Here is a 113,506-nt window from a genome sequence, read left to right on the forward strand (position 1 = left end):
CCCGGCCGCGCTCCCGGGTGGACAGCCCCCGCGGGGTCTGCTCCCACTCCCCCGCGTGCGCGGCCGGCCGCAGCGCGAACAGGTCGAACACCCGGCCGCCGACGAGCATGTGCTGCCACAGCGGGATCGGCCGGACCTCGCTGACCACGACTGCGGTGTCCCCGCGCACGGTGACCAGCCAGTCGGCGAACTCCTCGGCGTTGCTCACCGTCGCCGACAGCGACACCAGCCGGACGTGCTCGGGCAGGTGGATGATCACCTCCTCCCAGACCGCGCCGCGGAACCGGTCGGCGAGGTAGTGCACCTCGTCCATCACCACGTAGCCGAGGTCGGTCAGCGTCGGGGAGTCGACGTAGAGCATGTTGCGCAGCACCTCGGTGGTCATCACCACCACCGGGGCGTCGCCGTTGACGGCGTTGTCCCCGGTGAGCAGACCGACCCGCTCGGCGCCGTACCGGTCGCACAGGTCGCTGTACTTCTGGTTGGACAGCGCCTTGATCGGCGTGGTGTAGAAGGCCTTGCGGCCCTCCTGCAACGCCTTGTGGACGGCGAACTCGCCGACGACGGTCTTCCCGGCGCCGGTCGGGGCGCACACGAGCACACCCGAACCCTCCTCCAGGGCCTCGCACGCCTCCACCTGGAACGGGTCCAGGGAGAAGCCGAGCTCGGCGGTGAAGTCCGCGAGGGTGGGGTGTGCGGTGCGCCGGCGGGCAGCTGCGTACCGCTCGGCCGGGCTGGACATGCCCCCACCGTATGCGCGGTCGGCCGCTCCGGCCCCAGGTCGTCCCGAACCCACAGGTCCCGCCGTCCCGGCGGCTCCTTACGTCGGCGCTACACCGCCTGGCGTGCACTCCTCCCAGTCGCCCGGACCCGCCGGGTGCCCAGGAGGGAGCCCCCCGTGACGCGGATCCGCGCCACCCTCGCCGCCGGTCTGTCGGCCGGCGCACTCGCCGTCGCCCTCGTCGCGGCGTGCGCACCGGCCGCCGACAGCGCGTCAGCCGGTCCCGCGCCCAGCAGCGCTTCCAGCAGCGTCCCGGGTCCCGTGCCCGGCGCGGTCGCCGACGACGTCGGCACCCCGCCCCGGGACGCGCCCGACCAGCGGGGGCCGATCACGGCGGCGGACGGGTGGCTGCCCGAGGGGCAGAGCCTGGACCCCGACGACACCGCCTCCCCCGCGCTGGCCCGGTTGGACCCGGCGCTGCTGACCGCGGTGCAGCAGGCCGCCCAGGAGGCGGCAGCGGCCGGGGTCGAGATCCGGATCAGCTCAGGCTGGCGCAGCGCCGCCCTGCAGGCGGACCTGCTGGCGGCCGCGGTACGCCGCTACGGCAGCACCGAGGAGGCCCGGCGCTGGGTGAACACGCCGGAGCGGTCGACGCACGTGTCCGGCCGGGCGGTCGACGTCGCCTCCGCCGACGCCGCGAGCTGGCTGAGCCAGCACGGCGACGAGTTCGGCCTGTGCCAGACCTACGCCAACGAGCTGTGGCACTACGAGCTGGCGACCGGACCGGGCGGCACCTGCCCGCCCCAGCTCGCCGACGCCGCCGGCTGAACCCGGTGTCCGCACCCCGCCGTCCCCCGGCGGCCACGAAGACGGCCATCTTCGTCCCCCGGGTCAGCGCCGAAGATGGCCATCTTCGTGGGAGGGGGGACGGCGACCGGTGCCGACGACGGCGACGGCGCCCGGCACGCACACCGACACCGCCGGCAGCGCGGACACCGACTCACCGTCGGCGTAGGTGGTCGGGCCGTCGCCGTCCAGCCGCACCTCACGGCCGCGCAGCACGGTGACCGCCGGGTGCTGGACGTGGGTGCCGGCGGCCAGCCGGGGCCGGGTGCGCGCCAGCTCGCGCCGGCTGACCGGCCCGACGACGACGACGTCCAGCAGTCCGTCGGCCGGGTCGGCGCCCGGGGCGATCTGCAGCCCGCCGCCGTACCAGGCGGTGTTCGCGACCGAGATCATCGTGACGAGCAGCTGCTGCCCGACCCCGTCCACGGTCAGCGCCAGCTCGCGCGGTCGCAGCCGGGCCAGCTCGGCGAGGACGGCGACGTCGTAGCGCCGTGGACCGCGCGGCCAGGGCAGCCGGTTCGCCCGGTCGGTGACCGCCGAGTCGAACCCGCAGCACAGCACCGTGCCCCACCAGCGGTCACCGGTGCGGGCGGCGTCCACCCGACGACGGACGCCGGAGAGCACGTCCACGGCCACCGCCCGGGCCGCCGCGACCGGGTCGGCCGGGACACCCAGGGCGTGCGCCAGGTCGTTGCCGGTGCCGGAGGGCAGCAGAGCCAGCGCGGTCGTCGTCCCCGCCACCGCCTGGAGGACCGCGTGCGCGGCGCCGTCCCCACCGAGGGCGGCGACCGCCGCCACCCCGTCGGCCACCGCGGCCGCGGCCAGCCGCTCGGCGTCGGCCCGGCTCGTGGCGGTCAGCAGCACCGGGGTCACCCCGGCGCCGGCCAGCGCCGCCGTCACGGCAGGGACGGCGCGGGCGCCCCGCCCCCGGCCCGCCGCGGCGTTGACCAGCACGGCGACCTCAGGTGCCCTGGACATGCTCACCGCGGGGCGGTCAGCGCTGGGTGGTCGCCGGCTCGTCCAGCGGGCTGGGCGTGGTGTCCAGCGGGCTGGGCGTCGTGTCCAGCGCGCTCGGTCCCTCGACCAGCGGTGAGGCCTCGCCGTCGTCCAGGTCGGCCAGGCCCTCGGCAGCGGCCTTCTTCGCCCGCCGCTTGTCCACGAACCGGGCGATCTGGATGGCGATCTCGAACAGCACGCACATCGGGCCGGCCATCAGCAGCATCGTGAACGGGTCCTGCGTCGGGGTGATGAAGGCGGCGAAGACGATGGTGAGGAAGTAGATCCAGCGGCGCCCCTTGGACAGCGCCTCGTGCGACAGCACCCCGATGAGGTTGAGCGCCACCGCGATCAGCGGCAGCTCGAAGCTGACGCCGAAGGCGACCAGCAGCGAGATGACGAAGCCGATGTACTCCTCGGCGGTGAGCGCCACGACCACGCCCTCACCGGCCAGCCCCAGCAGCAGCCGCAGGCCCGCGGACAGCGAGAGGTAGGCCAGCGCGGCACCGAGGGCGAACAGCAGGGAGGAGACGGCGACGAAGCCCACGCCGTAGCGCTTCTCGCTCCGCTTCAGCCCCGGGGTGAGGAACGCCCAGAGCTGGTACAGCCAGAAGGGGGCCGACAGGACGACGCCGGCGATGAAGCTGATCTTCAGCCGGATCAGCGCGCCGCCGAAGACGTTGGTCACCAGCAGGCCGCAGCTGCCGTCGGCGTCGTTGTAGCGCAGGTCGTACGGGAGGTTGCAGTACGGCGCCCTGATGAAGTCACCCAGGCCGTGCTCGTACCACCAGAACGCGACCGCGGTGCCGATCAGCACGAACAGCAGCGCGATGCCGATCCGGTTGCGCAACTCGCGGAGATGGCCGATGAGGCTCATCGTCGCCGCGGCGTCCCGTTCGGGACGCCGCGGTCGACGGTCGCGCGTTCGCCCTGCCAAGGTCACGGGCGGCAGACGGGAGAGCGGGTCAGCGGGCGCTGTCGGCGACGGCCGACGCGCGGGCCTGCTCGGCGGCCGCGCGGGCCTGGGCGGCACGCGCCTCGGCGGCACGGGCCTCGGCCTCGTAGTCGACGACGGCCGGCGCCGGAGCCGGGGCCTGGGCCGCAGCCGGGGGGACGAGCTGACCGGTCACCGGAGCGGTGCGGGCCTCGTCCTTGGCGCGGACGTCGTCGTCCTTCATGCCCTTCATCTCGCTCTTGAAGATGCGCATCGAGCGCCCCATCGAGCGGGAGGCGTCGGGCAGCTTCTTGTAACCGAAGAGCAGCAGGACGGCCAGGATGATGAGGCCGATCTCCATGGGACCGAGGTTCATCGGACTCCTCCGAGTCGTGGGGGGCGTGCCGGGCTGACTCTACGCCGGGGACACCAGGGGTCCAGGGCCGCGCACGGCTGTACGCACGCCGTCCACCTGGGGTTCAGTCGTCGGTCTCCGACCGGAGGGCGCGCTGGGCGGCGGCCCGGTCGGCCGCGGCCTGGGCCTCGGCCAGCAGCGGCGCCACGTCGCGCTCGAGTCCGCGCAGCTCACGGCTGAGCCGCCCGGCGGCGCCGAGCAGGCTGTAGGCCAGCACGCCGAGCACCAGCAGCGCGAGCACGGCCACGACGATCCACACGATCAGCACCACGGGGACGACCCTAACCGCCGCGGGTGCGGGGCCGCCGCGCCGTCAGTCCGCGTACCGCGCCAGCGCAGCTCGGGCCTCCCCGGCCACCTGGGCGGCCAGCTCCGCCGGCTCGTCCACGGTGGCGGCGCCGCCGAGGGAGGCGACCAGCCGGCGGGCCCAGGCGAGGTCGGAGGTGCGCACCGCCACGGCGAGGCCGCCGGGCGGGTCGGTCACCTCGGCCTGCTCCTCCACGGGGTAGTAGTCGGCGATCCAGCGGGCGGTGCGGGCCAGCCGCAGCCGCACCAGCGGCGCCTCGGCCGGCGGCTGGTAGAGCCCGTCGTCCAGGTCGCGCTCGTGCGCCTCCGGCGGCGGTGCGGCCGGCTCGTCGAGCACCGTGACGTCGTCGATGCGGTCCAGCCGGAACAGCCGGGTGCCCTCGACGTTGCGGCACCACGCCTCCAGGTACCAGTGCCCGTCGACCAGCAGCAGCCGCATCGGGTCGACGGTGCGCTCGGTGCGCTCGTCCCGGCTGGGCACGTAGTAGTGCAGGTGCAGCGCCCGGTGCCGCTCCAGCCCGGCCCGGACGACGGCCAGCGACTGCTCCCGGGCATCGACGCTGACCACCACCGGCGCTGAGGCCTCGGCGGGGTGCCCAGCGGCCGCGGACACCTTGGCCAGCGCCCGGCTCACCGCCTCGCCCTCGGCCAGGCCCGGCAGCTCGAGCAGGGTGCGCAGCGCGACGATGAGCGCGACCGCCTCGTCGGTGGACAGCTTGAGCGGCCGGACCATGCCCGCGGTGAAGGTGACCCGGACCCGGTCGCCCTCGAAGGCGAGGTCGATGAGGTCGCCGGGCCCGTGCCCGGGCAGCCCGCAGACCCACAGCAGGTCCAGGTCGCGGCGCAGCTGGGCCTCGGTGACGCCGAAGTCGGCGGCGGCGTCGGCCAGCCGGACGCCGTCCGGGCGGGCCTGCAGGTAGGGCACCAGGGCCAGCAGCCGGGTCATCCGCTCGGCGGTGCTCGGCGCGGTCATGCCCGGCCGTCCAGCGCGGCGAGCCGGGTGAGCCGCTCCACGACCGCCTCCCGCATCCGCTGCGGCGCCTCGACCAGCACGTCGCGACCGTAGGCGGCGAGCTGGTCGGCCAACGACCAGGGCTCGGTGGTGCGCAGCTGCAGCCGGTCGTCGCCGTCGTCGGCGGGGCCCAGCGGCTCGGCGTGCCGGCGCAGCCCGATGGCCGTGCCGGGCCGGGCGCGGACGATCACCAGGTGCTCCTCCCGCGCCTCCTGGCCGGCCACCACCGCGGCCAGGTCCAGGTCGGCGGGCGGGGTGAAGGCGCCGGACGGCCCGCTGGCCCGCGGCGTGCCGGTGACCCGGGACAGCCGGAACACCCGGGGGGCGGCGCGGTCCAGGTCGTGCCCGACGAGGTACCAGCGGCCGTGCCAGGCGACCACGCCCCACGGCTGCACCCGGCGGCGGCTGGCCTTGTCGGCGTCCGGACGGCGGTAGTCGAAGGCGAGCACCCGCCGGTCGCGGGCTGCCGCGTAGCAGGGCTCGAAGGCGGGCTCCCCGGCGTCCAGGCGCGGCTGGATCGGGATGCCGCGGGACTGGTCGACCTCCACCCCGGCGGCCCGGAGCTTGACCAGTGCGCTCTGCGCGGCGCCGGCCAGCTGGGCGGACTGCCACAGCCGCAGCGCCAGGCCGACGGCGGCGGCCTCCTCGCCGGTGAGGGTGATCTCGGGCAGCTCGTAGTCGGCCCGCGCGATGCGGTAGCCGTCCTCGGTGTCGAAGGCGCTGGTGCGGCCGGTCTCCAGCGGGACGCCGATCTCGCGCAGCTCGGCCTTGTCCCGCTCGAACATCCGCTTGAACGCCTCGTCGGCCCGCTCGGTGCCGTCGTCGGGCTCGTACCCGGGCACCGTGGCGCGGATCTTGGCCGCCGACACGTACTGCCGGGTGCCCAGCAGGGCGATGACCAGGTTGACCAGTCGTTCCGCCCGCTTGGCTGCCACGCGCACAGGCTAGTGCCCCCGGCTGCTTACCCTCTCCCGGTGACCGGTGCCCCCTCCCCCGTCCCTGGTTCCCGCATCCGCTGGCGGCGCGGCCGGGTCGTCGCGCTCGGCCGGTCCTGGCGCGACGCCCAGGAGATGACCGTCGAGGTGGCCGGCGACGGGACGCTGAAGGCGCTGGCGCACCCCTCGGTCGTCGGCTCCCCGGAGGTCGGCGACGAGGTGCTGCTCAACACCACCGCGTGGGCGCAGCGGCTGGGCACCGGCGGGTACGCGCTGGTGGTCGCCGTCCCTGACCGGCTGCCGGCTGACCCGACCGGGCCGGGGCACCTGGTCAAGGGCCGCTACACGCCGCTGCAGGTGACGGTGCAGGGCGTGGACGAGCAGGAGACCGAGCACCACCGGGCGATCGCCGACGCCGAGGACCTCGGTGGGATGCCGGTGGTCGTGGCCGACCTGCACTCGGCGCTGCCCGCGGTGCTGGCCGGGGTGCAGGCCACCGACCCGGCGCTGCGGGTCGCCTACGTGATGACCGACGGCGGGGCGCTGCCGGCCGCGTTCTCCCGCACGCTGGACGCCCTCGCCGGGTCGCTGGCCGGGGTGGTCACCGTCGGCCAGTCCTTCGGCGGCGACCTGGAGGCGGTCACCGTGCACACCGGGCTGCTGGCCGCCCGGCACGTGCTGCGGGCCGACGTCACCGTGGTCACCCAGGGCCCGGGCAACCTGGGCACCGGGACGCCGTGGGGGTTCTCCGGCGTCGCCGCCGGGGAGGCCTGCAACGCGGTGCACGTGCTCGGTGGGCAGACCGTCGGGGCGCTGCGGATCTCCGACGCCGACCCGCGCCCCCGGCACCGCGGCGTCTCGCACCACTCGCTGACCGCGTTCGGCCGGGTCGCGCTGGGCGGGGTGGCCCTGGTGGCGCCGCGCGGGCTGGGCTCGGACCTGGGCAGCCAGGTCGAGGAGGACCTGGCCGGCCAGCCCCAGCGCAACCGGGTCGAGTGGGTGGACACCGAGGGCCTGGAGACGGCGCTGGAGGCGCTGCCGGTGCGGCTGTCGACCATGGGCCGGGGCCTGGCCGAGGACCGCGCCTACTTCCTGGCCGCGGCCGCCGCCGGCCGGTACGCCGCGCAGCTCACCCTGTTCGGCCCGCTGCCCGGCTGACGCCGCCGTCCGTCCGGCGTTGCACGCCCTTCGGGCGCGTTGCCCGTGCTGCAGCGCGTGCAGTGCAGACGCAACGCGGGCAACGCGGCGCGCGGGTCAGCGGCGGAAGCCGCCCTCGGCGTCGATCGTCCGGCCGGTGACCGAGCGGGCGTCGGGCCCGGTGAGCCAGGCGACGACGGCGGCCGCCTCGGCCGGGCTGTTCCAGCGGCCGCGGGGCATGGCGCGGGCCACGACGTCCTGGGTGACCCCCGACGCCCAGCCGGTGTCGGTCGGGCCCGGGTTGACGCAGTTGACGGTGACGTCCCGGTCGATGAGCTCGTCTGCCAGCGACAGCGTCATCGCCTGGACGGCGCCCTTGCTGATCGCGTAGGGCAGCTCGGTGGGCATCGGGCCGAGGTGCTGGCCGGAGGTGAACAGGACGACGGCGCCCGGCCCGGCAGCCAGGTCGTACCGGGCCGCGAACGCCTGGGTGAGCAGCAGGCTGCCCCGGGCGTTGACGGCGAAGCACAGGTCGACCTCGGCGGCGGTGACGTCGGCGAGCCGGCCCACGGCGCTGCGGGCGTGGGTGGCCACCAGCGTGGTCAGCGGACCGATCGCCGCCTCGGCGGCCGCCACCAGCTCTGCCGGTGCGGCCGGGTCGGCGAGGTCGGTGCTGACGTGCGGCGGGTCGCCGAGCTCGGCCAGCACCGCGGCCAGGTCGTCGCCGCCCCAGGGCTGCTCGGCGTCGTGCGGGGCCCAGGAGGAGACGACGACGCGGTCGCCACGGGCGAGCAGCCGTCGGGCGACGGCGGCGCCGATGCTGCTGCGACGGCTGACCCCGGTGACGAGTGCGGTGCCCACCGGCGCAGTCTGCGGGTCCGGCCGCCCGGGCGGCGACCGGATTCCGCCGTCACATGCTGGCGATCAGCTTCTCGACGCGGTCGTCGACGGACTTGAACGGGTCCTTGCACAGCACGGTGCGCTGGGCCTGGTCGTTGAGCTTGAGGTGCACCCAGTCGACGGTGAAGTCCCGGCGCTTCTCCTGCGCGCGGCGGATGAACTCGCCGCGCAGCTTGGCCCGGGTGGTCTGCGGCGGCACGTTCTTGGCCTCGAAGACGGCCGGGTCGTGGGTGACCCGCTCGACCTGGCCGGCCTTCTCCAACAGGTAGTACAGGCCGCGGTCGCGCCGGATGTCGTGGTAGGCGAGGTCGAGCTGGGCGACCCGCGGGCTGGACAGCGGCAGGTCGCGCTTGGCCCGGTACCGCTCGATGAGCTGGTGCTTGATGGCCCAGTCGATCTCGCGGTCGATGAGCGACAGGTCCCCGCTGTCGACGGCCTTGAGCGTGCGGCCCCACAGCTCGAGCATCTGCCGGTGCACCGGGCCGTAGCCCTCGCGGTCGACGAACTCGGCGGCGCGGTCGTGGTACTCCTGCTGGATCTCCAGGGCCGACATCTCCCGGCCGTTGGCCAGCCGCACCTTGCGCCGTCCGGTGATGTCGTGGCTGATCTCCCGGATGGCCCGGATCGGGTTCTCCAGCGTCATGTCCCGGAGCACCACGCCGGTCTCGATCATCCGCAGCACCAGGTCGGTGATGGTGACCTTGAGCAGCGTCGTCGTCTCGCTCATGTTGGAGTCGCCGACGATGACGTGCAGCCGGCGGTACTTCTCCGCGTCGGCGTGCGGCTCGTCGCGGGTGTTGATGATCGGCCGGGACCGGGTGGTGGCGCTGGAGACGCCCTCCCAGATGTGCTCGGCGCGCTGGCTGACGCAGAAGACGGCGCCGCGCGGGGTCTGCAGCACCTTTCCGGCGCCGACGACGACCTGCCGGCTCACCAGGAACGGGATGAGCACGTCGGCGAGCCGGCTGAACTCGCCGTGCCGGCCGACGAGGTAGTTCTCGTGGCAGCCGTAGCTGTTGCCGGCCGAGTCGGTGTTGTTCTTGAACAAGTAGATGTCCCCGGTGACGCCCTCTTCGTTCAGGCGCTGCTCGGCGTCGACCATCAGGCCCTCGAGGATGCGCTCGCCGGCCTTGTCGTGGACGACGAGCTCGGTGAGGTCGTCGCACTCGGCGGTGGCGTACTCGGGGTGGCTGCCGACGTCCAGGTAGAGCCGGGAGCCGTTGCGCAGGAAGACGTTGGAGCTGCGTCCCCAGGACACCACCCGGCGGAACAGGTAGCGGGCGACCTCGTCAGGTGAGAGGCGGCGCTGCCCCTTGAAGGTGCACGTGACGCCGTACTCGGTCTCGATGCCGAAGATCCGTCGTTCCACCTCGCCGAGCGTAGGCGTCCGCGGCGCACGCGGCTCGTGTCCCGAGTGCGCCGCGCCGCTCACTGCTGCGTGCCCGGGGCGTCGCCGTCCGGAGTCGTGCCCTCGGTGCCGCCACCGGCACCGTCCTGCGTGGCCGGCTGGGCCGACGCGGGCTCGGTGCCGCCGGCGGTGTCGACCGCGGCCGGGTCGCCCAGCCCCGGCGGGGTGCCGGGGGCGGGCGCGCTCGGGGCGTGCGTGGCGGTCGTGCCGGGCTCCTCGGCGGGCGCGGGCTCGTCGGCCAGCAGGGCACGCAGCGGGGCGCCGACGACCCGCCGGAACGCCCGCTTGGGGCGCCGGCGGTCCAGGACGGCGACCTCGAGCTGCTCGGCCGGCAGCTGCCCGCCGCCGTTGGCCGCGGTGACCGGGCTGACCGCGGACAGCGCCTGGACGCCGACCCGCAGCGCCTCGGTGAGGCTCAGGCCGTGGCTGAAGTGCTGGCGCAGGTTGGCGGTGACGGCGTCGGCCTGGCCGCCCATGACGACGAAGTCGGGCTCGTCGACGATCGACCCGTCGAAGGTCAGCCGGTAGAGCTGGTCGGACTCCGGGGTGTCGCCCACCTCGGCGACGCAGAGCTCGACCTCGAAGGGCTTCATCTGCTGCGTGAAGACCTCGCCGAGGGTCTGCGCGTAGGCGTTGGCGATGACCCGGCCGGTGACGTCGCGCCGGTTGTAGGAGTAGCCGCGGACGTCGGCCAGCCGGATGCCGGCGACCCGCAGGCTCTCGAACTCCGAGTAGCGGCCGACCGCGGCGAACCCGACCCGGTCGTAGAGCTCGCTGACCTTGTGCAGCGTGGAGCTGGGGTTCTCCGCGATGAACAGGACGCCGTCGTCGTAGGTGAGGACGGCGACGCTGCGGCCGCGGGAGATGCCCTTGCGGGCGTACTCCGAGCGGTCGCGCATGACCTGCTCGGCCGAGGCGTAGTACGGCATGGTCATGGGTCAGCCCTCCCGGTTCTCGGCGGCGGACCGGTCGGCCACGATCGCGTCGGCGACGGCGGCCACCTCGGCGTCGGGCAGCCGGACGGCGCCCTCGGCGTCGACCCGGTAGACGATCGGGAAGAGCCGGCGGACGGTGTCCGGGCCGCCGGTGGCGCTGTCGTCGTCCGCGGCGTCGTAGAGGGCCTCGACGACGGTGCGGGTGGCGGCGTCGCCGGACAGGCCGGGGCGCCAGGTCTTCTTCAGCGAGTTCTTGGCGAAGAGCGAGCCGGAGCCGACCGAGGCGTAGCCGCGCTCCTCGTAGTTCCCGCCGGTGACGTCGTAGCTGAAGATGCGGCCGGGGCTCGCGCCCTCGGCGGCGTCGAGGTCGTAGCCGGCGAAGAGCGGGACGACGGCCAGCCCCTGCATCGCCGCGCCGAGGTTGCCGCGGATCATGCCGGCGAGGCGGTTGGCCTTGCCGTCGAGGGACATCGTCATCCCCTCGATCTTCTCGTAGTGCTCGAGCTCGACCTGGTAGAGCCGCACCATCTCGATCGCGATCCCGGCGGCGCCGGCGATCCCGATGACCGACCAGGAGTCGGCGGCGTAGACCTTCTCGATGTCCCGGCTGGAGATCAGGTTGCCCATGGTGGCCCGCCGGTCGCCGCCCATCAGCACGCCGCCGTCGAAGGTGACCGACACGATCGTGGTGGCGTGCGGGGAGAGCTCACCCACCGGCACGGCGGGCAGGGTGCGGCGCCCGGGCAGCAGGTCGGGGGCGGTGGTGCCCAGGAAGTCGGTGAACGAGGAGCCCACCCGGTCCAGGTACGCGGGCGTGAACCCGCTCCGGCCAGTCGACTGTTCGCTCACGCGCCCGCCTCTCCTGCCGCTCCGCGGCTGCTCAGCACCGTCCGCCGGGTCACCGGCGGACGTCGGTCCGACCCTACCGGCGGGTCCACCGCTGGGCCGGACGCCTCATGCCTGCCCGGGCAGCGGCCCGGCGGCCTGCCCCGCGCGATGGGCCTCGACGTACCGCGCAGCCACCCGTAGCAGCGTCGGGTCGTCGCGGTACAGACCCAGCCCGAAGTTGCATCGCTGGCAGAGCAGCGACCGGACTGCACCGGTCTCGTGGTCGTGATCCAGGTGCTCCGGACCGGGCTCAGCGCAGATGGCGCACCGATCTCCCTGAGACTGCCGGATCCGGTCGACCTCTGCCTTGGTCAGACCGTAGCTGCGGAGCCAGTAGGCGCTGTTGCTCGCTCGCCGCTTGCACGGGAGGCACATGCTGCCGAAGCCCGACCGCTGGCGGGCGTTCCGGGAGAAGTGCTCGTGTGCCACTGCCTGCCGGCAGGACGGGCACCAACGGAAGCCCTCGGGGATCCAGGAGTGATCGCGGACATCATGGCCCTGGGCAGCTCGCGATTGCTTGTACCAAGCGCCCTGACGCCTGCGGTTGCACGCGAGGCAGTAGAACGACAGTCCGTCCGGCCGCGAACGGTTGCGACCGAAGGCCGTGAACTCCTTCTGTTCGCCGCAATCCGGGCAGACTTTCATGACGATGACTTAGCGTAGCGGACCGACTACTCTCCGCCCTTCTGCACGTACGAGCGAACAAACTCCTCCGCGTTCTCCTCGAGGACCCCGTCGATCTCGTCCAGGAGGGAGTCGACGTCGTCGGTGACCTCCTTGGTCCGCTCCGAGGCGGAGGTGTCGACCGACGCCTCGACCTCCTCGGACTCCTCGCGCGAACGGGTGGACCGCTGCTGTCCACCGGTGTCCTTCGTGGCCATCTGAACCTCCGCGAGCTCGCTGCTGGGTGGTGCTGCGGGCGAAGTTACCCGCGGGATGTGACAGGACGGCGAACGCAGCTCACGCGCCGGTGATGGTGTCGACCAGCTCGGCCGCCGTGGACGTCGACTCGAACAGGGCACCGACGTGCTCGCGGGTGCCGCGCAGCGGCTCCATGGTGGGGATCCGCACCAGGTTCTCCCGGCCGACGTCGAACACCACCGAGTCCCACGACGCGGCCGCCACCTGGGCGGGGTAGCGGCGCAGGCACTCGCCCCGGAAGTAGGCCCGGGTGTCGGACGGCGGGGCCGTCATCGCCCGGGTCACCTCGTCGTCGGTGACCAGCCGCTGCATCGAGCCGCGGGCGACCAGCCGGTGGTAGAGCCCCTTGTCCGGTCGCACGTCGGAGTACTGCAGGTCGACGAGCTTGAGCCGGGCGTCGCCCCACGCCAGCCCGTCCCGGGACCGGTACCCCTCGAGCAGCCGGAGCTTCGCCGGCCAGTCCAGCCGGTCGGCCAGCCGCATCGGGTCGATCGCCAGCTCGTCGAGCACCTCGGCCCAGCGGCGCAGCACGTCGTGGGTCTGCTCGTCGTCGTCCCCGCGCTCGGCCACGAACTTCCGGGCCATCGCCAGGTACTCCTGCTGCACCTCCAGCGCGGTGAGCCGCCGGCCGTCGCGCAGCCGCACCTGGTGGGTCAGCGACGGGTCGTGGCTGATCGCCTGCAGCGCCTCGACCGGCTCCTCGATGGTCAGGTCCTGGGTCAGCGCCCGGGCCTCGATCATCGCCAGCACCAGCGACGCCGTCCCGACCTTGAGGTAGGTGGACAGCTCGGCGATGTTGGCGTCCCCGATGATCACGTGCAGCCGGCGGTACTTGTCGGCGTCGGCGTGCGGCTCGTCGCGGGTGTTGATGATCGGCCGCTTCAGCGTCGTCTCCAGGCCCACCTCGACCTCGAAGAAGTCGGCCCGCTGGGACAGCTGGAAGCCGTCGGTGCGCCCCTCGGTGCCGATCCCCACCCGGCCGGCCCCGGCGAAGACCTGCCGGGTCACGAAGAACGGGATCAGCCCGCGGATGATGTCCAGGAAGGGCGTCGAGCGGCTCATCAGGTAGTTCTCGTGGGCACCGTAGGAGGCGCCCTTGCCGTCGGTGTTGTTCTTGTACAGCTGGATGGGCTGCGTGCCGGGCACGCGGGCCGCGCGGCGGGCGGCCTCGGCCATGATCCGCTCCCCCGCCTTGTCCCACAGGACGACGTCGCGCGGGTTGGTGACCTCCGGCGTGGAGTACTCCGGGTGCGCGTGGTCGACGTAGAGCCGGGCACCGTTGGTGAGGATGACGTTGGCCATCCCGGCGTCCTCGTCGAGGTCGGCGTGGTCCAGCGCGCTCGCCGGCGACAGGTCGAACCCGCGGGCGTCGCGCAGCGGCGACTCCTCCTCGAAGTCCCACCGCGGCCGGCGCGGCGTCGGCGCCTCGGCCACCGACCAGGCGTTGACCACCTGGCTCGACAGCGTCGTCGGGTTGGCCCCCGGCTGGCCGGGCACGGAGATCCCGTACTCGAGCTCGGTCCCCATGACCCGGCGCACGCTCATGCCCCCAACCCTAGGCCGCGGCGCGACGCCGGGAGGATGGGCCGGTGAGCACGCCGCCCCTGGGTCTCCTGCTGGACGTCGACGGCCCGCTGGCCGACCCGGGGACACGCACCGTCGACCCCGCCCTGCTCGCGGACCTGCGCCGCCTGCTGGCCGCGGGCATCCCGGTCGTGCTGAACACCGGCCGGTCGGTCGACTTCGTCGCCGAGCGGCTGCTGGGCCCGCTCGTCGCCGCCGGGCTGCCCGCCGGCGCGCGGCTGCACGCCGTCTGCGAGAAGGGCGGTCTGTGGACGACGGCCGGCGCTCCCGAGGTGCACGTCGACCCGGAGCTCGCCGTCCCCGACGTGTGCCACGCCGTCCTGGCCGAGCTGGTCGCCGACGGGTACGGCGACGTGCTGTTCGTCGACGCCGGCAAGCGGACGATGGCCACGGTCGAGGCGCGCACCGACGTACCCGCCTCGACCTTCGCCGCGCGGCAGCGGCACTTCGACGCCGACCTGGCGGAGCGCCTGTCGGCCGCCGGGCTGGGCGTGCTGCTGGGCGACCAGTTGCTCCCCGACGCCCACGGCCGGACGCCGTGGCGGATCGACCCGTCGGTGATCGCCACCGACGTGGAGTCGGTCCGGTCGGGCAAGGCGCTGGGGGCGGTCCGCGCGCTGGACCTGCTGCGTGCGGACGGTGCGCTGCCTCCCGCCTGGCACACCGTCGGCGACTCGCGGTCGGACTACGCGATGGCTGACCACCTGCACGCGCTCGGCGCCGGCGTCACGCACGTCGACGTCGGCCCGCTGCCCCCGCTCGAGCGGCCCTACCCGGTGCGCGTCGTCCCCGGGGCCGGCTACGCGGTCGCGGGCGGCGCCCACCTGCGCGCGCTCGCCGAACGGCTGGCGTGACACCGGCGGCCCGGGCCCCCGGAGGAGCCCGGGCCGCCGGTGTGCGCGGTCAGAGGTACTGGCCGGTGTTGGTCGCGGTGTCGATGGCCCGGCCGCTCTCGGCGCCCTTGCCGCTGATGAGCGTGCGGATGTAGACGATCCGCTCGCCCTTCTTGCCCGAGATCCGCGCCCAGTCGTCGGGGTTGGTCGTGTTGGGCAGGTCCTCGTTCTCCTTGAACTCGTCCACGCACGCCGCCATCAGGTGACCGACCCGCAGGCCGCCGACGCCGGTCTCCAGCCGGTCCTTGATCGCCATCTTCTTGGCCCGGTCGACGATGTTCTGCAGCATCGCGCCGGAGTTGAAGTCCTTGAAGTACAGGACCTCCTTGTCACCGTTGGCGTAGGTGACCTCCAGGAAACGGTTCTCCTCGGTCTCGGTGTACATCCGCTCGACGGTGCTCTGGATCATCCCGGCGATGGTGGCCTCGCGGCTGCCGCCGTGCTCGGCCAGGTCGTCGGTGTGGATGGGCAGCGTCGTCGTCAGGTACTTGCTGAAGATGTCCCGGGCCGCCTCGGCGTCCGGGCGCTCGATCTTGATCTTCACGTCGAGCCGGCCGGGCCGCAGGATGGCCGGGTCGATCATGTCCTCGCGGTTGGAGGCGCCGATGACGATGACGTTCTCCAGCCCCTCCACGCCGTCGATCTCGCTGAGCAGCTGCGGGACGATCGTGCTCTCCACGTCCGAGGACACCCCGGACCCGCGGGTGCGGAAGATCGAGTCCATCTCGTCGAAGAAGACGATGACCGGCGTGCCCTCGCTGGCCTTCTCCCGGGCCCGCTGGAAGACCAGCCGGATGTGCCGCTCGGTCTCCCCGACGTACTTGTTCAGCAGCTCGGGGCCCTTGATGTTGAGGAAGAAGGACTTCCCCTGGCTCCGGTCGGAGTCGCCGTTGAGCTCGGCGACCTTCTTGGCCAGCGAGTTGGCCACGGCCTTGGCGATCAGCGTCTTCCCGCAGCCGGGCGGGCCGTACAGCAGGATGCCCTTCGGCGGGCGCAGCTCGTACTCGCGGAACAGGTCCGCGTGCAGGAACGGCAGCTCCACGGCGTCCCGGATCTGCTCGATCTGCCGGGACAGACCACCGATGTCCTCGTAGTCGATGTCCGGGACCTCTTCGAGGATGAGCTCCTCGACCTCGCTCTTCGGGATCCGCTCGTAGACGTAGCCCGAGCGCGACTCCAGCAGCAGCGAGTCGCCGCTGCGCAGCGGCTGCCCCTCGAGGGAGTCGGCGAGGTAGACGACCCGCTCCTCGTCGGTGTGCCCGATGACCAGGGCACGGCGGGGGACGCCGGGCAGCGGCTCGAGCAGCTCCTTGAGCATGACGACGTCGCCGGCCCGCTCGAATCCCCGCGCGGCCACGACGTTCATCGCCTCGTTGAGCATGACCTCCTGGCCGTGCTGCAGCTCCTCGACCTCCAGCGCCGGGGACACCGCCACCCGCAGCTTGCGGCCGCTGGTGAAGACGTCGACCGTGCCGTCCTCGAAGCGCTCGAGGAAGACGCCGTAACCCGACGGCGGCTGCCCCAGCCGCTCGACCTCCTCCTTGAGCGTCACCAGCTGCTCGCGCGCCTCGCGCAGCGTGCCGGCGAGCTTGTCGTTGCGCTCGGAGAGGAAGGCCGCGCGGCCCTCCGCCTCGGCGAGCCGCTCCTCCAACGCGCGCACCTGGCGCGGGCTGTCGGACACCTTGCGTCGAAGGAGGCCGATCTCCTCCTCGAGGTAGGAGATCTGGCTCACCAGCGAGGCGACGTCACGCTCACGTCGCGCTCGGAACTCGTCGGGACCCACGGTCATCGCGCACCTCCGCACACCATCGGGGGCCAGGAAGCCAATCTATACACGCGGACACCGACCGTGCCGCACCTCAGGAGCAGCTGCGCGGGGTGGGTCGAGGCGTCATCTGCCGGACACGTGCAGGTGGCCCGCGACGGCGCTCAGGCGAGCTTCTTGCGCCGCTGCCGCATCGGTGCGACGGCGCCCTCGGCGAGCCGGCGGGCGGTGACCAGGAAGGCGGTGTGGGCGACCATCCGGTGTTCGGGCCGGACCGCCAGGCCCTCGGCGTGCCACGGGCGCAGCAGCGTCTCCCAGGCGTACGGCTCGGTCCACACCCCCTGCGCGCGCAGCGCCTCGACGTACACCGACAGCTGGGTGGTGGTGGCGACGTAGCCGACGAGCACCCCACCCGGGCGCAGCGCCGCGGCGACCGTGGGCAGCACCGCCCACGGCTCGAGCATGTCCAGCACCACGCGGTCGACGACCTCGGTGGCCGGGTGCTGGTCCAGGTCGCCCAGCCGCAGCGACCAGTTGGCCGGCACCTCGCCGAAGAAGGCGCCGACGTTGCCGCGGGCCACGTCGGCGAAGTCCTCGCGCCGCTCGTAGCTGGTCAACGTGCCGTGCTCCCCCACCGCGCGCAGCAGCGAGCAGCTCAGCGCGCCGGAGCCGGCGCCGGCCTCGAGCACCCGCATCCCGGGACCGATGTCGCCGAACCCGACGATCTGGGCGGCGTCCTTGGGGTAGATGACCTGCGCGCCGCGGGGCATGGAGAGCACGAAGTCGGCCAGCAGCGGGCGCAGGGCCAGGTAGCCGGTGTTGGCCGTCGAGTGGACGACGGAGCCCTCCGGCGCGCCGATCAGCGCGTCGTGGCTGATCGCGCCCCGGTGGGTGTGGAACTCCTTGCCCGGCTCGAGGACGACGGTGTGGTGCCGGCCCTTCGGGTCGGTGAGCTGCACCCGGTCGCCGACCCGGAAGGCGCCTTCGACCGGCTCGGCCGGTTCGACCGGGGTGTCGCCCTCGACGACCACGGGCTCGAGGGGCACGTCGGCGAGCACCTCGGCGGCGGTCGGGGTCGCGTCGGCCGGTTGCTGCTGCTGTACGTCCACGTGGGACGAGGGTACGGACGGCCCGTCGCCGGCTCTCCGGCGCGCACACTCGGAACTGTCGGAGGAGCCACCTAGCCTCGGGTCCATGACGGCGACGCTGCAGACCGGCCGGCCCGGCGAGACGGGCACGACGGAGCGCACGACGGAGCGCACGACGGAGCGCACGACGGAGCGCACGACGGCCGCGGACGCCGCTCCCCGCCGTCCCTCGCTGTCGCCCTCCCGCGCCGCGGACTTCAAGTCCTGCCCGCTGCTGTACCGCTTCCGCACCATCGACCGGCTGCCGGAGAAGAAGTCCCGCGCCGCCGTCCGGGGCACGCTGGTGCACGCGGTGCTGGAGAAGCTCTACGACCTGCCGCCGGCCGAGCGCACCGTGGCCGCGGCGCAGACGCTGGTGGAGCCGGCCTGGGCGGAGCTGCGCGAGGAGCCGGGCATCGCCGAGCTCTTCGAGACCCCGGCCGGCGAGGAGCCGCCGGCGGCGAAGGACGGGCTCGAGGCGTGGCTGGCCTCGGCCGGGGAGCTGGTGGAGACCTACTTCCGGCTGGAGGACCCGACCCGCATCCAGCCGCACGGCCGCGAGGAGCTGGTCGAGGTCACCCTCCCCGACGGCCTGCTGCTGCGCGGCTACGTCGACCGGCTGGACGTCGCGCCCACCGGCGCGCTGCGGGTCGTCGACTACAAGACCGGCGCGGTGCCACGGGAGGCGTTCGAGGCCAAGGCGCTGTTCCAGATGAAGTTCTACGCGCTGGTCCTCTGGCGCACCCGGGGTGTGGTCGCCGCCCAGCTCAAGCTGCTCTACCTCAAGGACGGCGACGCGCTCACCTACTCCCCCGACGAGGCGGAGCTGCTGCGCTTCGAGCGCACCCTGCAGGCCATCTGGGCGGCGATCGAGCGGGCGGTGGCGACCGGCGACTTCCGGGCGAACAAGAGCAGGCTGTGCAGCTGGTGCGACCACCAGGCGCTCTGCCCCGCGTTCGGCGGCACTCCCCCACCGTTCCCGGCCGAGGCCGCCGCAGCTGCCGGCTGGCGCACCACCGTGGCCGTCACCCCGGTCTGATCGACCCGCCGCCTGGGGGCCGGCAGCTCCGACGTGGCCGGCGACCCCGCTGAGAGGTCTACGGTCTCGGCAGCGGGGCCGGGAGCAGGCCAGGAGGCGGCGGTGCACGGCTATCGGGCGGAGAGGGCCTTCGACGGCCAGCGCGCTGTGCCGGGCGGGCTGCTGGTGCTCGTCGAGGGGAGCACGATCGTCGGCGTCGAACCGGCAGCGGCGAGCGCCCCGGCTGACTGTCCGGTCACCGGGTACCACGAGGCGACGCTGCTCCCCGGTCTCATCGACGCCCACGCCCACCTGTGCGCCGACGGTGGTCCCCGGGCCCTGGACCAGCTGGCCGACCTCGGGACTGCGGAGATCGACGCCATCGTCCGGACGTCACTGGCCGCTCAGCTGGCGGCGGGGGTCACTGCGGTCCGCGACCTGGGCGACGTGGCATGGGCGGTCGTCGATCGGCACCGCGGCGCGGGTCCTGGCCCCACCGTGGTGGCATCGGGGCCCCCGATCACCTCTGTCGGCGGCCACTGCTGGTGGTTGGGCGGGGAGGTGGCCGGCGAGGCGGCGCTGCGCCGGGCGGTCCGGGAGCGGGCCGACCGCGGTGCCGATGTCGTGAAGGTGATGACCAGCGGCGGGGTCATGTCGCCGGGCACCGATGTGCTGGCCTGTCAGTTCAGCCTGGACGAGCTGCGCGCGGTCGTGGACGAGGCCCACTCGCTCGGTCTGCCGGTGACCGGGCACGCGCACGGGGTGCTGGCGGTGGAGCGCTGCCTCGCTGCCGGGATGGACGGGATCGAGCACTGTTCCTGCCTCACCGACCACGGGTTCGCCACGCCACCGGCGCTGGCCGCCGCCCTCGCCGCCGCCGGTACCGCGGTGTGCCCCACCCTGGGCCGCGGGTTCGGCACGGTCGCCCCGCCCCAGGTCGTGGCGATGATGGCCCGCACCGGCACCACCTGGGAGGGCCGTCTGGCCCAGGTCGCCGAACTGGTCAGCGCCGGGGTCCGCATGGTCAGCGGCGCCGACTCGGGCATCAGTCCGGGCAAGCCGCACGGCGTGCTCCCCGAGGCCGTCATCGACCTCGTCGACTGCGGGCTCTCCCCCGCCGGCGCCTTGACCAGCGCCACCAGCGCAGCTGCCCGAGCCTGCCGGCTCGACTCGCGGACGGGACGCCTGACGGCCGGGCTGGATGCCGACCTGCTGGTGGTCGACGGCGACCCGCTCACCGACGTGACCGCGCTGCGCTCGGTGCGCACGGTCGTCTCCCGCGGCCGCGAGGTCGGGCCAAGCGGGATGGTCGACCGAGGCTGATCGGCCGCCGGCGGCTCAGGCGGAGGCCTCCACCCGCGCCTCGTCGGGCACCAGGTCGGCCAGGTCGGCCACCGACAGCCCGGCCAGCGTGTCGGCGAGCACCACGCCGGCCCGTGGTTCCAGCGGCTGTAACGACGGCACGCCCAGCACGGCGGCCCCGGCCGCCAGGCCTGCGGTGACGCCGACCAGCGAGTCCTCGATGACGACACTCGACCCCGGCTCGACCCCCAGGACGGCCATCGCCTGGAGGTAGGGCGACGGGTCCGGCTTGCGCGCCGGTACTTCATCGCCGCACACCGTGACGTCGAACGGCGAGCCACCGAACTCCGCGGCGATCCGGTCCAGCACGATCGCCGCGATCCGGCGGGGCGTCGTCGTCACCAGCGCGGTCGGCACGCCTGCCGACCGCACGGCGGTGAGCAGCTCGCGGGCCCCGGGTCGCCACGGCATACCGCGGCTGGCCATCAGCGCCGCTGTCTCGTCCTCGACCCACCGGGCGTCGTCCCCGAGCTGCTCGGCGGTGCGCTGCACCCCGAGGTCGGCGTAGAGGATCCCCATGGCGACCGTCATCGACGTGCCGACGGTGCGCTCGCGCGCCTCCTCGGAGAACGCACCGCCGAGCTGCCGGGCGAGGGCGCCCATGGCCTCGCCCCACAGCTCCTCGGTCTCGACCAACGTCCCGTCCATGTCGAACAGCACCGCTCGCAACGGGCTGGAACGGCCCCGCTGCAGGGGCCCGCCGCGAGCCTGCGAGTGGTGGGGGGCAGCGGGGTCCTTCATTCGTTCTCGGTGCGGTAGCCGAGGTTCGGGGAGAGCCACTTCTCCGCCTCGTCGACCGTCCAGCCCTTGCGGCGCGCGTAGTCCTCGATCTGGTCGCGGCCCAGCCGGCCCAGCACGAAGTACTGCGACTGCGGGTGGGAGAAGTACAACCCGCTCACCGCGGCGCCCGGCCACATCGCCATGCTCTCGGTCAGCTCGATGCCGGTGCGCGACTCGACGTCCAGCAGCTCCCAGATCGTCTGCTTCTCGGTGTGCTCGGGGCACGCTGGGTAGCCCGGGGCCGGCCGGATGCCGGAGTACTTCTCGGCGATCAGCCCGTCGGCGTCCAGGTGCTCGTCGGGGACGTAGGCCCAGAACTCCTTGCGCACCCGCTCGTGCAGCCGCTCGGCGAACGCCTCGGCGAGCCGGTCGGCCAGCGACTCGAGCAGGATCGCGTTGTAGTCGTCGTTGTCCTTCTTAAACTCGGCGACCTTCTCCGCCGAGCCGAGCCCGGCGGTGACGGCGAACGCGCCGACGTGGTCACGCAGCCCGGTGGACCGCGGCGCCACGAAGTCGGCCAGCGACTTGCGGGCCGAGCCGTCGCGGCCCTCGGTCTGCTGGCGCAGCTGGTGCAGCGTGGCCCGGACGGCGGTGCGCGTGTCGTCGGTGTAGACCGCGATGTCCTCGCCGTCCACCTGGTTGGCCGGGAACAGCCCGAACACCCCGGCCGCGCGCAGCCACTTCTCCTCGATCAGCTGGTCGAGCATCGCCTGCGCGTCGTCGTAGAGCCGGCGCGCGGCCTCACCGCTGGCGGGGTTGTTGAGGATGTCGGGGAACCGGCCGCGCATCTCCCACGCGTTGAAGAACGGCTGCCAGTCGATGTAGGCGCGCAGCTCGTCGAGCGGGTAGTCGGGGAAGGTCCGGACGAACTGGGTGGCGTGCCCGGCGGGGTGGTCGCAGACCGGTCCCGAGCAGACGTCGCGGTCCTGCTGCAGCAGCATCCGCGGCCGCGGCGGGTGGTAGTCGCTCCAGTCGATCTCCGGCGCCTGGGCGCGCGCCGTGGCCAGTGGCAGCAACGACCGGGTGTCGGTGCGGGCGGCGTGCCGCTCCCGCAGCACCTCGTAGTCGGCGGCGGTCTCGGCCAGCAGCGTGGGCCGCTGCTCGTCCGACAGCAGGGCGGCGACCACCGGCACCGACCGGGAGGCGTCCTTCACCCAGATCACCGGCCCGTGGTACTTGTGCGCCACCTTGACCGCGGTGTGCGCCCGGGACGTGGTGGCCCCGCCGATCATCAGCGGGATGTCGAAGCCCTGCCGCTCCATCTCCGAGGCCAGGTTGACCATCTCGTCCAACGACGGGGTGATCAGCCCGGACAGCCCGATGATGTCGGCGCCCTCCGCCTTGGCGGCGTCCAGGATCTTCTGCGCCGGCACCATGACGCCCAGGTCCACGACGTCGTAGTTGTTGCACTGCAGGACGACGCCGACGATGTTCTTGCCGATGTCGTGCACGTCGCCCTTCACGGTGGCCATGACGACCTTGCCGTTGCTCCGCTCGACGTCCCCGGGCTGCTTCTCCGCCTCGATGTACGGGATGAGGTGCGCGACGGCCTTCTTCATCACCCGGGCGGACTTGACCACCTGCGGCAGGAACATCTTGCCGGCGCCGAAGAGGTCGCCGACGACGTTCATGCCGTCCATCAGCGGGCCCTCGATCACCTCGATCGGCCGGCCACCGCGGGCGCTGATGTCCTGGCGCAGCTCCTCGGTGTCGTCCTCGACGAAGGCGTCGATGCCCTTGACCAGCGCGTGGGTGATCCGCTCTGCGACCGGGAGCGACCGCCACTCCTCGGTGGCGACCTCCTTCACCGTGCCGTCGCCGGCGAAGTCCCCGGCGATCTCCAGCAGCCGCTCGGTGCTGTCCGGGCGGCGGTTGAGGACGACGTCCTCGATCCGCTCGCGCAGCTGCTCGGGCACCTCGCTGTAGACCTCCAGCTGCCCGGCGTTGACGATCGCCATGTCCAGCCCGGCCGCGATGGCGTGGTAGAGGAAGACCGAGTGGATGGCCTCGCGGACCGCGTTGTTGCCGCGGAAGGAGAACGACACGTTCGAGACGCCACCGGAGACCAGGGCCCCGGGCAGGTTCTGCTTGATCCACCGGGTGGCCTCGATGAAGTCGAGGCCGTAGTTCGCGTGCTCCTCGATGCCGGTGGCCACGGCGAAGATGTTCGGGTCGAAGATGATGTCCTCGGCCGGGAAGCCGACCTCGTCCACGAGGATGTCGTAGGCGCGCCGGCAGATCCGGGTGCGGCGCTCCAGGGTGTCGCCCTGGCCCTGCTCGTCGAAGGCCATGACGACCACGGCGGCGCCGTACTTGCGGCACAGCCGGGCCTCCCGGACGAACTCCTCCTCGCCGTTCTTCATCGAGATGGAGTTCACGATCGCCTTGCCCTGGACGTTCTTCAGGCCGGCCTCGATCACGTCCCACTTCGAGGAGTCGATCATCGTCGGGACCCGGGAGATGTCCGGCTCGGAGGCGATCAGCTTGGTGAAGCGGTCCATCGCCTCGACCCCGTCGATCATCCCCTCGTCCATGTTGATGTCGATGACCTGCGCGCCGGCCTCGACCTGCTGGCGGGCGACGGCCAGCGCGGCCGGGTAGTCACCGGCCTTGATCAGGTTCCGGAAGCGGGCGGAGCCGGTGATGTTGGTGCGCTCGCCGACGTTGACGAACAGCGAGTCCCCGTCGATGGTGACCGGCTCCAGGCCGGACAGCCGCAGCGCCGGGGCGACCTCGACCGGGGTGCGCGGCGCCTTGTCCCCCACCGCGCGGGCGATCGCGGCGATGTGCGCCGGGGTCGTGCCGCAGCAGCCACCGACCAGGTTCACGAAGCCGGCGGTGGCGAACTCCTCGAGGATCGCCGCGGTCTCCTCCGGCGCCTCGTCGTACTCGCCGAACGCGTTGGGCAGCCCGGCGTTCGGGTAGCAGGAGACGAACGTGTCGGCGACCCGGGCGACCTCGGCGATGTAGGGCCGCATCTCCTTGGCGCCCAGCGCGCAGTTGAGCCCCACCAGCAGCGGGTCGACGTGCCGGACCGAGTGCCAGAAGGCCTCGGTGACCTGCCCGGACAGCGTGCGGCCGGAGGCGTCGGTGATGGTTCCGGAGATCATCACCGGCCAGCGGCGGCCGCGCTGCTCGAACAGCGTCTCCAGCGCGAAGATCGCCGCCTTGGCGTTGAGGGTGTCGAAGATGGTCTCGACCAGGAGCACGTCGGAGCCGCCGTCGACCAGCCCGTCGGCCTGCTCCATGTAGGCCTCGACCAGCTCGTCGTAGGTGACGTTGCGCGCGCCGGGGTCGTTGACGTCGGGCGAGATGGACGCCGTCCGGCTGGTCGGGCCGATGGCGCCGACGACGAACCGCGGCTTGTCCGGGGTCTGCGCGGTCATCGCGTCGCACGCGGCGCGGGCGAGCTGGGCCGAGGCGAGGTTGAGCTCGTAGGCCAGCTCGGACATGCCGTAGTCGGACAGCGAGATCCGGGTGGCGTTGAAAGTGTTGGTCTCGATCAGGTCGGCGCCGGCCTCGAGGTACTCGCGGTGGATGTCGGCGATGATCGACGGTGCGGTGATGCTGAGCAGGTCGTTGTTGCCCTGGACGTCGCTGGGCCAGTCGGCGAAGCGCTCGCCGCGGTAGCCGGCCTCGTCGGGCCGGTCGCGCTGGATGGCGGTGCCCATGGCACCGTCGAGCACCAGGATCCGCTGCTGGAGCAGGGCGGTCAGCGCTGCGGTGGCGTCCGGGCGGAGCGCGGACGTGGCAGGGGCAGGGGACTCGGACACGGGGGCAGTCCTCGGGATCGGTCGGACACGGTCACAGAGACGTCCGGTGCCAGGGCCCTGGCAACTCCGACGGGTGCACGACCTCGTCGTCCTCGAACAGCCCGCCCATGGTCCCACTTGTCGGGGCCGGAGGACAGCAGTGGTGCGGATCCGTCCGTCCGGACCGCCCCAGGCACCCCATCAGGACCACGGACCGTTGGCGGGACCGACGTAGGCTCGAAGGGTGATCGATCCGAAGTCCGCCGCAGACGACCTGCCCGAGCTGGACGACCCCGTGGTCGTGGTCGCGTTCGAGGGGTGGAACGACGCCGGGGACGCCGCCACCGGGGCGGTGGAGCACCTGGAGCTGATCTGGGACGCCGACCTGCTGGCGGCCCTGGACCCCGAGGACTACTACGACTTCCAGGTCAACCGGCCCACCGTCTCGCTGGTCGACGGCGTGAGCCGCCGCATCGAGTGGCCGACCACCCGCGTGTCGGTGGCCAAGCCGCCGGGCAGCGACCGGCACGTCGTCCTCATCCGGGGCATCGAGCCGAACATGCGCTGGCGCGGCTTCTGCGACGAGCTCATCGAGCTGCTGCAGGAGCTCGGGGCGACCACCGTCGTCTCGCTCGGCGCGCTGCTGGCCGACACCCCGCACACCCGGCCCACCCCGGTCACCGGCTCGGCGTACGACGCCGAGTCCGCGGCCAACTGGGGCCTGGAGACCTCGCGCTACGAGGGCCCGACCGGGATCCTCGGCGTGTTCCAGGACGCCTGCGTGCAGGCCGGGCTGCCGGCGGTGAGCTTCTGGGCTGCGGTGCCGCACTACGTCTCCCAGCCGCCGTCCCCCCGGGCCACCGTCGCCCTGCTGCAGCGGGTCGAGGAGGTCCTCGAGCTGACCGTGCCGCTGGGTGCACTCCCCCAGCAGGCCGAGGACTGGGTGAAGACCGTCGACGAGATGGCCAACGAGGACGACGAGGTCGTCGAGTACGTGCGCTCCCTGGAGGAGCGGGCGACGGCCAGCGACCTGTCCCAGGCCAACGGCGAGCAGATCGCCAAGGAGTTCGAGCGCTACCTCCGCCGCCGCGGCGGCACCGGCAGCTGACCCCGGCCCCGTCGATCACCACGCGCTGAGTGCTGTCATCCGGATCGGACAGCAGCACCCCGCGGGTCGTCGTCGTGGGCGCAGGTGGTCAGCGCGGGTCGGTGGCGGCGCGCAGGACCACGTCCACCACGTCGGCCAGCGGACGGCGGGTGTCCACCTCCACCGTGGCCCGCGCCCGCAGCAGCGGCTCCACCTGCTCGGTGTCCGCGACGATCCGCCGGCGCTCGTCGGCGGCCTTGCCGAAGTCGTTCGTCGTGCGCGCCGCGACCCGCTCGAGCAGCACCTCGACCGGCGCGCTGAGCAGCACCACCGCGTCGAAGCGCGGGTAGAGGCGGCCCTGGTTGGCCACCGTGCCCGCCAGGAACAGGTGGCCGGCGGTGTGCCCGTCGAGCAACGCGGTGACCCGGTCCTCCCGCCACAGCGGCTCGGGCACCAGCTCGATCCAGCCGCCGCCGTCGGTGTCCACCACGGCGTGACCCCGCCGGGCGAGCTCGCCCAGCACCGTCGACTTCCCCACCCCGGACATGCCGGTCACCAGCACGACGGCCACGGCCGGCTCAGGGGACGACGAGGAGCGGGCGCATCCGCAGCGCGGCGGTGTCGTCGAACAGCCGGTCGTGCGCGGCGAGGGCGAAGCGGTCGGTCATCCCGGTGACGTAGTCGACGACCTGGGTGACCGCGTCGGCCTCGGTGTCCCGGTAGCTGGCCGGGATCAGCTCCGGGTGGGCCAGGTGGAAGTCGACCAGCCGGCGGATCACGTCGATGGCCACGTTCTTCTGCCCGGCCGCGGTGTCGGACTCGTACACCCGCTCGAACATGAAGACCCGCAGCTCCTGCATCGCCTCGAGCGCGTCGGGGTCCATCACGACCGCGCCGGTGGTGTTCGCCGCCGACAGGCTGCCGGCGACGACCGCCTCGATCATCGAGCCGACCATCGCGCTGCCGGGCTCGCCGAACACCTGCCGGGTGCGCGCCGGCAGGTCGCCGGGCCGCAGCACCCCGGCCCGGACGGCGTCCAGCGCGTCGTGGGACAGGTAGCCGATCCGGTCGGCGTACCGCACGCACTCGCCCTCGCGGGTGGCCGGCGGCGGGGTGATCTTCCAGCTGTGCGCCCGGACGCCGTCGCGGACCTCCCAGGTGAGGTTGAGGTCCTCCAGCACCTCCACGATCCGCACGCCCTGCGCGGCGTGGTGCCAGCCGCCTGCCACGTAGGGGTCCAGCGCCTCCTCGCCGATGTGCCCGAACGGCGAGTGCCCGACGTCGTGGCCCAGCGCGATCGCCTCGGCGAGGGTCTCGTTCAGCGACAGCGCGGCGGCCAGCGACCGGGCCACCTGGGTCACCTGCAGCGTGTGGGTGAGCCGGGTGACGAAGTGGTCGCCGTCCGGGTGCAGGAACACCTGCGTCTTGTGCTTGAGCCGGCGGAAGGCCTTAGCGTGCAGGATCCGGTCGCGGTCCCGCTCGTAGGCGGTGCGCAGGTCGTCCTCGGGCTCGGGCCGGGCCCGGCCGCGGGTGCGCACGGCCCGGGCGGCCGCGGGCGCCAGCTCCTCCTCGGCGCGCTCCCGGGCCACCCGGTCGGCGAGCCGGAACGGGCCGGTCACGGCGTGAGCGCGATCCCCAGCAGCGCGTCGACCAGGTCGCGCACGACTGCCGTGGACTGCTCGTCCCAGTCGTCGGTCGCCTGCGCGGCCGGCGTGCCGTTGCCGGAGGCCGCCTCGGCCAGGCTGGCGGCGGCCCAGGCGTCGACGGCGGCGATCGCGCCCGGGGTGTCGAGGTCGTCGGCCAGCCGCTCGCGGACGGCGGCGAGCACCGGGCCGGCGGGCGCACCCAGCGGCAGGTCGACGGCCCGCTGCCAGGTCGCCATCCGCTGCACCGCGGCGTCGAGCAGGTCCGGCGTCCAGGCCCGGTCGGTGCGGTAGTGGCCGGACAGCAGGGCCAGCCGGATCGCCATCGGGTCGACGCCCTCGCCGCGCAGGCGGGAGACGAACACCAGGTTGCCCCGGCTCTTGCTCATCTTCTCGCCGTCCAGGCCGATCATCGCCGCGTGCACGTAGGCCTGGGCGAACGGCTTGGTGGCGGTGAGCGCCTCCGCGTGCACGGCGGAGTACTCGTGGTGCGGGAAGACCAGGTCGCTGCCGCCGCCCTGGACGTCGAAGCCGGTGCCCAGGGTGTCCAGCGCGATGGAGGCGCACTCGACGTGCCAGCCGGGCCGGCCGGCGACCCCGCGGGGGCCGGGCCAGCTGGGCTCGCCGTCGCGGGCGCCCTTCCACAGCAGCGGGTCGAGCGGGTGCCGCTTGCCCGGCCGGTCGGGGTCGCCGCCCCGCTCGGCGGACAGCCGCAGCATCGTCGCCTCGTCGTAGCCGGACTCGGTGCCGAAGCCGGGCGCCTGCGCGACGTCGTGGTAGACGTCGCCGGTGCCGTCGTCGAGGGGGTAGGCCAACCCGGCGTCCCAGAGGTCCTCGACCTTGGCGACGATCGCCGGGATCGCCTCGACCGCGCCGACGTAGTCCTCCGGCGGGAGCACCCGCAGCGCGGTCATGTCCTCCCGGAACAGCGCCGTCTCGCGCATGCCGAGCACGATCCAGTCCTCGCCGTCCCGGTCGGCGCGCTCGAACAGCGGGTCGTCGACGTCGGTCACGTTCTGCACGTAGTGCACGGCGTGCCGGGCGTCCCGCCAGACGCGGTTGACCAGGTCGAAGGCCAGGTACGTGGCTGCGTGCCCGAGGTGGGTCGCGTCGTAGGGGGTGATCCCGCAGACGTACATCCGCGCCGTGCGGTCCGGCGTGGTCGTGACGACCTCACCGCGGGCGGTGTCGTACAGCCGCAGGGCGGGTCCGGACCCGGGCAGGGTCGGGAGGAGCGGAGCGGGCCAGGAGTGCACGTCGCGAGCCTAGTTCCGGGCACCGACGGAGCGGCACGCCACCCGCTGTCTGCGGTTCCTCACCCTCCACCACAGGGTGAGGGTCAGGGCCAGCTGGTGGCGTGCCGGTCGAACTCCTCGCCGGTCTGGACGCCGACCACGCAGAACACCATCCCCGCCGGGTCGGTCAGCTGCCAGAACCGGCCCATGTCGGCCAGCCGGCGTGCGCCGAGTTCCTCGAGCCGGGCGACCTCGGCCTCGACGTCGTCGGTCTCCACGTCGACGTGCCAGCGCGGCGGGGTGCCCTCCCCGGTCCGCTGCACCTCCAGGTGGAAGCCGTCGGCGAAGGAGCCGAGCGACGACCAGGCCTCGTCGGTCGTGTCGGGTGCGGCGGGGTGGCCGGTGGCGGCGGACCAGAAGTCCCGGCCGGCGTCGTGGTGCTCGGGTGGCAGGTCCAGCAGCAGGATCGACAGGCGGCTGCGGTGCGGCATGCGGTCACCCTGCCAGCCACCGCCGACAGTCCACCAGCACGTCGACGTCCCGTTCGCCGTCCCGCCCGGCGTCCGGTTCGGCGTCCTGGCTCACCGCGCGTGCTCCTGGCTCAGCGCACACCGTGAGCCTGGAGCACCCGGGATCAGGTCACCTGATCCCGGGGCCTCAGAACGGCGGCCAGGGCAGGGCGGGCCAGTCGCCGCTGGGCTGCGGGTGCAGCTTCGTGCGCAGCAGCTCGTCGACCCGCTGCTGGGTGCGGCGTACCTCGCGTCGGGTCAGGTGTTCGTGCAGCTGCTCCCCCAGCTCGCCGCGCAGCTGCTCGGCCAGCCGCTCCAGCACCGCGAGGTGCTCCAGCAGCAGCGGCTTGCCGGCCCAGCGCCAGAGCAGGGTGCGCAGCTTGGGGTCGACGGAGAAGCAGATGCCGTGGTCGACGCCGTACACGTGGCCGCCGACCATCGGGATGATGTGGCCGCCCTTGCGGTCGGCGTTGTTGACCACCGCGTCGAAGACGGCCATCCGGCGCAGCTCGGGCACGTCGCGGCGGACGAAGTCGGTCAGCTCCACCGCGGGGTCGGCGTCCATCCACAGCTGCACCATGCCGCGGCCGTACGGGCCGTCGCGCAGCACCGTCGGCGGCACGATCGACCAGCCGGTGGCCTCGGACACCAGGTGGGCGCTGATCTCCCGGCCGGCCAGCGTGCCGTCGGGGAAGTCCCACAGCGGCCGCTCCCCCGCGACCGGCTTGTAGACGCAGGTGGCGCCCAGGGTGTCGGTGCGGATGCCGCCGACGAGGGTGACGTTGCTGGCGTCCAGCAGCCGCCCCTCCATGTCCAGCTCGCCGTCGCGCAGCAGGGTGTCGATCTCCTCGCGGCCCGCCGGTGGCCGCCGGTCGCCGTGGTCGAAGGCGGTGACGTCCAGCTCGACGACGTCGCCGTCCTCGTCGTCGTCCTCGTACTCGAGGTCGTCGGTCAGCTCGTCGTCGAGGAGCTCGTCGTCGGGTCGTGCGCCGGGGTCTGCGGAGCTCATGGCCGAGGTGACCGGCTCAGCGCCGGTAGCCGTTCTGCCGCGGGCAGACGTGGCCGGCCGGGTCCAGCGGCATCGAGCACAGCGGGCAGGACGGCCGGCCCGCGGCGATCACCCGGCGGGCGCGGGCGACGAAGGCACGGGCGGCGGCGGGGGTGATGGTCACCCGCAGCGCGTCGGGGCCCTCGTCGGCGTCGGAGAGGATCGCGTCCTCCTCGATCGGCTCCTCGCCGGCGGCGACGGCCTCGACGACGACCGCGTCCTCCTCGCCGTCCCAGGCCAGGCCCATCGCGGCGACCCGGAACTCCTCGTCCACGGGGGCGGTCAGCGGGTCGAGGTCGTCGACGTCGGCGTCGGGCGGGACGACGGCGGTCGCGCGGGTGGCGACCTCGTCGAGCAGCTCGCTCATCCGGTCGGCGAGCACCTGGACCTGCGACTTCTCCAGCGCCACGCTGATCGTGCGGCCGGCCTCGTCGGAGGCCTGCAGGTAGAAGGTGCGGTCGCCGGGCTGGCCGACCGTGCCGGCGACGAACCGGGTGGGACGGTCGAAGAGGAAGACCTGACGGGGCACGGAGATCAGGTTACGCGGCGCCGCTGCCCGCGCCGCCGCCGACGACGGCGTCGGAGGAGGGCTTGCGGCGGCCGCGCTTCTTCTTCGGCGGGATCAGTGCGCTCACGTCGCCACCGGTGTCGTTGACCCGGACGACGAAGGGCCGGGTGTCGGTGTAGGTGACCACCGAGATCGAGGCGGGGTCGACGACGATCCGCTGGAAGGCGTCCAGGTGCATGCCGAACGCGTCGGCCAGCACCGCCTTGATCACGTCACCGTGGCTGCAGGCGACCCAGACGGCGTCCGGGCCGAGCTCGGCGTTCCACTGCCGGACGGCGGCGACCGCGCGGGCCTGGGTCTGCGCCAGCCCCTCCCCTTCCGGGCCGGGGAACACCGCGGCCGAGGGGTGCTGCTGCACGACCTTCCACAGCGGGTCCTTGACCAGCTCCTTGATCGGCCGGCCGGTCCAGTCGCCGTAGCGGGCCTCGCCGAGCCGGTCGTCGGTGCGCAGCTCCAGGTCGCGGCCCTCGACGACGGCACCGGCGGTCTGCTGGCAGCGCTCGAGCGGGCTGCTGACCACCGCGGCCAGCGGCACCCCGGACAACCGCTGGGCCACCGCCGCCACCTGCGCCTGCCCGGTGTCGTCCAGCCGCACCCCGGGCGTCCAGCCGGCGAGGACGCCCGCGGTGTTGGCCGTCGTCCGGCCGTGGCGCAGCAGTACGACCGTTGTCATGGGCTTGCCTCCTGGATCGGCTCCCGAGCAGGGGCCCGGCGCGAGCGTGCGAGCGGCGGGGGGCTCGGGGGTCCTTCCGCACGGGGCCGAGGGTAGGCGGCGGCCCGGTCAGGAGGGGTCGAGCACCCCGGCGCCGACCAGCGCGAGCAGCGCCAGCCCGAGGACCACCCGGTAGACGACGAACGGGGTGAAGCTGCCGCGGGACAGGTAGCGCAGCAGCCAGGAGATGACGACGAACCCGACGCCGGCCGCGATCACGGTGGCCAGCAGGGTCGGGCCCCAGTCGATGCCGCCGTCGAGGGACTTGGCGACCTGGAAGAAGCCCGACCCGAGCACTGCGGGGACGGCGAGCAGGAAGGAGTAGTCGGCGGCCGCCGAGCGGGAGTAGCCGAGGAACCGGCCGGCGGTGATGGTGCCGCCGGAGCGGGAGACGCCCGGGATCAGCGCCATCGCCTGGGCGAGGCCGAAGTAGAGGCCGTGCTTCACGGTCAGGTCGGGCAGCTCGCGCTGCGTGCCGCCCACCCGGTCGGCCCAGAACAGGACCAGGGAGAACACGACCAGGGCGATCGCCACGATCCGCAGGTCCCGGAAGGTGGACTCGATCCGGTCCTGCAGCAGCAGGCCGAGGACCACGATCGGGATGCTGCCGATGATGATCAGCCAGCCCATCCGGGCGTCCGGCTCGCGGCGCAGCGCCGGGTCGCGCAGCGACCGCAGCCAGGTGGCGATGATCGCGCCGATCTTCCTGCGGTAGTACACGAGGACGGCGAACTCGGTGCCGATCTGGGTGATCGCGGTGAACGCCGCGCCCGGGTCACCCCAGCCGAACGCCTCGCCGAAGATCCGCAGGTGGGCGCTGGAGGAGATCGGCAGGAACTCGGTGAGCCCCTGCACCAGGCCGAGGACGACGGCTTCGAGCCAGCCCACGGTCAGGCCTCCCGCGGGGTGGCCGGCACGAGGTCAGGGCACGCGGGGATCGACTGCACGGCAGGCACCCTAGGGCCCGCGCCTGCCGATCCCGGGACGACCGTCCGGTGAGCCGGCGTTGCCCAGGACACACCGACGTCCCCGGTAGGTTCACCGGTCGTGGAACAGCGGGCGCTCGGGCGCAGCGGCCTGGTGGTCTCCCGGCTCGGTCTGGGCACCATGACCTGGGGCCGGGACACCGACGAGGACGAGGCGGCCATGCAGCTCACCGCCTTCGTCGACGCCGGCGGCACGCTGGTCGACACCGCCGACGTCTACGCCGACGGGGAGGGCGAGCGGACGCTGGGCCGGCTGCTGGCCGACGTCGTCCCGCGGGACGACGTGCTGGTCGCCACCAAGGCCGTGGGCCGGACCGGGCCGGGGCCGATGGGCCGGGGCGCGTCGCGCGGCCACCTGCTGGCCGCCCTGGACGCCTCGCTGGAGCGGCTCGGGCTGGACCACGTCGACCTGTGGCAGCTGCACTCCTGGGACGACGCCACGCCGCTGGAGGAGACGCTGGCCGCCTGCGACCTCGCCGTCTCCTCGGGGCGGGCGCGGTACGTCGGGGTCAGCAACTTCTCCGGCTGGCAGACCGCGCAGGCCGCGACCTGGCAGCGCGCCTGGCCGGGCCGGACGCCGATCGTGAGCACCCAGGTCGAGTACTCGCTGCTGCAGCGGGGGGTCGAGCGGGAGGTGGTGCCCGCCGCCGAGGCGCTGGGGCTGGGCGTCCTCGCCTGGTCGCCGCTGGGCCGGGGGCTGCTCACCGGCAAGTACCGGCACAGCACCCCGAGCGACTCCCGGGGCGCATCGCCGCAGTGGGCCGGCTTCATCGACGGGCTCCGCTCGGCCACCGCCGACCGGGTCGTGGAGGCGGTGATCACCGCCGCCGAGGGTCTCGGGACGACGCCGCTCGGCGTGGCGCTCGCCTGGCTGAAGGACCGCCCCGGGGTGGTCGCCCCGGTCGTCGGCGCCCGCACCGCCCAGCAGCTGCAGGCCGCGCTGGACGCCGACGGGGTGCGTCTGCCCCCGGCGATCGTCACCGCGCTGGACGACGTCTCCTCCCCGCCGTTCTCCTACCCCGAGAGCCGGCCGGGGGCACGGGCATGACCGCCCCGGTGACCGGCGACCCGGTCTTCGCCGCCTTCTGCGCCGCCGGCCTGTGGCCCGGCCTGGGCAAGCGGACCGCCGCCGACCTGCCCGCCGCGGGCATCACCGGCCCGGACGACGTCTCGGCCGACCGGCTGCAGAAGCTGCCCCGGGTGGGCCGGCAGCGCGCCGAGCGGCTGTTCAGCTCGTTCCTGGCGGCCCGGCCGACCTACGACGTCGTCGAGCTGCTGGTCGGCGCCGGTCTGAACGCCCGGCTGGCGGTCAGCTCCGCCGACCTGCTCGGGCCGGACGCCGCCCGCCGGCTGCGCGACGACCCGTGGGCGCTGCTCAGCCTCACCGGCGTCAGCCTCGGCGACGCCGACCGGCTGGCGATCACCGTGCTCTCCGGGGCCGACCGGCAGGACACCCGCCGCGGCCGGGCGATCGTCGGCATGACGCTGCGCACCGCCACCCGGGACGGGCACACCGTGCTGCCGGCCGACCTGGTGGTCGCCGCGCTGCGCGCCGAGGGGATCACCGACCCGGCGGCCGCGGTCGTGGCGGCGGTCGAGTCCGGTGAGGTGCTGGAGCACGAGCCGCCGTTCGTCGAGCCGGACGAGGACGCCGACGAGCTCCCCGAGCCCGACCCGGCGCTGCGGACTCTGTCGCTGGCCCGCTACGGGATGGCCGAGGAGGCCGTCGCGGAGAACGTGCACCGTCTGGCGGCGACCAGCGGGCGGATCGCCGACCCCGCGTCGGTGCGGTCGGTGGCCAAGGGGCTCGACCCCGCCCAGACCGCCGCGGTCGCGCAGGTGCTGGGCTCGGGGATCTCGCTGCTCACCGGCGGGCCGGGCACCGGCAAGAGCCGGACGGTCGCCTCGCTGGTGAAGCTGCTGGAGACCAAGGGCACCGAGGTGGCGCTGGCCGCCCCCACCGGCCGGGCGGCCAAGCGGCTGGAGGAGCTCACCGACCACCCCGCGGTGACGGTGCACCGGCTGCTCGGCGCGCAGGGGATGACCGGCGGCTTCTCCCGCAACGAGGAGTGGCCGCTGGACGCCGACGTCGTGGTGGTCGACGAGGCCTCGATGCTCGACGTCGAGTTGGCCGCGGCGCTGCTGGAGGCGTGCAAGGACGGCACCCACCTGCTGCTCGTCGGCGATCCGGCCCAGCTGCCCTCGATCGGCCCCGGCCACGTGCTGGGCGACCTGATCGACTCCGGCGTGGTGCCGGTGACCGAGCTGACCACGCTGCACCGGCAGGCCGCCGGTGGCGCGATCGCCCGGCTGGCGACGGGGGTGCGCGGCGGGGAGCTGGTGCACGTCGAGTCCCCCGACCGCGAGGTGGTCATCGTGCCGGCCACCGGCAGCGCGGAGGCGGCCAGGCGCGTCGTCCAGCTGGTCACCGACTCGATCCCGCGGGCGCTGGGCATCGACCCGGCCACGGTGCAGGTCGTCACCCCGGTGCACCGCGGCCCGGCCGGCACCATCGAGCTGAACAAGGCGCTCAAGGCGCAGCTGAACCCCGGGGACGGCACGGTCTTCGGCTTCGACGTCGGCGACCGGGTGGTGGCCACCGCCAACCACCTGGACATCGAGCCGATCGGGTTCGCCAACGGCGAGGTCGGCGTGGTCACCGGCACCGGCGAGGGCTCGCTGACCATCGACTTCAGCTCCGGCCCGGTCAACGTCAACGGCAAGGCGCTGTCGGACCTGCGGCACGGCTGGGCGATCACCGTGCACCGGGCCCAGGGGTCGGAGTGGCCCGGCGTCGTGGTGGTGCTGCCGCCGGAGGCGGGCGGGATGCTGTCCCGGCCGCTGGTCTACACCGCGTTGACCCGCGCGCAGCGGCACCTGTCGATCGTGCACGCCAGCGGCGCCGCGCTGGCCCGCGCCGTGCGAGAGGTCGACGTCCGGCCGCGGCGCACCCGGCTCGCCGGACTGCTGTCGGAGCTGGCGGACTGACCCGTCCTGGGGAGCGGCGTTTGAGCGGTTGATCTTGAGGGAAACGACGCTGCCATGGGCATCATCGGATTCCTCGTCTTCGGCCTCGTCGTCGGGGCGCTCGCGCGCCTCATCAAGCCCGGCAAGCAGAACCTCAGCCTGGTGGCCACCCTGCTGCTCGGTGTCGTCGGCTCGCTGATCGGTGGCGTCGTCGCCAAGTTCTTCGGCACGGGTGACTTCTTCGAGCTGAACATCCTGGGCGCCGTCGTCGCGATCATCGCGGCCGTGCTGCTCATCGGTGTCGCCGAGGGCGCCTCCGGTGGCCGGCGGCGCTCGGTCCGCTGACCAGCTGACCACAGCACTCCCCCTGCCCGGGGCGCCGACCTGACCGGTCAGCGCCCCGGGCAGTCCTGCCTGACGGCACACATCACCTGGTGCACGGCCCGGCCGAGCTCGTCGGCGGTCGACACCGGCTCGGGGAAGGGCACCCGGACGTCGCGGTGACCGGACCGCTGCTCGATGCGCAGCCGGAAGCCGCAGCGGTCCAGCCCCAGCGGTCGCACCACGCCGCCGTCGGCCAGCCAGCGGCGGGGCACCCGCGAGCGCAGCAGCGCCAGCTCCTCCGGGTGCGCCTCGTCCAGGTGCTGCAGGGCGTGCGCCTCCACCGCGGCGAGCGGGTCGGGCCGGGCCGCCACGTAGTCCTCCGGCGTCACCTCGGTGACCGTGCCGCACTCCCCCAGCACCACCTCGGCCAGGTCCAGCCGCAGCAGCGTCGTCCCCTCCCCCAGGTCGAGCAGGGCCGCGACCGGCGCCACGTCGGCGAAGGCGAGCGCGGCGGCCCGCTCGTGCTCCGGGCGCACCGGGGTGAGCCAGCCGGACAGCCACGCCTGGGCGCGGACGGGCTCGCGCAGCTGCACCGGCGCGTGGTCGGTGACCATCAGCAGCGCGGCCAGGTCGCCGTCGGCGGAGTGCCTGACGGCGGTGCACACCTCGCCGTCGGTGGGGACGACCAGCAGCACCTGCCCGTCGTCCGTCGTCGCGTGCCCGAGCACCCGGCTGCCGTCGATGCCGGCGGCGCAGACGGCGGCCGCGGGGCGGGCGGCCACGGTGCGCGCCCGCTCGGCGGACGACGGCCGGACGGCGTCGGCGGGGGGCCCGGGGACGGCGGGGCGGGACGGACGTGTCATGGGGCACCTCGTGGTCAGGGCGTCGCGGGGACGGGTAAGGTGAGCCTAACCGAACCCGGAGGACCGTGTGAACAACTCCCGCCCCAAGGTCCGGCGCAGTCGCGCGCTGGGCATCCCGCTCACCCCCAAGGACGTCCGCTACTTCGAGCGGCGCCCGTACCCGCCCGGTGAGCACGGTCGCAAGCGCAAGAACACCAGCGACTACAAGACGCGGCTGATGGAGAAGCAGCGGCTGCGCGCGCAGTACGACATCAGCGAGACGCAGCTGCGGTCCGCCTTCGACCGGGCCCGGCGCAGCGGCGGGAAGACCGGCGAGGAGCTGATCACCCACCAGCTCGAGGCGCGGCTGGACGCGACGGTGCTGCGCGCCGGGTTCGCCCGGACCATCTACCAGGCCCGCCAGGTGGTGAGCCACCAGCACGTCACGGTGAACGGCAAGCGGGTCGACCGGCCCAGCTACCAGGTGCAGCCCTACGACGTCGTCGAGATCGCCGAGCGCAGCAAGGCCAAGCCGCCGTTCCAGGTGGCCGCCTCGGGCGCGCACGCCGCAGCGCCGGCGTACCTCGAGGTGCGGCTGGCCGACCTGCGCTGCGTCGTGGCCCGGCGGCCGCGGCGCGACGAGGTGCCGGTGATCTGCGAGGAGCAGCTGGTCGTGGAGTACTACTCCCGCTGACCCGCCCCGCTCCTGCGGTGCTGCCCGCGCTCCTGCGCCCGTGCAGCACCGCGGGAGCGTGCGGACCACCGCAGGAGCCGCTCAGGCCGGGGGGACCGGGTCGCTGTTGAGCTCCACCGCACGCCGCAGCGCTCGACGCTGGAAGAGCCCGGCGACCGGTCCGGCGCACCACCAGACGGCGCCCACCCACGGGACGTCGCCCCACCGGTTGCCGACGACAGCGAACACGAGGGCGGCCACGGTGAGCGTGGCCCACAGGCCGAGGACCCACACCCGCAGGGCCGCCGCCCGAGGGTGGTCGAGGCTCCACCGGACGAGCTCGGCGCGGCGTGCCTCCGCCCAGTCGACGACCGCGGCCCGCAGCCGCGGCTCCTCCAGCTCTCGGCCCCAGGTGACCGCTGCCTCGACCCGGGCGGCCTCCGCTGGGCGCAACGCGTGCCGGCGGACCATCTCCCGGTGCACGTCGGGGACCTGACGCGCCTCGGCCCGGCTCCAGAAGGCGCTGCGGCCGCCGACCCACCAGGCGGCCAACGGCAGGCCGACCAGCAGCACTGCGATCACGACCCAGGCGGCGGACACGCCGATGATCATGATCGCCGTCCGGTCGGAGCGCGACCCATCCGATCGCGGCCCCCGGCACGAAGACCGGGTGTGGCCGACCATCGAGGCATGTCCCGTGCTCGGTGCGCCGCCGTCCTGCTGCCCCTGTCCCTGGCGCTGGCCGGTTGCTCGTCCACCGGACCACCCGCCGACCCGGCGCCGGCGAAGGCGGCCGAACCGGCCGACTCCCCCGAGCTGACCACGGACCCGGCCGGCAGCGTCGTCCCGCTGGACCCCGACGCCGAGGGCATGGTGTTCGACCCGGTCACCGGGCTGCTGGCCGTCGCGGTCCGCGACCCTGACCGGTTGCTGCTGCTCGACCGGGACGGCGCGACCGTGCGCGAGGTCCCGCTGCCCGGGCACGCCCGGCACCTGCAGCTGGCCGCCCCCGGTGGGCCGGTGCTGGTGCCCGCGGAGGACTCCAACAGCCTGGTCGAGGTGTTCCTGCCCGACGGCGCGGTGCGGGAGACCCCGGTCGGCGACTACCCGCACGACGCCGCCCGGGTCGCCAGCGGCCAGGTGCTCGTCGGCGACGAGATGGGCGGCACGCTGTCGGTCGTCGAGGACGGCGAGGTGACCACGACCCTGACCAGCCAGACCCAGCCGGGCGGCGTCGCGGTCGTCGGCGACGTCGCAGGCGTGGTCGACGTCGGCGCATTCAGCCTGACCACCTACGACGTGCCGGCCGGCGAGCTGCTCGACGTCGTGGACGCCGGCGACGGGCCCACCCACCTGGTGGCCGACGGCCGGGGTCGCTTCCTGGTCGCCGACACCCGGGGCGACGCCGTGCTCGCCTTCAGCGCCGACCCGCTGGAGCAGGTGGCGTCCCTGCCGCTGGCCGGACAGCCCTACGGCCTGACCTACGACGGCACCGACCAGCTGCTGTGGGTGACGCTGACCGGCACCAACGAGGTGGTCGCGCTGTCCACGGCGTGCGAGCAGCTCACCGAGGTCGCCCGGCTGCCGACGGTCCGCCAGCCCAACACGGTCGCGGTCGACCCGGGCACCGGCCGGGTCTTCGTCGGCAGCCGCACCACCGGGCAGCTGCAGCTCGTCGACCCCTGAGCGGTCAGTCCCGGACGTCGTCCTCGTCGGCGGGCACCGCGGCCTGCTGCTCCAGCACGTCGGCCTCGTCGGCCTCCGGCGAGCCGGCGCGGAGGCCACCGGTGCTGCCCGGGACCGCGGACAGCTGCTGCTCGATGCCGTCGGCCTCGGGGACGTCGTCGGCCGGCGGGTCGGCCTCGTCGGCCAGTTCGGGGACGGGCGGGGTGGCCAGCCGCTGCTGTTCCTGGCGGTCGGCGTCGCTCGCTTCGGTCACGGGGTGCTCCTCCTCGGTGCTGCGCCGGGTTCCCGGTCAGTCCCAGCCTGCCCCGGTACCCGGCCGCTGACACCCCCGACGGTGACGAGATGACGGCCAGCACGTGACCGGACGGCGTCCGGCGGGCACAATCGAGCGCGTGTCAGCAGCCGGCGAGTACGAGTACGCCCCGTTGCGCATCCCCGTCGGCACCTCGCGCTCGGCGGCCGCGCAGCTGATGAGCATGCAGTCCGATGCCGGCGGCTGGGAGCTGGCCCGCCTGCAGCTGCACGCCGACGGCACCCGCAAGATCCTCATGCGGCGCCGGCTACGGCTGTCCTACCTCCCCCGCCCCTCGGTCTGAGGCAGCCGCTGCGCACTCGTCGGGGCGTCCGGTAGCAAGGTCACCCCGCGGACTGCGCAGTGCCGGTCACCGGGCCAGCTCGGCGGCCAGCTGCGCCAGCAGACGGCCGGGCCGGTGCACGTCGGCGGCGGTCGCGAAGACCACCCGCCAGCCGGCCGCGGTGAGCCGGTTGAGCCGCTCCCGGTCCCGCACGAACTGGCCGTGCTCGGCGTGCCACAGCCCGTCGTACTCCAGCGCCAGCCGCTGCGCGGGCCAGCCGAAGTCGACCCGGGCCACGAACCGCCCACCGACGGTGACCCGGTGCTGCGCGACCGGGGCCGGCAGCCTGCTGCGGACGAGCACCAGCCGCAGCCGGGTCTCCTGCGGCGACCCGGCCAGGCCGTCGGCCAGCGCGCAGACGGTCCGCGCCCGTCGGGACCCCGGGCCGGTCCGGCCGGCGGCGGTCGCACACACGAGCGCCAGGTCCGTCCGGCCCGTGCCGATCAACCGGTCGACGGCGACGACGCCCTCGTCGCCCGGCAGGGCCGCGGCCAGGTCGACCGCGGTCGCCTCCGGGGTGGTCAGCCGGAGCCGTGGGCGGTCGACCACGTCGGCGGCGAGCAGTGTGCGCCGGCGCACCCGGACGCCGGCGATGCGCACCTGCCCCGAGCCGGGCGGCAGGGTCAGCTCCACCGGGTCCGCCTCACCGACCAGCGGCACGCCCCAGAGCACGGCCGCGCTCCCGCCGGTGACCACCGCGCCGGGCACCAGCAGCGCGGCCGCCTCGGTGCGCACCCGGTGGTCGACGTGGACGTCGCGGTGCACGTAGGCGTCGCGGTAGAGGGCCCGCCAGGGCGAGCTGCGCAGCTGGTCCCGGGTCAGCAGGCCGGCCCGGACGGCGGCCGAGCCGCGGAAGACGCCGGTTCGCAGCGCGGCGGGTGTGGCGGGCGGCGGAGGCACCGCAGCACCGTGCCCGACCGCGGCGGTCCGGCGCCGGCGTCGTCCACAGGCCGCTGTCATTGCGCAGTCGACGGGGTGTCCGCCGTCAGGACACCCCGTCGACTGCGCACTCCCGCCCACTCAAGGAGTCAACACGACCTTGCCGACGGTGCTGCGGTCGGCGATTGCCGCCATCGCGGCGGGCAGCTGGGGCAGCGGCATCGTCGACCCCACGAGCGGGGAGATGGCCCCGGCTTCGAACAGCCGGCACAGCTCGGCGTGCACCTGCCCGATCAGCGCGGGCTCGTGCTTGCGGTACAGCCCCCAGTGCAGCCCGACGATGCTGTAGTTCTTCACCAGCGCGTGGTTGGCCGGCGCCTGCGGGATGGTGCCGCTGGTGAAGCCGACGACGACGATCCGCCCCTCGAAGGCGACGCACCGGCGCGACTTGTCGAACACCTCGCCGCCCACCGGGTCGTAGACGACGTCGGCGCCGTGGCCCCCGGTGATCTCCTTGACCAGCGGCACGAAGTCCTGCGCGGTGTAGTCGATGACGTGGTCGGCGCCGAGGTCGCGGCAGACGGCGGTCTTCCGCTCCCCGCCGGCGGTGGCGATCACCTTCGCACCGGCCGCCTTGCCGAGCTGGATCGCCGCCGACCCCACGCCCCCGGCCCCGGCGTGCACCAGCAGCCACTCCCCCGCCTGCAGCGCCGCCCGCCGGTGCAGCCCGACGTGCCCGGTCTGGTAGGTCAGGTAGAGCGACGCGGCCTGCTCGTCGGACATGCTGTCGGGCACCGGCCAGGCGGCGTCCGCGTCGACCAGCGCGTACTCGGCGAAGGCGCCCGGGCCACCGGACGGCGAGCCGAGCACCCGCTGGCCGGTCTCCACGACCGTGCCGCACAGCTCGACGCCGGGGGTGAACGGCAGCGGCGGCTTCTCCTGGTACTGGCCCAGGGTCATCAGCACGTCGGGGAAGTTCAGCCCCGCGGCCCGCACCTGCACCAGCAGCTGGCCGTCGTCCGGCGTCGGCTCGTCGACCTCGTCGAGGGACATGACCTCGGCCGGGTTGCCGAGGGAGTGGACTCGCCATGCGCGCATGCCCTGGACAGTGCCAGAGGGACGGTGACGCGGGTCACCCGGGTGGTGGGACAACGGAGCGCCCGTCGCGGGTCGCACCGGGCACGACGGACGCCGGCAGGACGGCACCCGCACGTCCCGGGGGCCTTGCCCGTGAGCTCCACCGCCGGCGTCCCGGCCCTCGACACCGTCCGCCGCCTCGGCACCAACCTGGCGCGCGGCGCCGACTCCACGGCCCTGGTCACCGGGCTGGTCGAGGAGCTGTCCCGGCCGTTCGGGCTGGCCCACGCTGCTGCAGCTGCCGGTCGGTGCGGCGGTCTGCGGCCGGGTCGTTGAGCGTGCCCGCCCCGAGGTCCATGCCCGGGTGGACGCCGACCCCGACGAGCGGCTCTCCCACGCCCGTGAGCTGGGGGTCACCGCCTACGCCAGCTTCCCGCTGGGCACCCGCGACCGGGTGCTCGGCACGTTGTCGGTGGGCAGCCGCACCCGGCCGGCCTTCGAGCAGCCGGAGCTGTTCGTCCTCGGGCTCGCCGCCGACCTGGTCACCGTCGCCGCGGCCCGGGATCGGGACGCGGCCGCGGTGGACGCCGCGGTGTCCGCCCGCACCGCGGCGGAGGACCGGGCCGCCCACCTGGAACGCGCCCTGGTCACCAACCGCACCATCACCACGGCGATCGGCATCGTCATGGCCCGGACCGACCGGACCGAGCAGCAGGCCGGGCAGTGGCTCACCGAGACCAGTCAGCACACCAACCGGAAGGTGATCACGCTGGCCGACGCCATCGTGCACACCGGGGCGCTCGACTCCTGACCGTCAGCCGGCCGGCGGGGGCAGCAGCGCCTGCGGGACGACGGCGGTCTCGCCGCTCGCCGTCCGGGCGGCCGGCACGCCCTTGAACCGGTACGGGACCGCGCCGACGCCGGGCTGCACGACGTAGGCCGCGCCCGGCTCCGCACCGTCCCAGGCCGCCAGCATCGCCTCGGCGACCTCCGTGGCCGACAGCACCGGGAAGTCGGCGGCGGCGAACTCCGCGCGCAGCGGGTCGATGATCGCGGTGTCGGCGAAGCCCGGGCAGATCGCGCTCATCGTGATCCCGTCGCCGACCAGCCGCGGGGCCAGCGAGCGGACCAGGGCGATGGCACCGCCCTTGGCCACGCTGTAGCCGGGGTCGGTGGCCACCGGTGCGAGCCCGGCCAGCGACGCCGTCACCACGATCGAGCCACCCCCGGCCCGGCGCAGGGCCGGCAGCGCGGCCTCGGTGCCGTAGACGACGCCGAAGAGGTCGACGTCGACGACCCGCAGGAACTCGTCCACGTCCAGGGCGTCGCGGCTGTTCCCGGCGATGCCGGCGTTGAGGAAGGCGACGTCCAGCCGGCCGTGGTCGGCCTCGACCCCGGCGACGACGGCGGCGTTGGCCGCCCGGTCGGTGACGTCGAGGCCGGCGAAGTGCGCGCCCAGCCCCGCGGCCACGTCCCGGTTGGCGGGGGTGTCGAGGTCGGCGAGGACGACGGTCACCTCCCGGCCGCGCAGCAGGGTGGCGAGGGCTCGGCCGAAGCCGCCGGCCCCGCCGGTGATCAGGGCGACGCTGCCCGGGGTGATGGCCACCCCGGCATCACACCACGCCCCGCTCAGGCCTGGCGCAGGAACCGGTCGAGCACCCGGATGCCGAAGTGCAGCGAGTCGACGGCGATCCGCTCGTCGATGCCGTGGAAGAGCGAGGCGAAGTCCAGGTCGGCCGGCAGCCGCAGCGGGGAGAAGCCGAAGCAGCGCATGCCGAGGGTCTCGAAGCTCTTGGCGTCGGTGCCCCCGCTCATGGTGAACGGGACGGCGCGGGCACCGGGGTCCTCGGCCTTCAGCGCCTCGACCATGAGGTCGACCGTCGGCCCGTCGAACGTCGTCTCGACCGCCTGGTCGTAAGTGATCCACTCGCGGGTGACGCCCTCCCCCACCAGCTCGTCGAGCTGCTTCTCGAACTCGGCCTCCTGGCCGTACAGGAAGCGGCCGTCGATGGTGGCGCTGGCGGTGCCGGGGATGACGTTGGCCTTGTAGCCGGCGTCGAGCATCGTGGGGTTGGCGGTGTTGCGCAGCGCCGCGCCGATCATCCGGCTGATGCTGCCCAGCCGGGCGAGCGCGGCCTCCGGCTCGTCCGGGTCGATCTCGATGCCGTAGGCGTCGCCCACCTCGGCGAGGAACTGGCGCATCGGCGGGGTGAGCACGGTGGGCATCCGGCTGGAGCCGATCCGGGAGACCGCCTGGGCCAGCCGGGTGACCGCGTTGTCGTCGTGCACGAACGAGCCGTGGCCGGGCCGGCCGGCGGCGGTCAGCTTCATCCAGGCCAGGCCCTTCTCGGCGGTCTGCACCAGGTAGAGGCGCAGGTCGTCGCGGACGGTGATGCTGAACCCGCCGACCTCGCTGATCGCCTCGGTGCAGCCCTCGAAGAGGTCGGCGTGGGAGTCGACCAGGAAGTGGGCGCCCTTGCGGCCGCCGGCCTCCTCGTCGGCGACGAAGGCCAGCACGATGTCCCGGGCCGGCTTGACGCCGGTGCGGGCCCAGTCGCGGACCAGCGCCAGGGTCATCGCGTCCATGTCCTTCATGTCGACGGCGCCACGGCCCCAGACGTAGCCGTCGCGCTCCTCGCCGCTGAAGGGGTGCACGCTCCACTCGGCCGGGTCGGCGGGGACGACGTCCAGGTGGCCGTGCACGAGCAGCGCGGGCCGGTCCCGGTCGGTGCCCTCGATCCGGGCGACCAGGCTGGCGCGGCCGGGCTCGGACTCGTGGATGACGCTGCTGATCCCGACCTCGTCGAGCTTGCCGGCGACCCACTCCGCCGCGACCCGCTCCCCGGCGCTGGTGGCCGTGTCGCCGGTGTTCGTGGTGTCGATCCGGATGAGGTCCGACAGCAGTTCGGCGACCTCGGCCTGGGCACCGGCGAGCGGGGTGGGGCTGGGCTGCGACATGCCACCGATCCTGCCACCGGCCCCTGTCCCGGGCCGCCGGGAGCCTCGGTTATGCTCGTCCACGGCCCTCCGCGGAGGGCGGCACACCTCGTCCGGGTGGCGGAATGGCAGACGCGCTAGCTTGAGGTGCTAGTGCCCTTTATCGGGCGTGGGGGTTCAAGTCCCCCCTCGGACACAGCAGAGCGCCCCCACGGTCACTGACCGTGGGGGCTCTGTCGTTCAGGATCGGCTGCAGCGCGCCACACCTCTTGGCAGCCCGGCTCGGCATCGGGCCGTGCCCTGGGGCTGTCGGGCAGTGCGCGTCGGGCGGTTCTCGCGGTGGGCGGAGCTCCGGTCCATCGCGACGATCCACCGGAGCACTGCCTGCTGGTTCCGGCTGAGGCCGTACTGCCGGGTGAGCAGCGCCCGCTTGTAGTGAGCCTCAGCGGCGTCGACCTCAACGGTGGTCGCAGTCGGGCAGTCGGGTGAGGTCCCCCTCGGACACAGCATCACCCCAGCGTCCCTCCAGGTCAGAGCGGGGCGTTTCGCTCGAAGGCCACAAGGGGCCCGTCACACCGATGTGACGGGCGTCGCCGCCTCGTCAGCGGGGATGGTGTCCGGCTCAGCGTCCGAGAGGACGGTGTCAACGGGCCAGCCTTCGAGGCTTCACAGCTCGAGCAGGTCGCGGAACCGCGCTGCGTCGCCTGCGCGGGGCAGGTTGTTGAACATGACGTACGGGGACGGCCGGCCGTCGACCAGGTCTCGCAGCCGGCGCAGCTCGTCATCGGTGTGGACGTGTCGCGATCCTGTGGTGCCGTGCAGCCGGTAGTAGGTCCGCCCCGGCGTCACGGTCTCGGTCTGCATCGGGTCGACCACGTGGACGAGGTCCAACTCGGCACAGAGCTCCGTGAGCAGAGGCGTAGGCCACGGACCACGCGGCTCCCACAAGAGCCGACCGGCCGGCCGGTCGACCTGCGATACGAACTTGCGCAGCCGTCCGACGTTCTCCTCCGACGGGCGGAAGCTCGCCGGGCACTGGAGCAGAACGGCGGTGGCCCGCAGCACGCGGGCGCACTCCAGGGTGCGCTGCCAGCCCGCCAGGACCGGAGCCGTCGTCCGGAAGCCACCGATCTGGCCGAGCGCGCTCTCGGGCAGCGGGCGCTTCAGCCGCCGGTAGGTGGGGCTGTTGGACTCGTGTGTCACGACCTGCCAGGCCTTGATGGTGAACTCGAAGCTGGTCGGCACCTGAGTCCGCCAACGCGCCAGCACGGCGAGCGCTGGCGGGTCGTAGAACGTCTGCTGTACCTCGACGACCGGGAAGCGGCGGACATACGCCGACTGCGAGACGGTCCAACCACACAGCCCTACTCGAACGCCCACGCGCTCATCCTTCCCAGCCGTGTCGACTTGACCCGCACGGGACTGCCGCGGCAGCACGTGACGTGACCGGTCAGTCCTCCCCGTCTCGGAAGATGGACGCCAGCGTTCCCAGCCGGTTCCAGCCGGCCGAGTCCCTGGTCCACGTCGCCGCATCTCCCACAGATGTGACGTGCACGGCTGACGTGATCATCGACTGCGCGGCCTGACCGGCCGCAACCGTGTGCGTGTGCGTGTCGCCCCTCGAACACCACGAAGGTCCCTCGTTCCTGCTGGTCTGGAACGAGGGAGCTTCTTCGTCCTCCTCAGCACTGCGCATCCGCGGTCGCTCCATGGGCCCGGGTCCGGCGTCCGGGCAGCTCAGCCGTACCGCTCGACGACGAACGCCCTCACCGGCGGACGGGCGGCCGGGCGGGCCGGACCAGGACGGCGAGGCAGACGACCGCCGCCGCGGCGAAGAAGGCGATCGTCAGGGCGATCCCGTGCCGGAGCGCGGTGAGCGGGTCCGGCGCCGGGACCGTCAGCGCCGCGACGAGCGCGGCCACGCCCAGCACGGTGCCCACCTGCCTGGCCATGTTGAGGACGCCGCTGCCGGTGCCCAGGTCCGCGGCGGGCAGGCCCGCGCTGCCGGCTCCCAGCAGCGACGGGATCGCCAGCCCCACCCCGGCCCCGCCGATCAGCTGGGCCGGCAGCAGGTGGGTCGCGTAGGCCGGCTCCGCCTGGAGGAGCAGCAGCCACACCCCCTGCCCGACGGCGCCGAGGCCACAGCCCAGGGCGGCGACGCGCCCCACCCCACCCAGCAGCGGGATCAGCCGGGGTGCCACCAGCCGGGCGAACGGCAGCACCATCAGCGGTCCCGGGGCGATGGCCAGCCCCGCCTCCAGCGGCGTGAACCGCCAGACCTGGGTGAGGAACTCGACGGTGTTGAGCAGGAACGCGCCGAAGGCCGCGTAGTAGAGCACCGACGCCGCACCGGCCCCGGAGAAGGACCGGGAACGTAACAGGCCGGGCGCGAGCACCGGGGCGGGGTGGCCGGCCGAGCGCACCACGAGCGCTGCGGCGCACAGGACCGCGGCGACCAGCAGGCCCAGCGTCCCGCGCGACGTCCAGCCCCAGTCGGGCGCCTCGACCAGCGCCGCGGCGACCAGGCCGACGGCGAGGGCGAGGAGCAGCGCACCGAACAGGTCGGGCCGGCTCCTCCGCGTCAGGTCCCGGCTCTCCGGTACCAGGCGCAGGGCCAGGACGACCGCCACCACCCCCACCGGCAGGTTCACCCAGAAGACCCAGCGCCAGCCGATCTCGACCAGCGCCCCGCCGATCACCGGCCCGAGCGCCGCACCCAGGGCGCCGAGCGCCGACCACGACCCCAGCGCGCGGGCGCGGCGCTCCGGTGGGACCACGGCCAGCAGCAGCGACAGGGACGCCGGCACCATGACGCCCGCGCCGACCGCCTGCACCGCCCGGGCCGCCACGAGCCAGCCCACCCCGGGCGCCGTGCCGCAGAGCAGCGAGCCGACGGTGAACACGGCCAGCCCGGCGACGAGCGCGCGCCGGCGGCCGACCCGGTCGGCCCACCGCCCGGCCGGGACCAGCACCGCGGCGAACACGATCGTGTAGGCGTTGAGGACCCAGGACAGCGCGCCCAGCTCGGCGCCGGCGTACTCCTCCCCGATGGAGGGGAAGGCCAGGTTGACGATGAACAGGTCCAGGCTGGACATGAAGACCGCGATGGACAGCACCCCGACGACCGCCGCCGTCCCCCCGCCCGGGCCGGCCCCGGGGACGACCGGGGACGGCGACCGCTCGTCAACCGCCATGCACGGCCCCCACGGGTCGGTCCGGATGCTGGACGCACCGTAGCCTCGCGCGACCGGGTCCGTCCAGATGTCGGACCCACCCGGCTAGGGTGGGGGCATGGCCGCACCGGAGGGTCCCCGCGCCTGCTCCATCGCGCGCACCCTCGACGTCGTGGGCGAGAAGTGGGCGCTGCTGGTCGTCCGCGAGGTGTTCCTCGGCAACCGCCGGTTCGACGGGATGGTGCGGCGCACCGGTGCCCCGCGGGACACGCTGGCTGCCCGGCTCCGCACCCTGGTCGACGCCGGCGTCCTGCAGCGGTCCCGGTACAGCGACCACCCGCAGCGCTTCGAGTACGAGCTCACCGCGGCCGGGCGTGAGCTCTACCCGGTCGTCCTCACCCTGCTCCGCTGGGGCGACGAGCACCTCGCCGGTCCCGACGGCCCACCCCTGGTGCTCGACCACCACTGCGGTCACCAGCTGGTCCCGGAGGTCACCTGCCGGGCCTGCGGGGAGGTCGTCGACCCGGCGGAGACGGTCCGCCGGTCCCCCACCGGCGGCTGACCGGCGGGCCCCGGTCAGCCCGCCAGCTGCACCGCCAGGTCGGCCAGGTCGGTGGCGACGAGGTCGAAGCGCCGGGCGAGGTCGGCCAGCTCCGCGGGCGCGCTGCCGGTGCGGTCGACGTAGCCGGTGCGCATCCCGTGCGCCGCGGCCGCGTCCAGGTCCCACGGGTGGGCGGCGACGAACAGGCACTCGGCCGGGTCCAGCTCGAGCGTGGTCAGCGCGTGCCGGTACATCCGTGGGTCGGGCTTGAACGCCTGCACCGCCTCGCCGGAGACCAGCGTCGTCCAGCGGAGCCCCGCGTGCGCCGACATCGCGAAGGCCTGCGCGGTACCGGCGTTGGTGAGCGCGACGAGGGCGACGGACCGGCTCAGCTCGCCGAGGGTCGCCACCACCTCCGGGAAGGGGTCGAGCCGGCGGCCGGCGGTCGCGATCCGCTCCACCTGCCCGTCGGTCAGCGGGACCCCCGCCTCGGCCCCCACCACGGCGACCGCCTCGGCGTGCAGGGCCTCGGTCGTGGCATAGGGACGACGTCCGGCGCGCACCTCCGCCACGGCGTCCCGGAACAGCTCCTGCCACCGCTGCACGAAGGCGGTGGCGTCGACCTCCGCGCCCAGCTCCCGCACGGCGCGCAGGTGCCCGGCGTCCTCGTCGAGGAGGGTGCCCAGCACGTCGAACACCAGCGTCGTCGTCCCGGCTGCGGAGGTCATGGGCCCATCCAAGCGGGCCGGGAGGAGCAGACCGACCCCGGCCGCACGGTCACGCTCAGGTCGTCGACCGCGGTGGTCGCGCCGTGGGGTGACCGAGGCGGCCCCGGGTGGCGACGAGGACGACCAGCCCGACCAGCGCGAAGGCCAGCAGGTGCAGGAGGCCGGCGGTGCTCGCGTCGTCGGGGTACAGCCGGCGCAGGAAGCCGTCGGTGAAGCCGCTGCCCGGGCCGGCGGCGTTGCCGGCCGCGTGCAGGAGGCCCAGCAGGAGCAGGCTGCCGGTGCTGTTCCAGAGCCAGCCGGTGACCATCCGGAACGGGACGGCCAGGACGGCGAGCAGCACGAGGGCTGCCCAGTTGCCGACGGCCAGCGACACGTGCTGCAGCGCGAACAGCGGTGCGATCGCCAGCGCGGCCACCGCCGGCGCGTGGGTGCGCTGCAGCCGGGCCTGGGCGAACCCGGTCCACGCCGCCTCCTCCACCCAGTTGTTCGGCACCAGGGTCAGCAGGAACGACAGCGCGAACCCGGCCAGCAGGGCGTCGAGCAGCACGGACGCCGACGAGGCGGGCGGGGCACCGAGCAGCAGCACCGCCAGCCCGACCGCGACGAGGGGGACGACGGCGATCGCGACGAGGTACCAGCGCAGGGCGACGTGCCACCGGAGGAGGCTGCGCAGGAACCGGAGCGCGGCGTCCCGGCCGTCGGCGACCCAGGTGACCGCGAGCGCGGGCAGGAAGACGCCGACCACGGACGTGGCGACGAGGAAGAGCTGGTCCGGGACCGGTGGGTCGGTGAGGACGGGGACGAACGCGATGGCCTGGCCGACGGTGTACAGCCAGGCGAGGAAGGCGGCGAGGGGGTGCCGCGCGATCCACCCGGTGAGCCCGCGGACGCGGGCCGGGGTGGGATCGACGGTGGGGAGCGTGGCGTGCATGGCGGGCTCTCTCCGGTGTCGGGTGGGGAGGACGCCTGGAGCGTGTCCACCGGCACTTTCACGGCCCTGTGACGCCGCTTGCACGCGCCGGTCCGTCGTCCGCAGGGCTCAGCCGCGCACCGGCCGGCAGACGAGGAGACCGGCGCCCAGCTGCACGGCAGCGGCAGCCACCAGGACGACCAGCAGGGACGACGACCCCCCTGTGCCGTGCAGCCGGCCGACCAGCACCGGCCCGACCGAGGCGAGGGCGTAGCCGAGGCCCTGGGTCGACGACGACAGCGCTGCCGTCTCCGCCGGGGTGGCCGACCGCAGCCCCACCAGGAACAGCGCCAGGGGGAACGCCCCCGAGCCCAGGCCGAGCAGGCCGGCCCACACCCAGGCACCCCCCGAGGGGGCGACCAGCATCCCGGCGTAGGCGGCGAGCGAGGCCGCCACGACGCCGACGACGAGCGGCCGGGGTGAGGGCAGCCGGGCTGCGAGCACCGGCACGGCCATCGACACCGGGACGGACAGCGCGGCGACGAGGGCGACCAGGGCGCCCGCCTGCTGCGCCGACGCCCCGGCGTCCCGGAAGAACTGCGCGAACCAGCCCATGCCGACGAAGGCCTGCAGCGCCTGGGCCCCGAAGAAGACGGCCAGGCCCCAGCGCAGGCGCGGGTCCAGTCGGACGGGTGCCGTCGGGACGGGCCGCGGGGTCAGGGCGGTGTCCCGTCTGCGCCGTCGCTGCTGCCGCACGAGCTGCCACGCGACGACGCCGAGCGCCGCCGGGACCGCCCAGGCGGCGAGGGCGGCCCGCCAGCCCGAGGCGGCGTCCCCGCCCCCCGCCAGCCGGGCCAGCGGGACGGCACCGGCCGCGGCCAGGCTCGCGCCGAGGGCCAGCGCCGTGGCGTACGCAGCCGTCACCAGCCCGACCCGGTCGGGGAAGTGGGTCGTCACCACGACGGGCAGCAGCACGTTGCCCAGCGCCACGCCGACGAACGCCAGTGCGCTGCACACCAGGAACGGCGCAGCGGTCCCGGCGACCGCGCGCAGCGACGACCCGGCGGTCACCAGCAGCAGCGCGAGGACCAGGGCCCGGTCGAGACCCGCCCGCCGGGCCAGCGCCGGCGCCAGCGGCCCCGCGGCGGCGAAGCACAGCAGCGGCAGACCGGTGAGCACGCCCGCCAGCGCCGGGGACATCCCCACCCCGTCCCGGACCTCGGCCAGCAGCGGGCCGATGCCCGAGGCGGCCGTGCGGAGGTTCAGCGCGGTGAGCAGCACCGCGAGCACCAGCAGCCGGCGCGGCGACGACGGCCGCCGGGTGCCGGCGGGGACGGCCGGACCGGACCGGGCGGCGACCGGGTCCGCCCGACCCGTCACGGCGCCACCGGCAGCGCGACGGCGTGCCCGGTCACCCCGATGCCCTCGGCGGGGTCGCCTGGGATGCCGACGGTCAGGACGCTGGGCCGGCCCATGTCCGCGCCCTGCAGCACGGTGACGACCGCGGGGAGCGCCACGTGTCCTCCCTCGCGGAGGTACCCGCCGAGGGCAGCGACCGCGGCACCGGTCGCCGGGTCCTCGACCACGCCGCCGGGCGGGAAGGGGGAGCTGACCTCGGCCAGCGGGCTCCAGTACCGCACCCGCGCCGGGCCGGGGTCGTCCCCCGGCAACAGGGAGGCGGTCTCCGAGCAGCCGACCTCGGCTGCGACCGCGCGCATCTGCTCCGGCGTGAGACCCGTCGCGTCGAGGACCACGCCGGCGGGGTTGACCTTCGTGGGGTCGGTGCTGAAGGCGGCGTACCGGAGGACCTCGACCTGCTGCACGGTGCGCCGGCCGGGGCGGGCGACGCCCGGGGTGTTGGACATCCTGGCTCCTGTTCCGGGACCGCGGCGGTGGTCGCCGTCGGGTGCCAGTGGGCCCGACCGCGCTGTCACGGCGCTGTCGCGGGACGCGGGGCGCCGGTCAGAACGTCGTCGCCAGCTGGCGCGCCGCCGCGTGGGCCAGGGTCCGCGCGGCGTCGGGGTCCGCGGTGGCGAGGGTGGGCCGGAAGTGGACCTCCCCGACGTCGGCGACCCCGGCCCACTGCAGCCAGTCCCGCAGGTAGGGGGCCTGGAAGTCCGCCCCGAAGGACGTCGGGCGGCCCGGACCGTAGACCCCGCTGGTGAGCACCAGCGCCGCCTTCTTGCCGGTCAGCAGGCCGGTGTACCCGGTGACCGGGTCGAAGCCGAACGCCAGCCCGGGCTGGCTGACGACGTCGATGAACTGCTTGAGGACGTACGGGATCCCGGCGTTCCACATGGGGACGCTGAACAGGTGGCGGTCGTAGGAGTCGAAGCGCTCGAAGGTGGCGACCGCTCGCGCCCAGGCCTCGCCCTCCGCACCGCTGGGGGCGGCCCCGCTGAAGACGGCCGTCTTCGCCGCGGCGGCGGCCGGCCCGAAGTCGGGCAGGGTGCCGTCCCACAGGTCGTAGGTGTCGACGGTGTGCCAGGGGTGCAGCTCGCGGTAGGTCTGGAGGAACGACCCGGCGAGGGCGAGGGACTCGGAGCGGGCGCCACGGGGGGACGCGGAGACGTGCAGCAGGCGGGACATCGGGACTCCGGGGTGCTCGGCGCGCGGCCCGGTGCCGCGCGGCACCCGACGGTGTCCGCGCGCGCTGTCGCGGCGCTGTCGCCGGTCTGCCGTGGTCCGCGGCGGTAGCGTCCCGTCGTCCCGTCGTCCCGTCGAACGCGAGGCCCGGTGGTGGAGGTCCTGGTGCTCGGGCCCCTCGAGGTCCGGCGCGACGGCCGGAGCGTGCCCGTCCGACGGGGCAGGCCGCGCCGGCTGCTGCTGTCCCTGCTCCTGCAGCGCGGGCTCGCCGTCCCGCCGGAGACGCTGGTCGACCAGCTCTGGGGCGACGAGCCGCCGGTCAACGCCGGCAACGCGCTGCAGATCCTGGTGTCCTACCTGCGCAAGGCCCTCGGCGGGCACCCGGGGATCGAGACGACGGCCGCCGGTTACCGCCTGGTCGTGCCGGCCGACCAGGTGGACATGCACCGGTTCGAGGAGCTCGTCCGGTCCGCCGGCCAGGTCGACGTCCCGCCGGCCCGCCGGTCGGCCCTGCTCACCGAGGCGCTGGCGCTGTGGCGTGGACCGGCGCTCAGCGAGGCGGCGGACGACGCCTTCGCCCAGGGCGAGATCAGCCGGCTGGCCGAGCTCCGGCTGCTCGCCGAGGAGCTCCGCGCCGAGGCACAGCTCGCCCTGGGCCGGCATGCCGAGGCGCTCCCGGACCTGGGCCGGCTGGTCCGCGAGCACCCGTTCCGGGAACGCCTCGTGGCCCAGCTGGCGCTGGCGCTGTACCGGTCCGGCCGGCAGGCGGACGCACTGGCGGCCCTGGAGACGGCCCGGACGACGCTGGCCGACGAGCTGGGCCTCGACCTCGCCCCGGACCTGCAGGAGCTGACGCAGCGCATCCTCCGCCAGGACCCCGTGCTCGACGCGCCGGCGGCCGGGCACGACGCGCCGACTCCTGCGCCGGTCGCCCTCCCGGGCGGCGACCGCACGGCAGCCGGCCCGAGCGAGCGGCCGCGCGGGGCGGCGACGGGGCTGCCGCCCGCGGGCGCCGGGGTGCCGGCCTCGCTGACGGCGCTGGTCGGCCGGGACAACCAGCTGGCCGCGGTCGCCGGCCTGCTGGCGCGCAGCCGGGTGGTGACCCTGACCGGCCCCGGGGGCGCCGGGAAGACCCGGCTCGGCGAGGAGTCGGCGCGCCGGTGGGGAGGCCCGGTGTCCTGGGCAGACCTGTCGGCGGTGACCGACCGCCCGGGTGTCGCCACGGTGGTCGCGGCGGCGACCGGCGCGACCCTGACCCCGGGCCGCGACCCGGTCGACGCCCTGCGCCGGTCGATCGGCGACCGGGGGCTGCTGCTGGTCCTCGACACCTGCGAGCACGTGGTCGCGCACGTCGACGAGCTGGTGACGGCGCTGGTCAGCGGGTGCCCGGGCCTGCGGGTGCTGGCCACGAGCCGGCGGCCGCTCGGGGTCGTCGGTGGGCTGACGTGGCCGGTGCCGCCGCTGACCCTGCCCGACGCGGCCGACGCGGACGTGGCCACCGTCGGGCGGTCGTCGGCCGTCCAGCTCTTCTGCGAACGCGCCGCCGCGGTCCGGCCCGGGTTCACCCTGGACGCCGGCAACGCCCCGGCGGTGGGCGAGGTGTGCCGGCTGCTCGACGGCCTGCCGCTGGCGATCGAGCTCGCTGCCGCCCACGCGGCGGCGCTGAGCCCGGCCAAGACGGCCGAGCTGCTGCGGGACCGGCTCCGGCTGGTCGACGCCGCCGACGACCGGCGTGGCCGGCACGCGGGGCTGCGGGCCACCGTCGACTGGAGCTACGGCCTGCTGTCCGACGACGAGGCGCGCTTCCTGGACCGGCTCTCGACCTTCGCGGGGCCGTTCGTCGTCGAGGCCGCCGTCGAGGTGGCCGGGGCCGGACTCACCGAGGACGGTCTGGCCCTGCTGATGAGCCTGGTCCGCCAGTCGCTGGTGTCCGTCGTCGAGGACGACCACTTCCGGCTGCTGGACACCATCCGGACCTACGCGTCGGCACGGCTGGGCTCGCGGCCCGCGGACGAGCGCGCCACCCGCGACCGGCACGCCCGGTGGTTCCGGCACTTCGCCGAGGACGCCGATCGCAGCATCCGCGGTGCCGACCAGGCCGGCTGGCTGGCCGAGCTGCGCACCGTCCCGGCCGACCTCCGCGCGGCGCTGCGCCACTGCTTCCACGGCGTCCCGGCCCAGCCGGCGCTCGGCGCGGCGCTGGTCTGCTCGCTGTCCTGGTTCTGGTCCTTCGAAGGCGCCTTCACCGAGGCACGCGGCTGGGTGGCCGAGGCCACCGCCGCCGGGCCGTACGAGCCCCGGACGTCGGCGTGGCTGCACCTCGCCGCCGGCATGCACGCCGAGTCGGTGGGCGACCTGGACGCGGCGGAGCGCGAGTGCACCGAGGCTGCGGCGGGCTTCGCCGGCATCGCCGACGCGCGCGGGGAGGCGCGGAGCCTGCTGCACCTGGGCACCGTCCGGTGGGCCCGGGGCCTGCTGGCCGAGGCCGCCGCGGCCCAGGACCGCTCGGTCGCCCTGTTCCGGGCCCAGCGGCACGACAGCGGCGCCGGGCTGGGGCTGGTGCTGCGTGCCCGGACCGCGCTGGACGCCGGGGACCCGGCCGGCGCGCGGGAGTTCCTGCTCGAGGCCCGGCCGGTGGTCCGACGGTCGGGCGACCAGCACCTGGAGGCGCTGCGGCTGGAGCAGCTCGCCCGGGTGGGCCTCGCCGAGGGCGACCTCGACGATGCCGGGGCGCTGGCCGGGGAGGGCCTGGTCCTGTTCGAGCAGGTGGGCTACGCCGAGGGCATCGGAGCAGCCCTGCAGACCCTCGGCCGGGTCCGTCTCGCGCTGGGCGACCCGCGAGGTGCCCGGGTCTTCTGTCTCCGTGCCACGGGGAACGCCGTGCGCCTCGGGCACCTGGCCGGCGTGGTCGAGGGGCTGGAGCTGCTCGCCGAGGCGTGCGCCGCCGAGGACGGGGCAGTCGTCGCCACGCGACTGCTGGGACGCGCCGACCAGCTCCGCAGCGAGGGCGGGCTCCCCCGCAGCCCCGCCCAGGAACGCCACCTCGACCCGTGGCGCGGGCGCCTGCGGGGGACGCTGGGCAGCCGGTTCGCGGCGGTCGAGGCGGAGGGCCGCCGGTCCTCCGTCGACGAGCTCCTCGCCGGGCTGGGCGTCGTCCGCACCGCGGACCTGCCCACGGACGGGACCTGAGGCGGCCACGACCGAGCGGGGCGGCCCCACGACCCAGGGGTCGGCGGGGGTTCGCCCGACGGGCGCCACGGACCCTTCCGAGGCCGAACACTCTGCGCCATGATCACCGCACCGTCTCCGGAAGGCCGGGACGGGCTGCCTCCAGGAGGTCTCCGGCATGAGCAAGGCGACCATCCTGTCGGTGGACGACGACCCCATGGTCCTGCGCGCACTCACCCGCGACCTCCGGGCCCGGTACGGGTCGGACTACCGGATCGTCGGTGCACCGTCCGGCGCCGAGGCCCTCGCCGCACTGGAGGAACTGGCACTGCGGCTGCGCCCGGTCGCGCTCATCGCGACGGACCAGCGGATGCCGGGCATGACCGGGACCGAGATGCTCCAGCAGGCCCGGCGCCACGCCCCGGACGCCAAGCTCCTGCTGTTGACCGCCTACGCCGACACCGACGTCGCCATCACGGCGATCAACGACATCGGGCTGGACCACTACCTGGTCAAGCCGTGGGACCCGCCCGCAGAGCGGCTCCACCCCGTCATCGACGACCTGCTCGCCGACTGGCAGCGGGCGCACCCGCTGGAGACCGGCGACGTCCGGGTGGTCGGGCACCGCTGGTCGGACCGGAGTCACGAGATCAAGACCTTCCTCACCCGCAACTACGTCCCCCACCAGTGGGTCGACGTGGACCGGGAGGCCGAGGGCCGGCGACTGCAGACGCTGGCCCGGGCCGGGGCAGAGGACCTGCCGTTGGTCTTCGTGCCGGACAAGGAGGTGCTGCGGGCGCCGTCGACGCTCGACGTGGCCGGCGCGCTCGGCCTGCGCACCCGAGCGCTGCAGCCGCTCTACGACCTCTGCATCGTCGGTGCCGGCCCAGCCGGGCTCGCCGCCGCCGTCTACGGCGCCTCCGAGGGCCTGCGCACGGTGGTCGTGGAGCGCGAGGCACCGGGGGGTCAGGCGGGGCAGAGCGCCTCGATCGAGAACTACCTCGGCTTCCCCAAGGGGTTGTCCGGTGCAGATCTCACCCATCGGGCCGTGACCCAGGCAGGCCGCTTCGGTGCCGAGATGCTCCTGGCCCGCGACGTGACGTCGTTGCAGAGCCGGGGGCCGGTGCGTGCGGTCTGTTTCGGAGCCGGCGAGCTGGAGGCGCGCGCCGTCCTCGTGGCCACCGGGGTCTCCTACCGGCGCCTGGAGGCACCGGGTCTGGCCGCGCTCACCGGTCGCGGCGTCTACTACGGCGCCAACGCCAGCGATGCCGCCCAGTGCCGGGACGACGACGTGGTGGTCGTCGGGGCCGCCAACTCGGCCGGTCAGGCCGCCCTGAACCTCGCCCGGTACGCCAAGCGCGTCGTGCTGGTCGTGCGCGGGCGATCGCTGGAGGACAGCATGTCGCTCTACCTCGTGTCACGGGTCCACGCCGCCGCCAACATCGAGGTCCGGCTCGGCACCGAGGTGGCCGGAGCTCGAGGGAACGGCCACCTGGAGGCCCTCACGCTCGCCGACCGGGACTCCGGCACGCAGGAGGACATCGCGGTCAACTGGTTGTTCGTCTTCATCGGCGCCGCACCGCGGACCGACTGGCTGGGTGACGACGTCGTCCGGGACGCCAAGGGGTTCGTCGTCACCGGACCGGACCTGCTGGCCTGGTCCCCCACCGCGTGGAGCGAGACACGGCCGCCGTTCACGCTGGAGACCAGCGTCCCGGGCGTCTTCGCCGCGGGGGACGTCCGGCTGGAGTCGATGAAGCGGGTGGCCTCGGCCGTGGGAGAGGGAGCCATGTCGGTGTACCTGGTCCACCGCTACCTGGCGACGACGTGATGGAACTCCACGACCTCCGCCGGATGGGCCTGTTCGCCGGCACCGCCGACGACCAGTTGCTGGCGCTGCTCGAGGCAGGCACCACGGTCACGTTCGAGCGCGGTGACGTGCTGTTCCAGGAGGACCACCCTGCGACGTCCTGGTGGGTCCTCCTGGACGGCAGCATCGACCTCCTGCGCCACGTGGGGGGCGGTGAGACCCAGCTCGGGGTCCTGGACGTGCCCGGCCGGTGGGCCGGCGGGTTCCGCGCCTGGGACGAGCACGGCGCCTACCTCGCGACCGGACGGGCGGCGACGGCCGGATGCGTCCTCCGCGTGCCCGCCGAGGACCTGCGGGAGCTCTGGGCGACCCGGTTCCCCCTCGGCGTCCAGCTCATCGAGGGCGTCTCCCGGTCCGCTCGCAACTACGAGTCGATGGCACGACAGCGGGAGGCGCTCGCCGCCCTCGGCACCCTGGCGGCCGGGCTGGCCCACGAGCTGAACAACCCCGCCGCCGCCGCCACGCGGGCGGTCGACTCCCTGGGTGACTCCTACGAGGGGATGCTCTCCGCCCTGCAGCGACTCGCCGCGCTGCCGATCAGCGCCGCGCAGTTCGCCCGGATCGACTCGTTGCGGCGAGAACTCGGACCGCAGGCACCCGTCACCGGTCCGATGGGCTCGGCGGACCGGGAGGACGAGCTCTCCGACTGGCTGACCGACCGAGGCGTGCCACGGGAATGGGTGCTCGCCCCGGTCCTGGCCGGTGCGGGAGCCGACGTCGGCTGGTGCGAACGGGTCGCGGAGGCGATGGACGAGCCCGCCCTCGAGCCGGCGCTGGAGTGGGTGGCGCACACCGTCGCCGCGAACGGCCTGCTCGGCGAGGTCAAGGAGTCCACCCGACGCATCTCCGACCTGGTCTCGGCCGTCAAGTCCTACTCACAGCTGGACCGGGCCTCCATGCAGGTCACCGACCTCGTCGAGGGGCTGGAGAGCACCCTCGTCATGCTCGCGCACCGCACTCCGGCAGAGGTGACCGTGGTCCGCGACTACGGGGCCGACGTGCCCCGCATCCAGGCGCGCGCCGCGGAGCTCAACCAGGTGTGGACCAACCTCGTCACCAACGCGCTGGAGGCGATGGCCGGCCCGGGGACGCTGCGGGTGTCCACGCGCGTCGGCAGGGGCGCGGTCTTCGTGGAGGTCGCCGACACCGGCCCGGGCATGTCCGCCGAGACCAGGCAGCACGCCTTCGATCCCTTCTACACGACGAAGGGCGTGGGTGAGGGCACCGGTCTGGGTCTGGACATCTCGCGCCGCATCGTCGAGCAGCACAACGGGGACATCAGCGTCGACAGCCGACCAGGCCTGACCGTGTTCCGGGTACGGCTGCCGATCGCGAGCGGCGACGCCGTCCTCGGGCGGGCGGGCGGCGCTGCCGGCTGAGCCGGGCGTGCGTCCGGGCGGGCACGCCGTGCCGTCGACCCCTCCGGCCGAGCAGCTCGTCGGTCACCACCTGCGACGCCTCGTCACCGGGGCGCGTTCTCCAGCAGGCGGGTCAGCCGCGCCGCGTCCGCGGCGAGGCCGCGGCGCAGCACGGCCGCCAGGACCGGGCGGGCGGCCCGCTGGAGGCCCGCCAGCGTGACGACCAGCTCGAGGTCCACCCGGCTGCGGCCACCGGTCAGCGGCGTGACCGTGCGTCCCCCGTGCGCCGGCGCGCCGCTGGTGGTGCACCAGGTGAACCACCGCCCTGGTTCGACCGCGGTGACCACCCCGGTGTTCTCGAAGGTCCGACCGGCCATCCGCAGCCGCTCGGCGGTGGTCGTGCCGGCGACGACCGGCCCCACCGTGCTCGGGGCCATGGTCGCGACCCCTCGGCGCCACTCCGGGTCCCGGCCGTAGTCGGCGACCAGCCGCCACACGTCGTCGCTGGGCCGGTCGACCTCCACGGTCGCCTGCACCTCGATCGTGCTCACGGGTCCTCCCCCGGGGCCTGGGCGGTCACCGCGACCGGCGCGTCGAGCGCGGCGCGCATCGCCGCGGTGTCCAGGTAGGCCTCGAAGCGGTGCACGCGCCCGCCGCGGAGGGTGAAGACGTGCACCTCGGGGACGTCGAACGGTGAGCCGGTCGCACGGACCACCCCGCGCGTCCGCCCCACCTGGACGACGTGCCCGGCCCCGTCCGCGATCAGCCGCTCGGTCACCGGGTGCGAGTCGAGGTGGCCGGTCAACGTGGCGAGGAAGTGCCCCAGGCCGCTGTGGCCGGTGTGGGTGCCGCCCCAGGGCAGTTCCGGGGACTGGCTGACCGTCCCGTCGTCGGCGAACAGCGCCATGATCCGCGGGACGTCGGCACGTGCGAACGCGTCGTACACCTCCTGCACGAGCGCCAGGTCCTGCTCTGCGGGTCCCATCTGCGTCCTCCTCCGGTCCGTCGGTGGACCGAGGGTCGCGCCGACGAGCGGCCGCGCGCGTGGACGTTCCTGCGCTGCCGGAGGACGTTCCTGCTCAGCGGCCCCGCGCGGCCGAGCGCACCACCGCCGGTGTGGCGCCGAACGCCCGCCGCACGTGGCGGGTCAGGTGGCTCTGGTCGGCGAAGCCGCACCGGGCAGCGACGGCCGCGACCGGCAGGTCGGTCCCGACCAGCAACTCGTGCGCGCGCGCCAGCCGACGCCCCAGCACGTACTGGTGCGGGCTGGAGCCGGTGGCGGCACGGAACAGCCGGCTGAAGTGGTACTCGCTCACGCGGACCAACGCGGCCAGGTCGCCGACGGTCAGCCTGCCGGCCAGGTGGTCCTCCACGTGCCGGACCACCCGAGCCAGCTGGCCGCGGGACAGCTCGGCCGGCTCCCTGGTGGCGTCCGACCGGCGTCCCGTGTGGTCCCGGACGAGAGCGGCCACCAGCGCCGTCCCCTGGGACTCCAACGCCAGCCGACCGTGGCCGCTGGTGTCGGCCAGGCCGGTCAGGAGCAGGGCCGCGAGCGCAGCGACCGCTGGGGAACGGGTGCCGACCACCGGGACCAGCTCAGCCGTGCCGTGACCCCCGCCGGCCGCGAACGCCTCGTCGACCACCTCGGGGGCCACGGCGACCACCAGCGAGGAGACGTGCTGGGGCGTGGCGTCGCGGCTGCGGACGGCGAAGTCCAGCCCGGCCGGGACGACGGCGGTGTCCCCGGGCAGGCCGGCCGTGGCGTGCTCGTCCGAGCCCAGGGTCTCCACCAGGCGGTAGGGCCGGCCCACGTTGACGAACACGCGGTGGGCGGGGGTCTCGGGAACGCGACGCTCCCAGATGGGCCCCGAGGACGACAGCACCACGAGTCCCGGTCGGAGCTCGAGGGGTTCCCTGGGCCGGATCATGGTCCCTCCTCCCACCATCGGTGCCCGGCATGATGCGCCGTCCCGGCCTGGCTGTCACCGACGGCGGCCCCGCCGTCCGCCGGGCCGGTGGGCAGGGAACGAGCGGGTGGACCGGTGCGCCGGACCGCTGCGCCACCGGTCCGGCGCTCAGGCGGTCGCGTCGGTGAGGGTCGTGCGGGAGCGGTACTCCAGGTCGCCGTGGCTGTCCGGGTGCCGGGCCATCCAGCCGGCGACGAACGGGCACAGCGGCAGCACCTTCAGCTGCTGCCGTCGCACGTCGTCCAGGGCCTGCCGGACGAGCTGGGAGGCGATCCCGCGCCCCTCGTGGCCGCTCAGCACCTCGGTGTGGGTGAAGACCACCAGTTCCGGGGTCTTGATGTACTCCGCGATCGCCGCCAGTTCCCCGTCGACGTGCCCTTCGTACCGGCGCTGCTCCGCGGCATCGGTCACGGTCACCTGCACGGCTGCTCCTCGTCCTGCGCTCGTCGACACCGGAGGAGTAGACCCTGACGAGGGGGCTCGTGACCATCCCCGTCCCGCTGCTCCTCCTGGGCGCGGGCCGGGCACCGGCAGAGGAGCCGGTGCGTTCCCCGAGGGCCCGCACCGTTCCTCGAGGAGGAGCCGCATGCCCACCCCGCTGATGACGAGCGCTCCCGTCGCCGCCCTCGACGTGGACGACGACGCCGAGCCGTCCTGGCTGCTGTCGCTGGACCCCGCGGTGGTCGCCGTCCTCAGCGGCGTGCTGGTCGTGCTGCTGCTGGTCACCGCCCTCGTCGGGTGGCTGGTGCTCCGACGGGTCCGGCGCAGCCCGCTGGTGACCAGGAGCCGGGAGCTCGCCGCGCGCGGCCGGGAGCTGGGGGCCCACGGGGCGACCGCCGTCGCCGCGCGCCGCCTGCCGCCGGGCCACCGCCGCTCGGCGGCGGAGCTCCGGCTGGAGGTCCGCCGGTCCCGCGACCGGCTGCGCCAGCAGGTGGCGGGCGCGCAGGCGGCCGGAGCGCACCTCGGCGACGTGCCGGGTCTGCTGCCGTCGTTGGAGGCGGAGGGCAGCCGGCTCGAGCAGCGACTTCGGCAGCGGGCGCTCGCCGCCGACGCCGGCGACCTGCCCGACCCGGAGCCGGAGGTGCGGACGTACGTCGCCACGCTCGCCGACGTCTGCGACGCGGTGCACCAGGCCGAGCAGGCGGCGTGGTCCGGCGCCCGCCCGGCCACCGACGTCGCCGACGCGGTCAGCGCGCTGCGCGCCCACACCGCCGCCTACCAGGAGCTCACCGCTCCCCCGGTCCTCCCTGGCGCTCCGGAGCCGCCTGTCCCGGGGGCTGCGCCGCGCTGAGCGGGCCGACGTCGACCGACCGGGTCGCGCTCCGACCGTGCGCACCGCCCGACGTCCCGTCCCGGGCACGCTCCGGTCCGGCACCGCGCCGGCGGACGGCCTGGACGGCCAGGTCGGCGACGAGCACGACGCCCACGACCACGGCCCAGCGGGCCGGCACGGTCAGGTCGAACGCGACGTCGAGGACCAGGTTGACTGCCAGGGCGAGCACCACGGTCACGAGCGTGCGGAGCGCGCCGCCGGACCTCATGCAGCGACCGTACCGGGGCGCCCCGGCCGAGCACGGGAGCCGGACCGCCCCGCGGTGTCCGGAGCGCGCGGAGGATCAGCGGCCGGGCTCGTCGCCGGTGCGGGTCGGCCGGCACACCAGCACCGGGCAGGGCGCGGAGTGCTGCACCCGCGCGGCGGTGGTGCCCAGCAGGATCGTCGCGGTGAGCCCGCGGCCGCCCGACGCCAGCGAGATGAGCCCGGCGCCGACCTCCTGGGCCGCCCGGACGATCTCCGCGGCGGGCGAGCCGCTGCGCACCTGCCGGTGGATCGTCGGGCCCCAGCCGTCGAAGATGCCGGCGACCAGGTCCACGGCCGCCGCGGCCTCGGCCTGGAAGCTGAACTCGGTCGGCTCGACGTTGCGGCGCTCGGTGAGCTCGTTGGCGAAGGGGACCGCGGCGTAGGGGCTGACCACGGCCACCACGGTCACCTCGGTGATCTCCCGGGAGTCGGCGATCCACTGGAACTGCCGGGCCCCGGCCAGCGAGGCCTGGGACCCGTCGGTGGCGACGATGACGTGCATGGCTCAGAGTCCCCTGTCGGTCGGCGCTGCGTCGGCTGCCTGGGCGTCCGGGTCCCCGCCGGTCGGCCGGGCCCGCTTCTTGCTCGACCACTCCGCCAGGTACAGGACCAGGCCGACCGCCAGCAGGCCGGCCACCCACAGCAACGCCTCCGGGTCGTCGACCACGGTGTAGACCAGCACCACCAGGTTGCCGATGATCCCGAGGACCAGCAGCGGGGTGTTCGCCCGGTAGGTGTCCGGGGTCTCGTCGCTGCCGCGCAGCTTCAGGCAGGCAACGATCACCAGCGCGTAGATGAAGAGCAGGAACACCACGGTGATCGTGGCCAGCCGGTCGACGATGTCGAGGTCGGACCCGGTGAGCTGGAAGACCGCACCGATCACCAGCAGCGTCGTCACCACCGCGGCACCGAACAGCAGCGCGACGTACGGGCTCCGGCGGGTCGGGTGGACCGTGGCGAACACGCCGGGGACGACGTCCTCGCGGGCCATCCCGTACAGGATCCGGGACTGGGCGACCACGGTGACCAGTGCGGTGTTGCTGATCGCGACCATGGCGATCAGGCCGAAGACGACCAGCATCACGCTCACCGAGATCGGCAGGAGGTCGGCCTCGATCACCGTCAGCAGCGTGTTGCCCGACAGGGTGTCGATCGGCACCGCCAGCGCCGCCGCGACGGACACCAGCACGTAGACCACGCCGGCGGTGAGCATGCCGCCGATCAGCGCCCGCGGGAAGGCCCGGGACGGGTCGATCGTCTCCTCGGCCACGTTGGCCGCGTTCTCGAACCCGGTCATGGCGAAGAACGCGAGGGAGACGCCGGAGACGACGGCGATGGCCTTGCTGCCCTCGCCGGTGAACTCCAGGAGCACGTCGGGGTCGGAGATGCCCTGGAAGAGCGCGATCACGCCGATGGCCATGATGATCAGCAGGCCGCTGATCTCGATGAACGTCATCACGACGTTCACCACGACCGACTCGCTGATGCCGATCAGGTTGATGAACGTGATCACCGTCAGGAAGGCCAGCGCGATCAACAGCGTCGGGACCACCGCGTCCTCGGACATCCCGACGACCCCGGCGAAGTACCGGACGAAGCCCGACGCCAGCGACCCGACGGCGGCCATGTTGGCCGACAGCATGCAGATCGTGATGAAGAAGGTGAGGACCGGCCTCCGGAACGCCTTGTTGACGTACAGCGAGGCGCCGGCGGCCTGCGGGTACTTGGTGACCAGCTCGGCGTAGGCGAGACCGGTGACGGCGGCCACCGCGACGCCGGCCAGGAACGCCATCCAGAACGCCCCGCCCACGGCCGCGGCCACCAGGCCGATGAGGACGTAGATGCCGGACCCGAGGACGTCACCGACCACGTAGAAGTACAGCTGCGTGCCCGTGATCGAGCGCTTCAGCCCGCTGCGCTCGGTGCTCTCCGCTGCGGCGGGGGTGGTCATGCGGGAGGACGCTACGGGACTGTGATGACGGCCACGTGTCGAGCGCGCACCGGGGACCGGCTCGCCCGCGCCCACCGGGCACCGCTCACCGCGCGACGGCCGGGTCCGGTGCCTACGGTGGTGGGGTGTTCTTCCTCTTCGGCTTCGGCACCAAGGAGCGCCACCTGGGGCCCGGAGAGGTGCGCACCTGCCCGAACTGCGGCAACACGACCACCTGGGCGCGGGTGCAGACGGCCAGGCAGCTCACCGTCTTCTTCGTCCCGGTCGCCCGGTGGGGACGACGCCGGCTCGAGGTCTGCGGCATCTGCGGCACGGCCGTCCAGACCTGACCCGGCCTGGCGACCGCCGGGCCGGCAGATCGAGAGGAACCGCGATGTCCAGCAACCGGCCCGACCCCGGCGAGTTCTTCGAGCGGGCGCAGCAGATGATGCGCGAGCTGTTCGGCGGTGCGGCGGGGGGCACCGAGCCGTGGGACGCGGCGACCCGACCGGCGGGTGAGCGCCCGGCCCGGGAGCCCAGCGCCCAGCAGCAGCGGGAGAACCTCACCTTCGCCCTCGCCACCCGTGCGGTGGAGGCGCTCGAGGACCTGGCGCTCGACGTCGCCGCGATCCGTCAGCGGTTCGAGCGCCTGGACGGGCAGTCGTCGCAGCAGCGGCCCGCGGGCGACGCGGAGCCGGGCGAGACGGACCCGGGCAGCCAGGACACGGGCAGCCAGGACACGGGCAGCCAGGACACCGGCAGCCAGGACACCGGCGGGACGGACCCGTCGGCGCGGTGAGGACCACCGCGCGCCGGTCGGCCGCGCCGCGACCCTAGGATCCCGCCTCGTGGACCAGCAGGCAGTGACCGCCATCGTCCAGCGCTACTGGGACGGGCTGTGGAACCGGCGCGACCTGACGGTGATCGACGAGCTCATCGCCGAGCCCTACGTGCGGCACTCCTCGACCGGCACCCGGTCGCTGACCCGGGCCCAGTTCACCCGGGAGGTCCGGGAGTCCTGGCAGCTGCTGCACGACCCGGCGACCACCGTCGACGACCAGGTGACCACCGACGACCGGGTCTGGACCCGGGCCACGACCACCGGCGTCAACCTCGACACCGGGCAGACCTCGGTCGTCACCTGGCTGGTCGTGCACCGGGTCGCCGGCGGCCAGATCGCCGAGTCGTGGAGCGCCACCCTGCCCGGCGTCGACTGGCGCTGACCCCGCCCGCCGTGCGTCGGGGGCTCAGCCCAGGTCGCGCAGCCGGTGCGCGGTGGCCATCCGCCGCCGGCTGACCACCGCGTACAGCGCGACGAAGGCCAGCACGCCGACGCCCATGCCGATCAGCGTCCAGCGCAGGCCGATGACGTCGGCGAGCAGGCCGAGCGGCAGCGCGGCGATGCCGAAGGCGCCGAAGCTGAGCATGATCAGGCCCTGCACGCGGCCGTGGTACTCCATGTCGGACAGCGCGATGAGCTGCGACTGGTTGGTGGTCTGGAAGGCGAGCATCGACCCGCCGACGGCGAGCAGCACGACGACCGCGGTGTAGGCGTTGGGGGCGATCGCCAAGGCGCAGACGGCCACGCCGAAGACCGCGCCGGCGGCGACGAGCACCCGGGTCTGCCGCACCCACGAGCTGCGCCGCCCCAGCAGCAGGCCCGCGGTGACCCCGCCGACCGCGGACGTCGCCGACAGCACCCCGTAGCCCACCGAGCCGAGGCCGAACAGGTCGCTGGAGATGGTCGGCATGAAGGCCAGGTACGGCATCCCCATCATCGTGACGCCGATGCCGCACCACACCAGGGCGCTCAGCTCGGGGTGCCGCCGGACGTAGCGCACCCCGTCGGCGAGCTCCCCCAGCGGCGACCGGCCGGAGGCCTCCCCGCGCCGCCGCCCCGCGGGGAGGGCGGCGGTGAGCAGCAGGCCGACGGCTGCCAGGACCGCGCTGGCCAGGAAGACCGCCTCGACGCCCCAGGTGACCGCGCCGATGACGACGCCGGCCAGCGCGGGGCCGACCACCCGGTTCACCTCGGCGTTCACGAGCAGCAGGGAGACCGCCTGCGGCACGGAGCCGCGGGGCACCAGCTCGGTGAGGAAGGCCATCCGGGCCGGGTTGAACAGCGCGAAGCCCACCGCCTGCAGCACGCCGGCGCCGAGCAGCATCCAGTAGGCGACGACGTCGAAGACGACCGCCAGCCCGATCCAGGCGCTCGACGTCGCCAGCAGCAGCACCGAGATCTGCAGCACCAGCCGCTTGGGCAACCGGTCGGCGGCGACCCCGCCCCACGGGGTCGCGACCAGCAGGGCCACCCCGAACGCCAGCAGCACCCCGCCCAGGGCGGCGTTCGACCCGGTCAGCTCGAAGGCCAGCCAGCTGCGGGCGATCGCCTGCGCCATGACGCCCAGGAAGACCGCCGCGGCGTTGAGGTAGAGGACCAGGAAGCCGCCGATGCGCAGGATCGCCATCGCGCCCAGGGCCGCCGGGGGCTCCGCCGGTGCCGTCGGCACCGGCGGCGGTGCGGGCCCGCCGCGCTGTGCGTCGACGTCCCGGACGGTCTCCCCGCTCATGGCCCCCCTCGCCCGGCGCCCGTACCGGGGCGCCCGACCCTCCAGCGCCACCTCCGGACGGACGGGGCACCCCGACCCTGCCACACCCGGTGCGCCGAGCCGCGGTGGTTCCCGCCTGCCGGACGGTTCAGCCGTGGACCGACGCGTGCTCCGGCTCCGGTTCGGGTGCGGTCGGCCCCTGGGCGAGCCGGCTCGGCCACCAGACCCGGTCGCCGACCAGGTCGACCGCGGCCGGCACGAGCAGCGACCGGACGACGAACGTGTCCACCAGCACCCCCACCCCGACCAGGAAGCCGAGCTGGATCAGCAGGACCAGCGGCAGCACGGTGAGCGCCCCGAACGTGGCGGCGAGCACCAGGCCGGCGCTGGTGATGACCCCGCCGGTGACGGTCAGCGCCCTGGTCATCCCCGCCCGCGTCCCGTGCCGCATCGACTCCTCACGGGCCCGGGTCATCAGGAAGATGTTGTAGTCGATCCCGAGCGCCACCAGGAACACGAAGCCGATCAGCAGCACCTGCGGGTCGCTGCCCGGGAAGTCGAAGAGGTGCTCGAAGGCCAGCGCGCCGACGCCGACCGTCGCGGCGGTGCTCAGCGCCACGGTGGCGACCAGCAGCAGCGGTGCCACGACCGCCCGCAGCAGCAGCGCCAGCACGACGGTGATCACCAGCAGCACCAGGGGCACGATCACGAGCAGGTCGCGGGCGGCGGTCTCCTGGGTGTCCAGGTCCTGCGCGGTCGAGCCGCCGACGAGCGTCCCGGGGTCGACGTCCTGCAGCGTCGTCCGCAGGTCCGCGACGGTGGCCTGCGCGGCCGCGCTGTCGGGTGCGTCGCCGAGCGTGGCGTCGAGCCGGACCAGCCCGTCGACCTCGACGGGCTCGGCGTCCGCGGCCCCGGGCGGCCCTGCCTCGCCGGTGAAGGGCACGACGTCGACCACCCCGTCGACCTCGGCTGCGGCGGCCGCGACGTCCTCCCAGCCGTCGACCGGGGTGAGGATGCTGGCCGGGGTGGCGGTGCCCGCGTCGTAGTGCCGCGCCAGGGCCTCCTGCCCCGCCGCGGACGGCGACCCGCCGCGCACCGCCTCGGACAGCGGGATGCCGCTGTCGTCGAAGGTGGGCAGGAACGCCGCGAGGGCGAACAGCCCGACCAGCGTCCAGACCAGCACCCGCGCCGGACGGCGGCCGACCGCGCCGGCCACCCGCTCCCAGCCGCGGCCGTGCCGCTGCTCGTCGCCGTACCGCGGCCGGAACGGCCAGAACGCCGCCCGGCCGAACAGCACGAGGACGGCGGGCAGGAAGGTGAGCGCCGCGAGCATCGCGAAGGCGATGCAGACCGCGGAGATCGGGCCGAGGCCGCGGTTCGAGCCGAGGTCGGAGAACAGCAGGCACAGGACGCCCAGGACCACGGTGCCCCCGCTGGCCACGATCGGCTCCCACGACTGCCGGAGGGCCACCCGCATCGCGGCGAACCGGGACTGCTCGAGCCGTAGCTCCTCCCGGTACCGGGCCACCAGCAGCAGCCCGTAGTCGGTCGCCGCGCCGACCACGAGGATCGAGGCGATGCCCTGGCTCTGCCCGTTCACCGCGATCCAGCCCCGGTCGGCGAGGAGGTAGACGACCGCGAGCGAGACCACCAGCGCCATGCCCGCGGTGCCGATCACCAGCAGCGGGAGCAGCGGGCTCCGGTAGACCACCAGCAGGATGAGCAGCACCACGCCGAAGGCCGCGACCAGCAGCAGCCCGTCGATGCCGGAGAAGCCCTCGGCGAAGTCGGAGAAGACCGCGCCGGGCCCGGTGACGTGGGCGGTGGTGCCCTCGACCCCCGGCAGGGCGCGCAGCTCGGCGACGACCTCGCCGAGGGTGTCGCCGAGGTCGGGGTCGAACGGGAGGACCGCCTGCACCGCCTGCCCGTCCCGCGACGGGACCGGCGGGGACGCCTCCCCCACCAGGGCGCCCGCCTCGTCGGCGACCGCGACCGCGTCGTCGACCCGCTCGGCCACCTCGCCGAGCGCGGCCCGGTCGAGGGCGCCGTCCTCGCTCTCCCACAGCACGATCACCGGGAGGGTGCGCTCGGTGCGGAAGCCGGCCTGCAGCTCGGTGACCCGGGTGGACTCCGCGCTGTCGGGCAGGAACGCGGCGGAGTCGTTCTCCGAGACCTCGGCGAGCCGGCCGCTGAAGGAGCCGAGCGGGCCGGCCAGGCCCAGCCAGAGCAGGGCGACCACCGCCGGGAGCAGCCAGCGGAGGACGGTGGTGCGGCGCCGGGGCATCATGTTCCTCAGGGGTGATTCGTCTCGATCGTCGAGAGATCTCACCGTACGACGCTCGACGTCCCCAGGCGAACGGAGGTGGCCCGTGTCCGAGCAGAGGGACCGCGCGCAGGTGGACGTCTCCCTGCTCCTGCGCCGGCTCACCGTCGAGCTGGACGCGGTCGGCCAGCGGTTCGCCCGCGCGCAGGGCCTCAACCGGACCGACGTCCGCGCGCTCGTGGCGATCATGGACGCGGCGCGCAGCGGGGAGCCGCTCACCGCCGGGCGGCTGGGCGAGGCGGTGGAGCTCGCCTCGGCCTCGACCACCGCGCTGCTGGACCGCCTCGAGCGGGTCGGCCACCTGCGCCGGGTCCGCGACGAGGAGGACCGCCGCCGGGTGGTGCTGGAGATGTCGGAGCCGACCATGGCCGCCGGCGCCGAGCACTTCGGCGGCCTGCAGCGGGACCTGGCCGCGGGCATGGCGGGCTACAGCGACGAGGAGCTGGCGCTGGTGGCCCGTTTCCTGCGGGACATGACCGACGTCGCCGGCCGCTACGCGCGCACCACCGACCGCCCCGACGCCCCCGGCTAGCCCCGGTCCCCGAGGTCCGGTGCGAGGTCGGGCACGGTGCCCGGGTCGACCGGGTGGACGACGCCGGCACTGCCGCCGCCGCGCCGCTCGGGTTCGGCGGCGGCGAGGACCAGCCCGCCGGGCAGGAACTCGATGCCGGTGGCCGCGCCGATCTCCTGGACCTCGGTGAACCCGTGCCCGAGGGCCCGCAGCTGCTCCCCGTACTGCGCGAGGAAGGCCGGCTCGGCGTCGGCCGACGCGGTGTTGCGCTGGCTGGCGCGGGGGGCGGCGATCGCGTCGGCCAGGTCCAGGCCCCCTTCGACGCGGTTCACCAGCGTCTGCAGCACGGTGGTGATGATCGTGGCGCCGCCCGGAGAGCCGAGGGCCAGCACCGGTGCGCCGTCGGCCAGCACGATCGTCGGCGCCATGCTGCTGCGCGGCCGCTTGCCGGGCGCCGGCAGGTTGGGCTCGGGCACCGTCGGGTCGGCCGCGGCGAAGGTGAAGTCGGTCAGCTCGTTGTTGAGCAGGAAGCCGCGACCCGGCACGGTGATGCCGCTGCCGCCGGTCTGCTCGATGGTCAGCGTGTAGCTGGCCACGTTGCCCGCCGCGTCGGCGACCGTGAGGTGGGTGGTCGAGGGGCCCTCGGCCCCGGCGGCGCCGGTCGCCGCGCCCGGTGCGGGGCAGGCGCCGTACCCGCCGTCGGGCACGCCGGCCGGCACCGGCTTCGGCGCCGCCCGGGTCGGGTCGATCGCGCAGGCCCGCTCGGCGGCGAACCCCGCGGACAGCAGCTCGGCCAGCGGCACGGAGGTGTGGGCGGGGTCGCCGACGTGGCGGTTGCGGTCGGCGAAGGCCACGGCGGACGCCTCCAGGTAGGCGTGCAGCGCCGGTACCCCGGCCGGCTCCTCCACCGGCAGCTGCCCCAGGACGGAGAGGGCCTCGCCGACGGTCGACCCACCGCTGGACGGCGGTGCCATGCCGTAGACCTCGAGCCCGCGGTGCTCGACGCGGGTCGGCTCGCGGCGGGGGGCGTCGAACAGCGCCAGGTCGACCGCCGCCAGCAGCCCGGGCCGCACCTCGGCGGCCCCGGCGGCCTCGGGCGGGTCCTGCACCGTGGCGACGACGTCCTCGGCGACCGCACCGGTGTAGAACGGCGCCGCGCCCTCGGCGGCGAGCAGCCGGTAGGTGTCCGCGAGGTCGGAGTTCTGCAGCACGTCGCCGACCTCCGGCAACCGGCCGCCGGGGAGGAACAGCTCGGCCGAGGCGGCGAACCGGCGGAACTTGGCCTCGTTGTCCGCGGTCTGCTGCCGGAACGTCCCGTCCACGACGAAGCCCTCGTCGGCCAGCCGGATGCCGCCCTGCAGCACCTCGGCCAGCGGCATGGTGCCGAAGTCCTCCAGGGCCCGCTGCCAGGTGAGCGGGGTGCCCGGTGTCCCGACCGACAGCCCGCTCTGCACCGCCTCCTGCAGCGGCAGCGGCGTGCCGTCGGCGGCCCGGAAGGCGTCCACGCCCATCGCCTGCGGGGCGGTCTCCCGGCCGTCGATCGAGCTGACCTCGCCGGTCGCGGCGTCGTACCAGAGGAAGAAGCCGCCACCGCCCACGCCGGCGGAGTACGGCTCGGTGACCCCCAGAGCCGCGGCGGCGGCCACGGCGGCGTCGGCGGCGTTGCCCCCCGCGGCGAGCACCTCCAGCCCGACCCGGGTCGCGTCCGGGTCGACCGTGGCGACCGCGCCCCCGGTGCCCACGGCCAGCGGCGCCTTCTCCAGCGGCGCGGCGGCCGGCGGCGCACCGGCCGGCGGCGGCTCCCCCGGCGTGGCCGCGGCCGGACCGCCGGCCACCACCAGGGCGGCCGTGAGACCGCCGATCGTCACGAGCGTGGAACGTCGACGGGCCATGACGCCCTCCCTGGCGTGGTGGACCTGCGTGCCCCGATCGCACACCAGGCGAGCGGGACGCGCCACCCCGGGCGGTCAGGGAGCCGGCGCGACCGGCTGGCGGAGCACGGTCCGCAGCCTCGCCGGTGCGGTCCGGCGGGCGTCGGAGAGGTAGACCTCGTGGTGCCGGCCGACCGGGACGAGTCCGTGCGCCGGCAGGAACTCCTCGTGCAGCCGCTGCAGCACCGGCCCCTCGTCGTCGTAGGGCCCGACGTGCAGCACCTGCGCGCTGCGCCCCTCGGTGAACCGCTCGAGGCGGACCAGCCCGAGCGCGGGCAGCTGCCTCGCCCGGTCCCGGGCCAGCGCCTCGTCGACCGTCGCGGCCGTGACCCAGTCGGGCTGGCCGATCATCATGGTCCAGTCCCAGGCGGCCTTCTCGCGGGTGCGGAAGACCGTCCAGTCCGCGGCCGACCACAGCCCCTCCAGCGGCGCGACCGTGTGCACCCTGCCCAGCGCCTCGCGGACCACCGCGCGGACCGCGTAGGAGGTCACGTACAGCGCCTCGACCGCCTCCCGGTAGGCCGCCGAGGTGTTCGGGTCGCCGTGCCCGTCGACCGCCAGGAAGCCCATCTCGGGCACGTCGACGAGGTCGAACCGGCCCGGCCGCGGCGCGTACAGGTCCCGCCGCGCCTTCTTCACGTCGTAGGTCTGCACGTCGCCGTCCCCCGCTCGCCTCAGGCCGGGCGGGTGATGCCGGCCGCCACCCGCTGCAGGGTGGCCAGCAGCCAGTGGTGACCGGGGTCGAGCTGGCGGCTCGGGTGCGACCAGGCGGTCTCGATCACCGGCGGCAGCGCGACGGGCAGCTCGACGCGCCGCAGGCCCTGCGCCGCGAGGTCACCGGCGACCAGCTCGTGGGCCAGGACGAGCAGGTCGGTGCCGGCGACCAGCCGGTGCAGCAGCGTCAGGTTCTGCACCTTGACCGCGCTCCGCCGGTCGATGCCGAGACCGGCGAGCGCGGCGTCCACCGGGGAGTTCATCGGCGGGTCCCGGAAGGCGACCACCCACCGCGCGTCGCTGATCTCCTGGGCGCTGAGGCTGTCCCCCACCGACGTGTTGGCCGCCGACGCGACGCAGGTCCAGTGGTCGCGGTACAGCTCGACCTGGGTCAGGGTCGGGGCGGTGAACAGCCCGCGGGGCGCGATCATGACGTCGATGTCGCGCGCCGACGTCAGCGGGTCGACGGCGAACCGCGGGTCGAGCGGCTGGAAGTCCAGGCTCACGTGCGGCGCCTCGGACATCACCTCGCGCACGATGCCGGGCCCCAGCAGCGTCTGCACCGAGTCCGAGCACTGGATGACCCACTGGCGCTCGGACGTCGCCGGGTCGAAGTCCGGCCGGGCGTTGAGCAGCAGCTCCAGCCGCCGGATGGTGTCGCCGACCTGGCTCCGCAGGGCGTGGGCCAGCGGCGTGAGCTCGTAGGTGGACCCGGTGCGCTCGAGCAGCGGGTCGTCGAAGTGCCGGCGCAGCCGGGCCAGGGCCGCGCTGGTGCCGGGCTGGCTCAGGCCCACCCGTTCCCCGGCCCGGGTCACGTTCCGCTCCTCGAGCAGCGCGTGCAGGACGATCACCAGGTTCACGTCCAGGCTGGGCAGCTCCATGCGCTCTCCTCCTCCCGGTCGTCGGTGACCGGTGTGCGGCGGGAGCGTAGAGCCGCCGGCGGCCCCGCGTGGTGCACGGGCCCGCGTCTCCCCCGTCCGGGCGGGTCGGGGCGGCCGCAGTGACCTGCGTCATCCGCGGCGCGGATGACCGGCCATACCCAAGCGGCGTTTCCGCTGTGTGACCCCTGTCGCAGATGCTGGGCCCGCCTCCCGGACGACCTCGTCCGGGACGGCGTCCACCGACCAGACAGACGTGAGGGGCCCACCCACATGGACGACGGAGCCGGCGTGCCGGAGATCGACCACGCGGGGAGCTGGGCCCTCGCCCGGCTGCAGGACGGCACCGGCCGGGTGTTCCCGGCCCTCGTGAGCCGGGACCGCGTCCTCGACCTGTCCGACCGCGACGAGCTCGGCCGCCCGGACGGCACCGCGCCGCTGCTGGACGGCTGGGACGACGTGCTGCCGGTGCTGCGCGCACTGGCGGCCGGCACGGACGGCTGGGCCCCGCTGGCCGGGCTGACGCTGCTCAGCCCGGTCACGCCGCGGCAGGTGTTCCAGGCCGGCGCGAACTACCGCACCCACGTCCTGGACCTGGTCGTGGCCCACCACGACGGCGCGGACGGCCGCACCCCGGAGCAGGTGCGCGCGGACGCCGCCGCGCACATGGACGAGCGCCTGGCGCTCCCGCCGTTCGTCTTCCAGGGCCTGCCCAGCGCGATCTGCGGCGCGCACGACGACGTCGTCCTGCCGCGCGGCGGCACCCAGCCCGACTGGGAGCTGGAGCTGGCCGCGGTCATCGGCCGGCGGGCGCGGCGGGTGCCGGTCGACGAGGCGCTGGACGTCGTCGCCGGCTGGACGATCGTCAACGACCTCACCCTGCGCGACAAGCTGTTCCGCAAGGACTCCGCCGCCCTGGGCGCCGACTGGCTGGCCGGGAAGAACTCCCCGACGTTCCTGCCGACCGGGCCCGTGCTGGTGCCCCGCGAGGCGCTGCCCGACCCGGGCGACCTGCGGATCACGCTGCGCCTCAACGGCGCCGTGATGCAGGACGAGTCGACGAAGGACATGGTCCACGACGTCGCCCGGATCGTGTCCTGGTGCTCCGAGGTCGCGACGCTCGAGCCCGGCGACCTCGTGCTGACCGGCAGTCCCGCGGGCAACGGCCTGGCCCACGGCCGGCTGCTCCGCGCAGGCGACGTCATGGACTCCACCATCACCGGCCTCGGCGCGCAGGCGAACCGCTGCGTCGACGAGCGCTGACCGGCCACCGACCCGATCGAGAGAAGGCAGTCATGAGCGACCGTCTCATCACCCACCTGCGGCACGTCGACATCGCCGTGCCCGACTACACCCGGCAGCGCGAGTTCTACACCGAGCTGTGGGGCCTCACCCCGGTCGCGGAGGACGGCGGCCTGGTCTACCTCGCCGCGGAGGGCTCGCCGGAGCAGTACGTCGTCCGGCTGCGCAAGGACGCCGACAAGCGGCTGGACCTGATCGCCTACGGCGCGGCCTCCCGCGCGGACGTCGACACGATGGCCGCACGGCTGGGCACGGCCGGCGTGCAGCTGGTCAGCGAGCCCGACGTGCTGCAGACCCTCGGCGGTGGCTACGGCTTCCGGTTCTTCGACTGCGACGGCCGCACCGTCGAGGTCTCCACCGACGTGGAGGACCGGGTGCACCGCCGGATCGAGGAGCGGGAGGCCATCCCGGTGCGGCTGTCGCACGTGGTCGTCAACTCCCCCGACACCGCGCGCACCACGGCCTTCTACGAGTCTCACCTCGGCTTCGCCACCTCCGACAAGCTCACCCACCCCTTCGTCGGCGACCTGATGACCTTCATGCGCTGCAACCCGCAGCACCACAGCTTCGCCGTCGCCAAGGCCCCGCACGCCTCGCTGCACCACGTCTCCTTCGAGATGCGCGGCCTGGACGAGTACATGCGCGGCACCGGCCGGCTGCTGCGCGCCGGCACGAAGATGATCTGGGGCCCGGGCCGGCACCTGGCGGGCGACAACACCTTCAGCTACTTCATCGACCCGCACGGCAACACGATGGAGTACACGACCGAGCTCGAGCAGCTCGACGAGGACACCTGGCACCCGAGCCTCTACGACGTCACCGACCTCGAGGTGCAGGACCAGTGGGGCACGGCGAACCCGTTCGACGAGCTCGTCGGCACGGCGAGCTTCAACGACCCCGACCCCGGCGTGTACGTCGCGCCCCCCGTCTGAGCAGGACCGGAGGAGCTGAGATGACCGCAGTGCGGGAGGTCCTCGTGATCGGCGCCGGCGCCGCCGGCCTGGCCGCTGCGACGCTGCTGGCCGACGCCGGGGTGCAGGTGGACCTGGTGGAGGCCAAGCCGGAGGTGTCCGCGCTCGGCTCGGGCATCACCCTGCAGGCGAACGCCCTGAAGGTGCTGCGCGCGGTGGGGGTGCTCGACCAGTGCCTGGTCGAGGGCGCCGACTCGACGCAGCTGCGGCTGCGGGCCCCCGACCCGCAGGCGACGGTGCTGGTGACGATGGGCGGGGAGAACCGCGGCGCCGGCGACCTGCCCAACGCGATCGGCATGTACCGGCCGGCCCTGGCCGCCCTGCTCACCGCCCGGGCGCTCGAGGTGGGCGTCCGGTTCCGGTTCAGCACCACGGTGCAGCGGCTGGCGCAGGACGACGACGGCGTCGACGTGACGCTCAGCGACGGCAGCACGCACCGGTACGACCTGGTGGTGGGCGCCGACGGCGTCCGCTCGGCCACCCGCGCGCTGCTCGGCATCGAGCTGGAGACCCGCCCGCTCGGGATGGGCATCTGGCGGGTGTTCGCCCCGCGACCGGCCGACGTCCCCACCGGGGAGCTGTACTACGGCGGCCACTGCTACATCGCCGGCTACACGCCCACGTCCGCCGACCGGCTCTACGCCTTCCTCGTGGAGGACGCCCAGGACCGCTCGCAGGTGACGCCGGCGGAGAAGGTCGCGATCGTGCGCGAGCTGGCCTCGCACTACTCCGGCCCGTGGGACGAGATCCGCGAGTCGATCGTGGACCCCGACGCCATCCACTACACGCAGTTCGAGGAGCACCTGCTCCCGGCGCCCTGGAACCGCGGCCGGGTGGTGCTCATCGGTGACGCCACGCACGTCTGCCCGCCGACCTTCGCGCAGGGTGCGGCGATGGCGCTGGAGGACGCGATGGTCCTCGCCGAGCTGCTGCAGGCGGCGCCGGCCGTCGACGACGAGCTGTGGGACCAGTTCCACGCCCGCCGGCTCCCCCGTGTCCAGACCGTCGTCGACGGGTCGGTGACCCTGGCGACGTGGCAGCTGGAGCGCGTGCAGGGCGACGTCCCCGGGCTGATGGGGCGGGTCCAGGCGGTGACCGCGCAGCCGGCCTGACCGGCCTCCGCCCGCCGCCCCCGTCCACCACCCCCGAGGAGAGTCAGTGCCGACGTCCCCACCCACCATCGACGTGCACGCGCACGTCGCCCTGCCCCAGGCCGACGCCCTGCTCGACGGCCTGCCCGGCCTGGCCGACCAGCGGCGCACCGACGCCGCGACCCTGGGACCGGCGTCCCTGCAGCACAACATCGGCCAGCTCGCCCAGCTGATGCCCCGCCTGACCGGCCTCGACCTGCGGCTGGCCGCGATGGACGCCGCCCGGGTCGACCTGCAGGTGGTCAGCCCCATGCCGGCGCCGGCCCACTGGGCCGACCGCGAGCTGGCCGACCGGTTCGTCACGACGACGAACGAGGGCGTGCGCGCCTACTGCGACCAGGCCCCCGACCGGCTGCTGCCGATCGGCACGGTGTCGCTGCACGAGCCGGACCTGGCGGTCGAGCAGCTGCGCACCGGCATGCGGGACCTCGGGCTGCGCGGCGTGCAGGTCTCCACCTCCGCCGGCCCCGGCCGGGAGCTGGACCACCCGTCGCTGGCGGGGTTCTGGGCCGCGGCCGAGGAGCTCGGCGCAGCCGTGCTGGTGCACCCCTGGGGCTGCACGCTCGGCGAACGGCTGGACGCCTACTACCTGTTCAACACCGTCGGCAACCCGACCGAGACGGCGCTGGCGCTGTCCCGGATCGTCTTCTCCGGCGTGCTGGAGCGGCACCCGCAGCTGCGGATCTGGTCGGCGCACGGCGGCGGCTACCTGGGCAGCTACGCCGTCCGGGCCGACCACGCCTGGCGGGCGCGGGGTGACGCCCGGACCACCGAGGCGCCGCCGAGCGAGCTGCTGCGCCGCACCTGGGTCGACTCGCTGGTCTACGAGCCCGAGCAGCTGCGGCACCTCGTCGCGGTGATGGGCGCAGGTCAGGTGACGCTGGGCAGCGACTACCCCTTCGACATGGGGGTCGAGGACCCCGTCGACCGGCTCGAGGCGGCCGGGCTGGACGCCGCCACCACCGAGGCCGTCCGCGGCGGCAACGCCGCCCGGCTGCTCGGCCTCGACGCACCGGTCACCGTCCCCGAGGGAGCAGGAGGAGCACGATGAGGATCGCCAGGCACGCCACCGGTGGCCGGACCCGGCTGGCCGTCGTCGACGGCGACGAGCTGGTCGGCCTGGACGCCGGGGTCGAGCTGCCGGAGCTGATCGGCACGCCGGGCCGGCTGGCCGCCGCCGCCGACGCAGCGCTGCAGTTCCGGGCGGACGTCGTCCCGCTGTCGGGCGCCGAGCTGCTCGCGCCGCTCTCCCCGCCGACCTTCCGCGACTTCTCCACCTTCTACGAGCACGCCAACGGCATCTCCCGCAACGGCAGCCCCGCGGGCGGGGTGGCCCCGGAGTTCTTCGAGATCCCCACCTTCTACTTCTCCAACCCCTACGCGATCACCGGTCCGCACGCCGACGTGCCGGTGCCGCCGGGCTGCGAGCTGTTCGACTTCGAGCTCGAGGTGGGCGCGGTGATCGGCACCGCCGGCCGGGACGTCGCAGTGGAGGACGCGGCCGACCACATCGCCGGGTTCGTCGTGCTCAACGACTTCTCCGCCCGCGACGTGCAGTTCCACGAGATGCGGATGCGGCTCGGCCCGGCCAAGGGCAAGGACGGCAGCACCACGCTCGGGCAGTTCTTCGTCACCCCGGACGAGCTGGCCCCGCACCGCTCGGGGCCCTCCTACGACTTGCGGATGGAGGTCCGGGTCAACGACGAGCTCATCGGCGGGGACACCCTGGCCAACATGTCCTGGACGTTCGAGGCGCTGGTGGCCTACGCCTCCCGGGGCGCCGACGTCCGGCCGGGCGACCTGCTCGGGTCCGGCACCTGCCAGAACGGCTGCCTCGCCGAGCTCTGGGGCCGGTACGGCCGGGACGGGTACCCGCCCTTGCAACCCGGCGACGTGGTGACGACGACCGTCGAGGGCCTGGGCGGCACCCGCAACCGCATCGTCCCCGGCGCCGACCGGCACCCGATCGCCCCCTGGCGGACCGCGTGAGCGCCCACCACGCGATCGACCGGCTCGCCCTCGGGCCCGGCCGCGCCGACGAGGTCGCCGACGGCGTCTTCGCCTTCGTCCAGCCCGACGGCAGCTGGATGATCAACAACGCCGGCTTCATCGTCGGCAGCACCGGGGTGAGCGTCGTCGACGCGGCCTCCACCGAGCGGCGCACCCGCGACCTGCTGGCCGCCGTCGCGGCGCACAGCCCGTCGCCGGTGCGCACCCTGGTGAACACCCACAGCCACCCGGACCACACCGGCGGGAACGGCCTGTTCACCGGCGCGACGATCGTGGCCCACGAGGACGCCCGGCGGGAGATGCTCGCGCTGGGCCAGGTGGGCAACGGCCCGATCTGGACGCCGATCGACTTCGGCGACGTGCCGCTGGCGCCACCGTTCCTGACCTTCACCGACCGGGTCACCCTCTGGTCGGACGACCTGGAGTGCCAGGTGGTGCACTGCGGCGGGCCCGCGCACACCACCAACGACGTGGTGGTGTGGATCCCCGACCGGTCGGTGCTCTTCGCCGGCGACCTGCTGTTCAACGGCGGCACCCCGTTCCTGCTCTCCGGGTCGGTGCTGGGGGCGATCGACGTCCTCGAGCGCTTCGTCCGGCCGCTGGGCGCGCGGACGATCGTGCCCGGCCACGGCCCGGTCACCGGCCCGGAGGTGATCGACGACGTGCTGGCCTACCTGCGCTTCGTCGAGTCCCTGGCGCGCGAGGGGCTGGCGGCGGGGGTCACGCCGCTGGAGCTGGCCCGGGCCACCGACCTGGGCCGGTTCGCCGAGCTCAGCGACCCGGAGCGGATCGTGGGCAACCTGCACCGCGCCTACGCCGACCTCTCCGGCCCGCCCGAGCAGCGCGGCCGGCCGGTCGACGTGATGGCCGCGCTGCAGGAGATGGTCGCCTTCAACGACGGCCGTCCGCTGACCTGCCTCGCCTGACGCACCTCGCCTGACACACCTCACCTGACCCCCGCACCCTCGAGACCGGCAGCCGCCCCGACGGCTGCCGGTCCCCCGGTGCTGCCCGCGGGACGCCGGCCCGGGCATCCGCCGGCCTGATGGTCGGCCATACGCGAACGGCGTTTCCGCCGGGCACCCCGGTGCTCCCATGCTCTTCCCCACCCCGGTGTAGCCCGGGTCACACCGGCGCCGGGTCCCCCGGCCCGGGTGGACCGCCCGCCGGCCGGTCCCCGTCCCCTCCCCCGAATCGAGGTCGCAGGTGCCCACGACGCCGTCCGCACCGGTCCACCCCGGCGCCCGGCCCGCTCCCGGGCCGACCGGCACCCCCCGCGCGGAGCCGACGCTGGCGATGGTCTCGGTGTCGAAGAGCTTCGGCCCGGCGCGGGTGCTCGACGACGTCGGCCTCGCGCTGCACCCCGGCGAGGTGCACGGCCTGGTCGGCCAGAACGGCTCGGGCAAGTCGACGCTGATCAAGGTGCTGTCCGGGCTGCACCGGGCCGACGCCGGCTCCGTCGTCAGCGGCGGGGAGAGCCACCCGCTGCCGCTGAGCGTCGCGCAGCTCGACGCCCTCGGGGTCGCCTTCGTGCACCAGGACCTCGGCCTGGTCGAGAGCCAGAGCGTGCTGGACAACGTCCGGGTCGGCCGCTACCGGCGGGGCCGGTTCAGCCGCCGGGTGCGCCGCGACCTCGAGGCCGACGTCGTCCGCGCGTCGCTCGCCCGGCTGGGCTCCGACATCGACCCGCACGCCGTGGTCGCCACGCTGCAGCCCGCGGACCGGGCGCTGGTGGCCATCGCCCGGGCGCTGCAGAACAGCGGGGACGGCGGCGTGCTGGTCTTCGACGAGGCCACCCAGTCCCTCCCCCGCGAGGTCCTCACCGGCTTCTACGCGACGGTGCGGGAGCTCGCGGCCGCCGGCTGCGCGATCCTGCTGGTCAGCCACCAGCTCGACGAGGTCGTCGCCCTCACCGACCGGGTCACGGTGCTCAAGGACGGCCGGGTGGCCGCCGCGGGCATCCCCACCGCGCAGACCAGCCGCCGGGAGATCACCCGGCTGATGCTCGGCGCCGACGCCGACACCCAGGCGCTGCACGACGCCGTCCCCACCCGGCCCGGTGCCGACGCCCTGGTCCTGCGGGGGGTCACCGCACCGACGCTGCACGGGCTGGACCTGACCGTCCGGGCCGGCGAGGTGGTCGGCGTGACCGGCACGACCGGGGCCGGGCACGACGAGCTGCCCTACGTGCTGGCCGGCGTCAGCCCCGGCCGGGGCAGCGTCCGGGTCGAGGGCGCGGAGGTCGACCTGGCCGCCGCCGGCCCCCGGACGCTGCTGGACGCGGGGGTGGCGCTGGTCCCCCAGGACCGGGCGCAGCAGGGGCTCGCGATCTCGATGAGCGCGCAGGACAACCTGTGCCTGCCCCGGGTGCGTGCCCGCAGCGGCCGCTGGCGGGTGACCCAGGACTGGCAGCGCGACGAGTTCGGCTGGGTCGTTGACCACCTCGGCATCACGCCACCGCAGGGCGACCTGCCGGTGGCCGCGCTGAGCGGGGGCAACCAGCAGAAGCTGCTGCTCGGCAAGTGGCTGGTCGCCCGCCCCCGCGTGCTGGTCCTCCACGAGCCCACGCAGGCCGTCGACGTCGGCGCCCGGCGGGACATCCTGCGCAGCATCCGCGAGGCCGCCGCCGCCGGCGCCGCGGTCCTCGTCTGCTCCATCGACAACGAGGACCTCGCCAGCGTCTGCGACCGCGTCCTCGTCCTGGACGGCGGGGCGGTGACCGGGGAGCTGCGCACCCCGCTGACCGCCGACCAGGTCCTCGACGCCGTCTTCCGCCACGAGACCACGACCGAAGGGCAGTCCGCATGAGCACGTCCGTCTCCGCCGCCGACCGCTCCGGCACCCCGGAGCAGCCACCCGTCGAGCACCCGGGCGCCCCCGCCGCGGGCGCGCCCCGACCCCCGGTGCGACCCGGCCGCCGGCTGTCCGGCGGCGACCTGCTGCGGCGGTGGGCGGTGGTCCTGCTCTGGGTCGCCATGGCCGCGGCCTTCGCGCTGGCCAACCCCGACCTGTTCCTCCGCGAGGGCACGTTCAACATCATCTTCGGCGCGAACGGCCAGCTGGTCTTCCTCTGCATGGCCGTGCTGGCCCCGTTCTGCGTCGGCGAGTTCGACTTCTCGGTGGCCGGCGTGATGGGCATGACCGGCGTGACGGTCACCGTCATGTACGCCCAGCAGGGCTGGAGCCTCCCGGCGGCGGTCGCCTTCGCGCTGGCCCTGGGCGCGCTGGCCGGTGCGCTGAACGGGTTCATCGTCGTCGTCCTCGGCGTCGACCCGATCATCACCACCCTCGGCGTGGCCACCGCCCTGCAGGGCGTCGCGCTGTGGATCTCCGGGATGAGCACGGTGACCGGCCTGCCGGTGTCCTTCGGCCGGGTCGTCACCGACCGCGTCCTGGGGATGCCGCTGTTCTTCTGGTACGGGCTGGCGCTCACCCTGGCCTTCGCCTACGTCCTGCACGTCACGCCGCTGGGCCGGCACATGGCCTTCGTCGGCGCGAACCGCGAGGTCGCCCGGCTGGCCGGGATCCGGGTCAACCGGATGCGCTTCGGCGCCTTCACCTTCGCCGGCACCGTCGCGGGGCTCGCCGGGGTGCTGCTGGCGGCCAACATCGGCGGCTTCGACCCGACCAGCTCCGGCATCCAGCTGCTCCCCGCGCTGGCGGCCACCTTCCTCGGCACGGCGATCCTCTTCCCCGGCCGCTTCAACCCGCTCGGCACCTGGATCGCGGTGTTCTTCCTCGCGACCGGGATCGTCGGCCTGCAGCTGCTCGGCCTCACCGGCTGGATCAGCGACGTGTTCTTCGGCGGCTCCCTCGTCGTCGCGGTGACGGTGTCGACGCTGCTGCGCCGCCGCCGGTCCCGGTTCTGACCCGCTCCCCCACCCCGCACCTCCTCTGAAAGGGACACCCATGTCGACACCTCCTCGCCACACCGCCGTGGTCCGAGGCCTCACCGCCCTCGCCTGCGCCGGCACCCTGCTGCTGGCGGCCGCCTGCTCGTCGGCCGACGAGGCGGACACCGCGGAAGCCGGCACCGGCGGGGGCAGCGCCGCGGCCGACGTCAACGCCGACGCCCTGGCCGCGGTCGAGTCGGACCTCGCCGAGCCGGAGCCGTTCAGCGCCCCCGGCCCGGCGCTGGAGGGCGTGGACCAGGTGGCGGGCAAGAAGGTGCTCTACATCCCCATCTCGCTGCAGATCCCGGCGTTCCAGTCGGTCTACGCGGCGGTGCAGGAGGCCACCGGCGAGGTCGGCATGGAGGTCAGCTCCTGCGACGGCAAGTTCAACCCGGCCGGCGTCGCCGCCTGCATCAACCAGGCCCTCGCCCAGGACGTCGACGTCGTGGTGCTCGACCAGGTCCCGCTCGGCCTCGCCGCGCAGGGCGTCGCCCAGCTCCAGGCGGCCGGCATCTCCATCCTGGTCAGCGGTCAGGAGCCGGCACCCGGCACCGCCGAGCTGGCCTACCTCGACACCGGAGGTGCCGAGATCATCACCTCGATGGCCGACTGGGTGACCGTCGACTCCGGGGGCAAGGCCAACGTGCTGGTCGTGGCGCAGGCGGACAGCCCGCGCCAGGAGGCCTACATCTCCGAGGGGCTGATCCCGCGGTTCGAGGAGGTGTGCCCCGACTGCACGACGACGGTGACCACCACGACCGCGTCCCAGCTCTCGCAGCTCGGCACCCAGGTGAGCGCCGCCCTGCTGCAGGACCCGGACATCGACTACGTCGTCTCGGAGTTCGACGCCAACGTCAGCTACATCCTGCAGGGCCTGCAGAACGCGCCCACCGGCGAGGACGTCAAGGTGGTCAGCGCCATCGGCGACATCGCGTCGCTCGAGCGCGTCGCCTCGGGCCAGCAGGCCTACGACGCCCTCGGCAGCAACCGCTGGGCCGGGTGGGCGATCACCGACCAGGTGCTGCGGATGCTGACCGGCGCCGAGCCGCTGGAGACCTCCATCGGCCCGGCCCGCGCCTTCGACTCCTCGAACATCGACTCGGTCGAGGTCGACCAGTCGAGCTTCGACGACGAGTCGCTGTGGGGCGGGGACACCTACACCGACGTGTACCGGCAGGTCTGGGGCCTCTCCTGACCTTCTCCACCCTGCCGGTCGCCCGCGTGGAGCGACTGGGGCGCGACGCGGCAGCCGTCACCTTCGAGGTGGCGGCTGCCGTCCGTGACCGCTACGCCTTCCGGGCCGGCCAGTGGGTGACCGTGCGGACGCGGGTCGGCGCTCAGGAGCTGCGCCGGTCGTACTCGGTCTGCTCGCCCGCCGGTGGCCCGCTGCGCATCGGCGTCCGCGAGCGCCCGGGCGGCGGGCGGGTGTCCTCCTGGCTGGTGCGCGGGCTCGCGGCCGGCGACCGGGTCGAGGTCGGCGAGCCGGCCGGGACCTTCGGCGCCGGGCAGCCGGGTGGGCCGGCGCTGTTCGTGGCGGCCGGGGCGGGGATCACCCCGGTGCTGTCGGTGGTCGCGACCCGGCTGCGCGACCCGCGGGCCCGGATCCGGCTCGTCCAGGTCGACCGGGAGCCGGCGAGCCGGATGTTCGCCGAGGAGGTCGACCGGCTGCACGCCGCGCACGCCGACCGCTTCTCCCTCACCTCCGTCTGGACCCGGACGCCGGGAGCCGCCCGCCCGTCGCCCGACGGGTGGCGCGGTCTGCTCGCGGCGGGCGGTCCGCTGTCCGGGCTCACCGGCGTGTGGCTGTGCGGGCCCGAGGGCCTGGTGGACCGGCTGCGCCCGGTGCTGGCCTCCCTCGGGGTGCCGCACCGGCGGGTGCACACCGAGCTCTTCGACGCAGCCCCGCCGACCGTGCCCCCGGTCGAGGGGACGAGCACGGTGCGGGTGCTGTCCCGCGGCGCGGTCACGACGACGACGGTCCCCCGGTCCACCTGGCTGCTGGACGCCGCGCGCGCCCAGGGCACCGACGTGCCGTTCTCCTGCCTTGGCGGCATGTGCGGGGCCTGCCGGGCCCGCGTCGTGGAGGGGGAGGTCGACATGGTGGCCAACCACCAGCTCAGCGCGGCCGAGGTGGCCGCGGGCTCGGTGCTCACCTGCCGGACCCGGCCGGTCGGCCCGTCGGTGACCGTGGACTTCGACCGGTGAGCACCCCCGGCACCGCGCCGCGGCACCGCTGGAGGTGGTGGCACGACCGGTGGAGCCGGCACCTGGTGGCCGCGCTGGAGCGACGGCTGGAGGCGGAGGCGTGCGCCCACGACGGCGTCACCCTCTGCCGGGTCTGCCGGCTCGTCACCTGCGTCGGGTTCCTGCCCGCCTCGGCCGTGGCGGGCGACGCCGACCGGCCGGGCCACGGCTGAACCGTCCGGCACCGCCGGGCTACGGTCCGGGGAGCGGGGCCGGCCGGCGGCCCCGGACGGAGGGCGGAACCCCGGTGTCAGAGGACGCGCAGCAGGAGGTCCGGGCCGAGCTCGCCTACCTGGACCCGCGGACGACGCTCGGCCGGCAGTTCATCGCCCGTGGCGCGCGGGTCGCCACGGAGGTCGTGACGCGGCACCCGGTGACCGTCCGCGACGGCCGGCCGGTCCGCGGCTCCTTCGCCCTCGACGTCCAGGGCTTCGCGCTCGTCGACCACCGCAGCGCGGTCACCGACTTCACCGACCCGGCCCAGCTGGAGCAGGTCTACGTCGCCGAGGTCTGCCGCTTCGTGCAGGAGCAGCTGGGCGCCGACCGGGTTCTCTCCCGCGGGTGGGAGCTGCGCCGGTCGGTCGACCCGGCCGCGCACGGCGCGCAGCCGCCGGCCGGCGGGGTGCACGTCGACTACGCACCGGACCACGTGCCGGGCATGGTCGCGCGCGCCCACGCCCGGGCCTTCCCCGACGCCCCCGGCTTCCGGCGGGCGGTCGTCACGAGCACCTGGCGGGTCTTCAGCCCGCCGCCGCAGGACTGGCCGCTGGCGCTGTGCGACTCCCGCACGATCAGCCCGGACGCCGGTGCGCCGATCACCACGTACTTCGTCGACGAGCTGCCGGCGGACCCGTTCGGGCCGGTCGACCACCTCAAGCCGGTCGGCAGCAGCTGGAAGGTCCGCCACGAACCCGGTCACGCGTGGTGGTGGTTCCCCGGCATGACCCGCGACGAGGTGCTGCTGATCAAGCTGGGCGACACCGACCGCGGAGCGGCCGGGCCCGCGCCGCACACCGCCTTCCCCGACCCCGCCGGGCAGGGCGGCGTGCCGCGGCACAGCATCGAGTTCCGCACCTTCGCCTACTTCGACTGAGCCGGACCGGCCGGCGGCCGGTCCCGGCCCGTCAGCCCGCCGCGACGCGCTCGGGCGCCGGTCGCAGGTGGGCCCCCTGGCGCAGCAGCTCGCGCTGCACCAGGGCGATGTCGACGTCCGCGGTCGTCGTCCCGGTCTCGACGGCGAGCGCGGCGGCGACGCCGGCGGCCTGCCCGGTCAGCCAGCACTGCGGGATCTCGCGCATGAAGGCCTGGGTGGCGGGGTCGCTGGCGACGTGCCGGCCGGCGGCCAGGACGTTGTCCAGGTCCCGGGCGACCAGCGCGCCGTAGGGCACCGAGATGTTGGCGTACTTCTGCGACGGTGACGGGGAGACGCCCACCTCGTCCGGGTGGACCATGCCCTCCATCCACTCCGCCCGGCTCATCTTGTGCAGCCCGATGAGCCGGCGGGTGTGCCGGATGCCCAGCTGCGGCGCGGACAGCATCAGCCAGGCGCGCTCGAAGCCCGGCGCGTGCGCGCGGAAGAACTCCAGGTGCGCCAGCATCCGCCGCCGCGACTCGAGCTCGACGGCGGTGAGGTCGGCGACCTTGAGCCCGCTGTACCCGGACAGCCGGGGCCCGAGGAAGACCGCCACGTCGTCGCGCCAGCCGACGAAGGGCCGCTCGACGTAGCCCAGCGTCTCGCGCGCCGACGCCATCAGCGCCGTGTGCCCGCGGGGGTCGGTGCGGCGGAACTCCAGCCAGCGGCCGAAGTCCACCCCGGCCCACATCCAGCTGGTGTTCAGGCAGTGCGCCACCGGGCTCTCGTCGGCGTCGACGTCGGACTCGAAGGGCACCCCCGCGCCGGCGCAGACGTCGAGGTCGCCGGTGGTGTCGATGACGACCTTCGCCATGATGGCGCGCCGGCCCTCCTTGCTCTCGAAGAGCACGCCGCGCACGGTGCGGCCCTCGCGGAGGGTGCCGACCACCCAGGAGTGCAGCAGCAGTGTGACGCCCTCCTGGTGCACCAGCTCGGCGGAGACCGTCTTCAGCCACTCGGGGTCGATCATCGGGGACCAGGTGACGGTCTCCCGGGCCGCGCCGAGGCGCTCGCGCCAGTGCTCGACGTGCTCGGGGTCGGTGGAGCCCCACAGCTCGCGCGGCGCACCGGCGACCGCGTCGGCGGGGAGCCGGTCGAGGATCTCGGTGGCGAACCCGGAGATCACCGGGAAGCCCGACCAGTCGGTCATCCGGTCGATCCAGATCACCAGTCCACCGGTGGAGAGCCCACCGAGGTGGTTGTACCGCTCGACCAGCGTGACCCGGGCGCCGGCCCGGCGGGCGGCGATCGCGGCGGCGCAGCCGGCCGGCCCGCCGCCGACGACGAGGACGTCGGTCTCGGAGTAGACCACGGTGTCCCGGGCCGGCTCGTGCACCGTGCCGAGGTCCACCGGGGTCGGAGGCCCGTCCGGGACCAGGGCACCGTCGGTCGAGTACCCCTCCTCCCGCCCGGGGTGGTACTCCCCCGGCGTCTCCTTCCCGAACCCGTGTGCCTCGACCGTCATCCGTCCCCACCTCTTCGTCCGATCACCGACTGCCCACACTCACCTACCCGCGCGTGGCACGCCAGACCACTTCCGTCCCGCCGTGGACGTCCTCGATCCGGGGCTGGGCCCGAGCAGGCCGGAGCTGTGCGGCGACGCTCAGGCGGCGTGCTCGGCCAGCACCCCGGACCGGTGGCGCTGGCGGAGCAGGTAGTACGCCAGCCCGATCGCGGCGATCGCGCCGATGAACACGAACGCGCCCCACTGCAGGTACCAGTGGTACGGCGCGGTGGCGTTGTAGACCTCGCGGCGCGGCCAGGCCAGGTTGAGGGCCATCCCGGCCCCCCACAGGACGGCCAGCACGTTCACCGGCAGCCCCCACCGCCCCAGCGAGAAGTGCCGGGCGCCGTCCTGCTCGGCCGGCAGCGGCCAGCGACCGCGCAGCCGGCTGACCAGCATCGGCACCGTGACCAGCAGGTAGGCCAGGTAGATCATCACGACCGCGATGCTGGTGATGGTCGTGAAGATCTGCGGCTGCCGGATGTTGACCACCAGGATGGCGATCGACAGCACGCCGATGAGGACGGCGGGGACGACCGGGGTCTTCCGCCGGGGGTCCACCCGGGCCAGCCGCGCGGCGAAGGGCAGGTTGTTGTCCCGGGCCATCGCGAACATCATCCGGATCGTGGCCGTGTGCACCGCCAGGCAGCACACCGTGATGGCGACGACGATGCACAGCAGGAAGGCCTTGCCCAGCCCGCTGCCGGACGCCTGGAGCAGCACGTACTGCAGCCCCCCGCCGGAGGAGGACAGCTGCGGGTCGCCGAGGTCGTCCACCGCCATCAGGCCGAACAGCAGGATGAGCCCGCCCAGCAGGAAGGACGCGCTGATCGCGCGGATGATCGCCCGCGGGGCGGTGCGCCGCGCGTCGACGGTCTCCTCCCCCATCGAGCTGGCGGTGTCGAAGCCGTACATGACGTAGCCGGAGGCCAGCGCGGCGATCAGGAAGGCGCCGAGGTAGCCCAGGTCCTGCCCCTCCCCCCGGCCGGCGGTGTCGGTGAGCACCTCCTGCGGACCGCGGGTCGCGTGCAGGGCGAGGATCACGATGATCAGCACGGCCGCGACGAGCTCGATGAACACCCCGGTGCTGTTGATCCGCGCCATGAGACGCACGCCGTAGGCGTTGACCAGGGTGGTGAACGCGATCAGCGCGCTGCCCAGGACGACGGCGTTCACGGCCACGTCGTAGGTGCCGGTGCCGTCGCCCACCAGCTGGAACCCCGACCACAGCTGCGGCAGCGTGATCTGGTAGGCGAGCACGGTGGCCGAGAGGGTGACGATCGACGCCGTGAGCATCATCCAGCCGGCCATCCAGGCCGTGGTCCGGCTGCCCAGCCGCTTGGTCCAGTTGTAGAGGGAGCCGGCGATCGGGTAGCGGGCGGCCAGCTCGGCGAAGCAGAGCGCCACCATCAGCTGGCCGACGAACACCAGCGGCCAGGACCAGACGTAGGCCGGGCCGCCGGCGCCGAACCCGAAGTAGAAGAGCTGGAAGGTGCCCGTCAGGATCGAGATGTAGCTCACACCAGCCGCGAAGCTGGCGAACCTGCCGATCCGGCGGTCCAGTTCCTGCTTGTAGCCGAACTCGGCCAGGTGCTCGTCACTGCTCTGCACGTTCGTCGTGTCCACCGGCCGGCCTGCGTGTGAGGGGAAAGGAGTCGGGTCACTCTGCTCTGCGCGCCGTACCGGCGCCACTCGCGCTCCCCTCGGTCGGCCGACCGGCGCTCGACGTGGGAAGGTCTGGGGTGCCGCGCACGGCACCCGCCCCCGGGGCCGCCAGCTGTTCCGCGTCCCTCGAAACCTAGGCGGTAGGCAGAAGGTGTTCTCCGTGAGCCGGCGACTGGCCGGCATGGCCGTCCACCTCTACACCGCGAGCGGCTCCGTGCTCGCGCTGCTGATCGTGCTCGCCGCGTTCGACGGCAACGTGGTCGCCGCCCTCTGGATCGGCCTGGTGGCGCTGGTCGTCGACGGCACCGACGGCATGCTCGCCCGCAGCGCCCGGGTCAAGGAGACGATCCCCTGGTTCGACGGCGCCCGGCTCGACGACATCGTCGACTACCTCACCTACGTCTTCGCCCCGGTGGTGCTGCTCTGGACGACCGGCGCCCTGCCGGAGGGGGCGGCCGGGTGGGTGCTGGCCGCCCTGCCGCTGCTCTCCTCCAGCTACCAGTTCTGCCGGGTGGACGCGAAGACCGACGACCACACCTTCCTCGGCTTCCCCAGCTACTGGAACGTCGTCGCCTTCTACGTCATCGTGCTGGACCTCGACCGGGGCACGGTCGCCACGATCCTGGTCGTCTGCTCGGTGCTGGTGTTCGTACCGGTCCGCTACCTGTACCCCTCGCGCACCCAGGCGTTCCGGACCCTCAGCCTCGTGCTCACCGCGGTCTGGGTCGGCACCTACGCGCTCCTCCTGCTCGACTACCCGACCGTCGACCCGTGGGTCGTGGCGCTGTCGCTGGCCTACCTCGGCTACTACCTCGCGGTGAGCGGGTACCTCACCGTCGCGGCCCGCCGCCGCCGGGACGGAGCCGGCCGGGTCCCGGCACCGGCCGACGCCGGCCCGCCCTGACCGCCGTCCCCTGACCGCCGGAGGACCCAGCATGGAGCGCGTGCCCGTCGGCCTCACCGTCCTGCTCGCCGTCGCGGTCGCCGTCCTCGGTGTGGCCGCCGTGCTGCTCGGCGGTGCCGACGACTCGCCCGGGCTGCAGGGCATCGGCGCGCTGCTCGTCCTCGGCGCCGTCGCCGTCGGGGTGCGGGCCGTCCGACGCGCGCGGTGAGGGAACGGGCCGGGCCCACGCCCGGCACGGCTACACCGCCGCCGGCGACCTCGTCCGCCCGACGGACGTCGGGGGCCGGCCGGCTCCCGCCGGCGAGCGGGTCGCGCTCCGGCGCCACACCGTCCCCACCAGGGTCGCCGTGCTGACCGTCAGCGCGGCGCTGCGCAGCAGGTTGGCGCGCAGCAGGCTGTCGATCGTGGCCTCCGAGCGCCCGACCCGGTCCAGCCGGTCGTGCATCGGCACCGCCCACAGGGCCGTCGACCCGAGCGACACGGCCCCGGCCGCAGCGACCACCGCCGCGACGGGCCGGGGGACGTCGACCGGACGCGTCCACCAGAACGCGCAGCCGGCGAGGAACGACGCGATCCCGGGCACGATGACGACGACCGGGATGGTCCGGTCGTACTGCCGGTGGTAGGCACTGAAGTCCTCCTCCCGCACCGCCCGGAACAGGGGGTGGGACACCAGCTGCGCCTGCCACCCCAGCGCCGTCGACCAGGCGGTGGCCGCGGTGAGGACGGCGAGGTGGAGGTCCCGCCACCCCGGGCGGAGCTCGGGAGGAGGTCTGCGGGACCGGCTCCGGCGCGGCACGCCCATGTCGTCTCCCCGTCCGTCGCAGGCCCGCTCGTCCGGCAGACCGCCGGGACCTCCGCACCGTAGGACCGTCCCGGCACGTGCGGGTGCCCCCGCGTCCCGGGGTCCGGCCGTCGGTGACAGGGAGCAAGCGGACGTGCACGGCGAGGCCCGCCCTGCGGTGGCGCCCGTGAGAGCGCTCTACTGCCAGCGAAAAGGCGGTGACGCGGACCCCCGGGTCTCGATAGCGTCCGCGCCGCACTGATCGCGTCCGGGTCGGTCGGCCCGGCACTCCCCCGAGGGGCCCCCATGGGCAGGTCGTTCGCGTCCCGCGTCAGCCATCCACGCCTCAAGTGGGTGGTCCTCGTCTTCTGGCTGGTGGTGGCCGCCGCGTCGGCGCCGCTGGCCGGCGGGCTGACCGACGAGCAGGAGAACGACATCGCGGCGTGGCTGCCGTCGGACGCGGAGTCCACGCGCGCCCTGGAGCTGCAGACCGAGCTGGGCTCGGACCCCGACCTGATCCCGGCGGTCGTGGTCTACGAGCGGTCCGGCGGGCTGACCGCGGCGGACACCGCGGCGGTCGAGGACGACGTCCGCGCCTTCGGGCAGCTCGACGCGCTCGACGGCGCCGTGACCGGCCCTGTCCCCGCCGAGGACGGCGAGGCGGTGCAGCTGATCGTGCCGCTCAACGTCGGCGCCGACGGCTGGGAGCAGATCGCCCCGGTCGTCGACGGCATCCGCGCCGAGGCTGCGGACGGACCGGAGGGCCTGTCGGCCTACGTGACCGGGCCGGCCGGCAGCGCCGCCGACCAGACGGAGGCGTTCGAGGGCATCGACGGCACGCTGCTGTTCGCCGCCCTCGGGGTGGTCATCGTGATCCTGCTGATCACCTACCGCAGCCCGGTGCTGTGGGTGCTGCCGATCTTCTCCGCGGTCATCGCGCTGTTCACCTCGCAGGCCGTCATCTACCTGCTGGCCCGCTACGCCGACCTCACCGTCAACGCCCAGAGCGCGAGCATCCTCACCGTGCTGGTCGTCGGCGCCGGCACCGACTACGCCCTGCTGCTGGTCGCCCGGTACCGGGAGGAGCTGCGGCTGCACACCGACCGGCACGAGGCCATGACCGAGGCCGTGCACCGGGCCGGCCCGGCCGTGCTGGCCAGCGGCGGCACCGTGGTGCTGGGCATGCTGTGCCTGTCCTTCGCCGAGATGAACTCCACCGCCGGGCTCGGCCCGGTCGCCGCGATCGGCGTCGCGGTCACCCTGATGGTGCTGATGACGCTGCTCCCCGCGCTGCTGGTGATCTGCGGCCGCTGGGTGTTCTGGCCGGTGCGCCCCACCTTCGGCAGCGCCGAGCCGAGCGCGACCGGCATCTGGGCCCGGGTGGGTGCCCGGATCAAGCCGCGCCCGCGGGCGACCTGGGTGGTCACCAGCGTGCTGCTGCTGGTGGCCTGCGCCGGGGTGTTCCTGCTGTCCCCCACCGGCCTCACCCAGGCGGAGGCCTTCCGGGGCACACCCGAGTCGATCGAGGGCGAGGAGGTCGCCGCCCGGCACTTCCCGGCGGTGGCGGGCAACTCCGTCTACGTCGTGACGTCGGCCGGCTCGGCCGCCGAGGTGACCGACACCGTGGCCGCGACCGACGGCATCGCCCAGGCCGGGGAGCCGCAGGTCGTCGGCGACCGGGCGCTGCTCGAGGCCTCGCTGGCCGACCGGTTCGACAGCCCCGCCGCCTACGCGACGATCGAACGGCTCCGGACGGCGCTGGACGACGCGGGTGACGGCCGGGCGCTGGTCGGCGGGAACACCGCGCTCAACCTCGACGTCCAGGACGCCTCGCAGCGGGACAACCTGGTGGTCATCCCGCTGATCATGCTGGTCGTCCTGGTCGTGCTCGGCCTGCTGCTGCGGGCCCTGGTCGCCCCGGTGCTCCTCATCGCCACCGTGGTGCTCTCCTACGGCGCGGCCCTGGGGCTCAGCGCCCTGGTGTTCGACTGGACGATCGGGGTCACCGCGACCGACAGCTCGTTCCCGCTGTTCGTCTTCGTCTTCCTCGTCGCGCTCGGCATCGACTACAACATCTTCCTGATGACCCGGGTGCGGGAGGAGGCGGTCGACCACGGCACCCGGCGGGCGGCCCTCATCGGGCTGGCGGCCACCGGCGGCGTCATCACCTCGGCCGGCCTGGTGCTGGCGGCGACCTTCGCGGTGCTCGGCAGCTTGCCGCTGACGTTCCTGACCCAGCTGGGCATCGCCGTCGCCCTCGGGGTGCTGCTGGACACGGTGGTCGTGCGGTCGGTGCTGGTGACGGCGCTGACCCTCGACCTCGGGCGGCACATGTGGTGGCCCAGCGCGCTGGCCCAGCGCCGGGACGTCCCGGACCCGACCGTCGGGAGCGCGCCGCAGGTGCCGAGCGGTCAGGGGGCCTCCGCCCGGAGCTGAGGCCGGTGCAGGACCCGGGAGCACGCCAGCGATGATCACGCAGGACGACTGACCCGCGCGGACATCGAGGTGGCATGGAACGGACGGCAGTGCTCCCGGAGGACCTGGACCGGTGCGCCGAGATCGCCGAGGTGCGGCTGTCCGCCGACGGCCGGCTGCTGGCCGCCGCGGTCTCGGTGCCGGAGGTGGCGGGCAACCGGTACCGGCGCGACGTCGTCGTCGGGCCGGCCGACCCGGCGGGGCCGGCCGCGCCCGCCCCGCTCGGTGCGTTCCCGGCCGGGTCCACCCGGCTGCCGCGGTGGTCGCCCACCGACGACCGGCTGGCCGTGGTGGCCGACGGCCCGGACGGGTGCTCCGTGCTCGTCACCGACCCCGGCGAACCCGCCGGTGCGGCCGCGACGAAGGTGGTGGCTGGGTGGCCGGACCCGGTCGAGGAGCTGAGCTGGTCGCCCGACGGCCGCCGGCTGCTGTTCGTGGTCCGCGAACCGGTGGACCGGGAGCGGGAGCAGATGCCCGAGGACGGCCGGCCGCCGCTGCGGCTGACCTCGCTGCGCTACCGCGAGGACGGCATCGGCTGGCTGGTCGGGCGCCCGCGGCAGGCGTACCTGGTCGACGTGGCCGCCGGGGCCGCGCCGCGCAGGCTCAGCACCGGCGGGTTCGACGACGCCGAGTTCAGCTGGCACCCCGACGGCCGGTCGGTGTTCTTCGTGTCCCAGCGGCACGACCGGGCCGACCGCACGGTGCTCAACGACGTCTTCGAGCAGCCGCTGGCCGGGCCGCCCCGGCGGCTGACCGACACCTCGCGGGCCTTCGGCGCCCCGGTGCCCTCCCCCGACGGCACGCGGCTGGTCGTGACGACGCTGGACGCCGCGCGCTACCCGGCCGCGACCCACCTGGCCGTGCTCGACCCGGCGACCGGCGAGGTGACCGACCTGACCGCCGAGCTCGACCGCGACTGCTCCGGCGGCTCGGTCGTGTGGACCGGCCCCGCCACCGTCGCGGCCGTCGTGGAGGACGCCGGCGCGATGACCGTGCACGCCTTCGACACCGCGCACCCGGGGTCCACCCGCGTCCTGGCCGGCGGCCCCCGGCGGGTCACCGCGTTCGACGTCCGCGCTGGGCGGACCGCCCTGGTCACCTCCGGGCCGGTCGACCCGCCCGCGGTCGCGGTGCTCACCGCGGACGGCGGCGAGCGGGTGCGGCACGCTCCGACCGCGAAGCTGGCCGCCGGGCGCACGCTGCGCGGACCGCGGCACACCGCGGTGCCGGTCGCGCCCGGGGTGGCGGTCGACTCCTGGCTGGTGCTGCCCGACGAGGACACCGCCCCGGGCCGGCACCCGCTGGTGGTCTGGCTGCAGGGCGGGGGCACCCAGTACGGCTGGCAGTTCTCCCACGAGCTGCAGCTGCTGGTGGCGGCCGGCCACGCCGTGCTCTACCTGAACCCGCGCGGGTCGGCCGGCTACGGCACGGCGTGGATGCGCACGGTCTCCGGCCCGCGGGCGGCCACGCCCGGCACGGGCTGGGGCAGCGTGGACGTGGACGACGTCGCGGCCGTCGTCCGGGCGACCCTGCAGGTTCACCCGCAGCTCGACCCGGCCCGGGTCGGGGTGATGGGCGGTTCCTACGGCGGGCTGCTGACCACCTTCCTGCTCGCCCGCACCGACCTGTTCCGGGCCGGCTGGGCCGAGCGCGGGCCCTACCACCTGATCAGCGACGCCGGCACCAAGGACGAGGCGCCGTGGTTCTTCGAGGCCTACCTCGGCGGCTCGCACCTGGCCGACCCCGGCTCGTACTGGCAGGCCTCACCGCTGCGGCTGGTCGAGCAGATCACCGCCCCGCTGGCCATCGTGCACTCCGAGGAGGACCGGCGCTGCTCCATCGGCCAGGCCGAGGAGCTGTTCATGGCGCTCAAGCTGCTGGACCGCGAGGCGGAGTTCGTCCGGTTCCCCGGCGAGGGCCACGAGCTGACCCGCAGCGGCAGCCCGGTGCACCGCCTGCAGCGGCTGGAATTGCTGCTGGACTGGTTCGGCCGGCACCTGTCCCCGGGGAGCCCGGCCGCGCGCTGACCCCGGGGCCGACCGCACACTGGAGGGCGCAGCGTCCCCGAGCGAGAACGAGGTGATCGGCCCGTGCTGGTCGGCGACATCGACGTCCACCCGATCGCCGACGGCACGTTCCGGGCGTCCCCGAGCTACTTCGGCGACCACGTCACCGCGCACGGCCACGAGGACTTCTTCAGCCGCCACGGCCACGCCTGGTTGCCGATCGGCTGCTTCCTGGTGCGCACCGGCTCGCACGTCGTCCTGGTCGACACCGGGATGGGCCCGGCCATGCGCGACGACGGGCCGCGGATGCTGGTCGGTGGCCAGCTGATGGCCGGCCTGCGCGCGATCGGGGTGCGCCCCGCGGACGTCGACGCGGTGGTCCTCACCCACCTGCACACCGACCACTGCGGCTGGCTGTTCGACCTCGCCGGGCAACCCGTGTTCCCGCGGGCCGACATCTGGTTCGGCGCCGCCGACTGGCCGAAGTTCGTGCTCGACCCGCAGAGCACGATGTTCGACCACACCCGGCACGGCCTGCAGAGCGCCGACGGCGGCCGGCTGCACCTGGTCGAGGCGGACACCACCGTCGTCCCCGGTGTCGACCTGACGATGACGCCCGGGCACACCCCCGGTCACCTGTCGGTGGTCGTGTCCTCCGGCGTCTCCCGGGCGCTGCTGCTGGGCGACGCCATCATCTGCCCGGTGCAGCTCGACGAGCCGGACTGGCAGTCCATCGGCGACGTCGACCCCGACCTGGCGCGCCGGGTCCGCGAACGGCTGTTCCGCGAGCTCGAGGGCGAGCACACCTGGGGCGCGGGGGCGCACTTCCCGGAGCTGCAGTTCGGCCGGGTCCTGGCCGGGGAGGCGCGCCGCTGGATCGGCTGAGCGCCGGTCACCAGCGGGGGCGGAGCTCCTCGGTCCACACGTCCCAGCCCAGCCGGGCGATCAGCGCGGTGACCACCACCAGGAAGGCGACCCGGATGAACCGGCTGCCCCGCGAGGTCGCCGTCCGCGCGCCGAGGTAGCCGCCGACCATGTTGGCCGCGCCCAGCAGCAGCCCCAGCCCCCAGAACACCGAGCCGTGCGGCACGAAGAACAGCAGCGCGCCGAGGTTCGTGGCGCAGTTGACCACCTTCGCCCGGGCGCTGGCACCGAGGAAGTCGTAGCCCAGCAGCGACACCATGGCGAAGACCAGGAACGAGCCGGTGCCCGGGCCGAGGATGCCGTCGTAGAAGCCGATGACCGCGCCGATCCCCGCGGCGACGCCGTGGTGCCGCCGGCCGGTGTGCCGCAGCGCGGCCACCTCACCCAGCGACGGCCTGAGCAGTGTGAACGCACCGATCCCGACCAGGGCGACGACGATGACCGGCTTGAACACCGCCGCCGGCAGCAGCGCGGCGATCGAGGCGCCGGCGAAGCTGCCGACCAGCGCCACGGCGGCCATCCGCACCGTCGTCGGGAGGTCGGGCCGCACGCGGCGGTGGTAGGTGACCGCGCTGGTGGTGGTGCCGAGGATCGACCCCAGCTTGTTGGTGGCCAGCGCCTGGACCGGGCTGAGGCCGGGCACCAGCAGCAGCGCCGGCAGCTGGACCAGCCCGCCGCCGCCCACCACGGCGTCGACGAAGCCGGCGGCCAGCCCGGCCAGCAGCACGAGCAGCAGGGTGCCGGGCTCCAGGCCCGGTGGCAGCAGGTCCAGCGCGAGCACCTCGGTCACCGCGTCGTCCCGTCCCCGCACCCTGCTCGCACCGGGCCACGGTAGGGAGCCGGTCGCGGACCGGCCCGACCGGGTCGGCGCGGTCAGCGCAGCAGCGCCACGACCTCCTCGTCGCCGACCTGGCGGAAGTCGGCGTAGGCCTGCCCCACCGCGCGGAAGCGGTCCGGGATCTCGACGACGACGAGCTCCTCCACCTCGGCAGCGAGCAGCGGCACGGCTCCCGGCGCGCACACCGGCACCGCCAGGACCACCCGGGCCGCGCCCTGCGCCCGCACCACCTGGCAGGCCGCTCGCGCCGTGGCGCCCGTGGCGATCCCGTCGTCGACGACGACCGCCGTCCGGCCGAGGACGGGCTGCCTCGGCCGACCGGGACGGAAGCGCCACGCGCGCTGATCCACCTCCGTGCGCTCCCGCGCCGCCACGGCGGAGAGCTGCCCGCGGTCGACGCCGGCGGCGGTGAGCACCGCCCCGTTCACCACCAGCACGCCGTCCTCACCGACCGCGCCCATCGCCAGCTCCGGCTGCCCGGGCACGCCGAGCTTGCGCACGACGACCACGTCCAGCGGCGCCCCCAGGACGGCGGCCACCTCGGCGGCCACCGGCACCCCGCCCCGCGGGAGGCCGAGCACCAGCACGGCGGGGCCGCGCAGGTGCGCCAACCGCCCGGCCAGCTGCCGCCCGGCGTCGGCCCGGTCGGTGAACCACGGTCCGGTCACGTCCACGACCCTGCCACCGGCAAGGCGCTCCCGGCGCGTGCCGTGTGCGGCCGGCCGGGGAGGCGGCACGATGCCGTCATGCTGAGCAGCCCACCGGACCGGGTTCCGGACGACGTCCTCGCCGACCTGCGCGACCGCCTGCGTCGCTTCCGCCCGGTGCCGGTGGCCGCGACCCTGGACGCCGGGCACGGCGTCGACCCGGCCGCGCTCGCCGACCTGCTCGGCCACTGGGCCGACGGCTACGACTGGCGGCCGCACGAGGACCGGGTCCGGGCCTGGCCCTGGGAGCTCGCCGAGACCGACCGCGGGCCGCTGCGGCTGGTGCACCAGCGGTCCGCCGCGCCCGACGCGGTGCCGGTGCTGCTGCTGCACGGCTGGCCGGACTCGGTGCTGCGGTTCGAGCGGGTGCTCCCGCTGCTCACCGGCCAGCACCTCGTCGTCCCGGCGCTGCCCGGCTTCCCCTTCGCGGCCCCGGTGCTGGACGGCGGCCTGGACGCCGCCACGATGGCCGACGTCGTCGCCGAGGCGATGGCGGCCCTCGGGTACCGCCGCTACGTGGTGTCCGCCGGGGACGTCGGCTGCGACGTGGCCGAGGCGCTGGCCGCCGCGCACCCGGACGCGGTGGCCGCCCTCCACCTGACCGACGTCTCCCAGTACCACTTCCTCCAGGCGCTGCCCGACGACCTGTCCGACGTCGAGCGGGCCTACGTCGAGCGCGGCCGGCGGTGGCAGGCGACCGAGGGCGGCTACATGCACGAGCAGGCGACCAAGCCGCGGACCCTCGCGGTCGGGCTCGGCGACTCCCCCGCCGGGCTCGCCGCGTGGCTGCTGGAGAAGTACACGTCGTGGACCGACGCGCCCGGCCGGCTCGCGTCGGTGTTCTCCCGCGACGACCTGCTGACGTGGATCACCGCCTACTGGGTGACCGGCACGATCGGCACCTCGTTCACCCCGTACGCGAAGAGCGCGGTGCCGGCGCGCCGCCCGCAGGCGCCCACCGTGGTCACCGTCTTCCCCGGGGACCTGGTGAACGCGCCGCGGGAGTTCGCCGAGCGGGTGTTCGACGTCCGGGCCTGGCACGAGCTCCCGGCGGGTGGGCACTTCGCGGCCTGGGAGCAACCCGAGGCGTACGCGGCGGGGGTGGCCGAGGCGGTGGCGCTGGCCCACGGCTCTTCCTCCCACTCGAACGTATAGCGCACCCGGGGGCTTGCGGCAAGCCCCCGGGTGCGCCCCAGACTCGTCGTCCGTGGCCCTGACCTGCGGAGACGTGACCGTGACCCGTTCGACCACCAGTGCGTTCGACCTGCCTGCCCGCCTCGCCGCCAAGGCCGACCCGGCCCTGATCGGCGGCGACGAGCAGCACTTCGCCGCCATCGCCGAGACCCTCCGGCAGTCCGTCGCCGACCTCACCGCCCGGCTGGACGCCGAACGCCGGGCCCGCGGCGGCACCGGCCAGGCGGCCCTGGACCGGGACCTCGAGGTGCACCGGCTCACCGCCCGGCTGCGCACCCTGCAGCGCTTCGGGCTGGACCTGTGCCTCGGGCACGTGGTCGGTGCCGCCGACCGCGAGCCGCTCTACGTCGGCCGGCTGGGCCTGACCGACCGGACGGGGCGCCGGCTGCTGGTCGACTGGCGCTCACCGGCGGCGGCGCCCTTCTTCGGCGCCACCCACGGCGACCCGATGGGCCTGGCCAGCCGGCGGCGCTACTCCTGGACCAATGGCCGGGTCACCGACTACTGGGACGAGGTGTTCGACCTCGACGCACTGCAAGGGCGGGCCGCGCTGGACGACCAGTCCGCGTTCCTCGCCGGTCTGGGCGCCAGCCGGTCGGCCCGGATGCGCGACGTGCTGGCCACCATCCAGGCCGACCAGGACGCCGTCATCCGGGCCGGCTCCGACGGCGTGCTGGTCGTCGACGGCGGGCCGGGGACCGGCAAGACCGTCGTCGCGCTGCACCGGACCGCCTACCTGCTGCACGCCGACCCGCGGTTGGACCCACGGCGCGGCGGGGTGCTGTTCGTCGGCCCGCACCAGCCGTACCTGGCCTACGTCTCCGACGTGCTGCCCAGCCTCGGCGAGGACGGGGTGCGCACCTGCACGCTGCGCGACCTCGTCGCCGAGGGCGCCGGCGCGGTCGAGGAGGCCGACCGAGTGGTCGCCCGGCTCAAGGGGTCCGCGGACGTGGTGGCGGTGGTCGAGGCCGCCGTCCGGTTCCACGAGGAGCCACCGACCACCGGCACGACGGTCGGCATCCCCTGGGCCGAGGTGGAGCTCGGCCCCGACGACTGGGCCGAGGCCTTCGCCGCCGTCGAGCCGGGGACCCCGCACAACGAGGCCCGGGACCAGGTCTGGACGGCGCTGAGCGAGATCGTCGCGGACGCCTGCGACCAGGAGGTCCCGGCCGACCAGCTGCGGACGGCGCTGGCACAGGACCGGGAGCTGCGGGCCGCGCTGGACCGGGCCTGGCCGCTCCTCGACGCGACCGACCTGGTCGGGGACCTCTGGTCGGTGCCGGCCTACCTCCGCCGCTGCGCCCCGGGGCTCACCCCCGTCGAGGTCCGGGCGCTGCAGCGCGCCGACCCGCGGGCCTGGACGGTGTCCGACCTGCCGTTCCTGGACGTCGCCCGGCAGCGGCTCGGGGACGCGGGGGCGTCCCGCCGGCGGCGCCGCCAGGAGGCGGTGGCGGCCGGCGAGCGGGCTCGGATGGCCGACGTCATCGACGAGCTGGTCGCCACCGACGACTCCGAGCTGCTGCTGATGACCAGCCTCCGGCACGCGGACCTGCGGGACGCCCTGGTCGACGGCGACGCGCTGCCGTCCGCCGAGCGGGACGTGCTGGCCGGGCCGTTCGCGCACGTCGTGGTGGACGAGGCGCAGGAGCTCACCGACGCGGAGTGGCAGGTGCTGCGGCTGCGCTGCCCGTCGGGGAGCTTCACCGTCGTCGGCGACCGCGCGCAGGCCCGGCAAGGGTTCACCGGGTCCTGGACCGACCGGCTGGGCCGGGTCGGACTGGACCGGGTCACCGTCGCCACGCTGACGGTCAACTACCGGACGCCGGCCGAGGTGATGGCCGCCGCGGAACCGGTGATCCGGGCCGTGCTGCCCGACGCCAACGTGCCCAGCTCGATCCGCGGCAGCGGTGTCCCGGTCGGCTCCGGCCGGGTCGAGGAGCTGGGCGTGGTGGTGGCCGGCTGGCTCGCCGAGCACGACGAGGGCACCGCCTGCGTCATCGGCGCCCCGGCGTACCCGGACACGCCCCGGGTCCGGTCGCTGACCCCGGCGCTGGCCAAGGGCCTGGAGTTCGACCTGGTGGTGCTGGTCGACCCGCAGACCTGGGGCGATGGCATCGAGGGGGCCGTCGACCGGTACGTCGCGATGACCCGGACGACCGGCCGGCTCGTCGTCCTGACCGGTGGTGCGGTGCCGGACCACCACGCCGGGCGCCGGACAGGGTAGGGTCTGAACCGGTCGCTGTTGCGCCTCTGCCTCGTTCACGGACGTCCGCAGTCGTACTGCCTGACGTTCCTCTCGGTCCTGCCGGTCGGTGCGGCGACCCGGTTCCGGTCTCTCTCCGGTCCCGACACCCCCAGCACGGAAGAAGATCAACATGGCTCAGGGCACTGTGAAGTGGTTCAACGCGGAGAAGGGCTTCGGCTTCATCGCCCAGGACGGCGGCGGCGCTGACGTCTTCTGCCACTACTCCGCCATCGGCGGCGACGGCTACAAGTCCCTCGACGAGGGCCAGCAGGTCGAGTTCGACGTCACGCAGGGCCAGAAGGGCCCGCAGGCCGAGAACGTCCGCGTCCTCTGACGTGATCGACGGAGGGCCGTGACGCTGTGCGTCACGGCCCTCCGGCATGTCCGGGGTCCGTCCGGCCGCGTCAGGCCGCGCCGACCTCGTAGGTGTGCCCGGCGGCGCGCAGCCGGTCCACCAGGACCCCGCCGAGCGCGGTGGCCGGGGTGAGCGACCCGGCGCGCCCGGGCAGCCGGTCGCCGTCCAGCGCCAGGGCCAGCGCCGCCTGGCCGAGCATCACCGCCGTCGCGGCGTACCCCGGGTCGCCCGGGCCGGCGACGGTGGCCCGGTAGCGGCGGCCGTCCTCGGCGCCGGCGTCGACGACCGACCGGAACCAGCCGCGCTCCCGCGCCCGCTCGTCCGGGCCCGTCCCCGGCGCGGGCAGCACCCGGTCCAGGACGGCGCGGGTCGGCGGGAAGGACATCGCCCCGAAGGCCCCGGCCAGCGCGGCGGTGACGCCCACGGCGGTCGCAGCGCCGGAGAGCCCGCGGCCGGTGCCCATCACCTCGCCGTAGCGCAGCGCCCGCCCGTACCGCCAGTCCTGCAGCGCGTTGCTGCGCCGGACGACGCGGGTGTTGAACGACGCCATCACGAACGGCGCGGTCCACCGGCCGTCCGGCAGCCGGCCCGGCGGGGCGGCCGTCGACGGCTGCGGGGTGTCCGGCTCGGCGGCCCGGTCGGGGCTCAGCGCGAACGGGTCGGCCAGCAGCCGGCGCAGCGACCGGTCCCGGCCGACGGCCTCGGCCTGGGCGCGGGCGGAGTCGATCGTCCCCCCGCTGAAGCCGCCGCGGGCCGTCGCGACCAGCTGCACGTCGACCAGCCCGCCCGCGCCGTCGGCGGCCGCCCGGTCGGCGAGCAGCAGGGCCGCCAGGTCGGAGGGGACCGAGTCGTAGCCGGCGGCGTGCACGAGCCGGGCGCCGGTGTCCCGGGCGACGGCGTCGCAGCGGTCGATCGCCTGGCGGACGAAGAGCACCTCGCCGCTGAGGTCGGCGTAGTGGGTGCCGGCGCGGGCGCAGGCCGCCACCACCGGCAGCCCGTAGCGGAGGTAGGGCCCGACCGTGGTCGCCAGCACCCGGGTGCGCGCCGCCAGCGCCGCCAGGGCGGCGTCGTCGCCGGTGTCGGCGACCAGCACCGGCCAGCTCCGCGCCGCACCGGGCAGCCCGCTGCGCACCGCCTCGAGCCGCTCGCGGGAGCGGCCGGCCAGCGCGACCCGGGTGCCGGCCGGGGCGGCGGTGGCGAGGTGGGCGGCGAGCAGCCGGCCCACGAACCCGCTCGCGCCGTAGACGACCAGGTCGTGCGCGCGCTCGTCGGCTGCCATCCCGGCATCCTCTCCCGGTGGTGCCGCCGCCGCCCGCCGCTACAGCTCCCAGCGCAGCTGCAGCCCGGGGTCGGGCCGGTAGCTGCAGTACGTGCCGGTCCGGACCGTCCGGTGCAGGTGGTCGGCGAGCGCCGGGTGGTGCTCGGCGATCCGCGCGACGGTGTAGCGCAGGGTGCGGCCCACGCTGGCGCGCGCCCGTTCCGACGGCGACTGCAGGGCGCGCCGCCGGCCGCCGAGCCCGAAGGCGCCGGCGAGCTCGCGCACCAGGTAGTCGCGGTCGGCCCGGGCCCGGTCCGACCGCCCGCCGTCCCCGAGCGCCTCGGCCTCGGCCAGGTCCTCGTCGATCTCGGCGAGCCGGCGCCGGTAGGCCGCGCGCGCCTGCTCGTCCAGGACCGGCCCGGAGTCGTCCCGGCCGGCCGACGCCGGCATCCCGTGCTCCGCGCCCAGCAGGTCCAGGACGTGGAACTCCCGGTCGGGCTCGGCCAGCAGGCGGGCCAGGTAGTGCATGCCCTTGAGGTCGGCGAGCAGCACCGTGAAGCCGGCGAAGCAGACCGTGCGGACGTCCCCGGCCAGCCGGAACGCGGCCCGCGGACCGTCCGGGCGCGGGGGCAACGGGCCGGCGGGCGGACGCACCCCCAGCCGGTCGAGCGCGGCCCGGGCCGCGCGCTCCTCGAGGTCCGCCCGCACCTCCCGCCCGACCCGCCGGTGCGCGTCGGCGAGCACCAGCCGGGCGACGGCCGTCTCGTACGGGGCGCCGACCTCGCCCCAGCCCGCCACCGCCCGCTCGCACTCCCCCACGGCGACCGCGGCGTCGCCGGCGGCCAGGGCGACCCGGCCCCGCGCCAGCGCCGCGGCCGTCGCCAGGGCCGCGCTGCGGTGGGCGGCGGCGATGCCGGTCAGCTCGTCGGCGGCCGCGCGGGCGGTCGGCAGGTCGCCGGCGGCGAGGGCGATCTCCGCCTGGGCGGCCAGCAACGGGGCCCGCCGCAGGGCGCCGTGGGGCGGCCACTCCTTCGACGGGACGGCGCACGGGTGCGCCAGGGCGTCGGCGACCAGTGCTGCGGCCGTGTCGGCCCGGCCCTGCGCCAACCGGAGCAGGGCGAGCCCCGGCTCCGGGTCCCAGCCGTGCTCGAGGGCCTCGAGGAACGCCTCCTCGGCGCCCGGCAGGTCGCCGCGGCGGAGCCGGATCGTGCCCAGCTCGGTCAGCGGCCAGCCGAACTCGCGACGCAGCCACGGCCGCAGCTCCCGGCAGGCCTCCAGCGCCTCCTCCTCGGCCGCCGCGCAGGAGCCGCGCAGCCGGAGGACCTCGGCGCGGTGCACCCGGCACCGGCCGTTGATGCCGCCGAACGCCGTCCCGCTCCGCCACCGGTCCATCGCCTGGGTCCACTGCTCGGCCCGGTCGTGCTCGGCGAGCCCCTGCAGCGCGCAGATGAGCTCGCAGAAGACCATCCCGGTGGCGAGCGGGTCGAGCTCGCCGGACACGACGCTGACCGCCGCCTCGTCCAGCAGCGCCAGGCCCTCCTCGACGGCGCCGTCCAGGATGGTGACCCGCGCGACGGCCACCCGCCCGAGCGCGGCGGCGACGGCGACGCCCTGTCTCGTGCCTGCCGCGACCGACCGTCCACCCCAGCTGCGGGCCTGCACCATGTCGCCGCTCAGGAAGCGCTCGTAGGTCCGGGTCATCGCGACCAGCGCGTGCGTCGGCGACTCCGCCCGGTCCCCCAGCAGCCGCTCCGCGCGACCGATCCAGGCCCGCACCGGCGCCATCAGCCCGGTGTCCATCATCAGGTACACCGCGACCGTCGCCGCGGCGGCCGCCGCCCCCACGTCGTCACCGGCCTGCAGGCAGCGCGCGTGCAGCTCCTCCCAGGCGGTGATCGCCGCCTCGAACTCCCCGGCGCCGTAGGCGGCCCGGGCCAGCGCGTCCAGCCCGGCCGGGTCGAGCGGGCGGCGTCCGTGCTCGGCGCGCAGCAGGGCGAAGGCCGTCGTCCAGTCGCCCGCCGCCAGCGCGGCGGCGGGGCCGGCCGCGACCACGGGGTCCGCCTGCTGCACCGCCATGGCACCTCCGCCACCGAGGCGGCCGAGTCTAGGACCGCGCCTCCCCACCGGGACAGGGTTTGTCCCGCCTCCCCGGTGACCGGCCCGACACCGGACCGGACCGACGAGAGGACACCACCATGAACGTCGCACCCGACGACCTGCCGATCGAGCTCCAGGCCGGCGACCTGGTCACCCGCTACGCGGAGTGGGGCGAGATGGCCCTGCGCCACGCCACGGTGCCCGCGGGGACGGACATGGGCCCCGTGCTCGTTGGCCTGCCCGGCGACCGGTGCCCCAGCCCGCACTGGGGCGTGGTGTTCACCGGCGCGGTCCGGGTGACCGCTGCGGACGGCAGTGAGACCGTCACGCGGGCCGGTGAGGTCTACCACTGGCCGGCCGGGCACACCGCCGTGATGGACGAGGACACCACGTTCCTGGAGATCGGGCCGGTCGCCCCGATGCGCCAGTTCGGCGAGCACGCGCGGGCGCAGCTGGGCTGACCGCCCCGGCTCAGCGGCTGCGGTACAGCCGCGTCGTCAGCGGGAGGAACACCGCCGCCAGCCCGGCGGCCACGGCCAGCGAGACGACGATCGCCGTGCCGTCGGGCTCGCCGGCCATCAGCGACCGGGACGCGGTGGCGAGCACCGAGATCGGGTTGACCTGGACGAAGGCCTCCAGCGGGCCGGGCAGCGTGGCCGGGTCGACGAAGACGTTGGACAGGAAGGTGAGCGGGAAGATCGCCATGAACCCGGAGTTCATGACCGCGTTCGGGGAGCGCATCAGCAGGCCGAGGACCGAGAAGACCCAGGACAGCCCGAACGAGAACACGACCACCAGGGCCAGCGCGGAGACGCAGCCGAGCACCCCGCCGTCGGGCCGGAAGCCCAGTGCGACCCCCAGCACGATGATCACCGTGCCCGCCACCACGTACCGGACGCTGTCGCCCAGAAGCGAGCCGAGCAGCGGCGCCGGCCGCCAGATCGGCAGCGAGCGGAACCGGTCGACGACGCCCTTGGTGAGGTCGGTGTTCAACGAGACCCCGGAGTAGACGGTGGTGAACAGCACCGACATGACCAGCATGCCGGGCAGGATGAAGTCCAGGTAGGCGCCGGTGGAGCCGGCGATGGCGCCGCCGAACAGGTAGGTGAACAGCAGCACGAACATCACCGGCGTGACGGTCACGTCCAGCAGCTGCTCGGGCACGTGCTTGACCTTGAGCATGCCGCGCCAGCCGAAGGTGAGCGCCGTGGACAGCGCGCTGGGCCGGGGCGGCCGGGCGGTCGAGGAGATGGCGCGGCGCACGGCGGCGGTGTCGGCGGCCCCGGTGGTGGCGGCTCCGGTGGTGGCGGTCATGACAGGTGCTCCTGGAGGGTGTCGGAGGGCGCCGTCGTCTCCTCGGCGGCGTGGCCGGTGAGGGCGAGGAAGACCTCGTCCAGGCTGGGCTGCTCGAGGGCGAAGTCGGCGAGCGGGATGCCGGCCCGGGCCAGCTCGGCGACGGCGGTCGCGGCTCGCGCGGGGTCCGCCCCGGCGGCGGACAGCGCGGCCGGCTCGGCCTCCAGCGTCACCGGCCCGACCGCGCGCCCCAGCAACTGGGCCGCCTCCGCGCGACGTCCCGGGTCGAGCAGCCGCACGCGCAGCGCCCCGGTGCCCACCGAGGCCTTGAGGTGCCCAGGGGTGCCCTCGGCGATGACCCGGCCCCGGTCGATGACCGCGATGCCGTCGGCGAGCTGGTCGGCCTCCTCCAGGTACTGGGTGCAGAGCAGGATCGTCGTCCCCTCGGCCACCAGGGCCCGGGCGATCTCCCAGACCTGGTTGCGGGACCGCGGGTCGAGCCCGGTGGTCGGCTCGTCGAGGAACATCAGCTGCGGGGTCACCACGAGGCTCGCGGCGATGTCGAGCCGCCGGCGCATGCCGCCGGAGAAGTGCTTGACCAGCCGGCCCGCGGCCTCGGCGATGTCGAAGGCCTCGAGCAGCTCGTCGGCGCGGGCCCGGGCGGCGGGGCGGGAGTAGCCGAGCAGCCGGCTCAGCAGGACCAGGTTCTCCCGGCCGGTGAGCTCCTCGTCGACCGAGGCCAGCTGCCCGGTGAGGCTGACCAGCCCGCGGACCGTGTCCGCCTCGGCCACGATGTCGTGGCCGAGCACCGCGGCGCTGCCGGCGTCCGGGGCGATGAGCGTGGCCAGCATGCGGATCGTGGTGGTCTTCCCCGCCCCGTTGGGGCCGAGCACCCCGTACACGGAGCCGGCCGGGACGGCGAGGTCGACGCCGTCGACGGCGCGAGTGCTGCCGAAGGACTTCCTGAGCCCGCTCGCCTCGATGGCGAGCGGTGACTGTGCGGTCATCGCGGTCCTTCCGTCGACCGGGGAGAGCATCCTCCTGGTCTGACGGGATCGACACCGGTTTCTCATCGGTCCCCGCGGGGACCGGTCAGCTCAGCGGCGGTGCCAGCGGACCGCGCCGGCCGCCGCGGTGCCCAGCACGACCAGCGACAGCCCGGCGCTGCGGTCGGCCACGTCGCCGCCGCGGCGGGCGACCAGGACCGCGGCCGCGTCGAGCAGGGTGAGCAGCATCGTGACCTCGGTGGTGCGGCGGGCCTGCGGCGCCGGGGTGACCAGCAGCGCGGCGCCCATGGCGATGTTGCGGGCCGCGATCAGCCGGACCAGCAGCGGCAGGGCGGTGTCGGTGCGGGCAGCGGAGCCGTCGACGCCGAGCACGCTGGTGATCGCCCGCGGCGCGAACAGCGCACCGGTGCCCAACCAGATCGACAGCGTCCCGATGCTCTTGCGGGTGAGGTCCCAGTCCCTGGCCATGGACGCCTATTGCCCGGCCGGGGTGCTGGTCAACCGGCGGCCGGTCGCGGCGAGCACCAGCACGAACGCCAGGAACGGCAGCGTGACGGCGCTGGCCACCAGGTCGCTGACGCTCGCGACGGCGAATGCACCGACACCGGGTGCGTCCAGCGGCCCCAGCACCCGGTGCCAGCCCAGCGCGGCGACCGACACCGGGATGGTCAGCACCGCCGACACCGCCCCGCCGCACACCACGCCGGCGAGCACGGTGCCCGGCGCGCGCCGGACCGCGCGCACCGCGAGGTCGGCGCCCCGCCGCAGCGCGCCGGACCGGGTCGGGCGCCCGCCGTCGGCGAGACCGGCCACCGCGCCGGTGACCCACAGCTGGGCGACCAGCGCCGTCCCGAAACCGACGACGTCCACGGCGAGCGCGGAGAGCACCCGCGGGTCGTCCCAGACGAGCACCTGGCGCAGCACGTCGGGCACCGTGTTGACCAGCGTGGCCGTGAGCGAGACGAGGTACGCCGCCTGCCAGTGCCGGCGGAGCAGCGCCACCGCCGACCGCAGTACCGCGGGGGTGCTCACCGCCGGGTCGCCACCAGCGCGGTCCAGCAGCCGGCGACCCGGGTCTGCTGGCCGACCAGGGTCAGCCCGGCGTCGGTGCACGCGGCGGCCAGGCCGGCCGGGGTGGGCCGGTCGCCGTCGGCCGGGTGCCGGGACACGGCACGCAGCGGCCGGCTGTCGACGATCCGGGCGGTCATCTCGCAGGAGTAGACCCGCCCGCCGGGGCGCAGCACCCGGGCCGCCTCCGCGACGGCGTCCCGCCACGCGTCGGCGTGGTGCAGCACGTGGTAGCCGAAGACGGCGTCGTAGGAGCCGGTCGCGGCGGTCAGCGCCGTCGCGTCGCCGCGCTGCACGTCGACCCGGTCGCCCAGGTCGCGCACGGCTGCCCGGCAGGCGGTGACGCTGGGCTCGTGCAGCTCGACGCCGTCCACGGCGGCCGCTCGGAAGAGGTCGAGCGCCAGCCGGAGGCCGGTGCCGCGCCGGCCGGTGCCCAGCTCGAGCGCCCGCCCACCGTGGGTCGGCCCGCCCAGCTCCAGCAGCAGCGGCGCCTCGACCCGGCGCTGGACCAGGGCCCGGAGGCGCGAGTCGACCCACAGCCGGTTCGCGTCGACCAGGGTGGGCGGGACGGAGGCGCGCGGGGACGGGTGGGCCACGACCGGGTCGTTCCCCCGGGGACCGCGGCGAAACGGCCGGGCGGCGGTGGGCCGGGTGCGCCACCGCCGTCCGGCCGGTCCGGTCAGTCGCCGAGCTCGAAGACGGTGGTGCTGTCGTAGACCTCACCCGGGCGCAGCTCCGTGGAGGGGAAGCCGGGCTGGTTCGGGGAGTCCGGGAAGTGCTGGGTCTCCAGCGCCAGCCCGTCGCCCTGGCGGTACGTGCGGCCGCTGGTCCCCACGATCGTGCCGTCCAGGAAGTTGCCCGAGTAGAACTGCAGGCCCGGCTCGGTCGTCCAGATGGTCAGGGTCCGGCCGCTCTCCGGGTCGTGCAGCTCGGCCGCCTCCTCCAGCGGGTCCTCGGCGTCCGAGCCGGGGCGCGCGCCGTCGTCGTCCCGGTCGAGCACCCAGTTGTGGTCGTAGCCCTGCCCGTACAGCAGCTGCTGGTCGGACTCGCGGATCCGCTCGCCGATCGCCGTCGACTCGCGGAAGTCGAACGGCGTGCCCTCCACCGGGGCGATCTCGCCGGTGGGGATGAGGGTCTCGTCGACCGGGGTGTACGCGCTGGCGTCGATCCGCAGGTGGTGGTCGTTGATGGTGCCGGTGCCCTCGCCGGAGAGGTTCCAGTAGGTGTGCTGGGTCAGGTTGACCACGGTCGGGGCGTCGGTCGTCGCCTCGTAGTGCACGCTCAGCCGCCGCTCGTCGTCCAGGGTGTAGGTCACCGCGGTGCTCAGCGTGCCCGGGAAGCCCTGGTCGCCGGCCGGGCTGACCAGCTCCAGCCGCAGCGCCGCGACGTCCTCGTCGCCCACCGGGGTGGCCGTCCACACCTGGTCGTCGAAGCCGACCGGGCCGCCGTGCAGGGTGTTCGGGCCGTCGTTGAGCGGCAGCTGGTAGGTGGTGCCGTCCAGCTCGAACTGCCCGCCGGCGATCCGGTTGCCGTACCGGCCGATCAGCGAGCCGAAGTACGGGTCGGCGTCGGAGGCGTAGCCGGCCACGTCGGCGAAGCCGAGGACGACGTTGTCCACCTCCCCGTGCTGGTCGGGCACCTCGAGGGTCTGGATGACCCCGCCGTAGGTGAGGACCCGGATGGTCATGTCGCCGTTGGCCAGGGTCCAGCGCTCGACCGGGGTGCCGTCGGGAGCGGTGCCGAAGGGCTCGACCGTGGTCGAGGCGTCGCTTCCGGAGCCGCCGCCGGAGTCGTCCCCGGCCGCGGCGGGGACGGCGGCGCCCCCGGCCAGCACGCCGACGCTGACCACGGCGACGAGGGGCCAGCGCCTGCGCAGGGCCGGGGCGGTGAACAGCGGGAGGGTCGGGCGTTCGCGCATGGGGACTCCGATGTCCGGAACGGTCCACCTGCTCGTGGCACGGTGGCGGAGGACCCGGCCCCGGACACGGGTGCGGAGCCGGATTGTGAGCGGTAACACAACGCCCCTGGACCGTAGGAAGCCCGGCGGAACGGTGTCAACGGGCCGCGGCCACGCTCCGCGAGGAGCACTGCACCGACCGTTGCGCAGCGCGCGGGCAGGTCAGCCGGTGCGCTCGGCGAGCTCCACGACGGCGGCGACGAGCGGCGCCCCCGAGCCCAGGGCGGCGTCGTTGTGGTCCGCGCCGGGCACCTCGACCCGCCGGTGCAGCCGGCCGGCCGCGTCGGCCACCCGCCGGCTCTGCGCCGCCGGCACGATCGAGTCCGAGCCGCCGTGCACCACCGTCGTCGGCGCCTGCACCCGGGCGAGCTGCTCGGCGACCGGGTAGCGGTCGCGCAGCAGCAGCCGGACGGGCAGGAACGGGTAGTGCTCGCTGCCGACCGCAGCCAGGTCGACGAACGGCGAGCGGAGCACCAGGGCGGCCGGCGGGTGCTCGACCGCCAGCTCGGTGACCACCGCGCAGCCCAGGCTCTCCCCGAGGTAGAGCAGCCGGTCGAGGCGCACCCCGGCGTCCTCGAGCAGCCAGCTGCGGGCCGCCCGGACGTCGCGGGCCAGCCCCTCCTCCGACGGGCTGCCGGGGTTGCCGCCGTAACCGCGGTAGTCGAACAGCAGCACGGCCAGCCCCTCGGCGGCCAGCGCCCGGGCCAGCGGGGCCCGCGCCCCCCGGTGCCCCCCGTTGCCGTTGGCCACCAGCACGGTCGGCGCGTCCGCGGTGGGCCCGGGCACGAACCAGGCACCGAGGACCAGGCCGTCGCTGGTGGTCAGCTCGACGTCCCGGGCACCGGGCAGCACGGCCGCGGCGGCCGGCACCGGACCGGCGTCGGGCAGGTACACCAGCCGGCGCTGCACCGCCCAGAGCAGCCCGGTCAGCACCGCGACCACCAACACGACGACGACCGCGGCCCGGCGCACGCGCTGCACCCCGCCATGGTCCCCCGCTCAGAGCCCGTGGGCGGCGGCGACCATCTCCAGGGCCGCCGACGGCACGCCCCGGCCGTCGGGCCGCGGCCAGTGCACGCACACCTCGTCGATGGCGGCCTCGGCCAGCCCGCCCAGGGTGTCGGCGTACCGCTCGGGGCTCTCGAAGGGCCAGTACGTCTCGACGCCGAGCTGGACGCTGCGCCGGACGTCGCCGGGCGCCCGACCGGCCTCGGCCAGCGCGTCGGTGAGCCGCTGGGACTGGTCGGCCACCGCGGCCGACCACTCCGCGGGCGGGACCGCAGCGCCGTAGGGCCCGTAGGTGACCCAGGCCTGCCCGAAGCGGGCGGCCAGCCGCAGCGCCCGCGGCCCGGTGGCGGCGACGGTGAACGGCAGCCGCGGGCGCTGGACGCAGCCGGGCAGCTGGTGGGCGTCGACCGCGCTGTACCGCTCGCCGCGCACCGTCGTCACCGGCTCGCGCAGCAGCTGGTCGAGCAGGGTCAGCCACTCCTCGAACCGCCCGATCCGCTCGCGGAGCGGGATCGGCGGGTCCCCGAGGACCAGCGCGTCCGGGCCCTCGGTGCCGGCGCCCACGCCGAGCTCCAGCCGCCCGCCGCTGAGCTGGTCGAGCGTCATCAGCTCCTTGGCGAAGGGCACCGGGTGCCGGAAGTTGGGCGAGGCGACCTGGGTGCCCAGCCACACCCGCTCGGTGGCCGTCGCGGCGGCGGCGAGCAGCGGCACGGCGCCGTACCAGGGGTTGTCGGCCAGCAGCGGCCAGGTGAGGTGGTCGTAGGTGTAGACGGCGCGCACGCCCAGCTGCTCGGCCTCGCGGACGTCGGCCAGGAAGTCCGCGACCGGGTGCCGGTCGGGCAGCACCACCGCCGACAGCGACGGGGTCACCGGGGGCTCCGGGCGGAGCGGCGCGGTCGGGTCGGGGCGGGGAGGTCACTCACCGGCACAGTCTCGCCCAGGGCACCGACCATGTCGGTCTGTGACCGATCGCACCGACCGATCTGGTCGGTGGACCGACCGATCCGGTCGGTCCGGCGTTACCGTCGCTGCTGTGACACGGGCGTTCCGGCAGCAGGCCGACGAGCAGATCCTCGACCGGGCCGCGGCGCTGTTCGCCCGGCACGGCGTCGAGCACACCTCGGTGCAGGCGGTCGCCGACGCCGTCGGGCTGTCCAAGGCCGGGCTGCTGCACCACTTCCCCAGCAAGGACGCGCTGCACGCCGGGGTGCTGGCCGAGTCCGCCCGCTTCAGCGAGGGCGTCGTCCGGGAGGTCGCGCACCTCCCGGCCGGCCCGGACCGGGACCGGCGCGCGCTGGAGGGGATGGTCGACGTCGCCCTCGCCCACCCCGGCATGGTCGCCTTCATGCTGGCGCCGGTCACCCAGGGCATGCGCGCCGAGGCCGCCGGTGCCGGCGCCGCCGCGCTGGAGGCCTTCGGGGTCGACCCGGAGACCGCCGACCCCGAACGGGTGGTCCGGGTCATCGGCGCGCTGGCCGGTCTGGCCGTGCTGACCCTCGCCGCCCACGAGCACGGTCACACCACCGCCTGGCGACCCCTCGTGCTCGCCACCTGCTCCGATGCGCTGGGCCACCGCCACCCCGGCAGCCCCTCGTCCCGTCCCTCCACCCGAGAGGCCTGACCCATGGCCCTGCTGCTGTCCCGTCTCGGCGCCTTCTCGCACCGGCACCGGGTCGCCGTCGTCCTGGTCTGGCTCGCCGTCCTGGTCGGTGGCGGCGTCGGCGCCGCCACCCTCGGCGGCGAGACCACCAGCACCTTCTCCATCCCCGGCCAGGAGTCCACGGTCGCCCTGGACCGGATCACCGAGGAGTTCGGCGCCGGCGGTGGCGTGACCGCCCGGGTGGTCGTTCAGGCCCCGGACGGCGGGACCCTCACCAGCGGTCCGGACGCCGCCGCGCTGGCCTCCCTGGTCGCCGAGCTGGGCGAGCTGCCCGGCGTCGCCTCGGCCACCGACCCGCTGGACCCCGCCGCCCCGGCGGTCAACGCCGACCGGACCACCGCCTACAGCACGGTCACCTACACGGCCGGCGCCGGCGGGGTCACCGTCGCCGAGCAGGACGCCCTGCTCGAGGCGGTCGAGGAGGCCCGCGACGCCGGGCTCACCGTCGAGGTCGGTGGCGAGGCGCTCAACGAGACCCCCGAGGTCGGCGGGCCCGGTGAGATCGCCGGCGTGCTGCTGGCCCTGCTGGTGCTCACCGTCACTTACGGCTCACTGGTCACCGCCGGGATGAACCTGCTCACCGCGGTCATCGGCGTCGGCACCGGCGTCCTGGGCATCACCATCGCCACCGGCTTCCTGGAGCTGTCCTCCACCACCTCGGCGCTGGCCGGCATGCTCGGCCTGGCGGTGGGCAT

At 74.8% G+C, this 113,506-nt stretch carries 113 protein-coding genes and 1 tRNA gene (2 of these 114 cut by a window edge); 47 read left to right on the forward strand and 67 right to left on the reverse strand.

Translation table 11 applies throughout. The features are described 5' to 3' along the window. Positions 1–742 carry the 5' portion of a DEAD/DEAH box helicase gene (locus HL054_RS07380; protein WP_369138233.1) on the reverse strand. It extends 2,123 nt beyond the left edge of the window, so the window shows 742 of its 2,865 coding nt (coding positions 1–742); the start codon lies at positions 740–742; its stop codon lies off the left edge, out of view. Between the two features lie 156 nt (positions 743–898). Here HL054_RS07380 and HL054_RS07385 point away from each other — a divergent pair, with 156 nt between their 5' ends. Next, entirely contained in the window at positions 899–1,549 is a 651-nt protein-coding gene (locus HL054_RS07385) for a D-alanyl-D-alanine carboxypeptidase family protein (RefSeq protein ID WP_369138234.1), read from the forward strand. A 63-nt stretch (positions 1,550–1,612) separates the two neighbouring features. On the opposite strand, the gene HL054_RS07390 is transcribed toward HL054_RS07385, so the two are convergent. The 6 genes from HL054_RS07390 to HL054_RS07415 all read right to left on the reverse strand — a co-directional run bounded on the left by HL054_RS07390 (position 1,613) and on the right by HL054_RS07415 (position 6,165). Next, the gene (locus tag HL054_RS07390) at positions 1,613–2,545 is read right to left on the reverse strand and encodes a diacylglycerol/lipid kinase family protein (protein WP_369138236.1); all 933 of its coding nucleotides are present in this window, start codon (positions 2,543–2,545) and stop codon (positions 1,613–1,615) included. Between the two features lie 16 nt (positions 2,546–2,561). Further along, on the reverse strand, positions 2,562–3,440 hold the full coding sequence (tatC, locus tag HL054_RS07395; RefSeq protein ID WP_369138237.1) for a twin-arginine translocase subunit TatC: 879 nt from the start codon (positions 3,438–3,440) through the stop codon (positions 2,562–2,564). 88 nt (positions 3,441–3,528) lie between these two features. Beyond that, positions 3,529–3,873 (reverse strand): Sec-independent protein translocase subunit TatA, encoded by a 345-nt coding sequence (gene tatA, locus HL054_RS07400; RefSeq protein WP_369138239.1) that lies wholly within the window; start codon positions 3,871–3,873, stop codon positions 3,529–3,531. Positions 3,874–3,976: 103 nt separating this feature from the next. Continuing rightward, positions 3,977–4,183 (reverse strand): hypothetical protein, encoded by a 207-nt coding sequence (locus tag HL054_RS07405; RefSeq protein ID WP_369138240.1) that lies wholly within the window; start codon positions 4,181–4,183, stop codon positions 3,977–3,979. A gap of 42 nt (positions 4,184–4,225) precedes the next feature. After that, a complete protein-coding gene (locus tag HL054_RS07410; protein WP_369138241.1) occupies positions 4,226–5,191 on the reverse strand; it encodes a helix-turn-helix transcriptional regulator in 966 nt (321 codons plus the stop codon). Further along, positions 5,188–6,165: a helix-turn-helix transcriptional regulator gene (locus HL054_RS07415; protein ID WP_369138242.1), complete on the reverse strand. Its 978-nt coding sequence runs from the start codon at positions 6,163–6,165 to the stop codon at positions 5,188–5,190. Before HL054_RS07415 ends, HL054_RS07410 begins: the two co-directional genes overlap by 4 nt. Positions 6,166–6,204: 39 nt before the next feature. On the opposite strand from HL054_RS07415, the gene HL054_RS07420 reads away from it, so the two are divergent. After that, on the forward strand, positions 6,205–7,323 hold the full coding sequence (locus HL054_RS07420; RefSeq protein WP_369138243.1) for a DUF3866 family protein: 1,119 nt from the start codon (positions 6,205–6,207) through the stop codon (positions 7,321–7,323). A gap of 96 nt (positions 7,324–7,419) precedes the next feature. Here the strand turns inward: HL054_RS07420 and HL054_RS07425 are convergent, their stop codons facing one another. The 7 genes from HL054_RS07425 to dop all read right to left on the reverse strand — a co-directional run bounded on the left by HL054_RS07425 (position 7,420) and on the right by dop (position 13,899). Further along, positions 7,420–8,163 (reverse strand): SDR family oxidoreductase, encoded by a 744-nt coding sequence (locus HL054_RS07425; RefSeq protein ID WP_369138245.1) that lies wholly within the window; start codon positions 8,161–8,163, stop codon positions 7,420–7,422. Between the two features lie 49 nt (positions 8,164–8,212). Beyond that, positions 8,213–9,571 carry a Pup--protein ligase gene (pafA, locus tag HL054_RS07430; RefSeq protein ID WP_369138246.1) on the reverse strand — a complete coding sequence of 453 codons (1,359 nt, stop codon included), beginning with the start codon at positions 9,569–9,571 and terminating at the stop codon, positions 8,213–8,215. A 59-nt stretch (positions 9,572–9,630) separates the two neighbouring features. Further along, entirely contained in the window at positions 9,631–10,545 is a 915-nt protein-coding gene (gene prcA, locus HL054_RS07435; protein ID WP_369138247.1) for a proteasome subunit alpha, read from the reverse strand. Positions 10,546–10,548: 3 nt separating this feature from the next. After that, entirely contained in the window at positions 10,549–11,394 is an 846-nt protein-coding gene (gene prcB, locus HL054_RS07440) for a proteasome subunit beta (RefSeq protein WP_369138248.1), read from the reverse strand. A 105-nt stretch (positions 11,395–11,499) separates the two neighbouring features. Then, on the reverse strand, positions 11,500–12,078 hold the full coding sequence (locus HL054_RS07445; RefSeq protein ID WP_369138249.1) for an endonuclease VII domain-containing protein: 579 nt from the start codon (positions 12,076–12,078) through the stop codon (positions 11,500–11,502). A gap of 26 nt (positions 12,079–12,104) precedes the next feature. Next, positions 12,105–12,314, reverse strand: a complete 210-nt coding sequence (locus HL054_RS07450; protein ID WP_369138251.1) for a ubiquitin-like protein Pup — start codon at positions 12,312–12,314, stop codon at positions 12,105–12,107. 79 nt (positions 12,315–12,393) lie between these two features. Then, positions 12,394–13,899, reverse strand: coding sequence for a depupylase/deamidase Dop (gene dop, locus HL054_RS07455; RefSeq protein WP_369138252.1), 1,506 nt, complete (start codon positions 13,897–13,899; stop codon positions 12,394–12,396). A gap of 44 nt (positions 13,900–13,943) precedes the next feature. Between dop and HL054_RS07460 the strand changes: the two genes are divergently transcribed. Beyond that, a complete protein-coding gene (locus HL054_RS07460; protein ID WP_369138253.1) occupies positions 13,944–14,792 on the forward strand; it encodes a hypothetical protein in 849 nt (282 codons plus the stop codon). A 49-nt stretch (positions 14,793–14,841) separates the two neighbouring features. Here the strand turns inward: HL054_RS07460 and arc are convergent, their stop codons facing one another. Together arc and HL054_RS07470 are read right to left on the reverse strand one after the other, a co-directional pair. Continuing rightward, the gene (gene arc / locus HL054_RS07465; RefSeq protein ID WP_369138254.1) at positions 14,842–16,620 is read right to left on the reverse strand and encodes a proteasome ATPase; all 1,779 of its coding nucleotides are present in this window, start codon (positions 16,618–16,620) and stop codon (positions 14,842–14,844) included. A gap of 140 nt (positions 16,621–16,760) precedes the next feature. Continuing rightward, positions 16,761–17,705 (reverse strand): tRNA (adenine-N1)-methyltransferase, encoded by a 945-nt coding sequence (locus tag HL054_RS07470; RefSeq protein ID WP_440347925.1) that lies wholly within the window; start codon positions 17,703–17,705, stop codon positions 16,761–16,763. An 85-nt stretch (positions 17,706–17,790) separates the two neighbouring features. On the opposite strand from HL054_RS07470, the gene HL054_RS07475 reads away from it, so the two are divergent. Further along, positions 17,791–18,762, forward strand: coding sequence for a RecB family exonuclease (locus HL054_RS07475; RefSeq protein ID WP_369138256.1), 972 nt, complete (start codon positions 17,791–17,793; stop codon positions 18,760–18,762). Between the two features lie 102 nt (positions 18,763–18,864). After that, positions 18,865–20,064 carry an amidohydrolase family protein gene (locus HL054_RS07480; protein ID WP_369138257.1) on the forward strand — a complete coding sequence of 400 codons (1,200 nt, stop codon included), beginning with the start codon at positions 18,865–18,867 and terminating at the stop codon, positions 20,062–20,064. 15 nt (positions 20,065–20,079) lie between these two features. Here the strand turns inward: HL054_RS07480 and HL054_RS07485 are convergent, their stop codons facing one another. Then, complete coding sequence (locus HL054_RS07485; protein WP_369138258.1) at positions 20,080–20,844, reverse strand: HAD family hydrolase; 765 nt, start codon at positions 20,842–20,844, stop codon at positions 20,080–20,082. After that, positions 20,841–24,656: a methionine synthase gene (gene metH / locus HL054_RS07490; protein WP_369138259.1), complete on the reverse strand. Its 3,816-nt coding sequence runs from the start codon at positions 24,654–24,656 to the stop codon at positions 20,841–20,843. Before metH ends, HL054_RS07485 begins: the two co-directional genes overlap by 4 nt. Before the next feature lie 223 nt (positions 24,657–24,879). Here metH and HL054_RS07495 point away from each other — a divergent pair, with 223 nt between their 5' ends. Next, a complete protein-coding gene (locus HL054_RS07495; protein ID WP_369138260.1) occupies positions 24,880–25,743 on the forward strand; it encodes a PAC2 family protein in 864 nt (287 codons plus the stop codon). A gap of 88 nt (positions 25,744–25,831) precedes the next feature. On the opposite strand, the gene HL054_RS07500 is transcribed toward HL054_RS07495, so the two are convergent. From HL054_RS07500 to HL054_RS07535, 8 genes are all read right to left on the reverse strand, one after another. After that, positions 25,832–26,293, reverse strand: coding sequence for an AAA family ATPase (locus HL054_RS07500; protein ID WP_369138261.1), 462 nt, complete (start codon positions 26,291–26,293; stop codon positions 25,832–25,834). A 7-nt stretch (positions 26,294–26,300) separates the two neighbouring features. Then, positions 26,301–27,341 carry an HD domain-containing protein gene (locus tag HL054_RS07505; protein ID WP_369138262.1) on the reverse strand — a complete coding sequence of 347 codons (1,041 nt, stop codon included), beginning with the start codon at positions 27,339–27,341 and terminating at the stop codon, positions 26,301–26,303. Continuing rightward, positions 27,338–28,621, reverse strand: a complete 1,284-nt coding sequence (gene mshC / locus HL054_RS07510; protein WP_369138263.1) for a cysteine--1-D-myo-inosityl 2-amino-2-deoxy-alpha-D-glucopyranoside ligase — start codon at positions 28,619–28,621, stop codon at positions 27,338–27,340. Before mshC ends, HL054_RS07505 begins: the two co-directional genes overlap by 4 nt. Before the next feature lie 83 nt (positions 28,622–28,704). Further along, the gene (locus HL054_RS07515) at positions 28,705–29,091 is read right to left on the reverse strand and encodes a VOC family protein (RefSeq protein ID WP_369138264.1); all 387 of its coding nucleotides are present in this window, start codon (positions 29,089–29,091) and stop codon (positions 28,705–28,707) included. Positions 29,092–29,257: 166 nt separating this feature from the next. After that, on the reverse strand, positions 29,258–30,118 hold the full coding sequence (locus tag HL054_RS07520; RefSeq protein WP_369138266.1) for an SCO1664 family protein: 861 nt from the start codon (positions 30,116–30,118) through the stop codon (positions 29,258–29,260). Between the two features lie 16 nt (positions 30,119–30,134). Then, complete coding sequence (locus HL054_RS07525) at positions 30,135–30,686, reverse strand: DUF3090 family protein (RefSeq protein ID WP_369138267.1); 552 nt, start codon at positions 30,684–30,686, stop codon at positions 30,135–30,137. Positions 30,687–30,696: 10 nt separating this feature from the next. Continuing rightward, positions 30,697–31,398: a histidine phosphatase family protein gene (locus HL054_RS07530; protein ID WP_369138268.1), complete on the reverse strand. Its 702-nt coding sequence runs from the start codon at positions 31,396–31,398 to the stop codon at positions 30,697–30,699. Between the two features lie 108 nt (positions 31,399–31,506). Next, positions 31,507–32,325 carry an undecaprenyl-diphosphate phosphatase gene (locus HL054_RS07535; protein ID WP_369138269.1) on the reverse strand — a complete coding sequence of 273 codons (819 nt, stop codon included), beginning with the start codon at positions 32,323–32,325 and terminating at the stop codon, positions 31,507–31,509. Positions 32,326–32,484: 159 nt separating this feature from the next. Between HL054_RS07535 and HL054_RS07540 the strand changes: the two genes are divergently transcribed. Genes HL054_RS07540 through HL054_RS07550 form a run of 3 tightly spaced genes read left to right on the forward strand, consistent with a single transcriptional unit; the run spans position 32,485 to position 35,735 of the window. After that, a complete protein-coding gene (locus HL054_RS07540; RefSeq protein WP_369138270.1) occupies positions 32,485–33,471 on the forward strand; it encodes an aldo/keto reductase in 987 nt (328 codons plus the stop codon). After that, positions 33,468–35,411, forward strand: a complete 1,944-nt coding sequence (locus HL054_RS07545) for an AAA family ATPase (RefSeq protein ID WP_369138271.1) — start codon at positions 33,468–33,470, stop codon at positions 35,409–35,411. The genes HL054_RS07540 and HL054_RS07545 overlap by 4 nt, the downstream gene beginning before the upstream one ends. A 54-nt stretch (positions 35,412–35,465) precedes the next feature. Continuing rightward, positions 35,466–35,735, forward strand: a complete 270-nt coding sequence (locus HL054_RS07550; protein WP_220035803.1) for a GlsB/YeaQ/YmgE family stress response membrane protein — start codon at positions 35,466–35,468, stop codon at positions 35,733–35,735. A gap of 47 nt (positions 35,736–35,782) precedes the next feature. Here HL054_RS07550 and HL054_RS07555 read toward each other — a convergent pair whose 3' ends face one another. Next, positions 35,783–36,577 (reverse strand): DUF2470 domain-containing protein, encoded by a 795-nt coding sequence (locus tag HL054_RS07555; protein ID WP_369138272.1) that lies wholly within the window; start codon positions 36,575–36,577, stop codon positions 35,783–35,785. Positions 36,578–36,644: 67 nt separating this feature from the next. On the opposite strand from HL054_RS07555, the gene rpsD reads away from it, so the two are divergent. Beyond that, entirely contained in the window at positions 36,645–37,250 is a 606-nt protein-coding gene (rpsD, locus tag HL054_RS07560; protein WP_369138273.1) for a 30S ribosomal protein S4, read from the forward strand. An 81-nt stretch (positions 37,251–37,331) separates the two neighbouring features. Here rpsD and HL054_RS07565 read toward each other — a convergent pair whose 3' ends face one another. Further along, on the reverse strand, positions 37,332–37,829 hold the full coding sequence (locus tag HL054_RS07565; RefSeq protein ID WP_369138274.1) for a hypothetical protein: 498 nt from the start codon (positions 37,827–37,829) through the stop codon (positions 37,332–37,334). A 90-nt stretch (positions 37,830–37,919) separates the two neighbouring features. Here HL054_RS07565 and HL054_RS07570 point away from each other — a divergent pair, with 90 nt between their 5' ends. Next, positions 37,920–38,915: a hypothetical protein gene (locus HL054_RS07570; protein ID WP_369138275.1), complete on the forward strand. Its 996-nt coding sequence runs from the start codon at positions 37,920–37,922 to the stop codon at positions 38,913–38,915. A gap of 4 nt (positions 38,916–38,919) precedes the next feature. Here the strand turns inward: HL054_RS07570 and HL054_RS07575 are convergent, their stop codons facing one another. Next, positions 38,920–39,168, reverse strand: a complete 249-nt coding sequence (locus HL054_RS07575; protein WP_369138276.1) for a hypothetical protein — start codon at positions 39,166–39,168, stop codon at positions 38,920–38,922. Positions 39,169–39,307: 139 nt separating this feature from the next. On the opposite strand from HL054_RS07575, the gene HL054_RS07580 reads away from it, so the two are divergent. Continuing rightward, positions 39,308–39,511, forward strand: coding sequence for a DUF5703 family protein (locus tag HL054_RS07580; RefSeq protein ID WP_369138277.1), 204 nt, complete (start codon positions 39,308–39,310; stop codon positions 39,509–39,511). 66 nt (positions 39,512–39,577) lie between these two features. Here the strand turns inward: HL054_RS07580 and HL054_RS07585 are convergent, their stop codons facing one another. Next, positions 39,578–40,450 carry a hypothetical protein gene (locus HL054_RS07585; RefSeq protein ID WP_369138278.1) on the reverse strand — a complete coding sequence of 291 codons (873 nt, stop codon included), beginning with the start codon at positions 40,448–40,450 and terminating at the stop codon, positions 39,578–39,580. A gap of 120 nt (positions 40,451–40,570) precedes the next feature. Then, a complete protein-coding gene (locus HL054_RS07590) occupies positions 40,571–41,527 on the reverse strand; it encodes an NADPH:quinone oxidoreductase family protein (RefSeq protein ID WP_369138279.1) in 957 nt (318 codons plus the stop codon). Between the two features lie 132 nt (positions 41,528–41,659). Between HL054_RS07590 and HL054_RS07595 the strand changes: the two genes are divergently transcribed. Next, a complete protein-coding gene (locus tag HL054_RS07595) occupies positions 41,660–41,842 on the forward strand; it encodes a hypothetical protein (protein ID WP_369138280.1) in 183 nt (60 codons plus the stop codon). Beyond that, a complete protein-coding gene (locus HL054_RS07600) occupies positions 41,805–42,317 on the forward strand; it encodes an ANTAR domain-containing protein (RefSeq protein WP_369139079.1) in 513 nt (170 codons plus the stop codon). Before HL054_RS07595 ends, HL054_RS07600 begins: the two co-directional genes overlap by 38 nt. Before the next feature lie 3 nt (positions 42,318–42,320). Here the strand turns inward: HL054_RS07600 and HL054_RS07605 are convergent, their stop codons facing one another. Both HL054_RS07605 and HL054_RS07610 read right to left on the reverse strand, forming a co-directional pair. Beyond that, the gene (locus HL054_RS07605; protein WP_369138281.1) at positions 42,321–43,112 is read right to left on the reverse strand and encodes an SDR family oxidoreductase; all 792 of its coding nucleotides are present in this window, start codon (positions 43,110–43,112) and stop codon (positions 42,321–42,323) included. A gap of 23 nt (positions 43,113–43,135) precedes the next feature. Then, positions 43,136–44,464 (reverse strand): M20/M25/M40 family metallo-hydrolase, encoded by a 1,329-nt coding sequence (locus HL054_RS07610; protein ID WP_369138282.1) that lies wholly within the window; start codon positions 44,462–44,464, stop codon positions 43,136–43,138. Positions 44,465–44,554: 90 nt separating this feature from the next. Here HL054_RS07610 and HL054_RS07615 point away from each other — a divergent pair. Further along, a tRNA-Leu gene (locus HL054_RS07615) sits at positions 44,555–44,639 on the forward strand. 470 nt (positions 44,640–45,109) lie between these two features. On the opposite strand, the gene HL054_RS07620 is transcribed toward HL054_RS07615, so the two are convergent. Continuing rightward, positions 45,110–45,880, reverse strand: a complete 771-nt coding sequence (locus HL054_RS07620) for a DUF72 domain-containing protein (protein ID WP_369138283.1) — start codon at positions 45,878–45,880, stop codon at positions 45,110–45,112. A 329-nt stretch (positions 45,881–46,209) separates the two neighbouring features. After that, positions 46,210–47,637 carry an MFS transporter gene (locus HL054_RS07625; protein ID WP_369138284.1) on the reverse strand — a complete coding sequence of 476 codons (1,428 nt, stop codon included), beginning with the start codon at positions 47,635–47,637 and terminating at the stop codon, positions 46,210–46,212. Between the two features lie 97 nt (positions 47,638–47,734). Between HL054_RS07625 and HL054_RS07630 the strand changes: the two genes are divergently transcribed. After that, complete coding sequence (locus HL054_RS07630; protein ID WP_369138285.1) at positions 47,735–48,178, forward strand: winged helix-turn-helix transcriptional regulator; 444 nt, start codon at positions 47,735–47,737, stop codon at positions 48,176–48,178. A gap of 14 nt (positions 48,179–48,192) precedes the next feature. On the opposite strand, the gene HL054_RS07635 is transcribed toward HL054_RS07630, so the two are convergent. The 5 genes from HL054_RS07635 to HL054_RS07655 all read right to left on the reverse strand — a co-directional run bounded on the left by HL054_RS07635 (position 48,193) and on the right by HL054_RS07655 (position 52,384). Continuing rightward, positions 48,193–48,885: a haloacid dehalogenase type II gene (locus HL054_RS07635; protein WP_369138286.1), complete on the reverse strand. Its 693-nt coding sequence runs from the start codon at positions 48,883–48,885 to the stop codon at positions 48,193–48,195. A gap of 55 nt (positions 48,886–48,940) precedes the next feature. Beyond that, positions 48,941–49,816 carry a CPBP family glutamic-type intramembrane protease gene (locus tag HL054_RS07640; RefSeq protein WP_369138287.1) on the reverse strand — a complete coding sequence of 292 codons (876 nt, stop codon included), beginning with the start codon at positions 49,814–49,816 and terminating at the stop codon, positions 48,941–48,943. 108 nt (positions 49,817–49,924) lie between these two features. Next, entirely contained in the window at positions 49,925–51,175 is a 1,251-nt protein-coding gene (locus HL054_RS07645) for an MFS transporter (RefSeq protein WP_369138288.1), read from the reverse strand. Continuing rightward, on the reverse strand, positions 51,172–51,660 hold the full coding sequence (locus tag HL054_RS07650; protein WP_369138289.1) for a PhzF family phenazine biosynthesis protein: 489 nt from the start codon (positions 51,658–51,660) through the stop codon (positions 51,172–51,174). The genes HL054_RS07645 and HL054_RS07650 overlap by 4 nt, the downstream gene beginning before the upstream one ends. 97 nt (positions 51,661–51,757) lie before the next feature. Beyond that, positions 51,758–52,384: an FMN-dependent NADH-azoreductase gene (locus HL054_RS07655; protein ID WP_369138291.1), complete on the reverse strand. Its 627-nt coding sequence runs from the start codon at positions 52,382–52,384 to the stop codon at positions 51,758–51,760. Positions 52,385–52,585: 201 nt separating this feature from the next. Between HL054_RS07655 and HL054_RS07660 the strand changes: the two genes are divergently transcribed. From HL054_RS07660 to HL054_RS07670, 3 genes are all read left to right on the forward strand, one after another. After that, a complete protein-coding gene (locus tag HL054_RS07660; protein ID WP_369138292.1) occupies positions 52,586–55,570 on the forward strand; it encodes a BTAD domain-containing putative transcriptional regulator in 2,985 nt (994 codons plus the stop codon). A gap of 157 nt (positions 55,571–55,727) precedes the next feature. Beyond that, on the forward strand, positions 55,728–57,380 hold the full coding sequence (locus HL054_RS07665; RefSeq protein WP_369138293.1) for an FAD-dependent oxidoreductase: 1,653 nt from the start codon (positions 55,728–55,730) through the stop codon (positions 57,378–57,380). Further along, complete coding sequence (locus tag HL054_RS07670; protein ID WP_369138294.1) at positions 57,380–58,798, forward strand: ATP-binding protein; 1,419 nt, start codon at positions 57,380–57,382, stop codon at positions 58,796–58,798. The genes HL054_RS07665 and HL054_RS07670 overlap by 1 nt, the downstream gene beginning before the upstream one ends. Positions 58,799–58,881: 83 nt before the next feature. On the opposite strand, the gene HL054_RS07675 is transcribed toward HL054_RS07670, so the two are convergent. The 4 genes from HL054_RS07675 to HL054_RS07690 all read right to left on the reverse strand — a co-directional run bounded on the left by HL054_RS07675 (position 58,882) and on the right by HL054_RS07690 (position 61,167). After that, positions 58,882–59,328, reverse strand: a complete 447-nt coding sequence (locus tag HL054_RS07675; protein WP_369138295.1) for an SRPBCC family protein — start codon at positions 59,326–59,328, stop codon at positions 58,882–58,884. Beyond that, on the reverse strand, positions 59,325–59,762 hold the full coding sequence (locus tag HL054_RS07680; protein ID WP_369138296.1) for a nuclear transport factor 2 family protein: 438 nt from the start codon (positions 59,760–59,762) through the stop codon (positions 59,325–59,327). Before HL054_RS07680 ends, HL054_RS07675 begins: the two co-directional genes overlap by 4 nt. 94 nt (positions 59,763–59,856) lie before the next feature. Further along, a complete protein-coding gene (locus tag HL054_RS07685; RefSeq protein WP_369138297.1) occupies positions 59,857–60,600 on the reverse strand; it encodes a helix-turn-helix domain-containing protein in 744 nt (247 codons plus the stop codon). 252 nt (positions 60,601–60,852) lie between these two features. Then, positions 60,853–61,167, reverse strand: a complete 315-nt coding sequence (locus HL054_RS07690; RefSeq protein ID WP_369138298.1) for a GNAT family N-acetyltransferase — start codon at positions 61,165–61,167, stop codon at positions 60,853–60,855. Between the two features lie 163 nt (positions 61,168–61,330). On the opposite strand from HL054_RS07690, the gene HL054_RS07695 reads away from it, so the two are divergent. Then, positions 61,331–62,035 (forward strand): hypothetical protein, encoded by a 705-nt coding sequence (locus HL054_RS07695; RefSeq protein ID WP_369138299.1) that lies wholly within the window; start codon positions 61,331–61,333, stop codon positions 62,033–62,035. On the opposite strand, the gene HL054_RS07700 is transcribed toward HL054_RS07695, so the two are convergent. From HL054_RS07700 to HL054_RS07710, 3 genes are all read right to left on the reverse strand, one after another. Then, positions 61,971–62,285, reverse strand: a complete 315-nt coding sequence (locus HL054_RS07700; protein ID WP_369138300.1) for a hypothetical protein — start codon at positions 62,283–62,285, stop codon at positions 61,971–61,973. The two genes, HL054_RS07695 and HL054_RS07700, sit on opposite strands and share 65 nt — an antisense overlap. A 75-nt stretch (positions 62,286–62,360) precedes the next feature. Beyond that, positions 62,361–62,825 (reverse strand): universal stress protein, encoded by a 465-nt coding sequence (locus HL054_RS07705; RefSeq protein ID WP_369138301.1) that lies wholly within the window; start codon positions 62,823–62,825, stop codon positions 62,361–62,363. Between the two features lie 3 nt (positions 62,826–62,828). Then, positions 62,829–64,274 (reverse strand): APC family permease, encoded by a 1,446-nt coding sequence (locus tag HL054_RS07710; protein ID WP_369138302.1) that lies wholly within the window; start codon positions 64,272–64,274, stop codon positions 62,829–62,831. Between the two features lie 125 nt (positions 64,275–64,399). Here HL054_RS07710 and HL054_RS07715 point away from each other — a divergent pair, with 125 nt between their 5' ends. From HL054_RS07715 to HL054_RS07725, 3 genes are read left to right on the forward strand one after another with little or no spacing between them, the layout of a single operon-like run. After that, a complete protein-coding gene (locus HL054_RS07715) occupies positions 64,400–64,603 on the forward strand; it encodes a zinc-ribbon domain-containing protein (protein WP_369138303.1) in 204 nt (67 codons plus the stop codon). A 44-nt stretch (positions 64,604–64,647) separates the two neighbouring features. Next, positions 64,648–65,052 carry a hypothetical protein gene (locus HL054_RS07720; protein WP_369138304.1) on the forward strand — a complete coding sequence of 135 codons (405 nt, stop codon included), beginning with the start codon at positions 64,648–64,650 and terminating at the stop codon, positions 65,050–65,052. 49 nt (positions 65,053–65,101) lie between these two features. Beyond that, positions 65,102–65,476, forward strand: a complete 375-nt coding sequence (locus tag HL054_RS07725; RefSeq protein WP_369138305.1) for an ester cyclase — start codon at positions 65,102–65,104, stop codon at positions 65,474–65,476. A 24-nt stretch (positions 65,477–65,500) separates the two neighbouring features. Here the strand turns inward: HL054_RS07725 and HL054_RS07730 are convergent, their stop codons facing one another. Next, positions 65,501–66,823 (reverse strand): MFS transporter, encoded by a 1,323-nt coding sequence (locus tag HL054_RS07730; RefSeq protein ID WP_369138306.1) that lies wholly within the window; start codon positions 66,821–66,823, stop codon positions 65,501–65,503. A gap of 127 nt (positions 66,824–66,950) precedes the next feature. Beyond that, positions 66,951–69,089 (reverse strand): MMPL family transporter, encoded by a 2,139-nt coding sequence (locus HL054_RS07735; RefSeq protein ID WP_369138307.1) that lies wholly within the window; start codon positions 69,087–69,089, stop codon positions 66,951–66,953. Between the two features lie 82 nt (positions 69,090–69,171). Between HL054_RS07735 and HL054_RS07740 the strand changes: the two genes are divergently transcribed. Next, positions 69,172–69,657: a MarR family winged helix-turn-helix transcriptional regulator gene (locus HL054_RS07740; RefSeq protein WP_369138308.1), complete on the forward strand. Its 486-nt coding sequence runs from the start codon at positions 69,172–69,174 to the stop codon at positions 69,655–69,657. Here HL054_RS07740 and ggt read toward each other — a convergent pair. The 3 genes from ggt to HL054_RS07755 form a co-directional block, all read right to left on the reverse strand. Further along, the gene (gene ggt / locus HL054_RS07745; RefSeq protein ID WP_369138309.1) at positions 69,654–71,528 is read right to left on the reverse strand and encodes a gamma-glutamyltransferase; all 1,875 of its coding nucleotides are present in this window, start codon (positions 71,526–71,528) and stop codon (positions 69,654–69,656) included. The two genes, HL054_RS07740 and ggt, sit on opposite strands and share 4 nt — an antisense overlap. Before the next feature lie 75 nt (positions 71,529–71,603). Continuing rightward, positions 71,604–72,221, reverse strand: coding sequence for a GyrI-like domain-containing protein (locus HL054_RS07750; RefSeq protein WP_369138310.1), 618 nt, complete (start codon positions 72,219–72,221; stop codon positions 71,604–71,606). 20 nt (positions 72,222–72,241) lie between these two features. Beyond that, complete coding sequence (locus HL054_RS07755) at positions 72,242–73,162, reverse strand: LysR family transcriptional regulator (RefSeq protein ID WP_369138311.1); 921 nt, start codon at positions 73,160–73,162, stop codon at positions 72,242–72,244. 288 nt (positions 73,163–73,450) lie between these two features. Here HL054_RS07755 and HL054_RS07760 point away from each other — a divergent pair, with 288 nt between their 5' ends. The 12 genes from HL054_RS07760 to HL054_RS07815 all read left to right on the forward strand — a co-directional run bounded on the left by HL054_RS07760 (position 73,451) and on the right by HL054_RS07815 (position 85,823). Then, positions 73,451–74,422 (forward strand): fumarylacetoacetate hydrolase family protein, encoded by a 972-nt coding sequence (locus tag HL054_RS07760; RefSeq protein WP_369138312.1) that lies wholly within the window; start codon positions 73,451–73,453, stop codon positions 74,420–74,422. A 32-nt stretch (positions 74,423–74,454) separates the two neighbouring features. Then, positions 74,455–75,393: a VOC family protein gene (locus tag HL054_RS07765; protein ID WP_369138313.1), complete on the forward strand. Its 939-nt coding sequence runs from the start codon at positions 74,455–74,457 to the stop codon at positions 75,391–75,393. Positions 75,394–75,413: 20 nt separating this feature from the next. Continuing rightward, a complete protein-coding gene (locus HL054_RS07770) occupies positions 75,414–76,544 on the forward strand; it encodes an FAD-dependent monooxygenase (RefSeq protein ID WP_369138314.1) in 1,131 nt (376 codons plus the stop codon). Between the two features lie 46 nt (positions 76,545–76,590). Further along, complete coding sequence (locus tag HL054_RS07775) at positions 76,591–77,634, forward strand: amidohydrolase family protein (RefSeq protein WP_369138315.1); 1,044 nt, start codon at positions 76,591–76,593, stop codon at positions 77,632–77,634. After that, positions 77,631–78,572 (forward strand): fumarylacetoacetate hydrolase family protein, encoded by a 942-nt coding sequence (locus tag HL054_RS07780; RefSeq protein WP_369138316.1) that lies wholly within the window; start codon positions 77,631–77,633, stop codon positions 78,570–78,572. Before HL054_RS07775 ends, HL054_RS07780 begins: the two co-directional genes overlap by 4 nt. Continuing rightward, positions 78,569–79,519 carry an MBL fold metallo-hydrolase gene (locus HL054_RS07785; protein WP_369138317.1) on the forward strand — a complete coding sequence of 317 codons (951 nt, stop codon included), beginning with the start codon at positions 78,569–78,571 and terminating at the stop codon, positions 79,517–79,519. Before HL054_RS07780 ends, HL054_RS07785 begins: the two co-directional genes overlap by 4 nt. Positions 79,520–79,799: 280 nt before the next feature. Then, complete coding sequence (locus tag HL054_RS07790; protein ID WP_369138318.1) at positions 79,800–81,401, forward strand: sugar ABC transporter ATP-binding protein; 1,602 nt, start codon at positions 79,800–79,802, stop codon at positions 81,399–81,401. Then, positions 81,398–82,462 (forward strand): ABC transporter permease, encoded by a 1,065-nt coding sequence (locus tag HL054_RS07795; protein ID WP_369138319.1) that lies wholly within the window; start codon positions 81,398–81,400, stop codon positions 82,460–82,462. The genes HL054_RS07790 and HL054_RS07795 overlap by 4 nt, the downstream gene beginning before the upstream one ends. Before the next feature lie 40 nt (positions 82,463–82,502). Next, positions 82,503–83,681, forward strand: coding sequence for a sugar ABC transporter substrate-binding protein (locus HL054_RS07800; protein ID WP_369138320.1), 1,179 nt, complete (start codon positions 82,503–82,505; stop codon positions 83,679–83,681). 26 nt (positions 83,682–83,707) lie between these two features. Next, positions 83,708–84,691 carry a 2Fe-2S iron-sulfur cluster-binding protein gene (locus tag HL054_RS07805; protein WP_369138321.1) on the forward strand — a complete coding sequence of 328 codons (984 nt, stop codon included), beginning with the start codon at positions 83,708–83,710 and terminating at the stop codon, positions 84,689–84,691. Next, on the forward strand, positions 84,688–84,903 hold the full coding sequence (locus HL054_RS07810) for a hypothetical protein (protein WP_369138322.1): 216 nt from the start codon (positions 84,688–84,690) through the stop codon (positions 84,901–84,903). The genes HL054_RS07805 and HL054_RS07810 overlap by 4 nt, the downstream gene beginning before the upstream one ends. Before the next feature lie 74 nt (positions 84,904–84,977). Further along, the gene (locus HL054_RS07815) at positions 84,978–85,823 is read left to right on the forward strand and encodes a CmcJ/NvfI family oxidoreductase (protein WP_369138323.1); all 846 of its coding nucleotides are present in this window, start codon (positions 84,978–84,980) and stop codon (positions 85,821–85,823) included. Positions 85,824–85,854: 31 nt separating this feature from the next. Here HL054_RS07815 and HL054_RS07820 read toward each other — a convergent pair whose 3' ends face one another. Together HL054_RS07820 and HL054_RS07825 are read right to left on the reverse strand one after the other, a co-directional pair. After that, positions 85,855–87,327: an FAD-dependent oxidoreductase gene (locus tag HL054_RS07820; protein ID WP_369138324.1), complete on the reverse strand. Its 1,473-nt coding sequence runs from the start codon at positions 87,325–87,327 to the stop codon at positions 85,855–85,857. 138 nt (positions 87,328–87,465) lie between these two features. Then, positions 87,466–88,992, reverse strand: coding sequence for an APC family permease (locus HL054_RS07825; protein ID WP_369138325.1), 1,527 nt, complete (start codon positions 88,990–88,992; stop codon positions 87,466–87,468). 199 nt (positions 88,993–89,191) lie between these two features. Here HL054_RS07825 and HL054_RS07830 point away from each other — a divergent pair, with 199 nt between their 5' ends. Together HL054_RS07830 and HL054_RS07835 are read left to right on the forward strand one after the other, a co-directional pair. Continuing rightward, positions 89,192–89,935 (forward strand): CDP-alcohol phosphatidyltransferase family protein, encoded by a 744-nt coding sequence (locus HL054_RS07830; protein ID WP_369138326.1) that lies wholly within the window; start codon positions 89,192–89,194, stop codon positions 89,933–89,935. Positions 89,936–89,966: 31 nt separating this feature from the next. Next, on the forward strand, positions 89,967–90,143 hold the full coding sequence (locus tag HL054_RS07835; RefSeq protein ID WP_369138327.1) for a hypothetical protein: 177 nt from the start codon (positions 89,967–89,969) through the stop codon (positions 90,141–90,143). Positions 90,144–90,173: 30 nt separating this feature from the next. Here the strand turns inward: HL054_RS07835 and HL054_RS07840 are convergent, their stop codons facing one another. Next, positions 90,174–90,740 (reverse strand): hypothetical protein, encoded by a 567-nt coding sequence (locus tag HL054_RS07840; protein WP_369138329.1) that lies wholly within the window; start codon positions 90,738–90,740, stop codon positions 90,174–90,176. 285 nt (positions 90,741–91,025) lie between these two features. Between HL054_RS07840 and HL054_RS07845 the strand changes: the two genes are divergently transcribed. From HL054_RS07845 to HL054_RS07855, 3 genes are all read left to right on the forward strand, one after another. After that, positions 91,026–93,155 carry an MMPL family transporter gene (locus HL054_RS07845; RefSeq protein WP_369138330.1) on the forward strand — a complete coding sequence of 710 codons (2,130 nt, stop codon included), beginning with the start codon at positions 91,026–91,028 and terminating at the stop codon, positions 93,153–93,155. A 74-nt stretch (positions 93,156–93,229) separates the two neighbouring features. Further along, the gene (locus tag HL054_RS07850) at positions 93,230–95,221 is read left to right on the forward strand and encodes a S9 family peptidase (RefSeq protein ID WP_369138331.1); all 1,992 of its coding nucleotides are present in this window, start codon (positions 93,230–93,232) and stop codon (positions 95,219–95,221) included. A 63-nt stretch (positions 95,222–95,284) separates the two neighbouring features. Then, complete coding sequence (locus tag HL054_RS07855) at positions 95,285–96,085, forward strand: MBL fold metallo-hydrolase (protein WP_369138333.1); 801 nt, start codon at positions 95,285–95,287, stop codon at positions 96,083–96,085. A 7-nt stretch (positions 96,086–96,092) separates the two neighbouring features. Here the strand turns inward: HL054_RS07855 and HL054_RS07860 are convergent, their stop codons facing one another. Then, positions 96,093–96,914, reverse strand: coding sequence for a sulfite exporter TauE/SafE family protein (locus HL054_RS07860; RefSeq protein ID WP_369138334.1), 822 nt, complete (start codon positions 96,912–96,914; stop codon positions 96,093–96,095). 83 nt (positions 96,915–96,997) lie between these two features. Continuing rightward, on the reverse strand, positions 96,998–97,630 hold the full coding sequence (locus HL054_RS07865; RefSeq protein WP_369138335.1) for a phosphoribosyltransferase: 633 nt from the start codon (positions 97,628–97,630) through the stop codon (positions 96,998–97,000). 78 nt (positions 97,631–97,708) lie between these two features. On the opposite strand from HL054_RS07865, the gene HL054_RS07870 reads away from it, so the two are divergent. From HL054_RS07870 to HL054_RS07880, 3 genes are all read left to right on the forward strand, one after another. Beyond that, complete coding sequence (locus HL054_RS07870; protein ID WP_369138336.1) at positions 97,709–98,824, forward strand: epoxide hydrolase family protein; 1,116 nt, start codon at positions 97,709–97,711, stop codon at positions 98,822–98,824. Between the two features lie 79 nt (positions 98,825–98,903). Continuing rightward, entirely contained in the window at positions 98,904–101,087 is a 2,184-nt protein-coding gene (gene helR, locus HL054_RS07875) for an RNA polymerase recycling motor ATPase HelR (protein WP_369138337.1), read from the forward strand. 151 nt (positions 101,088–101,238) lie between these two features. Next, complete coding sequence (locus HL054_RS07880) at positions 101,239–101,442, forward strand: cold-shock protein (protein WP_110551931.1); 204 nt, start codon at positions 101,239–101,241, stop codon at positions 101,440–101,442. 70 nt (positions 101,443–101,512) lie between these two features. Here the strand turns inward: HL054_RS07880 and HL054_RS07885 are convergent, their stop codons facing one another. After that, positions 101,513–102,742, reverse strand: a complete 1,230-nt coding sequence (locus tag HL054_RS07885; protein ID WP_369138338.1) for a saccharopine dehydrogenase family protein — start codon at positions 102,740–102,742, stop codon at positions 101,513–101,515. 39 nt (positions 102,743–102,781) lie between these two features. Then, the gene (locus HL054_RS07890; RefSeq protein ID WP_369138339.1) at positions 102,782–104,797 is read right to left on the reverse strand and encodes a transcriptional regulator; all 2,016 of its coding nucleotides are present in this window, start codon (positions 104,795–104,797) and stop codon (positions 102,782–102,784) included. A 119-nt stretch (positions 104,798–104,916) separates the two neighbouring features. Between HL054_RS07890 and HL054_RS07895 the strand changes: the two genes are divergently transcribed. Then, a complete protein-coding gene (locus tag HL054_RS07895; RefSeq protein WP_369138340.1) occupies positions 104,917–105,279 on the forward strand; it encodes a hypothetical protein in 363 nt (120 codons plus the stop codon). A gap of 10 nt (positions 105,280–105,289) precedes the next feature. Here HL054_RS07895 and HL054_RS07900 read toward each other — a convergent pair whose 3' ends face one another. From HL054_RS07900 to HL054_RS07935, 8 genes are all read right to left on the reverse strand, one after another. Further along, a complete protein-coding gene (locus HL054_RS07900; RefSeq protein WP_369138341.1) occupies positions 105,290–106,132 on the reverse strand; it encodes an ABC transporter permease in 843 nt (280 codons plus the stop codon). After that, positions 106,129–107,118 (reverse strand): ATP-binding cassette domain-containing protein, encoded by a 990-nt coding sequence (locus HL054_RS07905; RefSeq protein WP_369138342.1) that lies wholly within the window; start codon positions 107,116–107,118, stop codon positions 106,129–106,131. The genes HL054_RS07900 and HL054_RS07905 overlap by 4 nt, the downstream gene beginning before the upstream one ends. Positions 107,119–107,208: 90 nt before the next feature. Beyond that, the gene (locus tag HL054_RS07910) at positions 107,209–107,586 is read right to left on the reverse strand and encodes a DUF4267 domain-containing protein (RefSeq protein ID WP_369138343.1); all 378 of its coding nucleotides are present in this window, start codon (positions 107,584–107,586) and stop codon (positions 107,209–107,211) included. A 6-nt stretch (positions 107,587–107,592) separates the two neighbouring features. After that, positions 107,593–108,150: a hypothetical protein gene (locus tag HL054_RS07915; protein ID WP_369138344.1), complete on the reverse strand. Its 558-nt coding sequence runs from the start codon at positions 108,148–108,150 to the stop codon at positions 107,593–107,595. Then, the gene (locus HL054_RS07920) at positions 108,147–108,782 is read right to left on the reverse strand and encodes a class I SAM-dependent methyltransferase (RefSeq protein WP_369138345.1); all 636 of its coding nucleotides are present in this window, start codon (positions 108,780–108,782) and stop codon (positions 108,147–108,149) included. Before HL054_RS07920 ends, HL054_RS07915 begins: the two co-directional genes overlap by 4 nt. Positions 108,783–108,865: 83 nt before the next feature. Next, positions 108,866–110,104 (reverse strand): aldose epimerase family protein, encoded by a 1,239-nt coding sequence (locus HL054_RS07925; protein WP_369138346.1) that lies wholly within the window; start codon positions 110,102–110,104, stop codon positions 108,866–108,868. A 201-nt stretch (positions 110,105–110,305) separates the two neighbouring features. After that, complete coding sequence (locus HL054_RS07930; protein WP_369138347.1) at positions 110,306–111,124, reverse strand: alpha/beta hydrolase; 819 nt, start codon at positions 111,122–111,124, stop codon at positions 110,306–110,308. A gap of 18 nt (positions 111,125–111,142) precedes the next feature. Next, on the reverse strand, positions 111,143–112,021 hold the full coding sequence (locus HL054_RS07935; protein ID WP_369138349.1) for an LLM class flavin-dependent oxidoreductase: 879 nt from the start codon (positions 112,019–112,021) through the stop codon (positions 111,143–111,145). 163 nt (positions 112,022–112,184) lie between these two features. On the opposite strand from HL054_RS07935, the gene HL054_RS07940 reads away from it, so the two are divergent. Together HL054_RS07940 and HL054_RS07945 are read left to right on the forward strand one after the other, a co-directional pair. Beyond that, on the forward strand, positions 112,185–112,772 hold the full coding sequence (locus HL054_RS07940; RefSeq protein WP_369138350.1) for a TetR/AcrR family transcriptional regulator: 588 nt from the start codon (positions 112,185–112,187) through the stop codon (positions 112,770–112,772). A gap of 3 nt (positions 112,773–112,775) precedes the next feature. After that, a protein-coding gene (locus HL054_RS07945) for an MMPL family transporter (RefSeq protein ID WP_369138351.1) crosses the window boundary here: on the forward strand, positions 112,776–113,506 show its 5' portion. The gene runs 1,444 nt beyond the window's last position; the window shows 731 of its 2,175 coding nt (coding positions 1–731); the start codon lies at positions 112,776–112,778; the stop codon falls past the right edge of the window.

It is taken from the genome of Modestobacter versicolor, assembly GCF_041028285.1.
In the GTDB taxonomy this organism is placed as follows: Bacteria; Actinomycetota; Actinomycetes; order Mycobacteriales; family Geodermatophilaceae; genus Modestobacter; species Modestobacter versicolor_A.

Coding starts and splice junctions, on each gene's coding strand:
- HL054_RS07730 (WP_369138306.1), bottom strand. CDS start 66,823: ATGAGCGGGGAGACCGTCCGGGACGTCGACGCACAGCGCGGCGGGCCC.
- HL054_RS07705 (WP_369138301.1), bottom strand. CDS start 62,825: ATGCACGTCATCGTCGCCACCGACGGGTCCCAGGCCTCGCTGGCCGGG.
- HL054_RS07800 (WP_369138320.1), top strand. CDS start 82,503: ATGTCGACACCTCCTCGCCACACCGCCGTGGTCCGAGGCCTCACCGCC.
- HL054_RS07710 (WP_369138302.1), bottom strand. CDS start 64,274: ATGACCACCCCCGCCGCAGCGGAGAGCACCGAGCGCAGCGGGCTGAAG.
- HL054_RS07610 (WP_369138282.1), bottom strand. CDS start 44,464: ATGTCGCAGCCCAGCCCCACCCCGCTCGCCGGTGCCCAGGCCGAGGTC.
- HL054_RS07845 (WP_369138330.1), top strand. CDS start 91,026: ATGGGCAGGTCGTTCGCGTCCCGCGTCAGCCATCCACGCCTCAAGTGG.
- arc (WP_369138254.1), bottom strand. CDS start 16,620: ATGACCGTGGGTCCCGACGAGTTCCGAGCGCGACGTGAGCGTGACGTC.
- HL054_RS07755 (WP_369138311.1), bottom strand. CDS start 73,162: ATGGAGCTGCCCAGCCTGGACGTGAACCTGGTGATCGTCCTGCACGCG.
- HL054_RS07650 (WP_369138289.1), bottom strand. CDS start 51,660: ATGTCCAACACCCCGGGCGTCGCCCGCCCCGGCCGGCGCACCGTGCAG.
- HL054_RS07695 (WP_369138299.1), top strand. CDS start 61,331: ATGCCCACCCCGCTGATGACGAGCGCTCCCGTCGCCGCCCTCGACGTG.
- HL054_RS07770 (WP_369138314.1), top strand. CDS start 75,414: ATGACCGCAGTGCGGGAGGTCCTCGTGATCGGCGCCGGCGCCGCCGGC.
- HL054_RS07835 (WP_369138327.1), top strand. CDS start 89,967: ATGGAGCGCGTGCCCGTCGGCCTCACCGTCCTGCTCGCCGTCGCGGTC.
- HL054_RS07765 (WP_369138313.1), top strand. CDS start 74,455: ATGAGCGACCGTCTCATCACCCACCTGCGGCACGTCGACATCGCCGTG.
- HL054_RS07780 (WP_369138316.1), top strand. CDS start 77,631: ATGAGGATCGCCAGGCACGCCACCGGTGGCCGGACCCGGCTGGCCGTC.
- HL054_RS07555 (WP_369138272.1), bottom strand. CDS start 36,577: ATGACACGTCCGTCCCGCCCCGCCGTCCCCGGGCCCCCCGCCGACGCC.
- HL054_RS07820 (WP_369138324.1), bottom strand. CDS start 87,327: ATGACGGTCGAGGCACACGGGTTCGGGAAGGAGACGCCGGGGGAGTAC.
- HL054_RS07450 (WP_369138251.1), bottom strand. CDS start 12,314: ATGGCCACGAAGGACACCGGTGGACAGCAGCGGTCCACCCGTTCGCGC.
- HL054_RS07925 (WP_369138346.1), bottom strand. CDS start 110,104: ATGCGCGAACGCCCGACCCTCCCGCTGTTCACCGCCCCGGCCCTGCGC.
- HL054_RS07475 (WP_369138256.1), top strand. CDS start 17,791: ATGACGGCGACGCTGCAGACCGGCCGGCCCGGCGAGACGGGCACGACG.
- HL054_RS07900 (WP_369138341.1), bottom strand. CDS start 106,132: ATGACCGCCACCACCGGAGCCGCCACCACCGGGGCCGCCGACACCGCC.
- HL054_RS07640 (WP_369138287.1), bottom strand. CDS start 49,816: ATGCACGCCACGCTCCCCACCGTCGATCCCACCCCGGCCCGCGTCCGC.
- tatC (WP_369138237.1), bottom strand. CDS start 3,440: ATGAGCCTCATCGGCCATCTCCGCGAGTTGCGCAACCGGATCGGCATC.
- HL054_RS07840 (WP_369138329.1), bottom strand. CDS start 90,740: ATGGGCGTGCCGCGCCGGAGCCGGTCCCGCAGACCTCCTCCCGAGCTC.
- HL054_RS07445 (WP_369138249.1), bottom strand. CDS start 12,078: ATGAAAGTCTGCCCGGATTGCGGCGAACAGAAGGAGTTCACGGCCTTC.
- HL054_RS07545 (WP_369138271.1), top strand. CDS start 33,468: ATGACCGCCCCGGTGACCGGCGACCCGGTCTTCGCCGCCTTCTGCGCC.
- prcA (WP_369138247.1), bottom strand. CDS start 10,545: ATGACCATGCCGTACTACGCCTCGGCCGAGCAGGTCATGCGCGACCGC.
- HL054_RS07655 (WP_369138291.1), bottom strand. CDS start 52,384: ATGTCCCGCCTGCTGCACGTCTCCGCGTCCCCCCGTGGCGCCCGCTCC.
- HL054_RS07670 (WP_369138294.1), top strand. CDS start 57,380: ATGGAACTCCACGACCTCCGCCGGATGGGCCTGTTCGCCGGCACCGCC.
- HL054_RS07485 (WP_369138258.1), bottom strand. CDS start 20,844: ATGAAGGACCCCGCTGCCCCCCACCACTCGCAGGCTCGCGGCGGGCCC.
- HL054_RS07850 (WP_369138331.1), top strand. CDS start 93,230: ATGGAACGGACGGCAGTGCTCCCGGAGGACCTGGACCGGTGCGCCGAG.
- HL054_RS07720 (WP_369138304.1), top strand. CDS start 64,648: ATGTCCAGCAACCGGCCCGACCCCGGCGAGTTCTTCGAGCGGGCGCAG.
- ggt (WP_369138309.1), bottom strand. CDS start 71,528: ATGGCCCGTCGACGTTCCACGCTCGTGACGATCGGCGGTCTCACGGCC.
- HL054_RS07390 (WP_369138236.1), bottom strand. CDS start 2,545: ATGTCCAGGGCACCTGAGGTCGCCGTGCTGGTCAACGCCGCGGCGGGC.
- HL054_RS07890 (WP_369138339.1), bottom strand. CDS start 104,797: ATGGCGGTGCAGCAGGCGGACCCCGTGGTCGCGGCCGGCCCCGCCGCC.
- HL054_RS07625 (WP_369138284.1), bottom strand. CDS start 47,637: ATGGCGGTTGACGAGCGGTCGCCGTCCCCGGTCGTCCCCGGGGCCGGC.
- HL054_RS07905 (WP_369138342.1), bottom strand. CDS start 107,118: ATGACCGCACAGTCACCGCTCGCCATCGAGGCGAGCGGGCTCAGGAAG.
- HL054_RS07665 (WP_369138293.1), top strand. CDS start 55,728: ATGAGCAAGGCGACCATCCTGTCGGTGGACGACGACCCCATGGTCCTG.
- dop (WP_369138252.1), bottom strand. CDS start 13,899: ATGAGCGTGCGCCGGGTCATGGGGACCGAGCTCGAGTACGGGATCTCC.
- HL054_RS07795 (WP_369138319.1), top strand. CDS start 81,398: ATGAGCACGTCCGTCTCCGCCGCCGACCGCTCCGGCACCCCGGAGCAG.
- HL054_RS07515 (WP_369138264.1), bottom strand. CDS start 29,091: ATGCCGCACCGCAGCCGCCTGTCGATCCTGCTGCTGGACCTGCCACCC.
- tatA (WP_369138239.1), bottom strand. CDS start 3,873: ATGAACCTCGGTCCCATGGAGATCGGCCTCATCATCCTGGCCGTCCTG.
- HL054_RS07910 (WP_369138343.1), bottom strand. CDS start 107,586: ATGGCCAGGGACTGGGACCTCACCCGCAAGAGCATCGGGACGCTGTCG.
- HL054_RS07630 (WP_369138285.1), top strand. CDS start 47,735: ATGGCCGCACCGGAGGGTCCCCGCGCCTGCTCCATCGCGCGCACCCTC.
- HL054_RS07635 (WP_369138286.1), bottom strand. CDS start 48,885: ATGACCTCCGCAGCCGGGACGACGACGCTGGTGTTCGACGTGCTGGGC.
- HL054_RS07885 (WP_369138338.1), bottom strand. CDS start 102,742: ATGGCAGCCGACGAGCGCGCGCACGACCTGGTCGTCTACGGCGCGAGC.
- HL054_RS07880 (WP_110551931.1), top strand. CDS start 101,239: ATGGCTCAGGGCACTGTGAAGTGGTTCAACGCGGAGAAGGGCTTCGGC.
- HL054_RS07870 (WP_369138336.1), top strand. CDS start 97,709: ATGCTGAGCAGCCCACCGGACCGGGTTCCGGACGACGTCCTCGCCGAC.
- HL054_RS07410 (WP_369138241.1), bottom strand. CDS start 5,191: ATGACCGCGCCGAGCACCGCCGAGCGGATGACCCGGCTGCTGGCCCTG.
- HL054_RS07590 (WP_369138279.1), bottom strand. CDS start 41,527: ATGCGCGCATGGCGAGTCCACTCCCTCGGCAACCCGGCCGAGGTCATG.
- HL054_RS07700 (WP_369138300.1), bottom strand. CDS start 62,285: ATGAGGTCCGGCGGCGCGCTCCGCACGCTCGTGACCGTGGTGCTCGCC.
- HL054_RS07570 (WP_369138275.1), top strand. CDS start 37,920: ATGTCCCGTGCTCGGTGCGCCGCCGTCCTGCTGCCCCTGTCCCTGGCG.
- HL054_RS07530 (WP_369138268.1), bottom strand. CDS start 31,398: ATGACAACGGTCGTACTGCTGCGCCACGGCCGGACGACGGCCAACACC.
- HL054_RS07520 (WP_369138266.1), bottom strand. CDS start 30,118: ATGAGCTCCGCAGACCCCGGCGCACGACCCGACGACGAGCTCCTCGAC.
- HL054_RS07550 (WP_220035803.1), top strand. CDS start 35,466: ATGGGCATCATCGGATTCCTCGTCTTCGGCCTCGTCGTCGGGGCGCTC.
- HL054_RS07680 (WP_369138296.1), bottom strand. CDS start 59,762: ATGGGACCCGCAGAGCAGGACCTGGCGCTCGTGCAGGAGGTGTACGAC.
- HL054_RS07895 (WP_369138340.1), top strand. CDS start 104,917: ATGAACGTCGCACCCGACGACCTGCCGATCGAGCTCCAGGCCGGCGAC.
- HL054_RS07735 (WP_369138307.1), bottom strand. CDS start 69,089: ATGATGCCCCGGCGCCGCACCACCGTCCTCCGCTGGCTGCTCCCGGCG.